The following is a 111,542-nucleotide window of genomic DNA, read 5'->3' as shown; positions in this document are numbered from 1 at the left end:
GTGGCGAATGGGACTGGCCGGCGATCGCGCACGCGCTGGTCGATGCCCCGCGCCGCGCCAGCGTGGTGCGCGAAACGCGCGAGACCCGCATTCGCGTGGACATCGACCTGGACAGCGTGGCGGAGCCCGCCATCGCCACCGGCCTGGCGTTCTTCGACCACATGCTGGAGCAGATCGGCAAGCACGGCGGCATCGCGCTGCGGGTGCAGGCCGAAGGCGACCTGCACATCGACGAACACCACACCGTCGAGGACACCGGGCTGGCGCTGGGCCAGGCGCTGCGCGAGGCGCTGGGCGACAAGCGTGGCATCGGCCGCTACGGCTTCACGCTGCCGATGGACGAGACCCTGGCCAGCGCGGCGCTGGACTTCGGCGGGCGGCCGTACCTGGTGTTCGACGGCGTATTCCGGCGCGAGCGCGTCGGCGACCTGCCGACCGAACTGGTGGCGCACTTCTTCCGCTCGCTGTGCGATGCCTGCGGCTTGAACCTGCACCTGCAGGTCATGGGCGACAACGACCACCATAAGGTCGAAGCCTGCTTCAAGGCCTTCGCGCGGGCGCTGCGGCAGGCGGTCGCGCGCAGCGGCCAGGTGCTGCCCAGTACCAAGGGCACGCTGTAGCCATGGACGTGGTCATCATCGATGCCGGCGGCGCCAACCTGGGCTCGGTGCGCTACGCGCTCGAGCGGCTCGGCGCCAGGCCTCGCATCGCCCGCGATGCCGATGGGCTGCGTGGCGCCGCACGCGTGATCCTGCCGGGTGTCGGTGCCGCCGCGCCGGCGATGCGGCTGCTGCGCGAGCGTGGTTTCGACACGGTGCTGCGCGAGCCGACGGTTCCGCTGCTGGGCATCTGCCTGGGCATGCAGCTGCTGTTCGAGGACTCCGAGGAGGGCGACGTGCCCTGCCTCGGCCTGCTGCGCGGCAGCGTGCGGCGGCTGGCGCCGGCGCCGGGCCTGCGCGTCCCGCACATGGGCTGGAACCGGCTGCGCATGCGCGGCGATTCGCGGCTGATGGCCGGCATCGAGGACGGGGCATGGGTCTATTTCGTGCATGGCTACGCTGCGCCCGTGACAGGCGACTGCGTGGCCGACTGCACGCACGGTACGTCGTTCGCGGCAGTGGTGGAGCAGGACCTCGTGGCCGGCGCGCAGTTCCATCCCGAGCGTTCGGGGGCAGCCGGCGCGCGGCTGCTGCACAATTTCCTTGGAGCGCGTGCATGAGGTTCAACGTCTATCCCGCGATCGATGTCCGCGATGGCCGCGTGGTGCGACTGGCGCAGGGCGACTACGCGCGCGAGTCGCGCTACGCGGATGCGCCGCTGGATCTGGCCATGCGCTACGCCGAAGCGGGTGCCCGCTGGCTGCACCTGGTCGATCTCGACGCGGCACGTGCCGGCGGCTACACGCTGGCGCCGCTGCTGTCGCGCATCAAGGCGCAGACCGGCCTGTCGGTGCAGACCGGTGGCGGCGTGCGCAGCGAGGGCGATGTCGACGCGATGCTGGACGCCGGCGCGGACCGCGTGGTCATCGGCTCGCTGGCGGTCGCCCGGCGCGACATGGTCGCAGGCTGGGTGGCGCGGCATGGCGCGGCGCGGATCGTGGTCGCGCTGGACGCGCGCCAGGCAGCCGACGGGCAGTGGCGCCCAGCCACACACGGATGGACCGAGGACGCCGCGGAGACACTGGACGCGCTGGTCGCGTTCCATGCCGGCGCCGGGCTGCAGCATCTCCTGTGCACCGACATCGGCCGCGACGGCATGCTTTCCGGCCCCAACCTTTCGCTGTATGCGCGCCTGCGCACGCTGGCCCCGACGCTGCGGCTGCAGGCCAGCGGCGGAGCCCGAGACGCCGACGACATCGCCGCGGCGCGCGCCATCGGCTGCGACGGGATCGTGCTCGGCAAGGCGCTGCTGGAAGGCAGGCTCGGCCTGCACGACGCGCTTGCGCTTGATGACGCAGCCGCATCCGGGCAGGCGCCGCCATGCTGAGCCGCCGCATCATTCCCTGTCTCGACGTGCAGGACGGACGCGTGGTGAAGGGCGTGCGCTTCCGCGACCACGTCGACGTCGGTGACATCGCCACGCTCGCGCAGCGCTACCGCGACCAGGGTGCCGACGAGCTGGTGTTCTACGACATCGGCGCCAGTCCGCGCGGGCGCAGCGTCGACATCGCATGGATCGAGCGCCTGGCGCGGCTGCTGGATATCCCGTTCTGCGTCGCCGGCGGCATCCGCAGCGTCGACGACGCGCGCCGCGTGCTGCACGCGGGCGCCGACAAGATCTCGATCAACACGCCCGCGCTCGAGCGTCCGGCGCTGGTCACCGAGCTGGCGGACGCGTTCGGCGTGCAGTGCGTGGTCGTCGGTATCGACTCGCTGCGCGAGGCCGACGGCAAATGGCGCGTGCGCAGCCACACCGGCGATGCGGCGGCGATGCGCGCCCCCGGGCGGGGCACGCTTGACTGGATCGAGGAGGTGCAGGCGCTCGGTGCCGGCGAGGTGGTGCTGAACTGCATGGCCAGCGACGGCGCGCGTGTCGGCTACGACATCGAACAGCTGAGCGCCGCGCGCAAGGCATGCCAGGTGCCGCTGGTGGCATCGGGTGGCGCCGGCGCGATCGCGCACTTCGCCGAAGTGTTCCGCGAGGCTGACGTCGATGCGGCGCTGGCCGCCAGCGTCTTCCATTCCGGCGAAATCGCCATCCCCGTTCTCAAACAGGCCCTGCGCGCGCAGGGCATCGAGGTGCGCGATGCGTGACGCCATGCCGGCGCTGGACTGGGACAAGGGCGGCGGGCTGCTGCCCGCGATCGTGCAGGATGCGCGCACGCGGCAGGTGCTGATGCTGGGCTGGATGAACCCCGAGTCGCTTGCGGCCACGCAGGAGAGCGGCCTGGTCACCTTCTTCAGCCGCAGCCGCCAGCGCCTGTGGATCAAGGGCGAATCCAGTGGGCACCATCTGAAGCTGGTGGCCATCGAGGCCGACTGCGATGCCGACACCCTGCTGGTCACGGCGGAGCCGCAGGGACCCACCTGCCACCTGGGCCGAGACAGCTGCTTCGCAGGGGCGACGGGCAGCGCGCTTGCGCACCTCGACCGGGTCATCGAAGGCCGTGCCGCCAGCATGCCCGAAGGCAGCTACACGACGCGGCTGCTGGCCGGCGGCATTCGCCGCATCGCGCAGAAGGTCGGCGAGGAAGGCGTGGAGACCGCGCTGGCCGCGGTGGTCGAGGACGACACCGCGCTGCTGGGCGAAGCCGCCGACCTGGCGTACCACCTGCTGGTCCTGCTGCGTGCCCGCGGTCTCGGGTTGTCCGATCTCGACCAGGTGCTGCGCGCGCGCAACGCCTGATTGCCAGGCACGAGCGCTCAGGCCGCCGACACCGACGACCTCACGCAGTCGCGGCCGTTGGCCTTGGCGCTGTACAGCGCCTGGTCGGCGATCTGGAAGGCGTCGTCGATGTCGTCGATCGTGCCGGGCTCGATGGTGTGCACGCCGACACTGGCCGACATGCGGATGGTGTCGCCATTGGAAATGCAGGGCTCTGCAATGAGCGACTGGCGCACCGCCTCGGCCACCGCGACCGCGGCGTGCAGGTCGTGGCCCGGCAGCGCGACCACGAACTCCTCGCCGCCAAAGCGCGCCGGCAACGCGTCGTGTGGCCGCAGCGCACGGCCGATGCGTTGCGTGGCCCAGCGCAGGCAGTCGTCGCCCACCAAATGGCCGTGCTCGTCGTTGACCGACTTGAAATGGTCGAGGTCGATCATCAGCAGCGACAGCGGCTTGCCGCCGTCGTTGCACTCGCGCAGCATCCGCTCGAAGGCTTCGTGGAAATAGGTGCGGTTGTAGAGGCCGGTCAGCCCGTCGCGGCGGCTGGAATCGTGCAGCCGCGCATGCGCCTCCTCCAGCTGCGCCAGCGCATTGCGCACCTCGCTGGTCCGCTGCGCCACCTTGCGCTCGAGCATCAGGTTGGCGTCGCTGACGATGCGTTCGTTCTCGTTGCGCAGTGACGCATACCGGTAGCTCAGCGCGATCGACAGGAACAGCATCTCCAGCGCGGAGCCCAGCTGCACGCCGTACTCGGTGATGAACGACTTGGGCAACACGCCGAACGCGACCAGCGTGAACACCGCGGTACCGGCGAGGAACATGCTCCACGACAGCAGGAACAGCCGCGCCGGCGCGTAGCCACGGCGCAGCGCCACGATGCTGACGATGGTTATCCAGATGATGCTGGCCAGCACCGCCAGCGACACCGCCTGGGTGATGATGCGGTAGGGCACGATGATCGCGGCGATGCCGAATGCCACGAACGCGGCGATGGCGGCGATGCTCACGGCATTGCCGCGCGGCCAGCGCTCGCCCAGCCCGAGGAACACGCGCGCGAACTGGTGCATGCCCACCAGCGCCAGGCTGATCGACAGCGGCACCGACTTGTCGGCAAGCCAGGTGTTGTCCGGCCACAGGTACTCGAAGCCCAGGCCGTTCAGGCAGAACAGCACCAGGCCGAACGCCCCGATGTGGAACAGGTACCAGAAGTAACTGGCATCGCGCAGCACCAGCCACAGCACCAGGTTGTAGAAGAACAGCGCCAGCAGGATGCCGTAATACAGGCCGATGGCGAACTGCGCATCGCGCGACATCTCGATGAACGCGCTCGGGGTGTACAGCACCAGCGGCACCTGCATCGAGCTCTGGCTCTGCACCCGGATCAGCAGTTCGACGCGCTGGCCCACCGGCAGGTCGAGCAGGAAGTTGGGATGCCGGTAGCGGATGCTGCGCGCGGCGAAGGGCAGGGTGTCGCCGCCCGCGCGGTGCTCGATGCGCCCGTCGGGGTAACGGACATAGAGGTCGATGTGGTCGCTGAGCGGATAGGCCTGCACCAGCAGCCAGCGCGGTTCCGCGCGGTTCTCGTTGATGATCGCCGCATGGAACCAGAACGCGCCGTTCTGGAAGCCGAAGGTGGCATCGCTGCGCGGCAGCGGTGCGAACACGCCGTTGCCGACGCGCCGCCACGCGTCCTCCACCCCGTCGCTGGCGTCGGTGTCGTGGCGGTAGCTCATGTAGGGCGCGAGCGCGACCTCGCCGGTCGTTGCGCCAAGGCCCAGCGTGGGCGCGGCCCACGCGCTTGTGGCGCATGCCAGCAACAGGCAGAGGCAGGTCAGCAGCAGGCCCCTGGCGGGTCCGGGCCGCGCCTGGATCATGCCCATCTGCACATGCCTGCTTCCATGTCGCCCCTGCCCCCCCGTCTGGGCTGATCATATCCCCGCGGCGTCGTACTTTTGCAAACGCGGGTCGCCGGCATAATGGGCCACCGATCACGACGGAGCAGGTATGCCTTTGCTGCGCTGGATTACCGGGATTGCATTGCTGTTGGCGCTGGCGGGCCCGGCCACGGCCCGCGATGCGCTCACCGTGCTGCTGTTCGCCGACCCGCAGGTGAAGTCGGCGCGCGACATCGACTATTACGCGCGCGACATCGTCGAGCCGTTGCGCGCCGATGGCGGCATGGGTGCCGATCTCGGCATCACCCTGGGCGACATCGTCGATGACGCCGTCGCGCTGTACCCGGAGGTCAATGCGGCCACCGCGCGGCTCGGCATCCCGTGGCTGCACGTGCCGGGCAACCACGACCTGGACCCGGGCGCGGAAGGCGATGCCGGTTCGCTGTCGGCGTTCCACCGCAGCTATGGCCCGGACAGCTACGTGCGCGAGGAGCCGGAGGCGGCGTTCGTGGTGCTCGACAACGTCGTCAAGCTGCCGGGTGCGGGCAGCGGCTACGTCGGTGGCCTGCGCGAGGACCAGTTCGCGATGCTCGAGGCGTGGCTACCCGCCCAGCCGCACGACCGCCTGCTGGTGCTGGCGATGCACATCCCGCTGTTCGACACCGCGGCGCCGGGCCGCGCCGAGACCTTCCGCCGCGCCGACCGCGAGCGGCTGTTCGCGATGCTGCGCGATTTCCCCAAGGTGCTCGTGCTCAGCGGGCATCGCCACACCCAGCGTCATTACCGGCACGGGCCCGCGGACGGCTGGCACGGCGCCACGCCACTGCACGAGTACAACGTCGGCGCGGCCAGCGGCGCGTTCTGGTCGGGCGCTCCGGATGCCGAAGGCATCCCGGACGCCACCATGGCCGACGGCACGCCCAACGGCCACGCGCTGCTGCGGATCGCTCCCGACGGCGATTACCGCCTGTCCTGGCACCCGGCGCGGCTGCCGACGCACGACCCGGCCTTTACCCAGGCCATGGCGCTGCACGCGCCCGCGGTGCTGCGCCACGGTGCCTATCCGGCCTGGGCGGTCTACGCCAACGTGTTCATGGCCGAGGACGACAGCGTGGTCGAGTACCGCATCGACCGCGGTGACTGGCGCGCGATGGCCAAGGTGCTGCGCGCCGACCCGCGGCTGCTGGCCGAGAACGTGCGCGATGACGCCGCCGGTGCGCTGCGTGGCTACGACCGTTCGCCGGAAGCCGAGGTCTCGGCACATCTTTGGCGCGGCGCGCTGCCAACCGACCTCGCGCCGGGCGAGCATGAGGTCGAGGTGCGCACGTTCGACCGCTGGCACGGCGAGCAGCGCGCCCTGACCCGCTATCGCCTGGACCAGGCCGCTCCCGGGCACGGCGCATCACGCTGGAAGGCGGCGCACGGGGGCACGGGTCTCGCCACGGCGACCCGATAGTTGCGCGGACAGGTCAGGGCGTGATGGCGTCGAACGAATCCACGCGCGCGTGGCCGTTGGCCGCATCGCCCGTGCGCGGCTCCGGGTAATCCTGCAGTCGGTCGACCAGCACCGTGCGCAGGCCGGCATCGCGTGCGGCGTCGAGTTCGGCCACCACGTCGGACAGGAAGACGATCTCGCCCGGGTCGCGCTGCAGGCGCGCCGCGATGTTGGCGTAGCTCGCGGCCTCGCGCTTGCCGCCGACCTCGGTGTCGAAGAACGCGTCGAACAGTGGCAGCAGGTCGCCGGCATCGGAATGGCCGAAGAACAGCTTCTGCGCGGGCACGGAACCGGATGAGTACACCGCCAGCGGGTGGCCCGCGTCGTGCCAGCGGCGCAGCCCCGCGACCGCGTCCGGGTAGATGTGCGCGGTGAAATCGGCGCGCCGGTAACCGTCGCTCCACAGCATGCCCTGCAGCGCCTTGAGCGCGGTGTGCTTGCGGTCCTCGTCGATCCAGCCCTGCAGCGTCTCGACGATCATCGCGTCGTCGCACATCGCGCCATGCGCGGTGGCCACCTCGTCGAGCCAGCGCCGCACCTCGGGGTCATGGCCGCGCTCGCGCACGAACCGTGGCAGCTCGCGCCGCGCGTACGGAAACAGCACGTCGCGCACGAACGCGATACTGCCCGTGGTGCCCTCGATGTCGGTGAGTACAGTCGTTTTCATGGAAGCCGCGCCTCAGCGCGCGCCTTTTTCGTAGCGGGGAAACTTCCGCGCGATGTCGGTGCCGGTGAAGTGGCCGACCCAGCCGTCGGGCTGCTGGAAGAAGCGGATGGCGACGAATTCCGGCTCCGGTCCCATGTCGAACCAGTGCGTGGTGCCATCGGGGACCGCGATCAGGTCGTCCTTGACGCACTCGATCTCGTAGACCTTGCCGTCGACGTGCAGGGTGAACAGCCCGGACCCGGCGACGAAGAAGCGCACCTCGTCTTCCTTGTGGAAGTGCTCATCCAGGAACTTGCCGCGCATTTCCTCGCGCTTCGGATTGTCGGGGGCGATGCTGATCACGTCGACGGTGGTGAAGCCACGCTCGGCGCTGATGCGGTCGATGTCGGCCTTGTACGCGGCAATCACCTCGTCCTGCGACGCGCCCGCGGCGATCGGCTGCGTGGCCTGCCAGCGCTCGAACGTCACGCCGATCGCGTTCAGCTCGCGCGCGATGGCGTCGCCGTCGCCGGTGTCGAGCAGCGGGGTGGTGGGGGTGTCGTCGGCGAAGATGCGCAGGCGGCTCATGGGGGACTCCTGTGGATCAGTGGCGCGGCTGCAGCCGCAACAGCTCGAGCTCGCAGCCGAGCAGGAATTCGAAGGCTTCGAGGTGGCGGCGCGCCTCGGCCATGTCGCGGCCCCAGGCGTACAGGCCATGGCCGTCGATCAGGTAGCCCCACATCGGGCCATCGTCGAGCAGGGCGTCGACCTGCGCGGCCAGCGTGGGCATGTCCTGGCTGTTGGGCAGCACCGGCAGGTCGAGTTCCACCTCGTGTGTGGACGTGCCGGCGAACGCCTTCAGCAGTTCGTAGCCGGCCAGGTGCACGTGGCCGGCACCGGCGTACAGCCGCGAGGCAACGGTCTGCGTGCGCGAGTGCGTATGCAGCACGCAGCCGATGTCGGGAAAGCGGCGGTACAGCTGGGTGTGCAGCAGGGTCTCGGCCGAGGGCCGGTGGTCGCTGCCGACGGCGCGGCCGTCGAAGTCCACGACCATGATGTCGGCCTCGCACAGCTTGCCCTTGTCGCGGCCGGAAACGGTGATCGCGGCGTGGCGGTCGTCGAGCCGGCGCGAGAAGTTGCTGCTGGTCGCGGGTGTCCAGCCGGCCGCGGACAATTCGCGCACGTTGATGATGAGTTCGCCGGCGCGCTCGCGCAGTGCGTGGGTGTCGTAGGGCAGGGTGTCGGCCATGCCCGGATTCTACCGCGCGGGTCTAACGCGTGGCGCGGCGCGCGAATCCCCGGTAGCCGGCCCAGCACAGCAGGGCGATCACCAGCCCGCCGACCAGCGTGTCCACCGGCGTGGAATAGACCAGCAGGCCGCAGGCAACCAGGGCGCCCATGCCGAGCAGGCGCTCGCGCGGGCCCGACGGCAGCTCCGGCGAGCCGAGCAGGAGGCTGAGGCCGGCTGCGATGTACGCCATCACCACCAGCGTCACCACCATGTTGATGATGGTCTCGAACTGCGACGACACCGTCGGCGCCAGGGTGAACACCGCGATCAGGGTCATCGCCGACGCGATGATGAACAGCCCCCAGCGCGCCGAGCCGTTGGGATTCAGGCGTCCGAAGATCGCCGGCAGGAAGCCGCGATGCGCGGCGCGCGCGCCGGATTCGCCACTGACCAGCATCCAGCCGCCCAGCGTGCCGGTCGCCTTGATGGCCGCCGCCGCCGCGATCACCGGCACCGCCCACACGCCGAACATCTCGCCGGCGACCAGCGCGAAGGGCGCGCTCGATTCGGCGATGCGTTCGGCGGGCACGATGCCCATCATCAGCACCGACGACACCAGGTAGACCACGCCGGCGATCAGGATGCCGCCGATGGTGGCGCGCGGCACGTTGCGGTCCGGGTCACGCACCACGCCGGCGACCATCGCCCCGGTCTCAAGGCCCACGAACGCCCAGAAGATCGGCGCCAGCGACGCCATCACCACCACCGCGTCGGTCTCGCCGCTGACATTCCATGCGGCGCGGTAGATCTCGGGGTCGAAGCTGCCCCAGCCGGCGGTCAGCACCGCGACCACCGGCAGCAGGCCAAACACCACGCACAACGACTGGAAGCGCGCGATCGGGCGCGGCCCCATCAGGTTGATGGCGAACATCAGCCAGATCAGCGCGACCTGGCCGAACAGGCGCACGCCCTGTCCGTCACCCAGCTGGAGCAGGGCCACGATGTAGCCGAATGCCGCCACCGCGATGGCGTTGTTGCCGATCCACGACGAGATCCAGTACAGCGTGGTGGCCAGGAAGCCCATGTCGCGGCCCAAAGCGGGTCGCACGTAGTCGTCGGGCGAGGTCATGTCCGGGTAGGCGCGCGCCAGCCGCGCGAACGCCGCGCCGAGCACGATCGCGAGGATCGTGCCGAGCAGCCAGGCCAGCGCGGTCACGCCGCCGGACTTGGCCAGCGTGGCCGGCAGCAGGAAGAATCCCGAGCCGATCATGTTGTTGGCGACGACGAACGTCGCCAGCACCGGGCCGATCTTCTTCGCGCTGGCGACGACGTCAGTCATGGCGGCCCGCCCTCAACGTGTACGCAGCTTGCTGTGCCAGTGGCCGTAGCCGAAGTAGATCACCATGCCGATGGCCATCCAGCCCACGAACAGCGGCCAGTGCTCCATGAAGGGCGGCAGGAACAGGTACAGGCAGGCCGCGACGCCGAGCGGCGACACGACGTACACCAGCGGCACCCGGAACGGGCGCGCAAGGTCGGGCCGCTTGATGCGCAGCACCAGCACGCCGGCCGACACCGTGGCGAACGCCAGCAGGGTGCCCATCGACACCATCTCGCCGAGCAGGCCGATCGGCAGGAATCCCGCCAGGCACGCGGCAATCGCGCCGACGATGATCGTGCCCACGTAGGGCGTCTGGTACTTCGGGTGCACCCGGCCGAAGATCTTCGGCAGCAGGCCATCGCGCGCCATGCTGTAGAAGATGCGCGGCTGCGCCATCAGCATCACCAGGATCACCGACGACAGGCCGGCGATCGCACCCACCTCGACCAGCGACTTCAGCCACAGCAGGCTCGGGTAGGCCTCCAGCGCGGTGGACACGGGCTTCGGCGTCGACAGCTGCGGGTACGGCACCAGGCCGGTCAGCACGCCGCAGACCAGGATGTAGACGATGGTGCAGAACACCAGCGACCCGAGGATGCCGATCGGCATGTCGCGCTGCGGGTTTTTCGCCTCGCCCGCCGCGGTGGAGACCGCATCGAAGCCGATGTAGGCGAAGAACACGATCGACGCGCCGCGCACGATGCCTTCCACGCCGTACTTGCCCGGCCCCTCGTTGTCGGGGATGAAGGGCTGCCAGTTGGCCGGGTCGATGTACTGCAGGCCGAAGCCGATGAACAGCATGATCACCGTGACCTTGATGGCCACGATGATGGAGTTCACGAACGCAGACTGGGTGATGCCGACGTAGCACAGGCCGCTCACCGCGGCCACGATGCCCACAGCCGGCAGGTTGAGGATCGCGCCGGTACGCACGAATTCGCCGTTGGTGACGGTGAACGTGGCCATCGACAGTGCATCCGGGATCGGGATGCCGAGCGTGCCGAGGAAGCCGTTGAGGTAGCCCGACCAGCCGACCGCCACGGTGGAGGCCGCGAACAGGTATTCCAGCACCAGGCACCAGCCGATGAACCACGCCACGAACTCGCCGAGCGTGGCGTAGGCATAGGAGTAGGCGCTGCCGGAGACCGGCATCATCGACGCGAACTCGGCGTAGCACAGGCCCGCCAATGCGCAGGCGAAGCCCGCCAGCACGAAGCTCAGGACCACCGCCGGCCCGGCGTGTTCCGCCGCGGCATGCCCGGTCAGCACGAAGATGCCCGCGCCGATCACCGCGCCCACGCCCAGCAGGAACAGCTGCGTCGCGGTGAGCGTGCGCTTCAGGCTGATCTCGCCCTGCAGGCTGCCCTCGACCGGTTCGCCGGCATCGACGTGTGGAGCAGGCTCGATCGCCTTGACCCGCATGAGGTCCCTGAGCATTCGCGTGTTCCCCTTCGTTGTGGCAACGGACGGCGTGGGGACCGCGCTGCATTTGACGGCGCCGTGGGCACCATGGCTGCCGTACCTTGCCAAAGCATGGCGGGGATCACAAGCGGGATCGTCGGGCATGTGCAGGGCGATAATGGACCGCCGAGCGCGAGCCGAAGAATGTCGCAATGCACCATCCATCCGTACGCTGGCGGCGATCCAGCCGTCGATCTGCTCGCCGTTGCGTTTGGCGCGCACGCGCGACGTATGCCGGATGAGGGGGACGCGGCGCGGGTGTTCATCGAGCTCCTGCGCGATCGGGAAGATCCATTCCTGCGCACGCGACTGGCGGGTCATTTCACCGCGTCCGCGTTCGTGGTGAGTGCCGACGGCGGGCGCACGCTGCTCACCCACCATCGCAAGCTCGACCGCTGGCTGCAGCCGGGCGGCCACGCCGATGGTGATCGCGACCTTGCGCGCGTCGCCCTGCGCGAGGCTGAAGAGGAGACCGGGCTCATCGGGCTGGCGGTGGAAGGCGGGATCTTCGACCTCGACCGGCACTGGATCCCGGCGCGCAACGAGGTCCCGGGCCACTGGCACCACGACGTGCGCTACGTGGTGCGCGCGGGCGCCGACGAGCGTTATGTCGTCAGCGACGAGTCGCATGCGCTGGCGTGGCGCGACATCGCCGCCGTCGCCGCCGACGACGACGGCATCGACCCCTCATTGCGGCGCATGGCGCGCAAGTGGCTGGCGCGCGCGCCTCAGTAGAGGATGCGCGCGCGCAGCGTGGCGGGCACCGCGGCCAGCGCGGTCCGCAGGCCCTGCGCCTGCTCCGGCGTGGCGGTGATGTCGATCACCACGTAGCCGACCTTGCTGTCGGTGCGCAGGAACTGCCCGTCGATGTTCACGCCTGCCTGCGAGAAGATGTCGTTGACCTGCGACAGCACGCCGGGGACGTTGCGATGGATATGCAGCAGGCGCTGGCTGCCTTCGTGCCCGGGCAGGGTGACCTCGGGGAAGTTGACCGCCGACAGCGTGCTGCCGTTGTCGCTGTAGCGCACCAGCTTCGACGCCACCTCGATGCCGATGTTGTCCTGCGCCTCGAGCGTGCTGCCGCCGACGTGCGGGGTGAGGATCACGTTGTCGAAGCGCGTCAGCGGCGAGGCGAACGCGTCATCGTTGCCCTTCGGCTCCACCGGGAACACATCCACTGCCGCGCCGCCGACCTGGCCGCTGTCGAGCGCCGCGGCCAGGGCGTCGATGTCGACCACGGTACCGCGCGAGGCGTTGATCAGGTGCACGCCGGGCCTCATGGCCGCCAGTTCCGCGGCGCCGATCATCATCCGCGTGGACGCGTTCTCCGGCACGTGCAGGGTCACGACGTCCGAGCGCGCCAGCAGGTCGTCCAGGCCGGTCGCGGCCTGCGCGTTGCCGAGCGAGAGCTTGGCCTCGATGTCGTGGAACAGCACGCGCATGCCGAAGCCTTCCGCCAGCAGCCCGACCTGGGTGCCGATGTGGCCGTAGCCGATGATGCCGAGCGTCTTGCCGCGCACCTCGTGGCTGCCGGTCGCAGATTTCAGCCAGTCGCCGCGCAGGCAGGCCGCGTGCTTCCGCGGGATGCCGCGCATCAGCATGATAGCCTCGGCGATCACCAGCTCGGCCACGCTGCGGGTGTTGGAGTAGGGGGCGTTGAACACCGGCACGCCGGCGAGCTCGGCGGCATCCAGGTCCACCTGGTTGGTGCCGATGCAGAAGCAGCCGACCGCCAGCAGGCGCCGCGCGTCGGCCAGCACCTCGGCGGTCAGCTGGGTGCGCGAGCGGATGCCGACGATGTGCGCTTCGGCGATGCGCGCGCGCAGCTCGCCCTCGGGCAGCGACGACGCGAACGCCTCGATGTTCGAGTAGCCGGCATTGCGGAACACCTCGACCGCGCTGTCGCTGACGCCCTCGAGCAGCAGCACGCGGATGTCCTTGCGGGGGTAGGAGGTCTTGAGCATGCGGATGCGCCGGGCGGGCCCCCAAGTGTGCCAGCCGGGCGCGCATGTTGCACCGCAGCGCTGGACGCTGGCACGGGCGGCTGGCAGGCTGGCCGCACTGCAGCCAGCCGAGGTCCCGATGAACGATCCGCGCCTCCAGCGCCTGCATGACGCCGTCCCGGGCCTGGCGCTGACCACCGAGGCCCACGACCTGCTGCATTACGGCCGCGACTGGACCCGGCGCTGGACGCCCGCGCCGCTGGCGGTGGCGTTTCCGGCCAGCACTGCGCAGGTCTCCGCGGTGCTGCGCTGGGCCGGGGTGGAAGGCGTGGCGGTGGTCCCGTCAGGTGGCCGCACGGGATTGTCCGGCGGCGCGGTGGCCGCCAACGGCGAGCTGGTGCTGAGCCTGGAACGCATGCGCCGCGTGCTCGCCTTCGATGCGGTCGACCGCACGCTGGTCGTCGAGGCCGGCGTCGCGCTGGAGACGGTGCAGGAGGCGGCGCGCAGCCACGGACTGTACTACCCGGTCGATTTCGCCTCGCGCGGCTCCTGCACCATCGGCGGCAACATCGCCACCAACGCCGGCGGCATCCGCGTGCTGCGCTACGGCAACACCCGCGAATGGGTCGGCGGGCTGAAGCTGGTGACGGTCGCTGGTGACGTCCTAGACCTCAACCGCGGCCTGGTGAAGAACTCCAGCGGCTACGACCTGCGGCATCTCGCCATCGCCTCGGAGGGCACGCTGGGCGTGGTGGTGGAAGCCACGCTGCGGCTCACCGCGCCGCCGCCGCCCACCGCGACCATGCTCCTGGCGCTGCCCTCGTTCGCGGTGCTGATGCAGGTCTTCCAGGCGCTGCGCGAACGGCTGGCGCTGGAAGCGTTCGAGTTCTTCACCGATCGCGCCCTGCACCACGTGCTCGCGCATGGCGCGCAGGCGCCGTTCGCCGACGTGCATCCGTACTACGTGGTGGCCGAGTTCGCTGCCGACGGCGCCGATGATCCGCGCCTGCTCGACGCCTTCAGCCACTGCGCGGAGCAGGGTTGGGTGGCCGACGGCGTGATTGCCGGCAGCGACGCGCAGGCGGCGCAGCTGTGGCGGCTGCGCGAGGACATCACCGAAAGCCTCGCAGCATCGTTGCCTTACAAGAACGACGTGGCCGTGCGGGTGTCGGCGATGCCCGCGTTCCTGGCCGAGGCGCAGGCGCTGCTTGCGGCCGAGTATCCCGATTTCGAGGTGGTCTGGTTCGGCCACATCGGCGACGGCAACCTGCACATCAACGTGCTCAAGCCGGCCGACATGGATCAGGATCAGTTCGTGGCGCGCTGCGGCGCGGTCACTGCACACCTCGCCAGCCTGCTGAACCGCCATGGCGGCAGCATTTCCGCCGAGCACGGCATCGGCCTGGTCAAGAAGGCGTTTCTCGGCTCCACCCGCGATGCGGCGGAGATCGCGGTGATGCGCGCGGTGCGCGCCGCGCTGGACCCGGCCGGTATCCTCAACCCCGGCAAGCTGTTCGACGCCGACTCCCCCACCAGTGACTCCACGCCATGATCCGATCGCTCTGCGCCTGCGCGCTGCTCCTCCTCGCCACCGCCACCGCGCATGCGTCCAGCTTCGCCGGCACCAGCGGTGGCGCGTCCTCGGCGTCCAGCGCCGGTTCGTCCGGCTCGACGTCCGGCAACGACAAGATCGTGCTGCAGGCGCGCGAGGATGCCGCCGGCTTCGTCGCCACCGATGGCCGCATCCGCGGTGCGCGCCTCGAGGCGGCATTGCGCCACCTGCGCGGGCAGTCCGCCGCGGCTCGCGAGGCCAGCGACCTTGAACTGGCGCGGGCGATCCTCGCCCGCTGATGCGCTGATGCGTCGCTGGGCGCCGCGCCTGCTGCCGTGTTTGCTGGCCGTGTCGTGGCCGGCGCATGCGGCCCTGCAGTTGACCGTGGAAGCCGGCATCCCCGACGCCGAACTGGAGGCCAGCCGACGCTTGGTGGAGGCCACGCTGGCGCGGCTGCCGCCCGCGCTTCAGGACTGGGATGCCACCCTGACCCTGGGCTGGCGCGACGACCTGCCGGCGCAGGTCCACGGCCGCATCCTCCGCCAGCGCATCATGCTGGATCGCGCCCTGCTGGCCGCGTGGTCGACCAGCGGGCCCACATCCGCGCGCGGTGCCGCGATGGCGGCCCTCGTCCACGAGATTGCCCACGCCTGGGACCTGGGCCCCGGGGGACTCTCGCGCGAGCCGCGCACGCTGGACCTGGCCGGCTGGCAGGTGCGGCCGCTGTGGCCAGGCCGGGACGCGCGCAATGCCTTCGGCGAACGCAGCCCGGATGCCTACGAGCTCGCGTCGCCCGCGGAGTTCGTCGCGGTCAATCTCGAGCACTTCCTGCTCGATCCCGCGTACGCGTGCCGCCGGCCGTCGCTGCACGCGCACCTGTCGGCGCATTTCGGCTGGTCGCCCCCCGCGCAGCCGTGCCCGGTCACGCTCCCCTACGTCGATGCCGGCGTGCTGGCCGATGCCGATGCCGCGCCGCTGCTGGAGCTGGATCCGGCGCGCGTGTACGCGGTCGATTTACTGCTGGCGGACGGTAGCGACGCGGTGATGAGCCGCTGGGGTCATTCCATGCTGCGGCTGGTGGTGTGCGCGCCCGGGCGCGCGCCGGGCCCGGAGTGCCGGCTCGACCTCGACCACCATCGCGTGCTGTCGTTCCGCGCCTTCGTCGACGACGTGCAGGTCTCCAACTGGCGCGGCCTGACCGGCGGCTACCCGTCACGGCTGTTCGTGCTGCCGCTGCAGCAGGTCATCGACGAATACACGCGCGTCGAACTGCGCGGCCTCGACTCGTTGCCGCTGCGCCTGGATGCGGATGACATCGCGGCGCTGCTGCAACGCGCCGCGCGCGTGCACTGGAGCTATGACGGCCACTACCGCTTCGTCGGCAACAACTGCGCAGTCGAGACGTTCAAGCTGCTGCACGATGGCGTGCCGCGGCTCGCCGCCGCCGACCTGTCCGGCATCACGCCGAAAGGCCTGCTGCGGCGGCTGCGGCGCGCGGGCGTGGTGGACGACGCGCAGGTACCGGCAGGGGCCATGGAAGCGCTGCGCCTCGGCTACCGGTTCGAGCCCTGGAGCACGCACTACGCGGCGCTGTACGAGGTCGCGCGCGCGGAGTTGGCGTTGCCGGCGGAGAATGTCGAGGCGTGGTTCACGCTGCCGCCGCAGGTGCGCGCGGAATGGCTGCCGCACGCCGACATGCGCGCCTCGGCGGCGCTGCTGCTGCTGGAGGAAGCGGCATTGCAGCGCCTGGAGCTGCGCGCGCGCGACGTGCTCAAACGCCGGTTATCCAGGCGCGATGCGGGCGACCTCGCGCCGGTGGTGCGGGCGGCGCTTCGCGACGGGTCCGTCTTCTCGAGCCCGGCGGAACTGGTGTCGTTGCCCGGCTACGGGCTGCCGCAGCATGAGGAGCGCGAGCAGGCGCGCAGCGGTGCGGCCGCACGCGCGGCGCGCTTGCGCGGGGTCGAGGCCGATCTGCGCGCGCAGGCACGCGCCTGGCTGGATCCCGGGATGCGCGCGACATTGCGCCAGGTCGAAGCCAATGTCGCGCGCATCGGTGTGCGGCTGCGGGCGTTGGCCACTCCGCAGCGCGCGGGCTAGTCCGCGCGGCCGGAGAACTCGCCGCTGGTGGTGTTGACCAGCACGCGCTCGCCGTTGCCGATGTACTCCGGCACCTGGATCTCGATGCCGGTGGACAGCCGCGCCGGCTTCGGCCGCTTGGTAGCCGTGCCGCCCTTGAGTTCGGGCGGGGTTTCCACGACTTCGAGGGTCACGGTCTGCGGGAGCTGGAGCGCGACCGGGGCGTCGTCGATCAGCTGCACGTAGCAGCCGCTGAGGCCGTCGGTGATGTAGCCGGCGCCGTCGCCGACCATCGCGGGATCGAGCGGGTAGGGCGTGAAGTCCTCGTCGTCCATGAACACGAAGGCGTCGCCGTCCTTGTAGGAGAAGCTGGCCTGCCGGCGCAGCAGCTCCACTTCCTTCAGGTCGTCGTCACCATCGAACGAGGCGTCGGTCTTGTTGCCGCCGGGCACGCTGTACATGGTGAACCGGAAGCGCACGTTGCCGCCGCGGCCCTGCGGCGAGCTGCGGTCGATGTCGCGGACCTGGTAGACGGTGCCGTTGTGTTCGACCACGTTTCCTTTCTTGACGTCGTAGGCCTTCATCGTGGGTCCTTATTTCGGTGCGAGGCGCACGGCGCCGTCGAGGCGGATGGTCTCGCCGTTGATGTAGCGGTTGCCGATGACGTAGGCCACCAGGTCGGCGAACTCCTCGGGGCGGCCGAGGCGCGAGGGGAACGGGATCGACGCGCCGAGCGAGGCCTGCACGTCCTCGGGCATGCCGTCGACCATCGGCGTCCAGAAGATGCCGGGGGCGATGGTGTTGACGCGGATGCCGAAGCGCGCGAGCTCGCGCGCCATCGGCAGGGTCATCGCGACCACGCCGCCCTTGGACGCCGAGTACGCGGCCTGGCCGATCTGGCCTTCGTAGGCGGCGACCGAGGCGGTGTTGATGATCACGCCGCGCTCGCCGTCGTCGCCCGGCGCGTTGTGCTGCATCTGCGCGGCGGCGGCCTTGGCGACGTTGAAGCTGCCGACCAGGTTCACCATTACCGTGGTCGAGAACTGCTGCAGCGGCATGGGTGCTTCGCGGCCGAGCACGCGGCCGGCACCAAGGATGCCGGCGCAGTTGATCGCCGCGTCCAGGCCGCCGAGGAAGTCCCTGGCCGCCGCCACGTTGGCGGCCACGCCATCCTCGCTGGTGACATCGGTGCGGAAGTAGCGTGCGTTGGCTTCGCCCAGCGCGGCGATCGCGGCGCCGGCCTTGTCGTCGTTGACGTCGAACAGCGCGACCTTGCCGCCAGCCTCGACGATGCGGGTGGCGACGGCGAGGCCGAGGCCGGAGACGCCACCGGTGACGATGGCGCGGGTGTCCTGGATCCGCATGGAGTGGGTTCCTTGAAGGGAGCCCGCGATTTTAGCCCGACACCGGCGCTCCCAGGCGCAGCGCGAACTGGTCGGCCGGCAGGCCCGGCGCGAACAGGAACCCCTGGCCCACCGGCACGCCGAGCGCGAGCAGGAACGCGCGCTGCTCCTCGTTTTCCACGCCTTCGGCAACCAGGCCCAGGCCAAGGCTGTGCGCGATGCCGGCCACCGCCTGGCAGACGGCGACGTCCGAGGCGTTGCCGGGCACGCCGGTGACGAACAGCTGACTCAGCTTCAGGCCCTGGATCGGCAGGCGGCGCAGGTAGTTCAGCGCGCTGTAGCCCTCGCCGAAATCATCGATCGCCAGCGCGACGCCCATCGCGCGCAGCTGCGCGAAGGTGTTCAGCGTCTCGGGCGCGTCCTCGATCAGCACGCGCTCGGTGAACTCCAGCTCCAGGGCGGAACCGGGCAGGGCGTACTCGTCGAGCAGCGCGCGCACCTTGGCGGCGAGGTCGTCGCCGAGGAACTGCCGGTAGGAGACGTTGACCGCGACGCGCACGATGCCATGGCCGGCATCGCGCCATTCGGCCACCTGGCGGCAGGCCATGGACAGCACCCAATGGCCGATGCGCACTATGTCGCCGGTGCTTTCGGCGTGGGCGATGAAATGGTCGGGCCGCATCTCGCCGAGGCGCTCGTTGCGCCAGCGGATCAGCGCCTCGGCGGCGACGATGCGGCCGCTGGCCAGGTCCACCTGCGGCTGATAGACGAGGTGGAATTCGTCATTGTCCGCGGCATGGCGCAGCTGCGTCTCGAAGCGCAGGCGGTCGCGCTGCGACTGCGCCATGGCCGGGGTGAACACCTGCCGGCCGTTGCGCACGCGGCGCTTGGATTCGTACATCGCGGTGTCGGCGCTCTGGATCAGCGCGTGCGGCGTCTCGCCGTCGTCGGGTGCACGTGCGATGCCGATGCTGGCGGTGACCGCGAACTCCTCCTTGTCCACGCCGAAGCCCACCGCGAACACGTCGAGGATGGCGTCCGCCAGGCGTTCCGGGCAATCCGGATCGTCGGCCGTGGAGCAGGCGACCAGGAACTCGTCCCCGCCGAAACGTGCGATCAGGCCCTCGGTGCCCACCGCGCGGCGCAGGCGCTGCGCGGCGGTCACCAGCAGGTCGTCGCCGGCGGCATGCCCCAGCACGTCGTTGACCATCTTGAAACGGTCGAGGTCGATGTACAGCACCGCCACCCGCGACTGCGTCGCATCGGCCATGCGCGCGGCCAGTTCGCCGAGGATCGCATCGCGGTTGAGCAGCCCGGTGAGCGGGTCGGTGCGCGCCTGCACGCGCAGGGTTTCCTGGCCCTGCTTGTGCGCGGTGATGTCCTGCAGGGTGCCGGTGATGCGGCTTGCGCCCGGGTCGCCAGGCTCGGCCTCGCCGATCACGCGCACCCAGAACGCGTGGCCGTCGGCCCGCGCGCCCTGCAACTCGAGGTCGAAGCCGTGGCCTTCGAGGATCGTCGCCTCCACCGCGCGTCGGAAGCGCGGGCGGTCGTCGTGGGCGAGGCAGGCGATCATGTCGTCGATCGAAGCCGGCACCTGCGCCTGCGCCAGGATCCCGGCGGCGACATCGGTGAGGTACAGCCGCGCGCTGGCGCGGTCCCATTCCCAGCCGCCAATGCGCGCCAGCGCCTGCACGCGGTGGAACAGCGCGCTGTCGCGCTTGAGCGCGGTGACGTCGGAGAACATCGACAACGCCTGGTGCGGCCGGTCGCTGCCGGCGGCGTACTGCGGCACCGCGGTCACCGACAGCCAGCGCAGCTTGCGTTGGGGGCGGTGGTAGAGGCCAAGCAGGGTGCTGCCGACCAGGCGACCCTCGCGGATGGCGCGCATGGCCGGGTATTCGTCGGCCGGCATTTCGCTGCCGTCCTCGCGCAGCACCATCCATTCGCCGGCTGGCCGCGGCGTGCGCTGCTTCGGGTAGCCCGGCACATGCCCGGGCACGCCGATCATGCGCAGCGCCGCCGAGTTGGCGTAGACCAGGCTGCCATCGGCTGTCTGGATCACGATGCCCTTGTCGATCACCTCCATCAGTTCGCGGTAGCGCACCTCGGCTTCCTGCCTGCGGCTGAGGTCGCGCGCCACCGCCACCACGCACCTGCGGCCCTCATGCAGGAAACCCGCCGAATGCACTTCCACCGGGAAGCGCGTGCCGTCGGCGCGCATGTTGCTCACTTCGATGACGAAGCTCTCGCCGCGGTCCACCGCCTCCCACACCGGGCCCATGTGGTCCTCGGGCAGGTCTGGGTTGAGCACGTGGATCGGCTGGCCGACGACCTCCTCGCGCGGCCGGCGGTAGGCCGCCATGCCGGCCTTGTTGAGGTCGAGCACGGTGCCGTGCTCGTCGATGATGCTGACCGGGTCCGGCACCGCGTCGAACAGCGCGTGGTAGCGCAGGCGCGCGATCTCGGCGTCGACGCTGGCCGCCTGCAGCGCATCGCGTGCGCGGCAGAGCAGGTCGCGGGTGCGGGCGGGCAGGGTGGAGTCGCGGGAGGCGCAGTCGAGCGCTGCCAGGACCTGTGCGCTGCCGTCGTTGGCCGACGGTGGCACCGGGGTTTCCTGCAGGCCCGATGCGCTCATGTCGTGGCGCGTGCCCGGGTCACCCGGCTGCCGCTTTCGCGGCCAAGCAGCCCCGCCAGCCAGCGACCGGTATCGGCCAGCGCGTCGAGGTCGACACCGGTGTGGATGCCCATGCCGTGCAGCATATACACGAGGTCCTCGGTGGCGAGGTTGCCGCTGGCACCCTTCGCGTACGGGCAGCCTCCGGTGCCCGAGACCGCGGCATCGACCACCGCCACGCCTTCCTCCAGGCAGGCCAGCACATTGGCCAGCGCCTGTCCGTAGGTGTCGTGGAAATGCACCGCCAGCGCATCCATCGGCACATCGCCGGCCACCGCACGCAGCATCGCGCGCGCCTTGCCCGGGGTGCCCACGCCGATGGTGTCGCCCAGCGAGATCTCGTAGCAGCCCATGGCATGCAACGCGCGCGCCACGCGCACCACCTCGCCGACCGGCACCTCGCCCTGGTACGGGCAGCCGAGCGCGGTTGAGACGTAGCCGCGCACGCGCACGCCGTCTTCCGCGGCCTGCGCCAGCACGGGGCGGAAGCGTTCCAGCGACTCGTCGATGCCGGCGTTGGTGTTGCGCCGGTTGAAGGTGTCCGACGCCGCGGTGAACACCGCCACCTCGGTGGCGCCGACCGCGCGTGCGCGCGTGTAGCCGTGCAGGTTGGGCACCAGCACCGGATAGGCCACGCCGTCGCGGCGCGCGATGCCGGTGAACACTTCGGCGGCGTCCGCCAGCTGCGGCACCCACTTCGGGCTGACGAAACTGGTGGCCTCGATCGCCTGCAGGCCGGTTGCGGACAAGCGGTCGACCAGGGCGATCTTGTCGGCGGTGGCGATGATCGCGGCCTCGTTCTGCAGGCCGTCGCGCGGCCCGACCTCGACGATGCGCACCCGTGACGGCAGGGCCATGCTCAGGACTCCAGCAGGACCAGCACGGCGTCGGCCTCGACGAAGTCGCCTTCGCGTGCGCGCAGTTCGGCCACCACGCCGTCGCGCGGCGCCTTGAGGGCGAGCTCCATCTTCATCGCCTCCATGACCAGCAGTTCCTGTCCCTGCGCCACGCTGTCCCCCGGGGCCACCCTGGTGACGACGATACGCCCGGGCATAGGTGCCGCGATACGGTCGCCGGTGCCGGCCGTGTCGGCGAGCTCGGCCTCGTAGGCCGGGGCACGCTCGAAGCGCCAGTGGCGACGGCCGTCATGCAGCAGCAGGCGCGTGGCGTGGGTGTCCAGCCGGTAGCGCCGGCCGGCACCGCCGAAGCGCGCCGACAGGCCGCCATCGGCAAGGCGCGCGCCAGCCACCACGCTGTCAGCGCCGTCGCGGCTGATGCGGTAGTCGCCGTTGGCACCGTGCGCCTCGAACACGTGGCGCAGGCCGTCGGCGCGCAGCACCACGCGGCGCAGGCCGGCGTGGCCCAGGCGCCAGCCGTCGGCGACCGCCCAGGGCGAGCCCGGGTCGCTGCTGCCGGCCGCGGCGCAGCGGGCTTCGGCCTCTTCGGCGAGCAGCGCGGCGGTGGCGGCGGCCAGCAGCGCGGCATCGTGGTCGCCGGCATCGGCGGCGGCGTCGTTTCCGATGAACTCGTCAAGATGGCGGTCGAGGTAGCCGGTGTCGATGCTGCCGTCGACCACCGCCGGATGGCGGACCAGGCGTTCGAGAAAGGCGATGTTCGACTTCGGGCCTTCGATCGCGCAGTCGGCCAGCGCGTCGCGCAGCCGCGCCAGCGCGCCGGCGCGGTCGCGGTCGTGCACGATCAGCTTGGCGATCATCGGGTCGTAGAAGATCGTCACCACGTCGCCTTCGACCACGCCGGCATCGACGCGCACGTGCGCCGAAGGTTGCGGCAGGCGCAGGCGCTGCAGGCGGCCGGAGCCGGGCAGGAAACCGGCGTCGGGGTCCTCGGCATACAGCCGCACCTCGATGGCGTGGCCGTCGCGCGGAATCGCGTCCTGCGCCAGCGGCAGCGGTTCGCCGGCGGCCACGCGCAGCTGCCACTCCACCAGGTCCAGGCCGGTGACCATCTCGGTGACCGGGTGTTCCACCTGCAGCCGGGTGTTGATCTCCATGAAGAAGAACTCGCCCGACGGCGCGACGATGAACTCCACCGTGCCGGCGTTGGCGTAGTCGATCGCGCGCGCGGCCAACACCGCGGCCTTGCCCATGCGCGCGCGCAGTTCCGGCGTGAGGAACGGCGAGGGCGCCTCCTCGAGCACCTTCTGGTAGCGGCGCTGCGCCGAGCACTCGCGTTCGTTGAGATGGATGGCGTTGCCGTGGGCATCGCCGAACACCTGGATCTCGATGTGCCGCGGCGACTCGATGTAGCGCTCCAGCAGCACGCGGTCGCGGCCGAAGGCATTGCGCGCCTCGCGCTGGCAGCTTTCCAGCGCCGGCAGGAATTCCGCGGCCGCGCGCACCACGCGCATGCCCTTGCCGCCGCCGCCGTGCGCGGCCTTGATCATCAGCGGATAGCCGATGCGGTCGGCTTCGCGCCGCAGGAGCTCCGGCGCCTGGTCCTCGCCGGTATAGCCGGGCACCACCGGGACGCCCGCGGCGTGCATCAGCTCCTTGGCGCCGGCCTTGCTGCCCATCTTGCGCATCGACGCCGCCTTGGGGCCGATGAAGGCGATGCCGGCGCCCTCGACCGCATCCGCGAAGTCGGCGTTCTCGCTGAGGAAGCCGTAACCGGGATGGATGGCCCGTGCACCGGACTGCTTCGCCACGTCGAGGATCACGTCGCCACGCAGGTAGCTGTCCTGCGGCCGCGGGCCACCGATCGGATACGCCTCGTCCGCCAGTCGCACATGCTGTGCATCGGCGTCGGCCTCGGAATACACCGCCACCGTGGCGATGCCCATGCGCCGCGCGGTGCGGATGACGCGGCAGGCGATTTCGCCGCGGTTGGCGATCAGAATCTTGGTGAAGGGCATTTTTTTTGGCCACGGATTTCCGCGGATAGACGCGGATGGAGGAGAGTCTAGGTGCGAAGGGTGTTCTCGCGAAGGTCGCGAAAGACGCGAAGGTCGCGAAGGACGCGAAGTACTACACGGGGTACTTTTCTACTCGACCCAGCGTGGAACGCGCTTGTCGAGGAACGCGCCCAGGCCCTCCTGGCCTTCGGGTGAAACGCGCAGGGCCGCGATAAGGGCGGCGTTGTCGTGGTCGAGGCGGTCGGGGTCGGTGGCCGCGGCGACTTCGCGCACCAGGCGCTTGGCGTCGGCCGAGGCGAACGGCGCGGCTTTCAGCAGCAGGGCCACCTGGCGATCGATGGCGGCGTCCAGCTGGTCGGCGGGCACCACCTGGTGCAGCAGGCCGATGCGCAGCGCCTCGGCGGCATCGAAGATCTCGGCGGTGGCGAACCAGCGCCGTGCCTGGCGGCTGCCGATGGCGGCGATCACGTAGGGCGAGATCACCGCCGGCAGCAGGCCCAGGCGGCTTTCGGTGAGGCCGAACTTCGCCTCCGGCACGCCGATGGCGATGTCGCAGCAGGCCACCAGGCCCACGCCGCCGCCGAATGCCGCGCCGTGCACGCGCGCGATGGTCGGCCTGGGCAGGCGATCGAGGCTGCGCATCAGCCGCGCCAGGGCGAGGGCGTCGTCGCGGTTCGCGCCCTCGTCGGCACTGGCCATGGCGCGCATCCAGTTGAGGTCGGCGCCGGCCGAGAACGAGGCCCCGCGGCCCTCCAGCACCACCACCCGGACCGACGCATCGCCGGCCAGCGCATCGAGTGCCGCGGTCAGTTCCGCGATCAGCGCCGCGTCGAAGGCGTTGTGCAGTGTCGGACGGTCCAGGCACAGGCGCGCCACCGCGCCGTGCCGGGTGAGTGTCAGGGGTGCCGGCATCGTGAGCCTCCGCGTAAGGACATAAATGATAGCCGCGCCCCGTGACCGCGCTACAATGAGAACTGTTCCCATTTGGAAGTTCCCGTGAGGCTGACCGAGCTGCCGCGCCGCACGCCTGCGATCGTCGACCGCGTCGAGGCGCGCTACGACAACGACCACATCGCGCGCCGCCTGCGCGAGCTCGGGTTCGTGGCCGGCGAGGAAGTGCAGGTCACCGCCGCCGGGCCGTTCGGTTCCGAACCGCTGCTGGTCCAGGTCGGCTACACGCGCTTCGCCCTGCGTCGCGACGAGGCCGCGCGGGTGGTGCTGCGCAATGGCGACGCTCGCCCATGAGCGTCGACGCCAAGGCGCTGCCGCGACTGGCCCTGGTCGGCAATCCGAACTGCGGCAAGACCGCGCTGTTCAACCAGCTGACCGGCAGCCGGCAGAAGGTCGCCAACTACACGGGCGTCACCGTGGAGCGCAAGGAAGGGCGGCTGGTCGCGCCGTCCGGGCGCCAGTACGCGGTGCTCGACCTGCCGGGTGCCTACAGCCTGCATCCCTCGAGCCTGGACGAGGCGATCACCCGCGACCTGTGCCGCGGCTTCTATCCGGGCGAGCCGGTGCCCGACGCCATCGTCTGCGTGGTCGACGCCACCAACCTGCGCCTGCACCTGCGCTTCGCGCTGGAAGTGCGCGAGCTCGGCCTGCCGATGGTGGTGGCGCTCAACATGGCCGACGCCGCCGCGCGCCGCGGCGTGGTGATCGACCGCGCCGCGCTGGAGGCCGAACTCGGCGTGCCGGTGGTGGAGACCATTGCCGTGCAGCACGACGGTGCCGTGGCGCTGGTCGAACAGATCGAAGCGATGACCGCGGCACCGCGGGCGCCGCACAGGCGCCTGGGTGGCGCGGACGCGACGGTCGACAGCGACGCCCTGCACGCGGAGACCCGGCGCCTGCTGGCGCTTGCGGTCAGCATGCCCACGCGCACCGCGCGCCTGGACGACAGCCTCGACCGCTGGCTGCTGCACCCCGTGTCGGGCCTGCTGACGCTGGCGGTGGTCATGTTCCTGATTTTCCAGGCGGTGTACGCCTGGGCCACGCCGGTGATGGACCTGATCGAGGGGGGCACCGCGTGGCTGGGCGATGCCGTCGCCACGACCATGCCGGACGGCCCGCTGCGCAGCCTGCTGGTCGACGGCATCATCGCCGGGCTGGGCGGGGTGGTGGTGTTCCTGCCGCAGATCCTGGTGCTGTTCGCCTTCATCCTCGCGCTGGAGGAGTCCGGCTACCTGCCGCGCGCGGCGTTCCTGCTCGACCGCATGATGGCGGCGGCGGGCCTCTCCGGACGTTCGTTCATCCCGCTGCTGTCGAGCTTCGCCTGCGCGGTGCCCGGCATCATGTCCACGCGCTCCATCCAGGATCCGCGCGACCGCATCGCCACGATCATGGTGGCGCCGCTAATGACCTGCTCGGCGCGACTGCCGGTGTATGCGCTGCTGATCGGCGCGTTCATCCCGGCGCGCGAAGTCGCCGGCATGTTCAACCTGCAGGGCCTGGTGCTGTTCGCGCTGTACATGGCCGGCATCGTCAGCGCGCTGGCCGTGTCGTGGATCATGAAGCGCTGGCGCCGCGACAAGGGCGAGCACCCGCTGCTGCTGGAGCTGCCGTCGTACCGGGTGCCGCACCCGCGCGATCTGCTGATCGGGCTCTACGAGCGCGGCATGATCTTCCTCAAGCGCGTCGGCGGCATCATCTTCGCGCTGACCGTGCTGCTGTGGGTGCTGCTGTCATTCCCGGCGCCGCCGGCCGACGCCATCGGCCCCGCCATCGACTACAGCTTCGCCGGCCGCATCGGCCACGCGCTTGCGGCGGTGTTCGCACCGATCGGCTTCAACTGGCAGATCTGCATCGCGCTGATTCCGGGCCTTGCCGCGCGCGAAGTGGCGGTGTCCGCGCTGGCCACGGTGTATGCCCTGTCGGCCGTCGACGACGATGCGGCCAGCCAGGCCCTGCTGCCGATCATCAGCGACGGCTGGTCGCTGGCCACCGGGCTGTCGCTGCTGGTGTGGTTCATCTACGCGCCGCAGTGCATCGCCACCTGGGCCGCCATCCGCCGCGAGACCGGCTCCTGGAAGCTCATGGCCATCAACGCCGTGTTCCTGTTCCTGCTGGCCTACATGGCGTCGTTTGCGACCTACCAGATCACCGTGGCCCTGGGCGGCGGCTGACGATGGGCATCGGCCTGGCCGTGCAATACGGGGTGGTGGCGCTGGTGGTGCTGCTCGCCGCCTGGATGGCGCTGCGCCGGCAGTTTCCCGGCACCACGCGCCGCCTGCGCATTGCCGTCGCGCTGCCACTCGTGCGCGATGGCCGCCCGCCTTGGATGCGCCGTCTCGGCCTGCGTATCGCTCCCGCGGGTAGCGGCTCCGGCACCAGTTGTGGCGGTGGGTCGTGTGGTGGGTGCAGTTGAGGCTCTCATGTCGCGCGCTGGCGGGTTGGCACATCGCTTCGCGGTCTGACGGCCCTTCGGGCCTTTAGGCCCGCTGCGCGATGCGCCAACCCGCCCGTGGCGACGGTTTCGCCGGGTGGCGGAAAAGCCGGGGCGCGCGCTGGCGGGTTGGCACATCGCTTCGCGGTCTGACGGCCCTTCGGGCCTTCAGGCCCGCTGCGCGATGCACCAACCCGCCCGTGGCGACGGTTTCGCAGGGTGGTGGAAAAGCCGGGGCGCGCTGGCGGGCATGCCCGCCCTACGGTGTCGTCGTGAGATGGGCGCGGACTGCCTGGGCGAATCCGGCGCCGGCGTTGGGATCCTGGCCGAGGTAGAAATCCGGTTCGATCAGTTCGGCTTCCATCAGCAGCCAGCGGCCGTCGGCGTCGGGCACGACATCGATGCGGGCGTACAGCAAGGGCGCGCCGATCGCGGCCAGGGTCTGCTCGGCCAGCGCGAGCGCGCCGGCGGGCGGGCTCGGCACGGCGCTGTAGAGGCCGCCGTATTGCACCTGGATGCGGAAGTCGCCGTCCACCGGGCGCTTGTTGACGGCGTGGCTCAGGCGGCCGCCGAAGAACAGCAGCGAGGTTTCGCCAGCGGTCTCGATTGTCGGCAGGTAGGGCTGGATCATCGCGGCACCGTCGGGCGCGCCCACCAGTGCCTCGCCGCGACGCACGCGCTGCGTCTGCCAGGCACCGCCGGACACGGCGGGCTTGACGATCAGCTGTGCGGCGCCGGTTGCCTCGAACATCGCATCGATCTGTTCGCGCGTGACGCGCTCGGTCCAGGTGGTGGGCGGGATGGCGATACCGCGTCGCGCCAGTGCGTCGAGGTAGTGCTTGTCGGAGTTGGAAGCCAGCACGGCGGCCGGGTTGGCGATCGGCACGCCCGCGTCCTGCCATGCCCGGCATGCCCGCAGCCAGCGCGCGTGGTCGAGGTGGTAGCCCCATGCGAGCAGCGGCAGCACGAGCGGAATTTTCCATGAGCTGCCCGCAGTCGTCGACATGCGCGGTCCAGGGAGTCGGCGTTGCCGTCACGCCTGCGGTGGCGAGCGCGCCGGAGAGCCGCGCGAGTACATCGGGCCAGCTCCCGGCATACGTCTCATCCGCCGGGTCCGGCGTAAGGATGGCGACGCGGTTCGATGCAAAAGGCGTGTGCATGGCGGAGAGTCCAGGTCGCGCTGGCGGGTCGTCACATCGCTTCGCGGTCTGACGGCCCTTCGGGCCTTCAGGCCCGCTGCGCGATGCGCCAACCCGCCCGTGGCAAGCCTTTCGCGGCCCGAAGGGACGCCAACCCCGCGACAGCAATCGGCGCGGTGGGCGTGCACCGTGCGGAGCCGGCCTCGGCACGCAAGAAGGTGGAGCACGGTGCACGCCCACCGCCTCGCCAAGCCAATCACCTCAGTGCCGCGAAGTAGGCCTCTTCGGCATCCGCCGCATGTCGTTGGTCGGCATCAACTCCACCGCCAGCGTGAACGTGCGCGCATCGCCCGGATGGATGGCGCCCACGCCAACCACCTGGTGCGAGACCTCCTTGCCCTCGTCGTCACGGATGGTCAACACCACCGAGTACTCCCACGCGCCGCCCTCGGCGGGATGGCGGATCTCGCCCTCCACCTGCAGTGCACGCGTGACCTGGGTCGGCTGGGCCTTGTCTTCGAAGCGCAGGTAGTGCCGGCACGACGGGCACGTCACCGCGCTTTCCAGGATCGTCGTCTTGCAGTGCGGGCAGGTGCGCGTGGCACCTGCCGCACCGGGGCGTGTGCTCACGAGACCAGGTCGAGCCCGGCCTTCGAGGCGTCCTTCTTGCCCTTGTCGTCCTTGCCGGGCGCATCGTCGCCCCAGCCACACTCCACGTTGCCGCGGATGCGCGCACCGGCGGCCACCGTCAGCGTGCCCGCCTTGACGTCGCCCATCAGCACCGACGACGCCTGCAGTTCCACGCGCGACGCCGACTCGATGTTGCCTTCCAGCTCGCCGGCCACCGTGACCCGCTGCGCGCGCACGCCACCGTTGAGCTTGGCGCCGGTTTCGATGGTCAGGTCGCCTTCGACGTTCACGTCGCCCTTGAACTTGCCGGCGATGCGCACGTGGCCGCTGCCGGAGATCTTGCCCTCGATGGTGAGGTCGGCGGCGATCAGCGATTCCTTGAGCTGCGGCTGCGCAGGCACGCGCGGGGTCGGCGTGGGCGTCTGCACCGGCGTGAAGTCGGCGATCGCGGGCGCGGGCTCGCGCACCGGCGTGTCGAGGTGGCTGGTGGCGGTGTTGTTGCCGAACGGCAACGAGGTGTCTTTCTTGGCGGAACCTTGCGGGTTGAAAATGGCCATCGGGGGATGCTTCCTCGGGTACAGGGCAGGGCGTCAGGGAAGTCCGAGCCTATCACGCGAACGCCTTCACATCGCTGTGACACGGGTCACCAAACCTGAACCGCACCAATGACTTGCGCGCGTCGCTACATGCGGAAAACGCCGTAGCGGGCCGGTTCCACGGGGGCATTGAGCGATGCGGACACCGCCAGGCCGAGCACCCGCCGGGTGTCGGCGGGGTCGATGATGCCGTCGTCCCACAGCCGCGCCGTGGCGTACCACGGGCTGCCCTGCGCCTCGTACTGCTCGCGGATGGGTGCCTTGAAGGCCGCCTCCTCGTCCGCGCTCCAGCTGCCGCCGCGCGCCTCGATGCCGTCGCGTGTGACGGTGGCCAGCACGCTCGCCGCCTGCTCGCCGCCCATCACGCTGATGCGCGCGTTGGGCCACATCCACAGGAAGCGCGCGCCGTAGGCGCGGCCGCACATCGCGTAGTTGCCGGCGCCGAAGCTGCCGCCGATGACCACCGTGAACTTGGGCACGCTCGAGCACGCCACGGCGGTGACCATCTTGGCCCCGTCCTTGGCGATGCCGGCGTTCTCGTATTTCCTGCCGACCATGAAGCCGGTGATGTTCTGCAGGAACACCAGCGGGATGCCGCGCTGGTTGCAGAGCTCGATGAAGTGCGCGCCCTTGAGCGCGGACTCCGAGAACAGGATGCCGTTGTTGGCGACGATGCCCACCGGATAGCCGTGCAGGTGCGCGAAGCCGGTGACCAGGGTCTTGCCGTAGCGGGCCTTGAACTCCTGGAACTCGCTGCCATCGACGATGCGCGCGATCACCTCGCGGATGTCGAACGGCCGGCGCGTGTCCCTGGGCACGATGCCGTACAGCTCTTCGGCGGCAAACAGCGGCCCGGTCACCGGGCGCGTCGCCACCGGCAGCAGCTTGCGGCGGTTGAAGGTGCCGACGATGTCGCGGGCGATCTGCAGCGCGTGCCGGTCGTCCTCGGCGAAATGGTCGGCCACGCCGGAGACCGCGGTGTGCACGTCGGCGCCGCCGAGCGCCTCGGCATCGACGATCTCGCCGGTGGCCGCCTTCACCAGCGGCGGGCCGCCGAGGAAGATCGTGCCCTGGTCCTTGACGATGATCGACTCGTCGCACATCGCCGGCACGTAGGCGCCGCCGGCGGTGCACGAGCCCATCACCACCGCGACCTGCGGGATGTTGTCGGCGCTCATCCGCGCCTGGTTGTAGAAGATGCGGCCGAAGTGCTCGCGGTCCGGGAACACCTCGTCCTGCAGCGGCAGGAACGCGCCGCCCGAGTCGACCAGGTACACGCAGGGCAGGTGGTTCTCGCGCGCGATCTCCTGCGCGCGCAGGTGCTTCTTCACCGTCATCGGGAAGTAGGTCCCGCCCTTGACGGTCGCGTCGTTGGCCACCACCACCACTTCCTGGCCCATCACCCGGCCGATGCCGCAGACCATGCCGGCCGCGGGCGCGGCGCCGTCGTACATGTCCTCGGCGGCCAGCGGCGCGATCTCGAGGAAAGGGGAACCGGGGTCGAGCAGGGCGGCGATGCGCTCGCGCGGCAGCAGCTTGCCGCGCGCGACGTGCTTCTCGCGTGCCTTGTCGCCACCGCCGTCGGCCGCGCGTGCCAGGCGCCGGTCGAGTTCGTCGACCAGGGCGCGGTGGTGTTCGACATTGCCGGTGAAGTCGCTGGACGCGGTGTCCAGGCTGCTGCTGAGGACGGGCATGCGCTCACATCGGGCTGCGGGTGGCCGGCAAGGATACCCGCAAGAAAAAAGGCCCGCCGAAGCGGGCCCTGCTGCCGGGCAAAGCCTGGCGGCGAAGGTCAGTCTTCGACCTTCTCGGCGGCGCGGTCGGCCGAGTCGGCGGCGTCGCGCAGTGCTTCGGCGGTGGCGGCCTGCGCATTGTCGGCGGCGGCAGCGGCAGCGGCCTGCGCTTCGGCGGTGGCCTGGTCGACGGCCATCTCGGCTTCGGCGGCGGTTTCGCCGGCGGCAGCGGCAGCGGCGTTGGCGGACGCGGCAACGGCGTCACCGGTGGCTTCAGCGGCCTGGCCGATGGAGTCGCCGGCGGTCTCGGCGGTGGCTTCGGCTTCGGCCGACGCCTGCTGGGCGGTGGAGGTCTCGTTCTGGCACGCGGCGAGCGCGAAGGTGCAGGCGGCCAGCAGCGCGATGGTCTTGATCTTCATGGGATATCCCCTGGGCAGTGTGGTGGAGCGGAGGTGCAACGGTCGGAAAGGAAAAGCCGCTGGCGGACCAGCGGCTTCTCTTTTTACATGACGCTTGCGATACGACCGACCCGATTACGGGGTCGCCGCGTCCTTGACAGCCTCGGCCTCGTTCTCGGCGGCGTCGGCAGCGTCCTGCGCGGTGTCGAGCGCGTCTTCGGCGGCATCGGCAGCAGCGTCGGCGGCTTCGCCGGTGGTCGCGGCAGCAGCGGCAGCGGCCTGGTCGGCAGCGGCGTCAGCAGCGGCAACGGCCGAGTCGGCAGCGGCGTCGGCAGCCTGCGTGCCGGCCATGGCGGCGTCGGCAGCAGCCTGGTCGGCGGTCTGCGCGGCGTCGGCAGCGGCGTCGGCGGCGGCGTCCTTGTTGGTGCACGCGGTCAGGGCGAAGCCCAGCGCCAGCGCGATCAGCAGCTTGTTGATGGTCATTTGGTACATTCCTCGTCGTGGATTGGGCAACGCGCAACTGCGCGCCGCGACAATGATGACAAGCCTCGATTGGCTGTCAAGCGGTAGTTTGAAGTGCCAGAGGTAAAGGGCGCGTTAACGGATCAGGCAAGTTCCACCGCAATCGCCGTCGCTTCGCCACCACCAATACACAGGGACGCCACGCCGCGCTTGCCGCCGCTGGCCTTCAGGGCGTGCAGCAGGGTGACCACCAGGCGCGCTCCGCTGGCGCCGATCGGGTGTCCCAGGGCGCAGGCGCCACCATTGACGTTTACCTTGGCGTGGGGAATGTCGAGATCGTGCATGGGCGCCATGGCGACGCACGCGAACGCCTCGTTGATCTCGAACAGGTCGACGTCGGCGACCGTCCAGCCGGCTTTGGCAAGCACGCTTGAAATCGCTTTCACCGGCGCGGTGGTGAACCATTCCGGGGCCTGCGCGTGGCCGGCATGCGCCACGATGCGCGCCAGCGGGGCGATCCCGCGGCGCGCGGCCTCGTCGGCCGACATCAGCACGACCGCGGCGGCGCCATCGGAAATCTTCGAGGAGGATGCCGCCGTCAGCAGCCCGTCCTTGCCGAACGCCGGGCGCAGGCCCGGGATCTTGCCGACATCGATGCGGCCCGGTTCCTCGTCGCTGTCCACCACCACCTCGCCCTTGCGGGACTTCACGGTGACCGGCGCGATCTCGTCCCTGTAGGCACCCGAGGCCTGCGCCTGCTGCGCGCGACGCACGCTCTCGGTGGAGAACGCATCGAGCGCCTCGCGGCTGAAGCCGTACTTCTCGCAGGCGGCATCGCCGAACACGCCCATCGCCTTGCCGTCGTCGGGGTTGGTCAGGCCATCGTGGGCCATGTGGTCGAGGAACTCGGCGCTGCCGAAGCGCAGGCCGGTGCGCGAACCGTTGAGCAGGTGCGGCGCATTGGTCATCGACTCCATGCCGCCCGCCACCACCACCGAGGCCGAGCCGGCCTTGATCATGTCGTGCGCCAGCATGATGGTCTTCATGCCCGAGCCGCACACCTTGTTGACGGTGGTGCAGCCGGCGGCATCGTGGATGCCCGCGGCGCGCGAAGCCTGGCGCGCGGGCGCCTGGCCAAGGCCGGCCGGCAGCACGCAGCCCATCAGCACTTCGTCGACCTGATCGCCAGCGACGCCCGCAGCGGCGAGCGCGGCGGAGATCGCCGTGGCACCGAGGGTCGGGGTGGGCACGCCGGTGAACTGGCCGAGCATGGAACCGATGGCGGTGCGCTTGGCACCGACGATGACGATGTCGGTCATGGTGAACTCCGTGGGGATTGTGCTGGCATTATCGCACCGCGCCAGCGCCGCGGAATCGTCCATTCGGGCCAGCCGCGGCTGCCATGCTTGGCGCCTGGCGGGTTTTTGGCGTAATAGCGGTGCTGCGGCAACTTCCAGGGAGAGGGTGATGGCGGGAATCAGGTGGGCAGGCACCGATGGCAGGACCATCGCAAGGCTGGCAGTGGCGATGCTGGCAGCCGCGCTTGCGGCATGTGGCGGCGGTGGTGGTGGTGACAATGTGCGTGTCGACCCGCCGCCAGCAGCGCCACCCCCGCCACCCCCGCCGCCCCCGCCGCCGGTGGTGGAAGCGCCCAATCCGGCGTACAGCCAGCATCTCGTCCATACGAATGCCGCCGCGGCGCACGCCGCCGGCTACACCGGTGCCGGCGTGCGCATCGGCTTCGTCGACAGCGGCGTCAACCGCAACCATCCGGCGTTCGGCGGCCGGGTGGTGTCGAACCTCGTGTACATCGACGGCCGCAACAACAACCTGACGGTGGACGATGTGGTGGGCCACGGCACCGCGGTGGCGCAGGCCGCGGCGGGGCAGGCGTTCGGCAAGTGGCCCGGCGGCATCGCGCCGGGAGCGGAAATCGTGTCCGCGCGCATCATCAGCGACAGCCCGCCGGAAGACGACGGCTCCGGCGAGGGCAACGAGGTCGACGGACCGCTGGGCCTGGCCGGCGTGCACCGCGACCTGATCGACCGCGGCGTGCGCATCATGAACAACTCCTGGGGCGGGCTGTACTGGAGCAATCCGAACGTCACCGCGGCGATCGCCGCCGAGTACCGGCCCTTCATCATCGGCAACGACGGCCTGGTGGTGTTCGCCACCGGCAACTCCGCCTTTGCCACTCCATCCGACATGGCGGCGCTGCCGAGCCAGCAAGGCCCCGGCGGCAGCCTGCCCGCGGCGGACCTTGCGCGCGGCTGGATCGCGGTGGCGGCGCTTGCCGAAGGCAGCACCTCGCACCTGGGCACATACTCCAATGCCTGCGGCATCGCCATGGACTACTGCATGGTCGCGCCCGGCACCGTGGTGGTCACCGGCGCGGACAATCCGCCGCATGCCCCGGACTACTGGCGCTGGTCCGGCACGTCGCTCGCGGCGCCGCTGGTGTCGGGCGCTGCCGCGCTGGTGTGGCAGGCGTTCCCGTACTTCAACAACGACCTGGTGCGGCAGACGCTGCTTGGCACCGCGACCGATCTCGGCGCCAGCGGCATCGACCCGGTGTTCGGCAACGGCGCACTCGATGTCGGCAAGGCGGTCGGCGGTCCGGCGCGGCTCGACTGGGGCACGGTCACCGCGGACTTCGACGGCTTCAGCTCGAGCTGGTGGAACCAGCTCTCCGGCGCCGGTGCGGTGCGCAAGCAGGGCAGCGGCACGCTGGTGCTTGAAAACAACGCGCTCAACGGCGGCGGGCTCGAGGTCGCGGAGGGTACGCTGCATGCCAGGGGCGGGGTGGCGGGCGACGTGTGGGTGGGTCCCGCAGGCCGGTTCCTCACCGGGACGCGGCTCTGGGGCGGCCTGGAGAACGCCGGCCGGGTCGAGGTGCGCGCACCCGGCGGCCAGGGTGGCAGTGACCGCCTCACCCTCGAGGTGCAGGGCGACCTCATCCACCGTGCCGGCGCCACGCTCGGCATCGAGCTGGGCACCGGACTGCGCGTCATCGGCGCCGCGGTCATCGAGGGCGGCGACCTGCAGGTGCTCGGCGTGCGCAACGGCTACACCACCTCGAGCCGCGAGGAGCTCCTGTTCGCGACGGCACGTGTGACCGGCACCTTCGACGCGCTGACCGCGGCACCGGGCGTGTTCCTCGACGCCAGCCTGGCGTATACCGACTTCCACGTCTGGCTCGACATCCAGCGCCTGGACATCACCGCGGTCGCGGCCTCGTTCAACGCCATCACGCCGGCCAGCATGCTGTCGGCGGAGCGCATCGAGCAGGCGTTCCGCGAGATCGACCGCCAGCAGCGTGATGCCGGCGGGGCGATCGACGGCGGCTTCATCGCTGCTGCCGGCGAGTTCCAGCGCATTGGCACCCAGGCCGGCGCACAGCGGGCGCTGTCAAGCCTGTCGGGCGAGCTGCACGCCGCGGCCACGGCGATGACGCTGGACACCATCGACATGGGCCGGCGCGCGCTGTCGTCGCGCTTCGATGCGTTCGACGGCAATGCGCGCGGTGCGGGCGCATGGACGCGCACGCTCGGCAGCGGGGGCGAGGGTGGCCTTGCCGGCAACGGCTTCGCGGTCGACGGCTGGTTGATGGGGCGCGATCACGACCTCGGCAACGGCGCGACCGCCGGCTTCGCCTTCGGCGAGACCCGCGCGCTGGGCCGCGTCGAAGGCCTTGGCGATCGCGGCCACGACCGCCAGACCCTGGGCACGGCGTATGCCGGCTGGCTGCGTGGCAACGCCTATCTATCGGGTCAGGCCACGTCGGGGCGTTTCCAGCGCGACATCGAGCGCCGCCTGTTTGCCGGCGGCGACACCGCGGGCGTCTCCAGCCGCTACGGCGGCGACTACTCCGCGGCCAGCCTCGAGACCGGCTACCGCTTCGACATCGCCGGCGTCGCACTCACGCCCTACATCGCCGCCCAACACGCGCGCATGCGCAGCGACGGCTTCAACGAAGGCGGGGCCGACGGCTTCGGCCTGCGCACGGACGCGTGGTCGGCAAGCCGCAGCCAGGCGATCGCAGGCCTGCGCATGGAAGGCGCGTGGCACGGCCTGCGCGTGCACGGCTACGGCGAGTGGCAGGAGACGCTGGCCGCAAGCGGCTTCGACGTGGCGGCGAGCTTCACCGGCGTGCAGGCCTGGGCGCCGCTGGGCGGGCAGGCGCCGGCGCTGTCGGGCGGCGTGTTCGGCCTGGGTGTGCAGTCAAGGCTGGGCCGCAACGCGATGCTGGGTCTCGGCTTCGACCAGCGCTTCGGTCCGCGCGGCGATGAGCGGATGGTCTCGCTGCGCTACGCGGCGGGGTTCTAGGCCCGCCCTTCGAACAGCTCGCGGCCGATCAGCATGCGCCGGATCTCGTTGGTGCCGGCGCCGATCGCGTACAGCTTGGCGTCGCGCAGGATGCGGCCGGTCGGGTACTCGTTGATGTAGCCGTTGCCGCCCAGCGCCTGGATGCCTTCCAGCGCCACCTGCACCGCGGCTTCGGAGGCGTGCAGCAGGCAGCTGGCCGCATCCACGCGCGAGCGGTGGCCGGCGTCGTAGTCGCGCGCCACCTGGTAGGCAAACGCGCGGCTGGACTGCAGCGCCGTGTACATGTCGGCGATCTTGGCCTGCATGATGCCGAAGGTGCCGATGGCGGCATCGAACTGGCGGCGCTCGCGCACGTAGGGCAGGGCGGCATCCAGCGCCGCCTGCATCAGGCCGATCGGGCCGCCCGAGAGCACCAGGCGTTCGGTGTCCAGGCCCTTCATCAGCACGCGCACGCCCTGGTTCACCTCGCCCAGCACGTTCTCCACCGGGATCGCGCAGTCCTCGAACACCAGCTCGCAGGTGTTGGAGCCGCGCATGCCCAGCTTGTCGAGCTTCTGCGCGGTGCGGAACCCGGGCATGCCGCGTTCCACGATGAACGCCGTCATGCACTTGCTGCCGGCATCCTTGCCCGCGGTGCGCATGTACACCACCAGCACGTCGGCCTCGGGGCCGTTGGTGATCCACATCTTGCTGCCGTTGGCGACCCACACGCCGTCGCGCAGCTCGGCGCGGCAGGCCATCGAGCCGACCACGTCGGAGCCGGCGCCGGCCTCGCTCATCGCCAGTGCGCCCTTCCACTCGCCGCTGCACAGCTTGGGCAGGTACTTCGCGCGCTGCGCATCGTTGCCATTGGCGTAAAGGTTGTTGACGCAGAGGTTGGAGTGCGCGCCGTACGACAGGCCGATGGCGCCCGAAGCGCGCGAGATCTCCTCCATCGCCACCAGGTGCGCCAGGTAGCCCATGTCGCTGCCGCCGAATTCACCCGGCACGGTCAGGCCGAGCAGGCCCATCTCGCCGAGCTTCGGCCACAGCGCCTGCGGGAACGCGTTGTCGCGGTCGGCGGCCTCGGCGAGCGGCGCGATCTCGGCCTCGGCGAAACGGCGCACGGCGTCGCGCAGCGCGTCGATGTCTTCTCCCAGTGGAAACGGGCGCATGTTCGATCCTCCATGTGGTGCGGCCGGCACATCCGGTGCCGGCGCGAAGTTCGGAAACAACGACGGGGCACTCGGCCCCGTCGTCGCGTACTACGTGGCGCGGATGATTATGCGCCGCCGCGGATGCGGCCCTGGAAGCGCGGGGTGCTGCGACCCAGCGGCAGCTTCAGCTTGCCCATCACCTCGATGCGCTCTTCGGCCATGCGGTCGGCGGCCTTGTAGGTCGGGATGCCGTCGCGCTCGGAGATCTCGAAGATGCGCGTCAGGTTGTGGTAGATCGTGCGCATCATGCGCATGGCGCGCTCGCGGTTGTAGCCGGTCATCTCCAGCGCCACGTTCATCACGCCGCCGGCGTTCACGGCGTAGTCCGGCGCGTACACGATGCCGCGCTTGGCCACTTCGTCGCCGATCGCGTTGCTGGCCAGCTGGTTGTTGGCCGGCCCGCAGATGACCTTGAACTTCATGCGGTCGAGCGTCTGCTCGTTGAGCGTGCCGCCCAGCGCGCAGGGCGAGTAGACGTCGGCGTCGACGTCGTAGATGTCGTCCGGCGCAACCGCTTCGGCACCGTACTCGTTGACCGCCTTGTCCAGCAGCGCCTTGTTGATGTCGGTCACGAAGATCTTCGCGCCGCGCTCGTTCAGCAGCTTCACGTACTCCATGCCCACGTGGCCCAGGCCCTGCACGGCGTAGCTGTAGTTGCCGACTTCCTCGTCGCCGTACTTCTTCTGCAGCGTGGCCATCAGGCCCTGCAGCGAACCGTAGGCCGTGAACGGCGACGGGTCGCCCGAGCCGCCATGCACCTGGTGCACGCCGGTCACGAACTCGGTCTCGCGGTACACGTATTCCATGTCGTTGACGTCGATGCCGACGTCCTCGGCGGTGATGTAGCGCCCGCCCAGCGACTGCACGAACTGGCCGAACGCGCGGAACAGCGCCTCGGACTTGTCGGTCGCGGGGTCGCCGATGATCACCGCCTTGCCGCCGCCGATGTCCAGGCCGGCGACCGCATTCTTGTACGTCATGCCGCGCGACAGGCGCAGCACGTCGTTGAGCGCCTCGGCCTCGGTCTTGTACGGCCACATGCGGGTGCCGCCCAGCGCCGGGCCCAGCACGGTGTTGTGGATGGCGATGATCGCCTTCAGGCCGGCGTCCTTGTTGTGGCAGAACACGACCTGCTCGTGGCCGTAGGTATCGAGGTGCTCGAAGATCATTCCAAAACTCCGCAGCCGGCGGGAGGTTTCGCGGAAGCGCGAAAGGCGCCGGCAATCTGTGGTAAGTGGCTGAATTCTTTGGTTGTGCGCGCCCGTGCGGTGAAACCGGGGGCAACAGCCGCGGCATTCTACGCCCCCACCGCGGCAAAAGCCCGTATGCGCGGCAGCGGCCGGCGCGCCGGCCGGGCGGGCTCAGAGCTGCGAGTCGAGCGGCAGCCAGCGGAAGATCGTGGCCTGCACCCTGGGCCAGAAGGCGGCGTCGGGCTCGCGGGTCAGCAGCCGTGGCGGCGTGGCGGCGGCGTCCAGCCAGCGCAGGTCGCCGTCGGCATCCAGCTCCACCCGGTAGCTCAGCTGCGGGCCGGCGAGGTGGCGGTATTCGGTGCGCAGCGCGTCGGCCAGGCCGGCGTGGTCGAAAAACACGCCCATTTCGGTGTTCAGGTAGGCCGAGCGCGGGTCGAGGTTGTAGGAACCGATGAAGCCCTGGCTGCGGTCGATCAGGAACGCCTTGGTATGCAGGCTGGCCCCGCGGCCGCTGCCGCTGCCGCTGCCGCCGAAGCCGCTGCCACTGCCACTGCCACTGCCACTGCCACTGCCACTGCCGCGGCCCGCGTTGCCTCGCGGCACGTCCCGGCCGGCACCCGCCCGCGCCGCTTCATGGCGCAGTTCGTACAGGTGCACGCCGCCGGCCAGCAGCGGCTTGCGGTACTTCGCGTAGCCGCCATGCACCGCGGCCACGTCGTTGGCGGCCAGCGAATTGGTCACCACGCCCACGTGCACGCCCTGCGCGACCAGGCCGGTGAGCTGCAGGGTGATGGCGTCGCCGGGCACGAAGTAGGGCGAGATCAGCAGCGCCGCGCGGCTGGCGTCGCGCAGGGCGGCATCGATCCGGTGCACCAGCCAGCCGCGCTGGTCGTCGCCGTCGTGCTTGAGCGGGGGGTCGGACACCACCTCGATGTGCTCGCTCCAGAACGGCGCCAGCTTCTGCCCCAGGTAGGCCTGCACCGTGGTCGACGACTCCACGCGGTCCAGGTAGCGCCGCGCGTCGGCGCTCGCGGCCTCGCCGCCGATCCCCGCCAGGATCGCCTCGCGATCGAAGGTGCGCCGCTTGCTCAGCCCGGCCAGCGGCACCGCCGCCTCGCTGTTCCAGAACGCATCGAAGATCGCATCGGCATCGGCCACCGCCGGGCCGAACAGCAGCAGGTCGAGGTCGTGGAAGTTGGCGTCATCGGACGCGCTGAAATACTCCAGGCCGATGTTGCGCCCGCCCACCACCGCCACCCGGCCGTCGGCGATCCAGGCCTTGTTGTGCATGCGGTGGTTGAGGCTGAAGACCCGCTGCAGCATTTCCAGCAGGCGCGAGATGCCGTCGCGGTTGCGGAACGGGTTGTACACCCGCACCTCGATGCCGGCATGGCTGTCGAGCAGCAGCAGCTTGTCGTCATTGCCGCCGGCGCTGATGTCGTCGAGCAGCAGGCGCACGCGTACGCCGCGCTCCGCTGCCAGCCACGCCTCGCGCGCCAGCAAGCGGCCGGTGAGGTCGTCGTGCCAGATGTAGTACTGCAGGTCCAGGCTGCGCCCCGCCTGGCGGGCGGACATCGCGCGCGCGGCAAAGGCATCGATGCCGTCGGTGAGCAGCAGCGCGCCGGTCTTGCCGGGGTTGCGCGCCAGCAGCGGCACGAGTTCGCGGTCCAGCCCGGTCTGGTCCGGCGACAGCGGCAGCGCGTGGCTCGGCGCGCCATTGGCCGCGGGCGTCAGGTGGTCGGCCAGCAGCAGTCCGCTGCCCACCAGGGCCGCGGCTGAAAACGTGGCCCACAGCAGGATGCGCTTGACCCGGGTCATCGTGTGCTCGAACGTGGATGCCGCGCAGAGCCGCGGCCGCGCGACTGTAGCCGCCGCGTTGTCCCCCCAGCAAGGAGAGACGAGCATGGCCACCCGTCGCAGCACGCCGCGCACCGCGGAAGGACCCGTCATCGCAACGCCTCCGCTGGCCGTGCTGCAGCCCGGCGCCGGCACGCGGCTGTTCGATGCGCGCCCGGATACCGCCGACTTCCGCGATCGCATGTTCGAACCCACGCTGGTCGACGTGGCCACCGAAGTCGCGCTCGACGAGCATCTCGCGCTCGGCGTGCCGGTGCTCGACCAGGGCGTGGATGGCGCCTGCACCGCGTTCGGCCTGGCCACCGTGGCGCATACGCTGCTGCGCCGTCGCCGCCCACAGCCGGACGCGTCCGCGGTCAGCGCACGCATGTTCTACGACATGGCACGCCGCTACGACGAATGGGAAGGCGAGGGCTATTCCGGCTCCAGCTGCCGCGGCGCCATGAAGGCCTGGCACCGCCATGGCGTGTGCGCCGAAGCGCTTTGGCCGTACCGCCCCGGCATCGCGATCGAGGCCTATACAGAGGAACGCGCGCGCGACGCCATGCGCAATCCCATGGGCGCCTACGCGCGCGTCAACCACAAGGACCTGGTGGCCATGCATGCCGCGTTCGGCGAAGTGCGCGTGCTGTTCGCCTCCTGCGCCGTGCACGCCGGCTGGCACGCGCCGCCCGCGGATGGCCACATTGCCTGGGCGCGGCAGGAGCCCATTGGCTACCACGCGTTCGCGATCGTCGGCTACGACCACTCCGGCTTCTGGATCCAGAACGCCTGGGGCACCGGCTGGGGCCGTGGCGGCTTCGGCCACGTCAGCTACGACGAATGGCTGGAGCACGGCACCGATGTCTGGGTGGCACGGCTGGCGGTGCCGGTGGCGCTGGAGCGGGCCGGCTCGGCAGCGGTCAGCAACTCGCCGCTCGGCCGGCAGTCGGTGGGCTATGCGCAGGCCGACCTGCGCCCGCACATCGTGAGCCTCGGCAACAACGGCGCGCTGCGCTGCGACGGGCGCTTTGCCTGCACCCAGGACGACGTGCGCAACATCGTCCGCCGCGACATGCGCGCCATCACCGCCGGGTGGAAGAAGAAGCGCGTGCTGCTGTACGCGCACGGCGGCCTGGTGCCGGAGGATGCCGCCATCCAGCGCGTCGCCGACTACCGCGAGGCCATGCTGGCGCAGGAGATCTACCCGCTGGCCTTCATCTGGAAGACCGACCTGTGGACCACGCTCGGCAACATCCTGAAGGACGCCGCGCGCCCGCGCAGCGAGGGCATCGTCGACAAGGCCAAGGACCTGCTGCTCGATCGCCTGGATGACACCGTCGAGCCCCTCGCGCGCGCCATCGGCGGCCGCGCGGTGTGGGAGGAGATGAAGGAGAACGCCACGCTGGCCACCACCGCCGTGCGCGCCGCGCCCGGCGGCGGCTGGGTGGAGCACGGCGGCGCCGCGCAGGTGGCGCGCCTGGTGGACGAATGGCGGCGCGAGGACGCCAAGGTCGAGATCCACATCGCCGCGCACAGCGCCGGCAGCATCCTCATGGCGCCGCTGCTGCAACTGCTCACCCGGCCCGGGCAGATCATCGGCGGCCCGGCCAACGGCATGCTCGGCATGGGCGGGCGCGTGGCCAGCGTGTCGCTGTGGGCGCCGGCGATCGACATGGACGGCTTCATCCAGGCCTACGTACCGGCGATCTCCTCGCGGGCGGTGGCGCGCGCCTCGCTGGCCACGCTCACCGACAGCGCCGAGCAGGACGACCACTGCATGCGCCTGTACAACAAGTCGCTGCTGTACCTGGTGGCCCGCGCACTGGAACAGCAGCCGCGCAGCTGGATCGACCGCCGCCTGCGCCAGGGCACGCCGATCGCCGGCATGGCGCGCTTCATCCAGGCGCGCGAACCCGCCGACCAGGCCTGGGGCCACGAACGCGTCACCAGACTGATCGAAGCCGGCCGCCTCGCCTGGGTGCAGGCGCCCAACGCCCTCCCGCTGGGCGATCCCGGCGCCTCGCGCGCGTCCACCCACGGCGGTTTCGATGACGATCCGGCCACGCTGCAGGCACTCATCGCGTTCATCCTCGGGCGGTCCCCGGCACCGGCGGAATTTGCCGTGCGCAGCACCCGTGCCGACCTGGGCGCGCGCCGCGACCGTGCCTGCGAAGCGTTGTCCGGGTCAGTTACATGAACGGGGGGCCGATGCGCGCGGTTTACGCCGCCGCGCGGCGGGTGATTAGATAGCGCAGTGGCGCCACGACGGCGCGCGTGAAGCGAGGGTGGCAATGCAGGACGCCGTACAGGATGCGCGCCCGACGGGCGCGAACGACGGCATGCGCCACGCGGGAGCGCTGGGAGAAGTGCGCGCCGCCACCCGTGCCACGCATGAGGCGCTGGACGCTGCGCTGCCCGACGGGCTGCATGGCTTCGAGGACTACACGCGCTACCTCGGCGCGCTGCTGCCGCTGGCGCAGTGGCTGGCCGACAGCTGGTCGCCCACGTGGCCGGCGGAACTGGCCTGCTGGCGCGACAGCGAGCGCGTCGATTTCCTGCGCGCCGACCTCGCCGCGCTGCGCGCGCCTGCGTGCAGCAGCGCGGTTGCCGGTGCCGTCACGCCCGCCGAATGGCTGGGCGGCTGCTACGTGATGGAAGGCTCCGCGCTGGGCGCGCGCGTGCTGGCGCGTGATGTCGACGCGCTGGAGCGGTCGCATCCCGAGGTCGCGGGCGCACGGCGCTTCATGCGCCACCTGGCGCGTGATCCGCGGCGCTGGCGCTGTTTTGCCGGCCTGCTGGACGCGCTGCCCGCCGAGGCCGTGGCCGATGCCGTGCGTGGTGCGCGCCGCGGGTTCGCCATGGTGCATCGCAATCTCGACCCACATGGAGTGGTGGTCGCATGAACATCGATCCCGTGCTGCAGCGCGCGCTGGATACCTGCGCCCAGGAACCCATCCACATCATCGGCGCCATCCAGCCGCCCGGCGTGCTGGTGGTGTTCGGCCGGACGGACCGCCGCATCGTCGCCGTGTCCGCCAACGCGGTGGACCTGTTCGAAGTGGACGGCATCGACGCCATGCTCGGCCAGCCCGTGGAAACGCTGCTCGACAGCGGCCCGCTCGGTGCGATCGAAGCGGTGCTCGCGCGCGGCGTGGGCGGGCTGTCGCAGTTCGCCGGCATCATCAACGTCGGGCCGATGGGCGCCATGCACGAGCTGTCCACGCATGCCATGGGCGACCTGGTGCACGTCGAGCTGCAGCCCGCGGGCCTGGCGCCGCCGCTGGAGGGCGGGCACCTGGTGGTCACCGGCCTGGACGAAGCCTCCGGCGGAAAGGACTTCCTCGACGCGGTGGCGCACAAGGTGCAGGCGCTGTCGGGCTACGGGCGGGTGATGGTGTACCGGTTCCTGCGCGACCACACCGGCGAAGTGGTCGCCGAGGCGCTGGCCGGCGGCATGGCCTCGTATGCGGGGCTGCGCTTTCCCGCGTCCGACATCCCGCCGCAGGCGCGCGCGCTGTACGTGCGCAACCGCCTGCGGGTGATCGCCGACACGCGCTGCACGCCAGTGCCGGTGCACCAGCTGCCGTCGCTGGGCGCGCCGCTGGACATGAGCTTCGACGTGCTGCGCGCGGTGGCGCCGGTGCACGTGGAATACCTGCACAACATGGGCGTGGCCGCGTCCATGTCGATCTCGCTGGTGGTCAACGGCCAGCTGTGGGGACTGGTGGCCTGCCACCACGATGCCCCGCGCCCGATCGGCGCGCGCCAGCGCCAGGCGCTGGACATGGTGGGGCGCCACGTGTCGATGATCCTCGATGCCAGCGAGCTGCGCGCCCGCGCGCGCCGCGACGACACCCTGCGCGCGCAGCGCGACGCGCTGGAAGCGCTGCTGCGCGCCGCGCAGGTGCCCTCGGAGGTCCTGCTGGACAACCTCGGCCTGCTGCTGGGCGCCATGCGCGCCGACGGCGTGGCGCTGCACATCGGCGGCGAGCTGCGCGCCCATGGCGTGGTGCCCGACGCCCCCGGGCTCGCGGCCGCGCTGCAGTGGGCGCGCGGCCAGGGCCGCCGCGGCCCGGCCTCCACGCGCAGCTGCAACGAATGGTCCAGCGATGACGCGTCCGGCCCCTGCGGGCTGTTCAGCATGCCGCTGGGTGAAGGCAGCGACGACTGGCTGCTGCTGTTCCGCGCCGAGCAGCGCGAAACCGTGCGCTGGGCCGGGCGACCCGACCGCCCGTTCCAGGTGGATCCGGACGGCGGCAAGATCGGCCCGCGCACCAGCTTCGAGGCCTGGGAGCAGGAGGTGGTGGGCACCGCGGCACCCTGGACCAAGGGCGACACCGAGCGCGCGCACCACCTGTGCCTGGTCATCGAGCGCTACCTGGTGGCCGCGCCCTCGCTGCCGCGCCTGGAAGACGCGCAGATGGACGAGCGCCTGGTCAGCCATGAGGCCCGCGAACAGGCCACGCGACTGCGGCGCCTGGCCGAGCTGCTGTCCACCGCGCGCACCGGCCGCGCGCGCCTGCAGCGCTTGAACACGCTGCTGCTGCAGATGGAAGAGGAGCTGGGCGCGCTGGCCGACGTCGCGGAATAGCGCGGGATACAATCGGGCCGTACCCACGATTTGTACGGATTGCCCCCCGATGAGCGTTCCCGCCAGCCAGCATGTCCCGACCGCGCAGCCTGAAACCAGCCCGCTGCGGTTCGTTACCGCCGCCAGCCTGTTCGATGGCCACGACGCCGCCATCAACATCATGCGGCGGCTGATCCAGGCGCAGGGCGCGGAGGTCATCCACCTCGGCCACAACCGCTCGGTGGAAGACGTGGTGCGCGCCGCGCTGCAGGAGGATGCCGACGCCATCGCCCTGTCCAGCTACCAGGGCGGGCACGTCGAGTACATGAAGTACATGGTCGACATGCTGCGCGAGCACGGCGCAGGCCACATCCGCGTGGTCGCCGGCGGTGGCGGCACCATCACCCCCGAGGAGATCCGCGAGCTGCAGGACTACGGCGTGGAGCGCATCTACCACCCCAACGACGGCATGAAGCTGGGCCTGGTGGAGATGATCGAGGACGTGGTGGCGCGCGTCGGCGCCGCCCGCGAGCAGCGCGGCCAGGCGCACCTGCCGCCGGCGGACGACGTGGTCGCCCGCATCGGTCCGTCGCGGGTCGATCCGGACCAGGTGGCCATCGGCCACACGCTGTCGGCGATCGAAGCCGGCACCTACAGCGAGGCCGAGCTCACTGCGCTGCGCAAGCACTGGGCCGTGGGCACGCACGCACCGGTGATCGGCATCACCGGCACCGGCGGCGCCGGCAAGTCGTCGGTCACCGACGAACTGCTCAACCGCTTCCTGTCGAGCTTCCCGGACATCCGCATCGCCGTGGTCTCGGTGGACCCGACCCGCCGCCGCACCGGTGGCGCGCTGCTCGGCGACCGCATCCGCATGAACTCGCTGCGCTCGCACCGCGTGTACATGCGCTCCATGGCCACGCGCCGCCAGAACGTGGCCACCAACGCCGTGCTCAAGGACTGCATCGCCTACCTGCGCGGCCTGGGCTTTGGCCTGGTGATCGTGGAGACCGCCGGCATCGGCCAGTCGGACTCGGAGATCGTCGACATGGTCGACTTTCCGATGTACGTCATGACCTCTGATTACGGCGCAGCCAGCCAGCTGGAGAAGATCGACATGATCGACTTCGCCGAGCTGATCGTGCTCAACAAGTACGACAAGCGCGGCGCGGAAGATGCGCTGCGCGACATCCGCAAGCAGTGGAAGCGCAATCGGGTGGCGTTCAAGACCGCGGACGAAGACGTGCCGGTCTATCCCACCATCGCCAGCCAGTTCAACGATCCGGGCATCAGCTGGATGTTTGCCAACCTGTGCCGGTTGTTGCGGGAGAAGCTGTCGCTGCCGGCGGAGAAGTGGACTCCGAAGCTGGATACGACGTTGAAGGAGCCGCGGGCTACGGTGCTGATTCCGGGGGCGCGGGTGCGGTATCTCGCGGAGATCGCGGAGCAGGGCAGGGCGATCAACGCCAGCATCGAGAAGCAGGCGGAAGCCGCGGATCGGGCGCAGGCGTTCTGGCAGTCGCTGCAGGAGCTGGGTGATCCGGCGCTGCCGGCGGCGCTGGATCTTTACGGGATGGGGGATGTTGTCTCGCGAAGGCGCGAAGACGCGAAGGAAAGCGATGCGGGGGTGGTGGATCGCAGCCTGCTGACGCTCCGCCAGCGCTACAACGACGCGCTGCAGTCGCTCACACCCGATTCCCTGAACCTGCTGCGCGCCTGGCCGCAGCGCCTGAAGTCGATCACCGATGAAGTCACCGAATACGAAGTGCGTGGCAAGGCGATCCGCGTCGAGAATTACCGCGAGTCCCTGAGCCACCAGAAGGTGCCCAAGATCGCCGCGCCCACCTACAAGAGCTGGGGCGAGCTGCTGACGTTCCTGGGCAAGGAGAACCTGCCGGGCAGCTACCCCTACACCGGCGGCGTGTACCCGTACCGCCGCACCGGCGAGGACCCGATCCGCATGTTTGCCGGCGAAGGCACGCCGGAGCGGACCAATCGGCGGTTCCATTACCTGTCCGTCGGTCAGCCCGCCGCGCGTCTGTCCACCGCCTTCGACTCGGTCACGCTGTATGGCGAAGACCCGGCGCCGCGGCCGGACATCTACGGCAAGATCGGCAACTCCGGCGTCAACGTGCCTACGCTCGACGACATGAAGAAGCTGTACTCCGGCTTCGACCTGTGCGCGCCCACCACCAGCGTGTCGATGACCATCAACGGCCCCGCGCCGATGATCCTCGCGATGTTCATGAACTGCGCCGTCGACCAGCAGGTGGAGAAGTACCTGAAGGCGGATCCAGCGCGCTGGGAGGCTGCAGAGCGGACTCTCGCGAAGGTGTTTGAAGGGAAGCAGCGGCCGCGATATCACGGGGAGCTGCCGCCTACGAATGACGGTTTGGGCCTGGGGCTTTTGGGCGTGACCGGCAACGAGATGGTGGATGCGGAGACGTATGCCCGCATCAAGGCCGAGACACTCAAGACCGTGCGCGGCACCGTGCAGGCCGACATCCTGAAAGAGGACCAGGCGCAGAACACCTGCATCTTCAGCACCGAGTTCGCCCTGCGCATGATGGGCGACATCCAGCAGTACTTCGTCGACAACGGCGTGCGCAACTTCTACTCGGTGAGCATCAGCGGGTATCACATTGCCGAAGCCGGCGCGAACCCGATCAGCCAGCTCGCCTTTACGCTCAGCAACGGCTTCACCATCGTCGAGTACTACCTGGCGCGCGGCATGAAGATCGACGACTTTGCGCCCAACCTGTCGTTCTTCTTCTCCAACGGCATGGATCCCGAGTACACCGTGATCGGCCGCGTGGCCCGCCGCATCTGGGCGCGCGCCATGCGCGAGCGCTACGGCGCCAACGAACGCAGCCAGATGATGAAGTACCACATCCAGACCAGCGGCCGCAGCCTGCACGCGCAGGAGATCCAGTTCAACGACATCCGCACCACGCTGCAGGCGCTGTACGCGCTGTTCGACAACTGCAACTCCCTGCACACCAATGCCTACGACGAAGCCATCACCACGCCCACCGAAGAGAGCGTGCGCCGCGCCGTGGCCATCCAGATGATCATCAACAAGGAGCTGGGGCTCAACTTCAACGAGAACCCCTGGCAGGGCAGCTTTGCCGTCGACTACCTGACCGGCATGGTGGAAGAGGCCGTGTACAAGGAGTTCGAAGCCATCAGCGAGCGCGGCGGCGTGCTGGGCGCCATGGACACCATGTACCAGCGCGGCAAGATCCAGGAAGAGAGCCTGTACTACGAACACAAGAAGCACGACGGCAGCCTGCCGCTGGTGGGCGTGAACACGTTCCTGCCGAAGGAGCACGCCGGCGAGATCGCCACCGAGATCGAGCTGATCCGCTCGACGGAAGAAGAGAAGGGCCAGCAGATCGCCAACGTGGAGCTGTGGCAGCAGGGGCGCAACGCCCTGGCGCCGGCCGGCGAAACGTCACACGCGCATCAGGCGGCGGCGGATGAGGAGCCTGCGATGGTGCACGACGGCCATGGCCTCGCGTACCTTCAGAACACGGCGCGGGAGAGGCGCAATGTGTTCGAGGCGCTGATGGAGGCGGTGAAGACGCATAGCCTGGGGCAGATCAGCCACGCGCTTTATGATGTGGGTGGGGAGTATCGGCGGAATATGTAACGAGGTCCGAGCGGGGGCATTCCACAGGTGGCTCGTTGGGGAGTACGAACGCTCGCATGCACGCGGATCGCCACATGCTCGCTAAATTCGCGAGCCTGCGTGGCTCGAATGTTCATGCCGAGGTATTCGACATCTGGATCACCCCGTGAGACTCCCTTGGACTAGTGTTGAAGTGGCGAAGGAAGGGGGTGTGAGGTGGGAGCCGAGCCTGTGCGCGATCACGGTGTGTTGTCGTGACCCGAGTGTTTCTGAGCCTCCAGCTCGATGCACTTGGTTTCCTGCCGTATCCATGCGGCGAGTTTCTGCGCTACAGCACCAGCATCTTCACGAACGGCGCATTCCCAGACCACCGCAACTCGCCAGTTCGCTGCCAAAAGTGCCGCCATGGACGCGTGATCCCTTTCCTTGTTTCGGCACAGCTTTTCTTTCCAGAAGGCTGCCCGAGTCTTCGGAAGACGAAAAAAGGAACAGCCCGAGTGGTGGTGCCAAAAGCAGCCGTGCACGAATACGACTGCGTTCCATTTCGGCAGGACGAGGTCGGGCTTCCCTGGAAGTCCCTTGGTGTGAAGCCGGTACCTGAACCCGTCACGCCAGAGCAGCTTCCGCACTTGGAGTTCCGGCGCGGTGTCCTTGCTCCGGATTCGCGCCATTAAAAGCGAGCGCTTATCGGCGCTCATGACATCAACCATATCGTCGGGCTCCAATCTTGTTCCCAGTACGTAACGGCAATTCCAGCAAAATCGGCGTGATTGACATCTTTGCCGGCCCGGGAGGGCTGGGTGAAGGATTCAGCAGCTTTGAGATCCCGTCGGGTACAGGAACTCACCCATTCGAACTGGCTGTTTCCGCGGAGATGGAAAGGTCAGCCCATGCCACGCTGCGTCTCCGCGCCTTTTTCAGGCTGCTCCTTCGCCAAGAGGGGGAAGTGCCGCATGAATACTGGGAATTCCTCAAGGCTGCTTCATCAGGCTCTGCCGGTGCCCCCCAAGAGTATTTTCGCAAAGGACGTTGGAAGGCCCTCTGGGACGAAGCGGATTCAGAGGCGCTGAACTTGACTCTCGGTACGGATGCCGGGAACAAGGCGCTGTTCGCCCGCATTGACGCGGCACGACACAGCTACGATGAACTGATCCTCATTGGTGGCCCACCCTGTCAAGCCTATTCGCTGGTTGGTCGGGCCCGGCAGAAGAATGTCGAGGGATTTACCAGCAAGGGAGATCCGCGTCATTTTCTCTATAGGCAATACCTAGCCATCCTCGCGCGCTTTAGGCCAGCGGTCTTCATCATGGAGAACGTCAAAGGCATCCTTTCCTCGAAGGTGGGAAGCCAAGAGATGTTCTCGTCCATCCAGCGGGATCTTGGCGATCCTTCGCGTGCGCTAGGCGGCTCCCAGGCCGGCGATGGCAAGTCGGGGCGCTACGCCCTGCTTCCGATCCATGTGCCACTCGGGATTGATCGGACTGAGGCGATCGTTGCCAAAGACCCCTATGGGTTTGTTATCCGGAGTGAGGATCACGGCCTGCCTCAAGCGAGACATCGCGTCATCATCATGGGCATAAGGGAGGACTGTCTGCAGCCACATGTTGCGAGGCTTCCGGGGCTGGCGGCGGGACAGCCAGTCTCGATTGATCAGGCACTGGCCGGCTTGCCTCATCTTCGCAGTGGCCTAAGTCGACAACCGGACGATGCAGACGCATGGTTCGACGCAATGGAGCATGAGCGGCGTGCGGTTGTTGTCGCAGTCAAGAAACAGTTTCCTGAAGTCGCCGAGGCGCTGGCCGAGATCGTGCCCGCAGCGGATCTTCCCAGATCTTCGAGCAAGTACGCGCCTGGACGATCCAGCGCCTTGGCAACGAACCTGCGAGGAATGAACCCCGGCGTCGTCCTGAACCACGAGACACGCGGGCATATGAAATCCGACTTGGGACGCTACATGTTCTGTGCCGTGTTTGCCCAGCAATATGGCCGCTCGCCCACAAGTGCCGACTTTCCTCGAAGCCTCGCGCCGGATCACGCGAACTGGGAATTAGGGGGCTTCGTAGACAGATTCCGAGTGCAGAAACGCGGTGGTCCCGCGAGCACGATCACGAGCCATCTGTCGAAGGACGGTCATGCATTCATACATTGGGATGCTGCACAGTGCAGGAGCCTGACTGTTCGAGAGGCAGCCCGTTTGCAGACGTTTCCTGACGACTATTTCTTTCTTGGAAACAGAACGCAGCAGTTCATCCAGGTTGGCAATGCAGTCCCGCCCGCACTCGCAGTGCAGATCGCCAAGGTTGTGCACGGGGTTCTCGCGGGCCGATAGTTGAGCTACACAACTGATACGGGGGCAGTTGATGAATCAGGTACAGACTCTGGAAGTGATCCCGGACCCGGTATCACTGATCGAATCGATGCGGGCGGTAGGCTATTCGGTAGAGGCCGCGGTGGCAGATATCGTCGACAACAGCCTTTCGGCTGGGGCCGCCGAGGTGCGAATCCAGTACGACGCCACCGCGAGCCCGTTCGTTGCAATCCTTGACGACGGCGCGGGTATGGCGCCCGATGAGCTTACGGGCGCAATGCGTCACGGCAGTTCAAACCCAGCCGATCGGCGAGGGGCTAATGATCTCGGAAGGTTCGGACTCGGGCTCAAGACTGCCTCGTTGTCCCAGTGTCGAAAACTGACCGTGATCAGCAGCAAGGGTGGAACCATCAGTGCCCGGCGCTGGGATCTAGATGTTGTCCGTCAGACCGGTCGCTGGCTCGTGGTCGTTCCGGAGAAGTCCGAGTTCGAGACGCTACCGATGTTCGGGCGGCTGAGAGAGCAGAAATCTGGAACCTTGGTCGTCTGGCAAGAGCTTGACAGGCTGACGGCTGGAGCAGGGAACCTTCAGCAGGAAATGACAGCCAAGATGGAGCCTTTGCTCGAGCACTTGGCACTCGTCTTCCATCGCTTCATGCAGAGGGAGGCGCAGCATCCGAAGATCTTCATGGCGGTGAACGGGATGCCATTGCCCCATCGTGATCCTTTCTTGGCTTCGAGCCAGTTTCGTCAAGAACTTGAAGGGCAAACAATTCGCCATGAGCGAGGCACGGTGGAGGTTTCGCCCTATATTCTGCCTCCGATCAGCCGCCTGAGCGAAGAAGAAATCGTGGCGGCGGGTGGGCGTGACGGTCTCCGAGGCACGCAAGGTTTCTACGTCTATCGAGGGCGGCGTCTCGTCATCTGGGGAACGTGGTTCCGGCTTGTGCCCAAGCACGAGGTCTACAAGCTCACGCGGGTCAAGGTGGACATTCCGAATTCATTCGATGAGCTATGGGCTCTGGACATCAAGAAGTCCGCAGCCTATCCACCTGATGCGATCAGAAGCCGGCTCAAGCTCCTGATCCCGCACTTCGCCGACAAAAGCAGGAAGGCGGTTGTATATCCAGGTCGCCGGGCCGCCAGCAACCCTGCCGTCGTCCCTCTTTGGGATCGAATCGAGCCTCGGCACGGCAGCTTCAGCTATCAGGTCAACACCGACCATCCATTGATCTCAAGGCTCAGCGAGTCCTTGGATGCAGATCAGCAGCACCACATGCAGATCATCCTCGAGTATCTGGGAACGTCGCTGCCATACGACCAGATATACGCCGATATGTGCGGTGATCAGCCGCGGGAAGCAGGCGATAACCTGGATCAACTGGCCGATATGGCACGGAGCCTTCTCGAACTCACGGGCCTGAGTATCGCCAGAGTCTTGGGCATTGATCCCTTGGCGCGGTTCCCTGCACTACATGACGCAATCAAGGAGAGACTTGCTGATGTCTGATCCATTTCTTACCGCCATGGGCATTATTGGCGAGCAGGACCTGACAGATGAATTGCTTCTGCGGACGATGCGTACGCTCGTCGCAATCTTCGAAGGTATGGATCTTGAGCCGACAAGGCGCCGTCTTGAGGCCATGGTCGGCTTGAGCATGAGTCCTGGAGAAGGACTGACAAGTGGGGAGATAGAGCCTTGGCTGGACGATGCAAAGTCAACAATTCAATGGACATATTGGGATTCGTATGTCCGTCAGCTGCAGTCCCAAGGCTTTACAGGCTCGGTGCTGCGAACCATTGACCAAGACACAGACAACATCCTGACAGAATGTGGAAACCCTTCAGAGCCCGATCCATGGAGAACACAAGGCCTTGTGATGGGCGACGTCCAGTCCGGAAAGACGGCGAACTATTGCGGCCTCATCAGTAAGGCAGCGGATTCTGGATACAAGGTTGTCGTTTTGCTCACCGGTATGATCGAGGAGCTACGCTCTCAGTCGCAAGAGCGCATGGACGAGGGTTTTGTGGGCCAGGAAAGCAGCGATCTCATCGAGGGAGTACACGGCAGGATAATTGGAGCGGGCAGATTTCGTGACGCGACCCCCAACGTGCTCACCTCCGTCGAATCGGATTTCCTCACGGCCAACCAGCGTGCGCTCAGGGGAATTCCACTGCAGAATCTTGGAGAACCCCTGCTTCTCGTCCTTAAGAAGAACACGACGCCACTCACGAGACTCATCAAGTACCTCCAGAATCAGATGCGGCATGGGGCAACACAGCTGGATATACCGCTGTTCCTGGTGGACGACGAGGCTGACAACGCATCAGTGAATGCAAAGAAGGACGAGGATCCTGCAAAGATCAACAGTCTGATTCGGGAGCTGATGGGTCAATTTCGAAGGGCGGCTTACGTCGGATACACCGCGACGCCGTTCGCAAACGTGTTCATCAATCCCGATCCCAAGCGGAACGACCTGTTCCCGAACAATTTCATCTACAGCCTCAAGGCAGCGAATACATACATAGGAGCTGCTTCGATCTTCCTTGATGACGGGGCGCATGCCGGGCAACTCGTCGACATCGTTGATGCCGAGGCCTGTTTTCCAGACAAGCACAGGAAAGACCTCGAGATAATTGACCTTCCGGCGTCCATGCAGAACGCGCTGGATGTGTTCCTACTATCGTGCGCCGTACGCGATTTGCGAGAAGAGTCATTGCGGCATAGGACGATGCTTATCAATGTCACGCGCTTCACTGACGTGCAGGGGCGACTGGCGGATGTCGTGGATGGCTACCTGTTCGATCTGGTGAACGAGATAAAGCAGTACTTGGCCGATGATGATCTATGGTCTCGTCATCAACCCTTGTCGAACCTGCACAAGCTCTATCTTGAACATTACTCCGATAGCGGAGTGCCGTGGGACGGTGTTCGCAAGAAGCTCTATGACTCAGTTGCGACTGTGAAGGTCCTCACGATCAACAGGGAGACGGAAGCCGAGGACAAGCTCAACTACCGCCACTACAAGAATACGGAGAAGGGGCGCCGGGTCATCGCGATTGGCGGTCTCACTCTCTCCCGTGGTCTGACTCTGGAGGGTTTGTGCGTGAGCTATTTCTACCGGAACTCCAAGGCGTACGACACGCTGCTTCAGATGGGCCGATGGTTCGGATATCGTCCAGGATACGACGATCTATGCAGGATCTGGATGACGCCAGAAGCCCAGGATTGGTTTGGTCATATAGCTGGGGTTGTTGGCGAACTCAGGTCGGATATACGACATATGCACCTGAATCGTTTGCCGCCCAGCAAGTTCGGCATCCGTGTGAAATCGCATCCCGATATCCTGCTGGTCACGGCGCAGAACAAGATGCGTCACTCGGAAGAGGTTGAAGTGGAGGCGTCCTACAGTGGCCGTGCGGTAGAGACGTCGGCCCTGCCAAGATCGCAAGAGACCAACCAAGCGAATGTTCGAGTCACTACAACCTTCCTCAACGAACTTGGTCCAGCCGACCAAGTAGGGAGTCGCTACATCTGGCGGAACGTGAGCCCCAGTCAGGTGGCCGCGTACTTGGCAGCGCTTGAGATTTCGCCAGTCAACCAGGCTTTCATTCCGGATAGCAGAACAAAGGAGCAGCCACTGCTGTCCTTCATTGCGGACAACGAAATCGACGCCTTGCAGTCATGGGATGTGTGTTTGGCTCAAGGCTCTGGTGAGGCGGCAAGAGGCATCGCATTTGCCGGTCCCGATGGAGTACAGGTTGGGGCTTTGAAGCGATTGCGTCAGTTTGAACGGTCGCGATCGAACGGAGCCAGTTTCCTGAAGATCAACAAGCAACGTTTGGGGGAGATTTCCGACGAAAAGGTGGAGATTGAGGAGGACGTGATCAGGGAGGTTGAGGAGGCTTGGAGAGCGCTTGACCCTGAGGTCCGCGCTGCAAAGCGGGTCCCCGGCGACGCATATCGGACCGTGCGTCAAAGGCCTCTGATGACAATCCACCCGGTACAACCATCTGATCCTGATAAGGATTCCAAGGCTGCCTCCCGCATCATGCTTTCTTCGGAGATCAAGACGGATCTCTTGATCGGGGTGAGTCTCTCTTTCCCACAGTTTGAGGAAACAAGGCGCTCATCGGTCAAATACCGACTCAACAAGGTCTATCTCCGCAACGCCGGGCTGCTTGATGACGAAGACGAGTCTGATGAAGACCTCGATTGAGCGTATCTGGGACGTCGCGTTCGACAAGGCTCGTGTCAGCCCACCACAGCCTGGTGAATATCTGATATTCCTTCTCGACGAGCACTCTGAAAATAAGGTTTATGGCGGAGTGGACGGTGAAGGATCATGTCTTCTCGCAATCGAGGTTCACCGCAAGCCGCCGGCGGTGGCAGTCAGGTCTGGTGCGCTGGACTACTTCAGGCATCAGAGAAAGGGTTTCGCGACTTGGTTGATGGCTCTTCGACTTCAGAGCGGGGAGCTTTCTCCTGTGTTTGGCAGGCTGTGCCAAGATCTCATCGACGAGATTGCTGGTACGCATGACGAAGACGCTCTTGTGAAGCTCGTACACAGGCGTCTTGCACTTTGGCAGCGGCTGTTCGACAGCGGAAATTCAGGGTTGTTGGCGGAGTACCAAGTGAAGGGTCTGGTCGCGGAACTTCTTTTTATGGAATCGGTGCTCAGCGAGCAGAAGTACGGACTCTCAGAGGTGGCTATAGCCTGGGTTGGTCCCTCCGGAGCCGATCAGGACTTCCAGTTCTCTGGTGAGGCGGTTGAGGTCAAAGCAGTCGGTCCAGGGGCTCGCGACGTGACCATTAGTTCGCTTAAGCAGCTGGATGGGCCGCTACCGATCTCTTTGAATCTTTGGACGCTGAGGCCGGCTTCACCAGGTGAGGCGACGGCGATTACATTGAACGGAATCATTGCAAAGCTCGAGCAGTGCTTCGCACCGAATCCAGGGGCCTTGGCGGCGTTCAGGGACGCGCTGCTGGAAGCGGGCTATGTCGAACACCCGCACTATGACCAGACGGCGTTTGAGCCATTGAAGGTCGAGTCGTTTCCGGTCGGCGACGAGTTTCCGCGGTTGACCACGGCAATGGTTCCAACTGGAGTTGAATCAGCGGTTTACGCGATATCGCTGCAGGACGTACGAAAACGGAATTAGGGGGGGGTATGGAAGACGTGGAATTCTTGAGTGAGCTTCGTCAAATGGTGCTGCGGCGGGGAGAGTCGTCCAATCTTGTGGACACGATTGCCTTTGTCTCTGAGGTCGCTGAGCGGCTGGAGGAAGACCCCGTCTTCGGAGAATTCATCTTGGCTGAAGACTCGAGACAGGGGGCCAAGAACAAGCTACTCAAGCTTCATGGGTTCACCGATCTCGACGAGTCGGACGGCACTCTCTCCATGGTCATCGGGCGCTGGGTGGATGACGATGAACCGTCCACCCTGCGGACTTCGGACGTGGACCAGATGCGCGCTTGGCTGGAGAATTTTGCTGCCGAGGCGCTTGATGGCGGGCTGGATGACAGGATCACGGAGTCGAGCCCGGCTTATCAATTGGCCAGCACACTCAGACGCAAGCGGTCGTCCATTGCCTGTATACGTTTCCACATCTTCGCGAATCAGTCCCTTAGCCGGGCTTACAAGCGGGAGTCAAGATCGGAAATTGCCGGAACGCCAACAGAAATCCACATCTGGGACCTCCAGCGCCTCAAGGCTCTCTATGAGTCCTCGCGTGAGCGGGAGGTTCTGCAGATCGAGCTGGCTGAGTTCGGCTCCGACGGCATCCAGTGCATCGAGGCGTCGAAAGACGAAAGACTTCAATCCTTCCTGTGCGTCATCGATGGAAGCCTCTTGGCGGACCTGTTTGAGCGATACGGGAGTCGACTATTGGAGGGTAACGTCCGATCATTTCTTGGCATGAAGGGGGGCGTCAACAAGGGCATTCGGACCACAATCCAAGACGCGCCGCAACTGTTCTTCGCCTACAACAATGGTATTGCTGCTACCGCTGCCTCAGTGGCGATTGAGTCAGTTGGTGCTGCCGCACGAATTACCGATATCTCGGATCTTCAAATCGTCAATGGGGGTCAGACCACGGCGAGCATTCTCCGTGCAAGGAAACAGGATCGCCTCAGTCTTGCCGGCGTAAGCGTGCCGATGAAACTAACGGTCGTGGCCAGCAATGAGGCTCACGACCTTATTCCCAAGATTGCCGAATATGCAAATACCCAGAATAAGGTGGCGATCGCCGACTTTTTCGCAAATCATCCGTTTCATCGGAAGATGGAAGAGATTTCCAGGCGACTCATGGTTCCGGCGCGCGCTGGTGCTCGCGTACAAAGCAAATGGTTCTATGAGCGTTCGCGCGGACAGTTCCAGAATGAGCGGCTCTACCTCACAAAGGCTAAGAAGGATGCCTTTGATCTTGAGTACCCCCCTCGACAGGTGCTCAACAAGACTGAGTTGGCAAAGTACGACAGCACACTGAACGGAAATCCGCATTGGGTGAGCCTGGGTGCCCAGAAGAACTTCATCAAGTTCGCGGCCAAGTTTTCGTCAAAGGGGGACAAGACGGAAGCTCAGCGCTGGGACGAGCTGAGCCCTGCTTACGGCGACGCCTACTACCAGCGTATCGCCGCGGTCGCCATCTTATGGAAGGCCGGTGAGACCACCGTTTCGGCTGCGAAAGGCCTTTGGTACGAGGGAGACTACCGCCCCCAGATTGTCGCCTACGCATGGTCCCTGATCTTCTCCGCGCTTCGTAAGGTAGGGCGAGAGCCCGACTTGGCAAAGGTGTGGGAGCAGCAGGAAGCGGATGAGAGTCTTCTTCAAGTATTTAAGAGGGCGGCTGTGCTCGCGCAGCGTGCACTGCTGGACCTGCCTGAAGGATCCTCCAACGTCGGCGAGTGGGCCAAGAAGGAAGCTTGTTGGGAAAAGGTCGCAGCCATCTCCTTCAGCTTGGACAAGACCGCAATCGAGTGGTCGATCGACAAGGAGGAGCATAAGTCGGAGGCAAGAGGTGCAAAGCAACAGGGCGTGCAGGACGACGGAATTTCCTTGCAACAGCAGATTCTGGGGAAGTCAGTCAATGGATACTGGCAAGCACTGCTGAAGTGGGGCAGTGTCAACGATTACGTTTTCGGGCCAGAGCTGGAGCTGGTACGCCGCGCAGCGTCGCCCACAACGGCGGTGCGGTTGGCGACGGACCGGGACTGGAAGCGGCTGCGTGAGATCGGCGAGAGGTGTGAGGCTGAAGGATTTCGACACCACGAGATTGAGTCGGTATGACCGAGTCTCGATCATCCATGACACCGATCGTCACTGCTCAGCGAGCGCGAGTTCGACTAAGTGATCAATTCGGAAGCCGGCTGGCCGCAGAGTGTGCAGGCCGCAACCGGCAGTGGAACAACGTGGCATCGTCGCAGGCGTGGTCAGCTTCTTCGAGACCTTGGTAGGTCTGGTTATGGTGGCTTTGATCGTGGTTGGACTGGTTGCCTTGACGCTGGCCTGGCGGACGAGCGACGTCGAGTTCATGAGCGGCGGCAAACTTCGTATTACTCAGCACACCTGGTGGGGTCTGCAGACGGATGTCAACGTGATTCATGCCTCACCATCGGACGGCTGGACGATCGAACGTCCGAACGAGGACAGGGTGCCGATGAAGACTCAGGCGATTCGTTTGCGGAACTGACGGGCGTCAAGAAGTACCGAGAACCGCCGTATACCGCCGCTGCATCTCCTCGGGGCTGACGGTCTCGAGATGGTGGCCAATGTTCCAGCGGTGGCCGAAGGGGTCGCGGATCGCGCCGGAGCGTTCGCCGTAGAACGCATCGCTCGGGGCCATCAGCAGGGTGGCGCCTGCGGCGACCGCGCGCGCGATGACGGCGTCCGCATCGTCCACGTGCAGGTGCATCGTCGCGCTGTAGCCGCCGGCCGGGTCAGGGCTTCGGATGTCGAACTCGGGGAACTCGTCGCACACCATCAGCGTGGTGCCGTCGAAGTCCAGTTCCACGTGACCGATGCGTCCGGAGGGCTCCTGCAGGCGGAACAGTTCGGTGGCGCCGAATACCTGGCGATAGAAATCGATGGCGGCGGTGGCGTCGGCGACACAAAGGTAGGGAAACAGTGCCTGGTTACTCATGACAATCTCCCGGGTGGCGTCCGCCGACAATACGCCTGAGTCCCGTCGTGCAGGCCGCTTTCCCGCAGTTAGCCCGTTCAACCTGTCGATCCACACGCAACGCCCGGGCACGGCTCCCGCAGCCGGCATTCGACGGAAGCTCGCAATGGTTCAATTCATCCCCAGCGCCGACAACGTCATTGCCGTGTCCATCGAGCACCGGCTCACCAGCGCCGATCTCGTCGCGGTGATGGACCGGCTGGATGCCTGCCTGGCAGCGCACGACACGGTGCACGTGTTCGTGGAAACCCGTTCGCTGGATGCCATCGAGGTCTCCGGCCTGGGCGCGTACATTGCCCGGGCCATGCCTCTGTTCGGCCAGCTGCGTCGCTTCGGGCGGGTCGCGGTGGTCGCGGACCAGGCGTGGGTACGTGTGGGCACGCGGATCGAGAGCGCGTTGCTGCCGTTCGTCAGCTACCGGGTGTTCAAGCCGGAGCAGCGTGATGAAGCGCTGGCCTGGGTTCGCGAAGGCTGAGCCGCGTTGCCGGGGTGGCGCGCCACTACCTCCTGATCTCCAGCAACTCCACCTCGAACACCAGCGACGCACCGGGCGGGATGGTCCTGCCCGCGCCCTCGGCGCCGTAGCCGAGGAACGCGGGGATATGCAGTTCACGGGTCCCGCCAACCTGCATGCCCACCACACCCTCGTCCCAGCCCCGGATGACCCGGCCGAGGCCGAGCTCGAACGCGAAGGGCTGGCCGCGATCGCGGGAGCTGTCGAACTTCGCGCCACGCTTGTCCGGCGCGTTCTGGTCGTAGAGCCAGCCGGTGTAATGCACGCTGACCTCGTCACCGGCCACGGCCGCAATACCTTCGCCCGTCGTCACTTCGATGCGCTGCAGTTCGGTCACGTCCCCGCCGCTGTAGGGCGGAGGGCGGCCGCAGGCGGCGAGCAGCAGCAGGGCGGACAGCGTGGCGGCGTTGCGGAGCAGGCGATGGGTCATTGGATGCGGCGCGTTGGGCGGAACCGGGAGGGTAGCCCGGCGCGAGGCATGTTCGCATCGCGTTGCCGACTCCACCGTGCCAGCCGCCGCGGCGGCCTGCTGCGCAACGATGCCCGCATGGCCAGCCTGCTTGACCAGATCAGCGAAGCCCTCGTCGCTTTCACCCGGCTGAAGACGCCTCCGGCGCTGATCGGCGGCCTCGCGCTTGCCGCGCACAATGTGGTCCGTGCCACGCTGCGCCCCGCCGGCGGTGCGCGCCCGCCCGTCCCGACCCGGGGCTGCTTCCTGCTGTAGGCGGTCATCCTGCAGCAGTGCAATCAACCGGCCAGCCACCTGCCAAGACTTCGCGTAGTCCTCCAGGTAGCCGTCGACAAACCGCAGCGCCACCGCGGCCGCGGGCCAGGCATGCGGCAGGGCGCCGCCGAACATGCGCCGCTGGTGGTGCAACGTCCAGCCCCTTATTCGTGGGCGGCGTCGCGCTGGGGTCCGTGCAGCTCGTGCACCAGTTCGGGGTGATGGTCCAGCAGGGTGAACAGGTTGACCACTGCCGCCACGGGCGCGGCCTGGCCGTTTTCGTAACGGGAAAACGCGTTGTGACCGCCGCCGGTGAGCTCGGCCGCGGCGCGCTGGGTCAGGCCCAACTTGATGCGCACGCGGCGCAGCTGTGCGGCCACGTGCTGGCGTGCACGGGTCACCAGGGCGTCGCCCGCAGCGGCATAGGCAGCGGCGCTGGCGTCGTCAAAAAAGACCTCGCCGCACGCGCTGCACCGCTCGCCTGCCAAGTCCTGGACAACCATCGCTTCGCTCTTGTGCGTCACGGTGAAAGACTCGCCACGGAACGCTGCCAGGCTGTCCGACTGGCCGCATTCCATGCAGTGGGTGTTGTCGTGGGTCATGTCAAAGTGCCTTGAAGGAGATGCAGATGCGAGCGTTGGCGGGGTCGTGCATGAGCTTGACGTAAGCCCACCCCGCTGGCGTGGGCGCCTGAAACAGCCCTGGATTGTTGACGGCCGGCATGGTCTTGTAGAAGTGGCCCACGTTCAGCGCTTCGAGTATTGCCAGCGCTTCCGTACTCGTCAGCCCCATGTCGCGGATGCCGTCGAGCGCGCTGCGGGTAAAACACCCCACGCCTCGCGCCGCAATCGCGGCCTGGACAGCGGGCAAGTCGCAAGTGGCGGACATTTCCCTTCCTTGGGACGTGTACAGGCGCGGAGCAAATGTAACCCTTTAAGGGTAATCGGTCAACCCACGGTGGTCGTCGCGTCCGCGAGCTCACCGCATCGAGTTCTGGCTGGGGACACAGGGGATACACATGGATGCAGCGATCCAGCCAGGACCTTGCCGTGCGGCCTCGATCTCCTGCCTACGGCGTGGAAATCGTCGATGACCACTGATTCCTGGAAGCGCTCCGATGAAGAAGACCCTGCCAAACATCCATCCCGGCGAAGTGCTGAAGGAAGAGTTCCTCGAGCCGATGGGAATCAGCCAGAACGCGCTGGCGCGTGCGGCTGGCGTGCCTCCGCGGCGCATCAACGAGATCGTGCTTGGCAAGCGGGGAGTCAGCGCCGACACCGCGGTCCGTCTGGCGGCCGTATTCGGCACCAGCGAGCGCTTCTGGCTGGGGCTGCAGGCCGATTACGACCTGGAAGAAGCGCACCGGGTCCTGGGAGACGTGGCATCGCGCGTCGAGCGGTTGGCGGCTTGACGCCACCACGCAGCGACTTCCCGCGCTCGGGGTCGCCGCCGCAGCGACATCCCCCCGGTTTTGAAAAGCAGCGCGATTGTCGCCAACCGATCTGCGGGCCCGCTGGCTTGCGGGAGCCTGCTCGCGCAAGCCGCGCCGCTAGCGGGCGCGGCGGCGCCCCTCAGTCGCCCAGGATGCGCGCGACAAGCCCGGAGGCGAGTTCGATCATGTAGTAGGTGTCGTCCTGCGGATAAGGACGCACGTAGGTGTAGCCGGCCGGCGGCGCGTCCCAGCCGTAGCTGCGGTAGTCATGCACGTAGTAGCGCGGCTGCCGGTACTCGACGGGGATGTACTGGCCGCGCGCCCAGCGGCGGTACGCCTTCTCGTCTTCGCGGACGGCCTTCCTGTAGTCGCGCTCGGCTTTCTCGTAGTCCTTGCGGGCGCGTCGTTCGGCCTTCTGCCGGTCCTTCCAGTAGTCGCGTTCGGCCTTCTGGTCGTGGCGGTCATGGCGGTGGTTGTCACGCGCTTCGGCAGTACCGGCGGCGGAGACGGCAACGGTGGCGAGCGCGGCGGCGAGCAGGAGGCGTTTCATGGCAGCGACCTCATGGGGTGGACGGGATGGGCCCCATGCTGTCGGACGCAAGGTGAATGTACGGCCGACGGGCGCACGGAACCTGATCCGGGTGCAGGTAGCGGTCAGGTACGTCGAGGCGGGCGCGCCAGGCTCAGCACGACGGTGCTGGCCAGGATCATTGCCACGACGGCCAGCGACCACAGCACCGGGATCTTGTACACGTCGATCAGCAGCATCTTGGCGCCGATGAACACCAGCACCACCGCCAGGCCGTAAGGCAGCAGGTGGAAGCGTTCGGCCATGCCGGCGAGCAGGAAGAACATCGCGCGCAGGCCCAGCACCGCGAACACGTTCGAGGTCAGCACGATGAACGGGTCGGTGGTGATGGCGAAGATCGCCGGGATCGAGTCCACCGCGAAGATCACGTCGGTGATGCCGATCATCACCAGCACGATGAACAGCGGGGTGAACTTGCGCCGGCTGCCGCTGCCCAGCCACAGCGCGCTGCCGTGATAGCGGCGCACGAAGGGCACGTGTGCGGTGAGCCAGCGCAGCACCGGGTTGTTCTCGAGGTCGGGCTCCTTGCCCGCGGCGAACCACATCTTCATGCCGGTGAGCAGCAGGAACGCGCCGAACACGTAGAGCATCCAGTGGAAGTGGGCCAGCAACGCGGCGCCGGCAAAGATCAGGATCGCGCGCAGCACGATCGCGCCGAGGATGCCGATCACCAGCACGCGCTGGCGCTGCACCTCGGGCACGGTGAAGTAGGTCATCAACATCAGGAACACGAAGATGTTGTCGACCGCCAGCGCCTTCTCCACCAGGTAGCCGGTGAGGAACTCGAGGCCCACGCGCCGGGCCTCGTCGGGGCCGGCGGTCTGGCCGATGTACCACCACAGGGCGGCATTGAAGGCCATCGCCAGTGCCACCCAGCCCAGGCTCCACCACGTCGCTTCCTTGAACGTGACCTTGTGCGCGCCGCCATGGCGCATCAGCACCAGGTCGACCATCAGCGCGATCAGCACCAGGCCGGAGAAACCGGCCCACAACCAGACATTGCCTATCGTTTCCATCGTGATTTCCGGGCAGGGGGAGAGGTCGGCCGCGGACGCAGGCGGCACGGAACCCTTGCTCGGAGATCCGGGGACGCACCTTCGCCATCGCGGCGAAGGTCTTGCTCACAGCCCGGTGGGCTGCCGTGGGACCGGAGCATCGCTGCTCGTAATGACGGCCTGCACGCTGGGAGCTACTCCCCTTCGGCGGGCATTGTGCGGTGCCCCGGCCGCTGCGCGCAACCCGCGTGGCCGCGCCCGGCTGCAGCCCGCGTTGACGCTGCATCGGCCCTCCGCGGGCCGGACCGGGAGATCGGCCATGCAGATCACGCGACGCAGATTCCTCGCGGCACCCGCCGCGCTCTCCGCCGCCCTGCTGCCCACCAGCCTGCTGGCCGCAGTCGAGGCCGAGACCGCGCCCACGCCCGACCTCTCCACCTGGGAATCCGTGCGCGCCCAGTTCGCGCTCGACCCTGCCTGGATGCACTTCGCCAGCTTCTTCATCGCCAGCCACCCTGCGCCGGTGCAGGCGGCGATCGAGAGCTACCGCCGCGCCATCGACCGCAATCCCTTCGTCACCGTGGAGCACGGCATGTTCTCGGAAGGCGCGGACAACCTGCATGTGCATGTGCAGGCCGAGATCGCCGACTACCTGGGCGCGCGACCGCAGGATGTCTGCCTGACCGGCAACACCACCACCGGCCTGGGCTTCACCGATCTCGACCAGTACGTCGCCTGGGAGCAGCAGCAGGCGCCGGTGTCGCCCACCACCGCCGACCGCATGGCGCCTGGCGGATTCCACGCCTACGAGCACCAGTGGGCCACCGCCGCAGCATTCCGCATGCACCGGCAGATGGGGCGTGCGCGGGTTGCCGCGCGGATCCGCGAGCTCAACGAGCAGTGCAAGGCCGGGCTGGCCGCCAACCCGAAGGTGACATTGCACACACCGATGTCAGCGGGGCTGTCGGCGGGGCTGGTGGCGTTCGAGGTGCAGGGCGTGGCGCCGGCGGAGGTGGTGAAGCAGTTGCTGGCGCGCCGGATCATCGCCAGCACGAGTCCCTACGCCATCACCTATGCCCGGCTGGCGCCGAGCCTGGTGAACACGGACGAGGAAGTGGAGCGCGCGGTGCGGGCGGTACGGGAGATCTCCGGCTAGCACAGGGGCTCACGCCCAGTCGCAGGTGATCGTCAGGGCGACTCCCGGTCGCTGACCACGCAACACCGCAGCAAGTTCGGCATCATTCAAGCAATAGCACTACCAACAGGGGAAGACGATGAAGCGACACCATTGGCGATATGGCGTGACCCTGGCCGCGTGCCTCGCTGCCGGCGCGAGCGTGGCGGGGACCGCGTGAGTATGAGGCTGCAGCTCTCCCTCGAATGGTTCCTCAACCCCGATCACCTGCCGCTGATCGCCGGCATCGACCTGGGCTGGTACCGCGATGCGGGCCTGGAGCTCGAGCTGCTGGTGCCGGACGACCACTACGACGGTCTCGCCGCGACGGTCAGCGGTGATGTCGCCTTCGCGTGCAATGAGCCCCTGCACATGATCGACGCGCATCGCCCGGGCCTGAAGGCGCTCGGCTGTTTCTTCGAAACCGACGGCGGCATCCTGCTGCAGCGGGCGGCAGGCCAGCGCCTGCTGGCTGGCGGCACGGTGCGGCTGGCATCGCCGGTCGCCGGCGGCGTGACCGATACGATCGCCCGGGAAATCCTTGCGCGCTGGTGCACGCGCCAGGGTGCGGCGTTCGATCACGCCCAGGTCGCCATCGAGGGTGCCGGCTTCGAACACCTGGCCAACCTGCGCGCGGGGTTCGATGGTGCGTGGCTGTGCTTCGCCAACTTCGAGGGTGTCGAGGCGCGGTTGGCGGGGATGGACACGCACTTCATCACCACCGGCGATGTCGGCCTGCACAATTTCTCGGCGCTCGAGCTCTTCACCTCGCAGGGCTTCCTGGCGGAGCACCCGGCGGTCGTGGACACCGTGACCCGGCTGATCGGGCAGGGCGCGCGCCTGTGCCGCGACGGCCCGGCGCAGGCCGCGGCGCTGTGGTACCGCTACAGCGCCACGCAGCCCACCGGACTGATGGACGCGATCATTGCCGACACCTGTCCGCGCCTGGTCAGCCCCGTGCAGCGCGATGCCGCGCGCTGGCACGGCATGTGGGCGCAGTTCGACCGGCTGGGGCTGAGCCAGGTGGACGAGGCGGGGTATGCGGCGTTGTACAGCTGAGCGAGGGCTGGCCCGCGGCGCGCCCATGGGAATGTTGCGGGCGTTGCCACGCCTACGCGCCTCCAAGCTATCCTCCGCCCGGGGATAACTCAGGGGAAAAACATGCACGCCTCGATCCGCGTAGCCCTCTCCGGCGCCGTGCTGCTCCTGGCCGGTCTGGCGGCTGCCGCCAATGACGCCTTGCCGCAGGCGCTGCCGCCCGAGCAGGAAGCCATTGCGCTGGCCAGCGCGGAACGCACCGGCCGCGAAATCTACGAGCACGACCGGGCCGCTGCGCTGGCGACGGATGCCCTCATGGCCCAGCGCAAGTCCAGGCGCGACCGGCGTGTCAGGGGCTGGGTCACCGAGGCGCGGGCCGATGGCATCGCGGTGACCTTCGTCGACGCCACGCCGGCCGCGCTGTACCGGGTGCTGGTGCCGACATCGGGCGAGCCCGGACCCATTGCGACGCTCGACGCTCCCGAGCCGCTCAGCCCCTTCGAGGCGAGCGCGGTCGTTGCGCGCAACGCGGCGATGGCGGCGCCATTCGAGCTGTGTTCCAAGGACTACAACACCGTGGTGCTGCCTTCAGGCTCGGACACGACCGATCGCTGGCGCGTCTATCTGCTGCCCGGCACCAAGCGCAACGACGCGGTGCCGCTTGGGGGCACGCATCGCATGGACGTGGAGGGCGGGGCGGTCACGGCGCAACGCGCGTTCACGAAAAGCTGTATCAGCCTCGGCAAAGGACGCGGGACGGCGGCGATGATGATCACGCATCTCCTGGATCCGGTGCCCACCGAGGCGCACGTCCACTGGAGCCTGTGGGCCAATACGCCGATGTTCGTGATGACGCCGCCCGACCGCACGATCTGGAGCATCGAGCATGGTGCAATCAGCAAGCTTGATCCGAACGCCGAGGATTGAGGTCGACGCCGCAGCGGCTTCGTGGCCGCGTCGGTCCGAAGCGGCAAGCGTTGCAGCATCAGCCGCAGGGTTCGTTCACCTGCACCCAGCCGTTCGGAACCGCGCGGAAGCGCTTGCCGCCGACGCAGCGTTCGCCGGACGCGAGTGGGCGGAGCGGGGCGGCTCGCCCGCGCGGGATCGTGGACCGCGCCGTCGAGGATCGATCTCCGATGGGTGCGAACTGTCGCAAGGCGTTCTCCAGCTCACGCTGGGCGGTACCGGCTTCGGCTTCCCAGGACTTGACCAGTTGCTGCAGCTCCCACTGCACATAGATGCCCACCACGACGCTGTGCGCGAGCGCGCCCACGAATACGCCAAGCGCGATGCGCCACCAGAGGCCCGCGTACGGATGTGCGTCTTCCGGTTGCGACCTGGGGCGCGGCCTGCGGAACTCGATGTCACTCATGTCCACCGAACCGATGCTCGGCTCGTCGCGCACCTGCGGACTCACCGCGTGATCTCGAACACCGCCGATACGCGTTCGGTGAAGTCGATCGTCGGCTGCAGGTAGCGGCCGCTGTCGATGCGCGAGCCGGTGACTTCGATGCGGTCCAGCGTGGTGGCGCCGTAGCCGTCGGATTGCCTCGAGTTGAGGCTGTTGATGCTGTACACCGGCCCGAGGCCGCCGCCGAACGCCACGGCAAGACCCGCGGCCTTCTCGCGGGCGTCGGCGACAGCGCGTGCACGTGCGTCCTCGCGCAGGCTGGCTTCCTTGCTGGACTTGAAGCTGACATCGGAGACGTCGGTGAAGCCGGCGGCCAGCGCCGCATCGAGCCAGGCGCCAAGCCTGTCGAGATCGTCGAGGCGCACCTTCACTTCGCGGCTGGCGACGTGACCCTGCGACAGGGGGCGATCGTTGTCGTCGTAATCGATGTCTTCGCGCAGCGCGAGGTCGGACGCCGTCATGTCGTCGGATGCCACGTCGAAGCCCGGCGCCACCTTGAGCAGCGCGTTGACCGCACGGTCCACCACGCGCTTGGCTTCTGCGGGATCCGCGGAGCGGTGGCGCACCACCATCGCGACCGTCGCCGAATCCGGCGCCACGCTGACCAGGCCTTCGCCCTGCACGACGACATGCGGTGCGTCAGGGAGCGGGGTCCCCGCCAGTGCGGCGGCGGAGAGCAGGGGGAGGATGACGGCGATCAACCATGGGCGCATTTCTGGACTCCGCGTGCACTGGTGACGGATCAAAGCTCGGAGAGGATGCGTTCCTGCTGTGCCTGGAAGGCGCTCTCGTCGATCGCGCCGCTTGCGCGCAGCTCCTTCAGCGCCGCAAGGCGGGCTTCAATCGTCTGAGCGGGCACCTCAGGTGCCGCGGGTGCCGGGACTGACGTGGTCCGCTCTCCCGCGAGCCCCGCCAACACCACGGGCGAGGCAAGGAAGCGATCGAAGATGTCCTGGTAGAGCTCGGCATAGCGCCGCTTGTAGTGCTTCCAGCCGCCCTTGGGCATGGGGTCGACGCCCTGGAAGTCCTGTGTGGCAAGCCAGTTGCCTTGCGCGTCATGGATGTCGAGGGTGACGTCGTGGGTGAACTCGGGGCTTGCGAAGCCCTGGTCGTAGGACCACTCGCGCAGCGTCATGACCATCAGCAGCCCCGGGCCATCGTGGCGCAGGGCGCGGCTGCGCTCCGCCGCGTCCGAGCCCTTGGGGCTCGGCACGAGCGTTGCCGAATATCCGGCGCGCTCGAATCCGATGCGCAGCCGCTCGCCGATGTACATCGCCAGCGGCGTGCGGTCGGCGGTGTTGCGGCTGATCGGAATGCCGTACAGCTCGCGTGTCATGCCCTCGTACGTTTCATCGCTGTCGCCGTCGAGCACATACGGGCGACTGTCGATCAACGTGATGCGGATGTCCGTGCCGGGCGTGGATGGCGCAGGCACGCGCATGGCGTAGTCCTCCGCCACGATCCTGGCCGCGAAGGCCGGTGCGGCAACCAGGCACGCAGCAAGCAGCATGATGCGCAATGCAGTCTTCATGTTGGATCTCCCCTTGATGCGTGGCCCCGTCCACGAAGGAAGCATAACCCGCGGTCCGGCATACTCGCTGCAGCACCGTGGAGGGGCCGATCTGGCCGGACTGATGAGAATGATCGCGCTGCTTGTGGCGATGTCGGTGGCCGCCGGCTGTGTCGGCGTGCCCGGTCCGGTGACGGGTGACCGGAGCGTGCGCGAGGCGGTGCAGCGCCCGATCTCCGATGCCTGGCCGCGCACGCTGGTCCGCGCGAAGCAGCGGTCGGCCGGTGGCGCGCCGGTGCCGGCCGTGAGGGCGTTCGAGTACGCCTACGCGCCGCCGGATTCGCCCGGCCTGCAGCAGATCCACGTGCGCGTGCGCGACGCCGACCTGCTGCATCGCCTGCCGGAAGTGCAGGCGATGGACGGGCTGTTCGTGCTGCCGCGACGCCTGCGCTATGTCACCGCCGAGTGCGGCGAGTTCGGCGCCTTCTATCGGCCGGCCGAGACCGAGGTGGTGCTGTGCTACGAGACGCTGCGCACGCTCTACGAGCGCGGCCTCGAGCAGCAGCAGCGGGGCGGGCTGGATGACGGCTACCCGCTGCGCTACGTACGCGCCAACATCCGCTTCATCGTGCTGCACGAAACCGGGCATGCGCTGGCGCACCTGCTGGACCTGCCCGTGACCGGCCGCCAGGAGGACGCCATGGACCAGTTGGCGGCGATCCTGATGCTGCGGTTCGCCGACCTGGACGAAACCTCCGCGCAGGTGATCGGCAACCTGCGCATGGCGGCGGACTGGCTCCTCTCCCGCAGTACCGGCGCCTACAACCTCCACGCCTATGCCGACGAGCACGCGCTGGGCGAACAGCGCTACTTCAACCTGCAGTGCCTGATCTACGGTACCGACCCGGCCGCGTTCGCCGACATGGTGGATGCGGGCGACCTGACCCCGGCACGCGCGCAGGGCTGCCCGCGCGAGACACGGATGGCCACGCGCGCCTGGCTGCGCCTGCTGCTCCCGCATCTCGCACCCGACTTCGAGCTGTACGAGGACGAAGCGCAGCGCTACCTGCAACACCAGTGGTGACCACTTCGCGCCTTCGCGAGAACCCGCTCCTGGTTTCGCGCTCCGACACCCCGGGTTCGCCCTGCGTTGCATGAAAGCGGACTTGATGACACAGTCGGTCGCACGCGTGTGCTGAGTCGACCCGTTCGGGGAGCTGACCAATGAATGCAAGCAATCTTGTTTCACCCGTGCGCTGGCTCGGCATGCTGGTGTTGTTGCTGATGGCGGTGGCCGTGATCTACGCCAGCTACACGGCGATTGCGTACTGGCCCTCGATCTCCGTCTAGGAGCGACACCATGAACAAGCGCCAGTCCCGGATCTTCGCCATCGTCGCAACAGGCCTCGCCGCCGTCGCATTCCTCGGCCTGACCCTGTACAGCCATGCGCGCTTCGACGACCTCACCAATGCGGCGGACATCACGCCGGAGGTCACGCACGGCAAGGATGTCTGGCACAAGTACAACTGCATCAACTGCCATACCCTGTTCGGCGAAGGCGCCTACTACGCGCCCGACCTGACCAAGATCGCCCAGCACCGCGGCGAGGCCTACCTCAAGGCCTACATGCGTGACCCGTCGCAGTTCTACGACGAGCAGCGCCATCGCCGCCTGATGCCGACGCAGAACCTCAGCGAAGTCGAGATCGCCAACCTGGTGAAGTTCCTCGACTGGGTGTCCAAGGTCGACAACCAGGGCTGGCCGCCGCGCCCCATCCTGGTGGCCGGCGGCAGCGCCATCGTCGCCGCACAGGGCACCGCCGCGGGTGCGGCGGAGGCCGGGGCCGTCAGGCCCGTGCGCGCGGACAGCGATCCGCGCGCGATCGGCGAGAACCTGTTCGGCACCGCGGTGCCGGTCTGCACGGCCTGCCATTCGCTGCAGCCCGGCGTCCAGCTCGCCGGCCCATCGATGGCGGGCATGGCGGAGCGCGCGGCGCAGACGATCGCGTCCGCGGACTACACCGGCAGCGCCACCGACGTGGAGGGCTATATCCGCGAGTCGATCGTGTCGCCCAGCGCGCACCTGGTTCCCGGGGCGATGTTCTCGGCGGAAGGTACGTCGTTCATGCCCAACACATATCCAGAATCCCTCACCGAAGAGCAGGTCGACCAGCTCGTGGCCTTCCTTGGATCGATGAAATAACACTGGCGGCGTGCTGCGCCGGCACCGGGAGATCTTCCATGCGTTACAAGTCCCAATCAGTGGCCTACTGGTATTTCGCCGTGGCCATGGTGCTGTTCGGGCTGCAGATCGTGTTCGGTCTGCTGTCGGCCGCCAAGTACCTCGGGCCGGACCCGCTGCTGTACATCCTGCCGTTCGACGTCACCAAGACCATCCACACCAACCTGCTGATCGTGTGGGTGCTGACCGGGTTCATGGGCGCCACCTACTGGATGGTGCCCGACGAGTCGCGCACCGAGCTGTACAGCACGAAGCTCGCGTACTGGCAGCTGGGGCTGTGGACGCTGATGGGCGTGACCGCGGTCATCGGCTACGTGTTCCGCTACGGCACCGGCAACAAGCTGCTGGAGCAGCCGCTGCCGCACAAGATCGTCATCGTGATCTGCATGCTGATGTTCCTCTACAACATCGGCATGACCATCAAGAGGTCGGGGCGGTTGACCACGACCGAGGGCGTGCTGATCGGCGGCCTCGCGCTGTCGGCGGTGCTCTACATCCCGGCGCTGCTGCACTACGAGAACTACACCGTCTCGATCTTCTACCGCTGGTGGACCATCCACCTGTGGGTCGAGGGCGTGTGGATGATGATCATGGCGGGCTTCCTCGCCTACCTGCTGATCCGCCTGTCGGGCATCGATCGCGAGGTGATGGAGAAGTGGCTGTACGTGATCGTGGGCCTGGTGTTCTTTGCCGGCATCCTCGGCACCGCGCACCATTACTACTGGGTGGGCGTGCCGCAGATCTGGCTGCCGATCGGCGGGTTCTTCAGCGCGCTGGAACCGCTGGCGCTGGCCGCGATGGCGATCTACGCCTATGCGGCGATGCGGCGCGGCGGGGTGACCCACCCGAACACCCTGGCCCTGCACTGGACCATCGGCAGCGCGATCTTCGCGCTGTTCGGCGCGGGCCTGCTCGGCCTGGCCCACACCTGGCCCAGCGTCAACAAGTGGACCCACGGCACGCTGATCACCGCCATGCACGCGCACTCGGCGTTCTATGGCGCCTACGCGATGATCATCATGGCGATGATCACCTACGCGCTGCCGGGCCTGACCAACCGGCCCGCGGGCAAGCACTCGCCGCTTGGCTACTGGGCGTTCTGGCTGCAGGTGTCGGGCATGTTCGGCATGACGCTGTCCTTCGGCACCGCAGGCATCGCCCAGGTGTACCTCGAGCGGATCATGGGCATGGGCTACCTGGACGCGCAGCTGAAGATCCAGGTGCACTTCATCATGCTGATCCTGACGGCGACGATCTTCGCCACCGGCGTCGCGATGTTCATCTTCGACTTCTTCCGGTATCGGCCGCAGTTCGATGTGATCGCCGACGGTGCCGAGGGCGAGCTGCAGGTGAAACCGGGGCGCTGACCGGTGGATGCGCGCACGGGGCCGGCCGGGGCCGGCCCGTACTACCTGCCCACCGGCAACGAAGTCGGGATCGTCGAGCAGTGCCACGCCGGCGGGCTGGCGGTGATGCTGAAGGGCCCGACCGGCTGCGGCAAGACCCGTTTCGTCGAACACATGGCCTGGCGGCTCGGGCGCCCGCTGATCACGGTGGCCTGCCACGACGACCTGACCGCGAGCGACCTGATCGGCCGGTTCCTGATCCGCCACGACGATACCGTCTGGCAGGACGGCCCGCTGACCCGGGCCGTGCGCGAGGGTGCCATCTGCTACCTCGACGAAGTGGTGGAGGCGCGCCAGGACACCATCGTGGTCCTGCATCCGCTCACCGACTACCGGCGCATCCTGCCGATCGACCGCACCGGCGAGACGCTGGAAGCGGCACCGGGCTTCCAGCTGGTGATCTCCTACAACCCCGGCTACCAGCGCATGCTCAAGGACCTGAAGCCGAGCACGCGCCAGCGCTTCGTGGCGATCGAGCTGGGCTTTCCCGAGCCGCCGGCGGAAGCCGCGATCGTGGTGACCGAAAGCGGGGTGGACGGCGGCACGGCGGTGGCGCTCGTGGAGCTGGCCGGGCGCCTGCGCTCGTTGCGCGACCGGGGCCTGGCCGAGGTGCCAAGCACGCGCCTGCTGATTGCCGCCGGCCGCCTGGTCGCCAGCGGCATCGGCGTGCGCGAGGCGTGCAACGCCGCGGTGGTGTCGCCGCTCAGCGACGACCCGACCCTGCTCGGTGCGATGCGCGAACTCGTTGACGCGATGTTCCCCTAGGCGGATCCGACGTGGCCGAGGCCGAAGACGTTGTCGTCGATGCCGCGCGGCACGCGACCGTGTTCATCCGCGACACCTGGCGCCGGCACTACGCGCGCGAACCCGATGCCCCGATCGCGCTGGCGTCGCTGGCGCGGCGCCTGGACCTGCTGCTCGCGGCCGCCTGCGGCACCAGCCTGCCGATGCGCGTGGCGCTGCCGCCGGCGCGCCCGACCGTGCTGCACCGGCTGTTCCACCGCAGCGCCTATCCGCGCCACCGCCAGGCGCTGCCGGCCACCAGCGGCGATGCGATCTGGCTCCCGGCGCACCTGGGCACCTGCGATGCCGCCGAGGCATCGGAGCTGTATCGCGCGATGGCGCTGCAGCAGGCGCGTCGCGCCATGCGTGGCAGCGTGCAGGCGATCCTCGCCCGGCGCGGCTCGCCGCTGCAGCGCGATACCGCGCTGGTGCTCGAAGCCCAGGCTGCCGAGGCCGACATCGCGCGCAGCTTCCCGGGGCTGGTGCCGGCGCTGACGCGGCTGCGCCGGCGAGCGCTTGCAGAACGGCCGCCGCTGGCCGATTTCGCGCCGGCACGGCAGCCGCTGGAGCAGCTGGTGCGCGACATCCTGGAGCGCGACGTGGCCGCCGCACCGCCACCGCCCGCGGGCACGGTCGAGGACTCGCTCGCGCACGCGGCGCGGCTGCTGCGCGACTGGGGCCTCGCCGACGCGGATGTGCAGCGGCTCGGCCCGATGCCGCTGTACCGCGACTGGTGGACGGGCGAGCTGCGCGAGGCGGGCGCCGCCGCCCGGCTTGTGGATGGCAAGCCCTTCGACCACGACGACGACGCCGGACCCGTGCGCAGCGCGCGCATGGAGCGGCGCCCCGAGGAGCGCGAAGCGAACGGGGACGAGGACAAGGGCGGCGAGCCCGGCGTGTGGATGATCCAGCAGGACGCGCCGCACGAGGTCGCCGAGGATCCCTTCGGCCTGCAGCGCCCGGTGGACCGCGACGACGAGACCAGCGCGGACGAGTACGGCGACATGCTTTCCGAGCTGGCTTCGACGCGGATGGTCGCCGCGCCCGATCCGCCGCGCGAAGTCCTGCTGTCCGACGATCCGCCCGCCAGCCGCGCCAGGATCGAGTTCGACGCTCCCGACGCCGGCGGCAGCCGGTTCCGCTATCCCGAGTGGGACCACGCCAGCCGGTCCTACATCGAGCACGGCACCACGGTGCGCATGCTGCCGCCGGTGGAAGGCGACAGCCGCTGGATCGACGCGACCCTGGCGCGGCATCGCTCGCACCTCGACGGCATCCGTCGCCAGTTCGAGGCGCTGCGCCCCGAGCGCGTCCGCCTGCGCCGGCAGAGCGACGGCGACGACATCGATATCGATGCCTGCGTGCAAGGCCGCGCCGACCTGCGCGCGGGGGGCTTCCTGCGCGAGGGGCTGTACGAGGCGCGCCGGCCGGGCCGGCGCAGCATCGCGGTGTCGTTGCTGGTCGACGCCAGCGGGTCCACCGACAGCTTCATCGGCGATGGCCGGCGCGTGATCGACGTCGAGCGCGAGGCCCTGCTGCTGGTCTGCATGGCATTGCAAGGCCTGGGCGAACCTTTCTCGGTCATGGCCTTCTCCGGTGAGGGCCCGCACGGCGTGACGCTGCGCATGCTCAAGGCCTTCGACGAGGCCTACGGCCAGGGCGTCGCGCTGCGCATCGCCGGCCTGGAGCCCGAGCACTACACGCGCGCCGGCGCCGCGATCCGCCATGCCACGGCGCTGCTGATGAAGCAGCCCGCCGAGCACCGCCTGCTGCTGATGCTGTCGGACGGCAAGCCCAACGACGCCGACCGCTACGACGGCCTGTTCGGCGTCGAGGACATGCGCCAGTCGGTCACCGAGGCACGGCTGCAGGGCATCTTCCCGTTCTGCCTGACCGTGGACCTGCAGGCACCCGGCTATCTGCCGAAGGTGTTTGGCGCAGGCCATTACGCCCTGCTGGCGACGCCCGAGCGCCTGCCGCTGGTGCTGCTGGACTGGACCAGGCGATTGCTGGCGCGCTGAGCCGTGCCTCCGGGAGACGCGCCGGGCGCCTTGCGGATGTCCCGCGCCTCACGCAGCTTCCATCGCCGCTGCCGCATCCTGTGCTGCCGGGGCCCGGTGCCCCGCGAAGCCACAGGACACCTCCATGAGCAAGCCACTCCAGGACAGGACCGTCGCCATCCTCGCCACCGATGGCGTGGAGCAGATCGAGCTCACCGAGCCCAGGAAGGCGGTGGAAGAGGCCGGCGCCACGGTCCGCCTGCTGTCGATCAAGGCCGGCGAGATCCAGGGCATGCACCACGACAGGCCCGGCGACCGCCTCAAGGTGGATGGCCTGGTGGCCGACGCCAGCATCGACGAGTTCGACGCGCTGATCCTGCCCGGTGGCGTGGCCAATCCCGACACGCTGCGCATGGATGCTGCGGCCGTCGCCTTCGTGCGCGATTTCGCGCGCAGCGGCAAGCCGATCGGTGTCATCTGCCACGGGCCGTGGGTGCTGATCGAGGCCGACGTGGTGCGCGGCCGCCGCATGACCTCGTGGCCCAGCGTGCGCACCGACCTGCGCAATGCCGGCGCCGAGGTGGTGGACGAGGAAGTGGTGACCGACAAGGGCCTGGTGTCGAGCCGCAAGCCGGACGACCTGCCGGCGTTCTGCCGCAAGATCGTGGAAGAGTTCGCGGAGGGGCGGCACGCGCCGCAGCACTGAACCGATGTATACGAACCTGCTGTCACCGATCCAGGCCGGCGCCGTGGCGCTGCCCAACCGCGTGCTCATGGCGCCGCTGACGCGTTCGCGCGCCGGCCAGCCCGGCGACGTGCCGACCGCCATGAACGCGGAGTACTACGCGCAGCGCGCCGGCGCCGGGCTGATCGTCTCCGAGGCGACGCAGGTCTCGCCGCAGGGCCAGGGCTATGCGCTCACGCCTGGCATCTACAGCGACGCGCAGGAAGCCGGCTGGAAGCTGGTGACCGATGCCGTGCATGCCCGCGGCGGGCGGATCGCGGCGCAGCTGTGGCACGTCGGGCGCATTTCGCACCCGCTGCTGCGGCCCGATGGTGCGGTGCCGGTCGCGCCTTCAGCCATCGTCGCCAAGGGCGCGACGTGCTTCGTGATCCAGGCCGACGGCACGCCTGCCAACCTGCCGTCGACCATGCCGCGCGCGTTGGCAACGGAGGAGATCCCCGCGGTGATCGCGGAATTCGTGCAGGCGGCGCAACGCGCCGACCGCGCCGGCTTCGACATGGTGGAGATCCACGCGGCCAACGGCTACCTGCTGCAGCAGTTCCTGGCGACCAACAGCAACCGGCGTACGGATGGCTACGGCGGCTCGCTCGAGAACCGCGCCCGCATCGTGCTGGAGGTGGTGGATGCGGTGGTCACCGAGCTTGGCGCGGGGCACGTGGGTGTGCGCATGTCGCCGCACTTCACCGGCCACGACATCGCAGACCTCGAGCCCGAGCAAAGCGCGCTGTTCCTGGCGCGCGAGTTCAGCCGCCGCGGCATCGCCTACCTGCACATCGCCGAGCCGGACTGGGCCGGTGGCCCGAAGCTCAGCGACGCGTTCCGCCGCGCCCTGCGCCAGGCGTTCCCGGGCACCCTGGTGTTCTGCGGTGGCTATACGGCAGAAAGCGCCGAAGCACTGGTCGCGTCCGGCGTGGGCGATGCGGTGGCCTTTGGCCGCCTGTACATCGCCAACCCGGATCTGGTGGAGCGCTTCCGCACGGGCGCGGACCTCAACGCGCCGGACCGGTCCACGTTCTATGGCGGCGACGCGAAGGGCTACACCGATTACCCGACGCTCGATCAGCAGCGTCCAGCGCCTTGATCAGGCAGAGGCGCACCGTGGCGTGAGCGACCTGGGGGCCGCTCAGCCGCGGCGTGCGGCCTCTATAGCGGCGACGTCGATCTTGCGCATGGTCATCATGGCGTTGAACACGCGCTTGGCCGCGGCGCGGTCGGGGCCGGTGTAGGCCTCGGTGAGGACGCGCGGGGTGATCTGCCACGAGATGCCCCACTTGTCCTTGCACCAGCCGCATTCGCTTTCCTGGCCGCCGTTGCCGACGATCGCGTTCCACAGGCGGTCGGTCTCGGCCTGGTCGTCGGTGGCCACCTGGAAGGAGAACGCTTCGCTGTGCCTGAACGTGTCGCCGCCGTTGAGGCCGAGGCAGGGGATGCCCAGCACGGTGAACTCGACCGTCAGCACGTCGCCTTCCTTGCCGGACGGGTAGTCACCGGGCGCGTGGTTGACGGCGGTGACCGCACTGTCGGGGAAGGTCTCGGCGTAGAAGGTGGCGGCATCGAGCGCGTCGCTGTCGAACCACAGGCAGATGGTGTTCTTCGCGATCATGGTCTTGTCCTCGGACTTCGGCGTGGCGGGTGGTGCCAGCCCGGGCGGGAACCGCCTACCTACGCCACCAGCCGTTAAACGGCCGCGAGCGAGGGCGCGGGCGCCTGCAACCCGCGGCCGTACTTCGCCGGTCGTCGCGTTGGCCATCGCGATCATGTGGCAATCTCCGCGCACCTGCCCGGAGCCGCCAGATGACGAACCGCATCGCACTGATCCTGTTGTTGCTGTGCCTCGCCGGTGCCGCCGGTGCCACCGTGGCGGGCGATGCATTGCCGGTCGTGCAGCCGGAGGGCCGGTATGTCGACGACGACGAGGCGGCCAGTTACCTGCCCACGCCGCCCGGCAGTCGTGCCCGGTTCCGCCAGCTGCTCAATGCCTCGATCCAGAACAACCCGCGCAACGTGTCGGCGCTTGCGCACCGCGCCTTCCTGTTCATGGAAGGTGGCGACGCCAAGCGTGCACGTCGCGATTACGACGCGGCGCTGGCGGCGTCGGAGCCGGGCAGCCGCTACGAGCGGCATGTGTTGTGGTCGCGGGGCTGGTCGAACTACGACGAGGGCGACTTCGCGGCCACGTATGCCGACTGGCAGCGGGCGATCGCGCTGCACGGCGGTGGGCCGTTCTGGGCGCCCTACAGCCTGGCGTTGCTGTACTGGTCCGCCGGCCAGTCCGAGCCCGCATTGCAGTGGTATGCCACCGCGGCCGTGGCCAATCCGGAATGGAGCACGCCGGAAGGCGTGGCCGTCAGGACCCGGCGCTGGTCGCCTGCGCAGCGCGAGCGCATGCAGGCCCTGTTCGCGGCGTGGGTCGCAACAGCGCAGCAATAGGCCCGTTTTCCGCGCGATTTGCGTCTCCACGCTAGAGGCGCGGGCTTCCGTCGCCGGGAACGCCCATGGCCGCCAGCCCCGACCTGTCCGTGCTCGCCAACAGCCTGGTGGTTGGCGTGACCGGGCATCGCCACCTGCGCGGGCAGGACATCGCCGGGCTTGAAGCCGGTGTGCGGACCTTCCTGCAGGAGCTGCAATCGCGGTTCCACGGCTTGCCGCTGGTGGTGCTGTCGCCGATGGCCGAAGGTGCCGACCAGCTGGTCGCCCAGGTGGCGCTGGCGCTCGGCCTGCACGTGGTGGCGCCGCTGCCGTTGCCGCTCGCGCTGTACCGGGAAGACTTCGAGGATCCCGCCAGCCTGCAGATGCTGGAGCGGCAGTTGCACCAGGTTGAAGTGATGGAGCTGCCGCTGGAGCGTGGCGAGACCGTGGCATCGCTCGCGTTGCCCGGGCCGACGCGCGACCGGCGCTACCGGCAGGCGGGGATCTTCGTGTCCAGCCATTGCCACGTGCTGCTCGCGCTGTGGGACGGCCAGCCGTCGGGGCGCGTGGGCGGCACGGCGGACATCGTGCGCTTCCATCTGGAAGGCGCCACGCCGGCCGACCCCGACAACCGCCGCGCCACCGACACCCTGCTCGGGCCGGACCAGGAAAATGTCGTCCATCACCTGCCCGCGGCACGCCGAGGCGCTGCGGACCTCGCGGACGCGCGGCCGCGCTGGCTGGTGGCGGGCGAGGGCGCGCAGGCCGGCTCCTCGCTGCCGGACGCGTTCGCGCGGATGTTCTCGCGGCAGGCGGCGTTCAACGTGGACCTGCGCAGGTACGCGGCGCCGATCGCGGCGGAGCCGGCGCCGTCGCCCGCGGCCGCGGCGTGCCCGGTGTGGCGGACGTTCACCGGCGCCGACTGGCTGGCGCGCCTCTACCAGCGGCGCGTGGCGCGCGTGCTGTCGGCGACCTACGTGCTGGTGGCGCTGATGGGCTTCGCGTTCTTCACCTACACCGACATCGTCAGCGACGACCTGGTGATCTACCTGTTCCTGCTGCTGTTCGCCGCCGGCACGGTGCTGATGCTCATTGCCAGCCGGCGCGAATGGCAGCGCAAGTACCTGGATTACCGCGCGCTCGCCGAAGGCCTGCGCGTGCAGTCGTACTGGCGGCGCGCGGGCATCGTGGTGGCGGGCACGCGCGCGTTCGCGCACGACAACTTCATGCAGAAGCAGGACGTGGAGCTCGGCTGGATCCGCAACGTGATGCGCGGTGCCGGCATCGACGGCATGCGCGTGCCGGTGACGGCCGACGCGGCGCAGGTGCAGTCGGTGGTTGCCGAGTGGATCGGCGAGCCCGGCGGCGACGGCCAGCTCGGCTACTACGCCGGCAGCTCGCTGCGCCGCGCGCGACTGCACCGGCGTGCGGAACTCCTGGGATTGGCCTGCATCGGCCTGGGCGTGGCGCTGTGCGTGCTGCTGGCGATCTTTGCCAGCCGCCTCGACGCGCAGACCAAGCAGGTGCTGGTCTCGGTGATGGGCATCCTGTCGGTGGCGGCGGCGGTGCACGAGGCCTACATGCACAAGAAGGCGGACAAGGAACTGATCCGGCAATACCGCTTCATGCAGCGCATCTTCGCCTCGGCGCATCGCCGGCTGGCGGCGGTCGTGGACGTGGTGGCCCGGCAGCGCATCCTGGCCGCGCTCGGCGAGGCGGCGCTCACCGAGCACGCGGAGTGGACACTGCTGCACCGCGAGCGCCCGCTGCCGCAGTCGCGCATCTGATCCCCATGGCCGCTGCCGGCGGCGGATCGCGTTGGAATCCTGACGCTCCGGGCATTTACGTCCATGCGCTTTCGTGCCTTCCTGAGCTACAGCCACGCCGACGCCGCCTGGGCGCGCTGGCTGCTGCGGCGGCTGGAGACCTACCGCGTGCCGTCGCACCTGGTGGGCACGCAGGGCACGCACGGGGTGATCGAGCGCCGTCTCGGCAGTTTCTTCCTCGACCGCGACGAGCTCCCCAGCGCGGGTGACCTCGGCGAAACCATCCACGCGGCACTCGCCGCTTCCGATGCGCTGGTGGTCCTGTGTTCGCCCGCGGCTGCCGGCTCGCGCTGGGTCAACGCCGAGATCGAAGCCTTCCAGGACAGCGGCCGCGGCGACCGCGTGCTGTGCTTCGTGGTGGGCGGCGAACCGGGTGCCAGCGATCCGGCGCAGGCCTGCTTTCCGCCGATGCTGCTGCGCCCGGCGGCCAATGGCGCGCGCGTGCACGAGCCCCTGGCCGCCGACGCGCGCCCCGAGGGCGACGGCCGCCAGCGCGCCTTCCTGAAGCTGGTGGCGGGGCTGCTGGGCGTCGGCTACGACGCGCTGGCGCAGCGCGAGGCGCAGCGGCGCATGCGCCGGATGGCGATCGTGTCGGTGGCATCGACGGCCGGCATGGCGCTGGCGCTGGGGCTGGCGGCCACCGCGTACGTGGCGCGCAACGACGCGCAACGGCGGCAGGCGCAGGCGGAAGACATCCTGGGTTTCATGCTGGGCGACCTGCGCGAGAAACTTGCCACGGTCGGGCGGCTGGACCTGATGCGCGTGGTGGACGACAAGGCCACGGGCTATTTCGCCGCGCTCGATCCGCGCGACATCAGCGACCGCGCGCTGGAGGAGCAGGCGCGTTCGCTGGCCGGCATCGGCCAGGTGCGGCTGGAAGGTGGCGACCACGACGCGGCGATGGCCGCGTTCCGCGAGGCACACGCGCGCAGCACCTTGCTGCACGCACGCGCGCCGGACAGCGGCCAGCGCCTGTTCGACCTGGCGCAGGCCGAGTTCTGGATCGGATACGTGGCGCTGCAGCAAGGCCGCAGCGAGGACGCGGGCAGGTGGCTGCGGCGCTACCGCGACAGCGCGGTGCGGCTGGCGGCGATGGACCGCGACAACTTCGACTGGCAACGCGAGGTCGCCTACGGCCACCACAACCTTGCCGTGCTCGACGAAGCCCAGGGCCGCCCCGACGAGGCCGAACGCGCACTCGAGCAGGAGCTCGCGCTGTACCGCGGCTGGTTGCGCGAGCGCCCGCACGACACCGCGCTGCGCGCCGAGGCGGCCAACGTCGCGTCATGGCTGGGCACCCTGGCCGACCGCCGCGGCGCGCTGCTGGACGCGGAGACGTTCCAGGCCGAACAGGTGGATGGCATGCACCGCAACATGGCCGACGAACCGGACGTCGCCGAATGGCGCGTGCAGCACCTGGACGCGCTGCTGCTGCTGGCGCAGGTGCAGACGCGGCGCGGGCGCTGGGAGGAGGCGCGTGCGAGCCTGGCCGTGGCCGCACCGCGCGCCGCGGCGCTGGCACGCCAGGATCCGCACAACCAGAGCTGGCAGGTCACGCTCGGCGTCACCCGCCTGCTGCAGGCCAGGCTTGCGCAGGCATCGGGCATGGCCGGCGCCGCCGAGCTGGCGTCCGATGCGCTGGCGATCCTGTCGCGCGCGCAACGCGCCGAACCCGAATCCGACCGGGTGCTGCACCTGCTGGCGACCACGCACAGCCTCAAGGCGCAGCTGGCGTTGGCGCGCGGTGACGCCGCGGCGGCACGAACGCACGTACAGGATGCCGCGGCGCTGCTGGAGCCGGCCTGGCGCAAGGAACACAACGAGCGGCTGCGCCTGCTGCTGGCCTGCAACCTCGACCTGGCCGCCGAGGCCGCGGACATGGCGTCCGACGACGAGGGCGCACGCGCCGCGTCACTGCGGGCGCGCGACCTGCTGCTTGCCGACGCCGGTGACGCGCCGCCATTCGATCGCCTGGACACCCTGGTGCGCAGCCTGCATCGCCTCGGCCAGGATGCGCAGGCGCGACCGCATGTGCAGCGCCTGGACGCCGCGGGCTACGTGCCGTCGCGGCCGTGGCCCTGGCGCGACGACGCGCTGGCCACCCGGCCATGAGCGCGCGGATACGGCTTCACCTGCAGGCGGACGCCTGCTCCCCCCGGCCCCGGATGGCCGACCCCCGGAAGGAGTGCGTCATGAAAGTCGAAAACGGCAACGACAATGTCGACGTGGTCCTGGATGTGCGCAACTTCGCATCCAGCGGCAGCGACGGCTACACCACCACCACCGGCAGCAACGGGCGGGCCTACAGCTACCGCTATACCGGAGGTACCGATGACGCCGGCGGCGTGGAGCAGACCGCCGACGGCGAGAGCGGCACCATCACCGTCACGGTCGGGCTGGACCCGCGCTACCAGGTGGACCGCGTGGACTTCACCGGCGACATCGAGTCGCAGCTGTCGTGGGCCGCGGGGCCATCGCCGCGCATCGCCGTGATCACCGACAGCGACACCTCCAGTGGTGATGGTGCGTACGCCGTGATCGTCAAGGACACCACGGCCAACTGCACCTTGCCCTGCGATCCGCCGATCAAGAACAAGCCGGTCGGGCAGACCCAGACCAAGTGATGCACCACCCGGCCATGCGTTGCGCCATGGCCGGGTGGTGGTGATCGCGGGCGACGGCCGCGCGGCGATTACCCGGCGTTCACGGCCTCGGGGGGCATATGGCAATCCTCGACTGTCCTCCGGAGAATTCCATGCGCTACGCGACCCGCGGTATCGGACTGGTGCTGGCCACGAGCGTGCTTGCGCTCGCCGGTTGCGTGAGCCCCGGTGGCTACGCCGGCAATCCCGACGGCTACGGGCAGCCTGGCCAGGGCTACCCCTCGCAGTACGGCAGCCAGCTGCAGGGCACCGTCGACAGCCTCGACACGTCCTACGACCGCATCCTGCTGGTGGTCGACGACCAGCGCGGCGGACGCGGGCAACGCGCAGAAGTCCGCTACGACCAGCGCACGCGCCTGTTCTACCAGGGGCGCGAGAGTTCGGTGGAAGGCCTGGAGCGCGGCGACGTGGTGCGCATCGAGGTCTCGCAGTCCGGGCGCGAACTCTGGGCGCGCCGGGTCGAGGTGCTGCGTGATGTGCGCGAGGGCGGCTACGGCGGTGGCTATGGCGGTGGCAACGCCCAGGACCTGCGCGGCTCGGTCGCCCTGGTCGACGCGCGCTCGCGCCTGATCCGCCTCGACGGCGCCGGCTACGGCAACACGATGCAGCTGCGCTACGACGAGCGCACCACGGTCGAGTACCAGGGCCGCCGCTACCGTCCGGAGGACATGCAGCGCGGTGACCAGGTGCGGATCCAGGCGCGGCAGGTCGGCAACAACGCGTGGTTGGCCGAACGCATCATCGTGGAGCGCTCGGCCGGCCGCTGACGGACTTCCTACCGGAATTCGAACAGTTCGTAGCGCAGGTTGGCGTCCGGCACGCCGTTGGCGCGCATCTGCTCGCGGATCCGCGGCGTGAGGCCCTTCGGCCCGCAGAAGGCGATGTCGATGCCGGCCGGATCGCCTTCGCGGCAGATGGCGGCGAAGCGCTCGCCGAACGCTGGATCGCCGCCGCCGCCGGGCACACCGACCAGCTCCGCACCACGCGCTTCCGCCATGGCGCGCATGACCTCGAACTCGGGGAAGTCGCGGCCCGGGGTGTAGAAATAAAACAGCGTGACGCTGTCGAGCGTGCCCGTCGCGTGGTCCTTCAGCCAGGCGATGAAGGGCGAGATGCCCACGCCGCCGCCGATCCAGATTTCGCGGCGCGCGCTGCGGTGCCGCGCGAAGCGGCCGAACGGCGCCTGGATCTGCGCGTACATGCCAACCCGTGCGTCGGCAACCAGCTTGTTGGTGTAGTCGCCCAGGGCGCGGATGACGAACTCGATGCGGCCATCGCCGCGCTTGCCGGTCGCGATGGTGAACGGGTGCGGTTCGCGCAGGCCCTGGGCGTTCATGCGCAGGAATCCGAACTGCCCGGGCTGGAAGTCGATGCCCGCCTTGACCGGTTCGAGCTCCATGTGGATCGCCGCCGCACCGGGCGTGATCGACACCACGCGGTACTCGGCACTGCGCGCCAGCAGCGGGTACAGCAGCAGCTTCCAGGCGGCACCGGCGATGCCCAGCGCCGACAGCGCCAACAGCCAGGCACCGGCGGGGCTGGCCAGCGGCAGCGGCTGCTTGAAGCTGAGCCAGTGCAGCACCACCACCACGAACAGCGGTCCCGACAGCTTGTGCCACCAGCGCCAGGTGCCGTAGGCGATGTTGCGGTTCAGCGCCAGCAGCACGATGAACATCAGTCCGAGGAAGGACAGCTGCCGCAGCAGGCGCGGCCAGCCCTTGGGGAGTTCGAGGATCGCGGCGGTCTGCCATTCCGGCACGCCCGCCTTGAACAGCAGGTGCACCGAGGCCAGGCCGAGCGCCCAGATGCCGATCCACTTGTGCGCCAGGTACACGCGGTCGAGGCCACCGAACGCCACTTCCACGCAGGTCCAGCGCGCCCCCAGCACCGCGGCCGCGGCCATCAGCGCGAGCGCGGACACGCCAGACGCCAGGCTCAGTCCGGCCGTGCCCAGCCGTGCGCCGGCCGGAAGTTCAACACCGGCCAGCAGCGAACTCGCGGCGACCAGGAGCGTGATGACCTGCCAGGACCTGAGCTGCACGGCACACCTCGTCGGCGCGTGCGAGGGCGCCTCGTCCGCGACTGTAGGCGCGATCCCTCGGCGCAGCCTTGCGCTGGATCAAGCGGTGACGCCCAACGCACGGGCCCTTTCCGAAAGGGCGGGTTCAGCAACATCCACATGGATGGTGATAGGATGGTCCACGCCATCCAGAAGCATCCCTCGCATGACCGAGCCACGCCCGCGTGCCGTCGCCGACAACGAGAAGATCACCATCAACCTCGGAGTGGTGGATCTCGGCCAGATCGACCTCCTGGTGCAGGAGGGGTTCTATTCCAACCGCACCGATCTCATCCGTACCGCCATCCGCAACCAGCTGGCGGCGCACGGCGAGGTGCTGCGCACCACCGTCGCGCGCCGCACCCTGGTGATGGGGCTGCAGGACTACGGGCGCCGCGAGCTCGAGGCCGCGCGCGATGCCGGCGAACGCCTGCGGATCCAGGCCCTCGGGCTGGTGCGGATCGCCGACGACGTTTCACCCGAGCTCGCGCTCGCCGCCATCGAATCGATTTCGGTACTCGGCGTGCTGCAGGCGAGCCACAGCGTGAAGGCCGCATTGGCCAGCCGTATCCACTGACCCAGGACATCCCATGACCCCCGGCAACAACACCATGCGCCAGGCGATGCGCCTGATGCAGAGCGGCGATCTGCAGGCCGCAACCCGCACCCTGCAGGACGCGCTTGGCGGCAACGCCAGCGCCGCACCGGTGCCGCCGGCGCAGGGCGTGCGCGGTGCTGCGGCGGCGCGCGAGCCGTACATCGAAGGCGAGTTCCGCGTGGTCGACGGCGGCAGGGCGCGCCCCACCGGCGCACCGTCCGCGGATTCGACGCGCAAGCGGCGCACCGCCACCGATGCGTGTCTGCGCTTCACCTGCAGCGCCGGCACGCTGGAGTACCTGCTGCATGTTCCGGCAGGCCTCGACACCGCGGGCGCGCCGCTGCTGGTGATGCTGCACGGCTGCACGCAGACGCCGGAGGACTTTGCCCGTGGCACGCGCATGAACCGGCTTGCCGACGCACAGGGCTACGTCGTGGCCTGGCCGGCGCAGTCAACGGAGCGCAACCCCAACCGCTGCTGGAACTGGTTCCGCGGCAGCGACCAGCAGCGCGGGCAGGGTGAGCCGGCAATCCTCGCCGCGCTGACCCAGGAGCTCGTCGCCACGCACCGGCTGGATGCCGATCGCGTGTATGTAGCCGGCCTGTCCGCCGGCGGCGCGATGGCCGCGGTGCTCGCCAGCACGCATGCCGATGTCTACGCCGCCATCGGCGTGCACTCGGGCCTGCCGATTGGCATGGCCAGCGACGTGCCCTCGGCCTTCGCCGCCATGCGCAAGGGCGGCGAAGGCCGCGCGCGTCCGCCGGCGACCGGCAGCGCACCCGTGCCGGCGATCGTGTTCCATGGCGACAGCGACACGACCGTGCATCCCGGCAATGGCCACGGCGTCGTGGAGCAGAGCCTTGGCGGAGGCAGCGGGGCAGGTGACGCGGTGGGGGCACGCACGGTTGAGCGAGACACGGCGCTGGGTGGGCGCAGCTCCACGCGCACCGTGCACCGCACCCCTGACGGCCGCATCGCGGCCGAACACTGGGTGGTGCATGGCGCGGGCCACGCCTGGGCCGGCGGCGATGCGGCGGGCAGTTACACCGATCCGCAGGGACCGGATGCGTCCGCGCAGATGCTGCGGTTCTTTGCAGGCTGCAGGCGTTCCATGCGCTGACGCACCTGCGTCGCAACCAGGCCTGTCGGAGCGCTTAGAGTAGGCCGCTCTGCAACGGAGGCCGCGATGCCGACCTGGCCCTTGCCACGCGATGTGCTTGAAGACAGCGATCCGCGCACCGGCCTGCGTGCCGGGCAGGTGACCGAGCGCCGGCAGCGCTTCGGCGACAACGATGTCACCGAGACGAAGCAGCGCCGCTGGTGGACGGCGGCCGCGTCCTCCGCGCGCGACCCGATGCTGTGGTTCCTGCTGGTGGTCAGCCTGCTGTTCTTCGCGCTCGGAGACCAGGCCGAGGCGATCGTGTTGCTGCTGGCCATCATCCCGCTGCTGGGCATGGACGCCTGGCTGCACCGCCGCACGCAGGCCTCCACCGAGGGCCTGGCGAGTCGCCTGGCCACCGAGGCCCGGGTGCTGCGCGATGGCGGCTGGCATGTGCTGCCCTCGCGCGAACTGCTGCCGGGCGACGTGGTGGAGGTGGCCGCCGGCGACTGGGTGCCGGCGGACGGCCTGGTGCTGTCCGGCAGCGACCCGCAGTTCGACGAATCCTCGCTCACCGGCGAATCGTTGCCGGTCCGCAAGCGCGTGTTCAACGCGGCCGGCGCGCTGCCCGACAGCGTCGACGCCAGCCACTGGGCCCACGCCGGCACGCGCCTGCTGACCGGCAGCGCGCGGCTGTGGATCGCGCACACCGGTGCCTTGACCCGCTACGGCGAGATCGTGCGCCTGTCGCGCGCCGGCGGGCAGGCGCGCACGCCATTGCAGCAGTCGGTGACGCGCCTGGTGCGCGTGCTGCTGATCGCGGCGCTGCTGCTGTGCCTGGTGCTTGCGGCCGTGCGGCTGGCGCAGGGGCACGGGCTGGTGGACGCCTTGATCAGTGCGCTGACCCTGGCGGTGGCCGCGTTGCCCGAGGAGTTTCCGGTCGTGTTCACCCTGTTCCTCGGGGTGGGCGTCTATCGCCTGGCACAGCGCCAGGCGCTGGTGCGGCGCGCGGTGGCGGTGGAGAACATCGGTCGGGTGAGTGCGATCTGCTCCGACAAGACCGGCACGCTCACCGAAGGCGAGTTGCGGCTGGTCGAGACCGTGCCGGCCGATGGCGTGGACGCGCCGGCGCTGCTGGCGATTGCGGCGCGTGCATCGGCCGCGGCCAACCATGATCCGATGGACCGTGCGATCCGCGAGGCGGCGCCGCCGGCGGCGGAGCACCGGGAGCGCCTGGCCACGTTTCCCTTCACCGAGGAGCGCCGTCGCGAGACCGCCTTGCTGCGCGACGGCGCCGGCGTGGTCGCCGTGGTCAAGGGCGCGCCGGAAACGGTGCTGGCCATGTGCACGCCAGGCGCCGACGGCCACGACGCATGGCGCGCGAAGCTGCATGCGCTGGCCGGTCGCGGCTACAAGGTCATCGCCTGCGCGCAGCGCGTGCTGCCGGGCGACCACGACGCCGCGCGGGAGCCGGACGCCGGCTACACGATGGCCGGACTGCTTGCCTTCGGCGACCCGCTGCGCGAGGGCGTGCGCGAATCGGTCCAGGCCTGCCTGGCCGCGGGCATCCGCGTGATCATGGTCACCGGCGACCATCCACTCACCGCCGGTGCCATCGCCGGCGAAATCGGCATCGGTGGTGGCCAGCCCGTGGTGCTGAGCCTGGAAGGACGCCAGGACACGCAGGTGGATGCCGATGAACTCGCCGGCGCCGACGTGATCGCGCGCGCGGCCCCGGGGCAGAAGCTGCAGCTTGTGCAGGCGCTGCAGGCGCGCGGGCATACCGTGGCGGTCACCGGCGACGGCGTCAACGACGTGCCGGCACTGCAGGCCGCCGACATCGGCATCGCCATGGGCGAGCGCGGCACGCGCAGTGCGCGCGAGGCGGCGGCCATCGTGCTGCTGGACGACAACTTCCGCACCCTGGTGAACGCCATCGCCGAGGGCCGGCAGCTGTTCGCCAACCTGCAGCGCGGCTTCGCCTACCTGATCCTGGTGCACGTGCCGCTGGTGCTGTCGGCGGCGCTGGTGCCGCTGCTCGGGTTCCCGCTGCTGTACCTGCCGATCCACATCGTCTGGCTCGAGTTGCTGATCCACCCGACGGCGATGCTCGCGTTCCAGCTGCGCAGCAATGCACGCCTCGAAGGACGCCCGCCACCGGCCGGGCCGGTGCGGTTCTTCTCGCCGCGCGCATGGTGGGCGCTGGGATTCGCCGGCACCGTCGCGACCTGCGCGGTGCTGGCCGGCTACCGGATCGGCGGGCAGGTGGCGGCCGCGGGCGATGCCGCGGCCGGGCGCTCGCTGGCGCTCGCCGTGCTGATCCTGTGCAGCGTGGCGTTCCTGGCGGTGCTCACCGGCCTGCGCGGCCGGCTGCCGCTTGGCATCGCCGCGGCGAGCCTGGCGAGCGTGGCGCTGATCCAGGTGCCGGCGCTTTCGGAACTGCTGGAAGTGCAACCGCTGGGCGCGACAGGGCTGGCCGCGGCTGTCGCGCTCGCGGTCGTGGCGGGGCTGTCGGCGCTGCCGCTCAGGCGCACGTTGCACTGACCGCCGGCTTGCCGCGGATCAGCGCCGGAACCAGCTGTGCAGGCGCACGAGCAGCAGTTCCACGTCGCCCAGCGCGGCGCGCTGCGCACGCAGGCGCACCGCCTCGCCGGGCACGTCGGTGCTGATGTCGTCCACGCCGAGATCCATGTAGCGTGCCATGCGCGCCGGGTCGTTGACCGTCCACGCCTGCAGCAGGTAGCCACGGCGGCGCGCATCGGCAACCGCGCCACCGTCGACCTGCAGGTGGTTGAGGCCGAGCATGTCGAAGTCGGTGCGGCGCGAGGTGCCGGGCAACGCGGCATTGGTGAACAGTGCCAGCCGGGCTTCGGGCGCCGCGGCGCGTGCCGCGCGCACCAGTTCGGGCGACAGTGAGGCGAGCATGACCGCGTCATCGTGGCCACCGCGCCGGACCTCGCGCAGGGTGGCCTCGAGCAGCGCCTGTGCGTTGTGCGCGTCCGGCTTGAGCTCGACCAGCGCGAGTGCGCGGCGGTCGATGAAGGCCAGCGCTTCGCCCAGCGTCGCGATGCGCTCGCCGGAAAAAGCCGGTGCGAACCAGCTGCCCACGTCGATGTCGCGCATCGCCGCGAGTGGGGTCTGCGAGACGGTCCGCGGGTCGCCGGCGATGCGGCGGAAATCGCTGTCGTGGAACACCACCACGGCGCCGTCCGCGCTCAGCCGCACGTCGAACTCGATCGCGTCCGCCTCCGCGTCGATGGCCGCAGCGAACGCTGCAAGGGTGTTCTCGGGCGCAAGCGCCGCCGCGCCGCGATGCGCGGTGACGGTGACTTCGCGCTGCAGGTTCATGCTGGTCACGGCGATCGCGGCCTGCACCAGCGCCACGACCAGGAACACCGCTTCCGCGCCCCAGACGAAGCGCCCCGGGCGCGGCGGGGATGCGGGCACCGCGCGCGCGCCCCGCGCGCCGCCGAGGCGCAGGAACAGCGCACGCACCAGCAGCGTGTTGAGGGTGGTGCCGAGCAGCAGCACGCCGAGCACGGTGGCCGCGTAGAGCGTCAGGTACACCACCATGCCCGCACTGGTCGGCAGGCGCTGGTCGGGCAGCCAGTCCAGCATCGGCGTGGCAGCACGGTCATAGAGTTCGGTGACCAGCAGTGGCATGGCGGCCACGGCGAGCGCCACGCCCACCACCAGCGTGGCGATGCGCAGGTGCCTGCCGCGAGTGAGCGCGCGGCTGCGCAGCAGCGCCGCGACCGGCGACAGGCCTTCCAGCACCAGCGCCGGCGTGGCGAGCAGCCAGCGGAAGTAGAGCGTGGCGTGCAGCAGCAGTCCCCCCACCAGCACCGGCATGAAGCCGGCGAGGAACCACCACAGTGCCGCCGGACGCGCCGCCATCACGTAGTACGGGTCGTAGCCGCCGAGCAGCCACTGGTACAGCAGCACGCCGATCGCAAGCCACGGCGCGGCGAGCAGCGCATGGGCGAACACCTGCCAGGCCGCCAGCACCGCGAGCGGTCCCGCGCGCCGCAGCATGCCCAACAGTGCCGCCGCCGCGGTGCGGTAGCGACAGCCGTGACTCGCCGACACCAGCAACATGCCGGCCTGCTGCAGCATGACCACGTACCAGGACAGCGCGCCGGCCAGCATGAGCCAGGCGATCGCCAGCAGGTTGTCGGCCAGGTCGTCGAAGTCGCCCATGAACGGCCGCTCGATCCAGTGCAGGAGCGCCGCGAGCGACCATGTGGTCAACGGCGCCGCCGCCACCGTCGCGAAGGCGGTGAACAGCAGGTACCAGGCCAGCATCGGCCGCAGGTGGCGGCGCAGGTCGCGGCGGATGTCGTGGACGAGGATGCCGCGCAGCAGCAGGCGGTCGCCGGCCACGGTCGCCTGCGCGCCGGCGGCACCGGTGCCAGCGTTGTCCATGTCGGTGGGAGTCGGCATCGCGCCAGTTTAGACAGCCCGCCGTCGCCCCCCGGTAGACTGGCGACCTTCCCCGACCGCATTCCAGGCAATGATCAACAACGACGTCCTGCGCAGCATCCGCTACATGCTCGACCTGGGCGACAGCAAGGTGGTGGAGATCGTGCATCTCGCCGATCCGGACTTCGCCCTGGACAAGGATGACGTGCGGCCGTTCCTGCTGAAGGAAGACGAGCCCGGGCACGTGCCCTGCGGCGATGCCGTGCTCGCGCATTTCCTCGACGGCCTGATCATCCACCTGCGCGGCCGTGACGGCAGCGTGCCGGCGCGGCCGGTGGAGAAGCGCATCAGCAACAACGTGGTGCTGAAGAAGCTGCGGGTGGCGTTCGAACTCAAGGACGTGGACATGCACGACATCTTCGCGGCGGCCGGGTTCCCCGTGTCCAAGCCGGAGCTGTCGGCGCTGTTCCGCCAGCCCGGGCACAAGAATTTCCGCCAGTGCGGCGACCAGCTGCTGCGCAATTTCCTCAAGGGGCTGACGCTGCGCGTGCGCGGCGCCTGACCGGGCGGCGGCGCGCGTCAGCGCTGGTCGAGTTCGTGGTGCACCAGCACCACGCACTGCGATGCGAACAGCATCTTCGACCCGAGCGTGATCTTCTTCGCGCCCATGCGCTCGAGGCCGGGAATGGTCTTCTTCGGCATCGGGATATGGTCGGTCAGCAGGAAACAGGGGTTGCCTGCGAACACCTGCTCGCGGATCGGCGTGCCCTTGGGGTCGAGCAGGAACAACTGGTGGTCCTCGGCCAGCGCCTGCACCAGCCGCTCGAAGCTTGACGTGCGCACGGTGACGCCCGATTCCACCGGGCGCGACGCGTCCTTGCCCATGCCCTTCGACACATCCAGCGCCTTCGCCACCTTGCCCAGCAGCGCGCGCTCGTCGAAGCCGCCGATCTCGTGCATGGCGTTGACGTCGAACGCGATGGTGCGCGAGAAATCCCGCGTGCTTTCCAGCACCAGGTAGGCCACCACATCCGGGCGATGCGATTGCGCCACGAAGAACGCATTCATCAAGGTGTGCGCGAGGATCTCGGTGTGCGCATCATTGCCGACCGACGCCAGCAGTGCCTGGCTGTCGGTGGGTGCGGCGCGCGCTCTCAGTACGAAGGTTCGCATCGATGTCCCGGGCGTGGTTGCACGCGGCATGGGGCATGCCGGCGGCCATTGTCCCGTCAAACGGGGGCAGGGTCGACAGGCGCGAGGCCGTGTGGACCCCTCGCGCAAGCCGGTGGCCGATCGGCAGCGTCGGGATCGTTGTGAGGACTTGCAGCGGCGATCGTCACCGCATACCCCGACAGGAGTACCCCCATGACCTACGTCACCGGCTTCCTTGCCCCCGTCCCCACGGCCAACAAGGATCGCTACATCAAGTCCGCACAGGCGGGCTGGCAGTTGTTCCAGAAGCACGGCGCGCTGAAGCAGGTCGAGGCCTGGGGCGAACACATCGAAGACGGCAAGACCACCGACTTCAAGCGCGCGGTCAAGCTGGAAGACGGCGAGCAGGTCGTGTTCGCCTGGATTGTCTGGCCCGACAAGGCGACCGCGGATGCCGCGTGGGAAAAGATGCAGGACGATCCGGCGATGAAGGACATGGACATGCCGTTCGACGGCAAGCGGATGATCTGGGGCGGGTTCCAGACGGTGTTCGAAAGCTGATCCGATTCGGCGCTGATTTCGGGCAGCCGGTACGCCGCGGTACGCGTGGCCCGCCAATGCCTCCCGGCCACCACTCGAGCTCCCGGAAAAAAGGCCCGGACATGTCCGGGCCTTTCGAGTTGATCGTGCGTTGCCGCGATCAGGTCGGGCCGAACACCTTGGTGGCGTTCTTGTCGCGCTTCTCGGCCTTCTTTTCCTTCGCGGTCTTGGCCGGTTTCTTCTTCGTTTCCTTTTTCTTGTCCAGACCCTTGCTCATTTCATTCTCCTCGGCGCATCGATAAGGCACTGCGGGTGCAGGCGGCCCGTCAAGTATGCGCCAGCCGGGATCACTCAGCGACGCAAGCGGCACCGCCGCGGAGCACCAGGTCAGTGCCTGGCCGGCAGCACGAACTCCCGCCACACGTACCCCCAGGGCACCACGGCCGCCAGCACCGGCACGAACGCAAAAGCGAATGCGGTCTCCCCGGCGTCCGAACCGGCGAGCGTGCCGGCGTTCCACAACGGCCAGGCGACGAAGGCCAGCCACAGCGTCTTGTAGCCGATGGTGAACACCATCAGCGGCAACCAGCGCAGCGGCCGCAGCAGGCCGAAGAGGGCGAGTGCGGGATACGTCGCCCAGACGCACAGGGCGACGGCATGCGTGGGATCCCACGGCCCCTGGTGCCGGAGCAGGGCGCCCCAGGCCGCGGGCGCGACCATGACCAGCATCAGCAGGTAGAACAGCCGCAGGCCCCAGATATGGAATGGGCGGACGCCTTCATGGCGCCGTGGGTCGGACACGAATGGCCGGGCGAGCACGTTCATCGCTTATTCCTCGGAGGGTCGGGTGGGATCGAAGGCGAGCAGGTCGCCGGGCTGGCAGTCGAGCGCCGCACAGATGGCCTCCAGCGTGGAAAACCGGATCGCCCTGGCCTTGCCGGTCTTCAGGATCGACAGGTTGGCGAGCGTGATGTCGACGCGCGCGGCCAGTTCGGTGAGCGTCATGCGCCGTTCGTGCAGCAGCGCGTCGAGGTGGACGACGATCGCCATGTCACACGGTGCCTTCGAGGTCGCTGCGCATGCGCGCGCCCTCGGCGAACACGCGCGCGAGCACGAACAGCAGCAGCACGGCCAACCACGGCGCCGCGGAGAAGTGCAGGTCGAGATCGAGCTCCGGCATCGACGACGTGGTGGCGAGCGCGATCGCGCCGATCAGCAACCGCAGGCCCTCGCCCAGCAGCACCCACCAGGCGATGGCCTCCAGCCGGCGCGCGTTGCCTGCGACGAACGGGTCGCCGGCACGCACGGTATCGACGATGGCCAGCAGCTGGCGCAGCACCCGGTCGACCACGCCGGCGGCAGCGATGCCGACGATCATGATCGTGCGCAGGCCGAAGACGATCCGTCCGCGGTGCTCGGCCGGGAACAGCATGCCGAGCGCGTCCCAGAGGATGGTCCCGGGGATCAGGCTGAGGACGAACATCAGCAGCACGCCGGCGGCGTAAAGCAGGTTGAGGGCGATCAACGCGCGGATCAGCGGTCGGGACCACGCCAGAGCAGCCGTGGGTGCGTTCGGGGGGACGTTCATGGGCTGGTTCATGCGCATCGATAAGCGGTATTAACCATATCGACAATCAATATGCAAGCGGCGGCCCGCGGACGTCGCGAACCGTGCTGCAACGCAAGATGCACAACTGTCTACTTTGTGTACAGTCGTATATGAGTCCACCCGCGAGCCCGCCCAGGAGCCTGTCTCCAGCGGAATGCCGGCCGGACTCGGGGACGAGTTGCTACTTGGTTTTCCGCGTTTTCGTGGTCCAACGACACAGCACCAGGGGTACATCGAATGAATCGAATGGGAAAGATGGCGGTCGGCATCGCGCTGGCCATGGGCATGGCCTTCACCGGGGCGGCGATGGCCGCCGGCGTTGAACGCGCCGCAAAGCCAGACGGCAACGTGAAGTTCTTCCTCGCTGATCCGGAGCTGGGCGTGGCGGGTGTGTACACCGTCAACGGCACCGAGCTGTACTTCGAGGCGCGCAGGTCGCTGGATGCCGCGACCGGCGCGCCGGGCGCGCTCAGCCTGCGCCTGATCGACGGCGAAGCGCGCACGGTGGCGCTGGCCGGCACGCCGTATGACAAGCAGTGGGAGCCGCAGAAGGGGGAGTTCACGAAGTCGGACGGCTTCGGCTATTCCGACCTGCTGTCCAGGCTGGGCGGGGCGCTGGACGCGGCCACCCTGCATGGCGCGCTGTCGGCCGAGAAGTCGGCGCTTGCCGACCTCGCCAGGCAGGCGGCGGGCGCCTCGGCCGCGCGCTATCCGCTGCGTGCCGACGTGGATGCGCGGCGGGCTTCGGCCCCGGATGCGGCCCAGGTTGCGGACTTCTACCTGCGCTCGGCCAGGGACCTCGCGATCGCCCGAGAGGGTGACGGCACCATCCAGGCCAACCTCGGCAGCGGCATCACCCTGCTCGGTACGCAGAAGTACATCGCCGACGAGCCCGACGCCGATGGCCAGATGGGCCGCATCGATGCCTATTCGATGGTCAAGGCCGCCGACGGCTACGTGCTGGCATCCGAACTCGGTGGCGACGAGGTCCCGAAGGACTGGGCGGCTGCGATGGACACCGAAACCGCGCGCGGCCACCACGCCCTGGCCACCGATTTCGGCCGCGCGGCGACGGCGTTGAACGCGCTCGCCTACAGCAGCACGTGGGCGCCGGGCGTGTCGCTCGGCAACCGCGCCGAACAGGCGACGCTGCAGCGCCTGGCGCAGACCCTGGCCACCCACCTGCTTCCGGTGCGCGACGACGCCACGCCGGCCGCGGGCGACGTGAGGCGTGCGGCGGGCGGCATGTACCAGACCTACGTGCAGGTGTGGCGCAAGCCGTTCGTGGTCATTGCCGAACATTCCGGCACCCGCGTGGGCAAGTGGCGCTACAACAGCGCGACATCCACGGTGAAGACGCACCAGGGCTGGACCAGCTTCTGCAACCACGGCACCTGCGCGGCCACCGAGAACATGACGCACAAGTGCACCTTCACCGGCCCGCGCCTGACCTACTACCGCATGCCCTCGCGGCGCACCGATGCCGGTGGCCACACTTGCGCCACGCCGTACTGGGCGATCGGTCGCGGCGGGCACCACAACTGCCACGATGATTCCTCGACCCAGGTCCGGGCGATCCGCGGGCAGGCGTACAACACCAACGGTGGGCGCTGCAACGATTCGATCTACTGGATGTACGCGCCGACCTGCACCGCGCAGTAAGCGAAGCTTCCGCTACGGCAACACCGACAACGCCGGACACCCGTCCGGCGTTGTCACTTGTCGGCGGCGTGCATCGCGCGTGCGCCGATGACGATCATCTTGACCATCATCGTGAGGTCCTCGATCTGCTGCGGGTAGCGCTCGCGCGGCATGTCCATCGCGCTGGCGCCCACCGCGAACACCAGGCGGGTGATGGCACGGGCCACCACGGCCGGTTCGTGCAGCGGCACGCCGGTGACCTTGGCCAGCAGGATCAGGTCGACGCGCAGCTCTTCCTCGAAGTAGCTGAGCTGGCGGTCCACCGCGTGCTTGTAGGCATCCGAACCAGCCAGGCCCTCGCGCAACAGCAGGTGCAGGAGCTGGTCGTCGGCGCTCAGCTGGTCGAAGAACGCTTCCACCGAACTGCGCACCACGCCGTGGCCCGAGCTTGCGCGCTGGCGGCGTGCCTGGCCGATGATCGTGCGCAGCGACACGCCCGCGCGCTCGATCAGCGTGACCGCGAGTTCGTCGATGTCGCGGAAATGGCGATAGAAACTGTTGGGTGCGATGCGCGCCTCGCGTGCGACTTCGCGCAGGCCCAGCGTGGACACGCTGCGGTTGGGGCCGAGCAGGGCAAGGGCCGCGCTGATCAGGTCCTCGCGCGTGATCGAGGGTCGCCGGCCGAGGGCGGGGCGTGTGGGCAGGGCGGGATCGGGCACGGGCACGTGTGTGTCGCAGGTGAACAGTCGCCCATCATCGCCCAATCCGCGCGGGATCAGTGCAGGAAGCTGAATCGGTGGAAACCGGGCGCGTGCCCGGCGCGACCGCACACATCGAGATAGTGAACGCCTTCAGCAATCCGCGGGCCTCGCCTGCCTTGCGTACACGCTGCTGTGGCGGAGCGATGGCTAGCCTCGACGCGTCGAATCCCCGACGCACGAAGCACATCCGCCCCCACGAGACCCATTTTCCCGATGAATTCCACCGCCCCACGCCGATGCCCCCACGCCACCGCGCCCGCCGAAGACCAGCTGGCGCGGTCCCCCGTTCCGCCCGCAGGTGGCGCCATGAGCGCGCAGTTCCGCGAGTTCGTGGGCGCGCCATCGTTTCCCTGCGTGGGTTCCAAGGCCGCGCTGGCCCGCGACGCGATCGCCGTGCACGAGTTCGCGCGGATTGGTGATCGTGGCAACGACGCCCCGCTGCTGGATGCCCTCGCGGGCTTCGCCACGCACCTTGCCGAGCTTGATCCCGCCGACAGCACGATCCATTCGTTCGTGGCCCTGTTCGACGGTCCGCAGGATACCGACGAGCGCCGCTTCGAAGCCATGCTGTGGTCGCAGTTGCAGCGCCTGCATGATCTCGACGTGCGCCGTGGCACGCGCTGGGCGCCCGACGTGAGCCGCGATCCCGAGGACCCGAAATTCAGCCTCAGCCTGGCGGGGCATCCGTTCTTCGTGATCGGGCTGCACCCGGGCGCTTCACGCATGGCCCGGCGCTTCGCCTGGCCGGCGCTGGTGTTCAATTCGCATCGCCAGTTCGAACAGCTGCGCGCCGACGGGCGATACCAGAAGATGCAGGCCGCCACCCGCGCGCGCGACACCGCGCTGCAGGGCTCGATCAATCCCAACCTGGCCGACTTCGGTGCCGCCGCCGAGACCCGCCAGTACAGCGGTCGCGAGGCCGAGCCGGACTGGACCTGCCCGTTCCGCGTGCGGAGCCCGAAATGAGCAATGCCTACGTGGCCGAGCGCATCGCGCCCTGCTCGGGGCGCGCGGTGGAGTTGGAGGCGGGAGACGAACTGGTGGTCATCGACCCCATGGGCCAGCAGGTGAGCGACCTGACCGCGTTCTCGCGCGATGACCTGGCCGAGTACCTGTCTTCCGGTCGCTCGATCGACTACGCCTCCAAGCTGTGGCTGAGCACGGGCGACGTGCTGTATTCCAATCGCAGCCGCCCGATGTTCACCATCCTCGAGGACAGCTGCGGGCGCCATGACTTCACCCTGACGCCGTGCTCCAAGCGCATGTTCGAGCTGCTCTACGGCGAGGCCGAAGGCCGCCCCGGCTGCGAGGGCAACCTCGCGTCCGCACTCGCGCCGTATGGCATCGGCACCGATCGCGTGCCGATCGCGTTCAACATCTTCATGAACGTCACCGTGGATGCCAATACCGGCAAGGTCGCGGTGCTGCCGCCGCTGAGCAAGGCCGGCGACTTCATCCGCCTGCGTGCGGAGATGCCGATGGTGGTGGCGATGACCGCGTGTTCGGCGGGGCAGTCGAACAACTTCAGCTACAAGCCCATCGATTTCAGGGTGGAGCGCGGCGTCGCGGCCTGACAACGGTCGCGTCCTGCCGGCGCGGCAACGGCTTCATGCCCGCGGTGCATGTTGCTAGTCTGGCGGCAGCGATTGAACCGGCAGGCGCGACATGCACAGACGACATTTCCTTGGCACGGCCGCACTGGCCGGGCTGCTGCTGCCGCTGGCAGGCACCGGCAAGGCCATCGCGGCGCCCGCGTCCGGCGCCAGCCGACTGCTTCCGGTGGCGCTCAACCGTGGCGACACCGTGGCGCTGGTCAGCCCGTCGTCGCAGGTGGATGACGGCTTCAACCTGCAGCTCGCGCGCGAAGTCATGGAAGCGCTGGGCTTCAAGGTCAAGGCCGGGGCGAACTACGCGGCGCGGCGCGGCCATCTTGCCGGCAGCGATGCCGCGCGCGCGGACGATCTCAACGTGGCGTTCGCCGACGGTGACATCAAGGCGGTGATCTGCGTGCGCGGCGGGTCCGGAGCCGCGCGGCTCCTGCCGCTGCTGGATTACGACGTGATACGCGCCAATCCCAAGGCGCTGCTCGGCTATTCGGACATCACTGCGTTGCACAGTGCGATCCACGCGAAGACGGGACTCGTCACCTTCCATGGACCCAACGGCTCGGGCAGCTGGAACAGCTTCAACGCCGACCAGTTCCGGCGGTTGTTCCTCAAGCGCGAGCTGATGCACTACCGCAACGTGGACGAGGCCGGCGACGAGCTGGTGCAGCGGACCAACCGCAGCGTCACCATCACCGGAGGCAAGGCGCGGGGTGAACTCGTGGGCGGCAACCTGGCGGTGCTGACGGCACTGGCCGGGTCACCGTACCTGCCGGACTTCAAGGGCAGGATCCTGTTCCTGGAGGATGTGGAAGAGGCGCCCTACCGGGTGGACCGCATGTTCAGCACCTTGAAGCTGATGGGTGCCCTGGACCAGATTGCGGGCTTCGTCTTCGGCGAGTGCACCGACTGCAACCCCGGCGACGGCTACGGCTCGCTGACGCTGCAGGAGATCCTCGATGACTACATCCGCCCGCTGGGCATCCCGGCGTATCGCGGCGCGATGATCGGCCACATCCGCAGGCAGTTCATCCTGCCGGTCGGTGGCCGCGTCGAGCTGGATGCGGATGCAGGCAGCTTCCGCCTGCTCGACCCGGTGTTCCAGGCGTAGCGCGGGGCGTGCCATGACGATCCCGTTCCAGTGCGCGTGCGGCACCCTGCAGGGCAAGATCACGCCCCGCCACGCCTACGTCCGCGCCACCTGCTACTGCCGCGACTGCCGCGCCTCCGCGCGCACGCTCGGCCGCGCCGAGGTGCTCGATGCCCATGGCGGCGCGGACATCATCGCCATGCTGCCCGCCGGCCTGCGCATCACCGCCGGCGGTGCGCAGCTGGCCTGCCTGTCGCTCAGCCCCAGGGGCCTGCTGCGCTGGTACGCGGCCTGCTGCAACACGCCCATCGCCAATACGCCACGCGAGCGCTCGCTGCCCTACGTGGGCGTGCTCGCACACTGCGTCGCCGCTGCGCCCGACGAGGTGGATGCCGCGTTCGGGCCGTCGCGCATCGCGCTCCACACCGCGTCCGCCGAGGGCCAGGTGGCGGCCACGCCAGTGCGCACGACGCTCGGCGTGCTGCGCATCATGGCGGGCGTGGCCGCGGCAAGGCTGCGCGGCCGCGGCGCGGACAACCCGTTCTTTGAAGCCGGGTCATCGCGGCCGGTGGCCGAGCCGCGGGTGCTGACGCTGCAGGAGCGCGCCGCGGCCAGCGCACCGCCCGCATGACCATCGTCCTCACCGGTTTCGCCCGCGCCCGCCTGTTCCCGCGCGAGCCGCGCGGCAACACCATCCAGGACTGCACGCCCGAGGCGTTCGAGCGCCACCTCAACGCCGTGCCGCCACTGCAGGTGCTCGACGGCTACGCGCCGTTCTGCAAGCTGCATGTGCACCGCAACTGGACAAGCACCCGCTGCCTGGCGGTGCCGATCAGCGACGCCAACCGCCACCTGCTGCGCTCCGACTACGAAGCGCGCACGCGCGCCGAGCTGCCGGTGCTGGTGCGCTGGTTCGAAGGCCTGGAGCCGCCGGTCGCCGACTACCTGATCGTGATCCTCTACAGCCGTGGGCAGCTGGCGGAGGAGGGCACGGTGATCGACGCCGACTGGGGCGTGGTGGGCTGCATGTACACCGCGGAGCCGGTGGAAACGCCGATGGCGCCGATCACCATGATGCGCAACGCCTTGGGCGTGGACGAAGGCGGCTCCGGTGTTGCCATCGACCGCGAGGCCTACCGCGCCAGCGTGGAGTTCTGGCGCACGCACGCCAACTGGCGCGGCTGACGCGGGCTCAGAAGCGTTCGCCCGCCGGCAGGTAGCGCCACGTGCCCACCGGCATCTTCGCCAGCGGCACCTTGCCGATGCGGATGCGGCGGATCGCCACCACCTCCAGCCCCACCTGCGCGCACATGTCGCGCAGCTGCCCGCCCTGCGCGCCCTTGATGGCGAAGCGCAGGCGGATCTCGTTCTGCCAGCTGACCTTGCACGGTGGCAGCGCGCGGCCGCCGTAGTGCAGGCCGTGGCACAGCCGGCGCAGGCCGTAGGGCGCGATGTCGCCGCTCACCTCGACCACGTACTCGTGTTCGATCTCGTCGCCGTCCTCGGTCAGGCGCCGCCACACGCGTCCATCCTGGGTGAACACCATCAGGCCGCTGGCGTCGGCATCCAGCGGCACCAGTGGCGTCAGGCGGTGGAAATGGCGCTCGAGCAGGCGCTCGCCGGTCGGGTCGTCCTCCCAGCGCGTTTCCGGCTGCACCAGCCCCGCCGCGGCGCGGCGGCCGCTGATGGCGTCGTAGCCGACCGGCTTGTGCAGCAGGATGGTTGCCGGCTCCACCGTCTCGAGCTTCGCCGCGGGGTCGAGGTCGACGGTTTCGGCGGTCACCGGGTGCGCCGGATCCTCCACCACGCGGCCGTCCACCGACACCCCGCCGCCCTTGATGTACTGCTCGGCCTCGATGCGTGAGCAGCGGGCCAGGTCGGCCACGCGTTTGGCCAGTCGAACAGGATCGGACATCGGGCAACGCCGGGAATCGGGGCAGGCAGTGTAGCGACCCGCACGGAGTTCAGTTTGATGAACCGGCCTGGGGGTGCCGGTCTCACCACGCGAGACGTCCTCCTGGGACCCTCCGCCGATGCAGCTCACCGACAAGCTCGCCGTGCTGGCCGATGCCGCCAAATACGACGCGTCCTGCTCGTCCAGTGGCGGCGCAAAGCGCGACGCGCGCGGCACGCCCGGCGGCATCGGCTCCACCGGAGGCATGGGCATCTGCCACGCCTACGCGCCCGACGGCCGCTGCATCTCGCTGCTGAAGATCCTGCTCACCAACTTCTGCATCTACGACTGCGCCTACTGCATCAACCGGCGCAGCTCCAACGTGCGCCGCGCACGCTTCAACGTCGAAGAAGTCGTGCGGCTGACCATGGATTTCTACCGGCGCAACTACATCGAGGGCCTGTTCCTGTCGTCGGGCATCATCCAGTCCGGCGACTACACCATGGAGCAGCTGGTGGAGGTGGCGCGGCGGCTGCGCGTGGAAGAGAAGTTCCGCGGCTACATCCACCTCAAGACCATCCCCGACGCCTCGCCGGAACTGCTGGCCGCCGCCGGCCGCTGGGCCGACCGGTTGAGCATCAACGTCGAGATGCCCACCGAGGGTGGGCTGAAGGCGCTGGCGCCGGAGAAGGACGCGCGAGGCATCCGCCGGTCGATGGGCCGGCTGCGGCTGGGCATCGAGGAAGCCAAGGCCGAGAAGCAGGCGCCCCGCTTCGCGCCGGCCGGGCAGAGCACGCAGATGATCGTCGGCGCGGATGCCGCCAGTGACCGCGACGTGCTGGAAACGAGCAGCACGCTCTACAACAGCTACCGCCTCAGGCGTGTGTACTTCTCGGCCTTCAGCCCGATCCCGGACGCCTCGCGCGCGCTGCCGCTGCGGCCACCGCCGCTGCTGCGCGAGCACCGCCTCTACCAGGCCGACTGGCTGATGCGCTTCTACGGCTTCGAGGTCGGCGAGATCGCGCCGCCGGGTGCCGACGGCATGCTCGATCTCGACATCGACCCCAAGCTTGCGTGGGCGCTGCGCCACCGCGAGCAGTTCCCGGTAGACCTCGACACCGCGCCGCGCGAGATGCTGCTGCGCGTGCCGGGGCTCGGCGCCAAGACCGTGCACAAGCTGCTGGTGATGCGCCGCCACCGCCGCCTGCGCTACGACGACCTGGTGCGCCTGCGCGTGGCGATGGGCAAGGTGTCACCCTTCATCTGCACGCCGGACCATCGACCGCGCGGCGACGTGGAAAGCGTGGTGCTGCGCGCCGCGATGGCCGCGCCGCCGCGGCAGCCGGATCTGTTCGGGCACTGATGCGCCGCGTCATCCTCGACGATGCTGCGGACCTCGCGCAGTGGCGCGAAGCGGCACGCGGCCTGCTGTTGGCCGCCGTGCCGCCGGCCGAGGTGTTGTGGGAGGGTGGAGCGCAGGGTGATCTGCTCGGCGGGATGACGTCTCCGACAATCGATGCGGACGTTCTCGCCACGTCTGGACCCGCCGGCGCGGGGGCATTCCCCGCGCGCGCGGCCGTGTCGCGCGCGCCACGCGTGCCACGCGAGTTCCTGGCGCTCGCCACACTGGTCATCGCCCACGCCGATCCGCAGCGGCACGCGCGGCTCTATCGCCTGTTGTGGCGGCTTGTGCACGGTGAACGCGAGCTGCTGGCCATGGCCACCGATCCGGACGTGGCCTGGGCGCACGATGCCGCCAAGGCGGTGAGCCGCGAGAAGCACAAGATGAAGGCCTTCGTACGATTTCGCGAAGTGGCCGACGCCCGCGGCGCGGTCTACATCGCGTGGTTCGAGCCGGAGCACGACGTGCTGCCGCAGGTCGCGCCGTTCTTCGTGCGCCGCTTTGCCGGCATGCGCTGGTCGATCCTCACGCCCGCGCGCAGCGCCCACTGGGATCGCGAGGCCCTGCACCTGGGCGAGGGCGCGCACCGCGGCGACGCGCCCGACGGCGACGCGCTGGAAGACCTGTGGCGCGTGTACTACGCCAACATCTTCAACCCGGCGCGGCTCAAGGTGGACGCGATGGTCAAGGAAATGCCGCGGCGCTACTGGAAGAACATGCCGGAAACGTCGCTGATCCCGGCGCTGGTCCGCGATGCCGGCGCGCGCATGCAGCAGTTGGTGGACGCGGCGCCGACGGTGCCGCGCAAGGCGTTCCCGGCCCCGGACCTGCCCTCGCGAGCGCTCCCGGCTGGTGGCCTTGACGGCGTGCACCAGGCGGTGTCCGCGTGCCGCGCCTGCGCGCTGTGGCGTCCCGCCACGCAGGCGGTGCCCGGCGAAGGCCCGGCCGACGCGCGTGTGATGGTGATCGGCGAGCAGCCCGGCGACCAGGAAGACCTGGCAGGCCGCCCGTTCGTGGGCCCGGCGGGCCAGCTGTTCGCACGCGCGCTGCACGAGGTCGGCATCGACCGGGGCACGCTGTATGTCACCAACACGGTCAAGCACTTCAAGTACGCCCCGCGCGGCAAGCACCGCCTGCACGTGCGCGCCGATGCCGGCGAGCAGGCTGCCTGCCGCCCATGGCTGGAGGCGGAACTCGCACAGCTGCGCCCGCGCTTCGTGCTGTGCCTGGGCGCGATGGCGGCGCAGGCGCTGCTCGGTGCGGGCTTTGCCGTGCTCCGCGAGCGCGGCCGCTGGCACCCGCTCGCCGATGGCACCGCGGTGTTGGCCACGGTGCATCCCTCGTACCTGCTGCGGCTGCCCGCGGCCGAACAGCCAGCGGCCAGGGATGCGTTCCTGGCTGACCTGCGCATGCTGCGGAACGCGTTGTCCCGATAGGCACACGCGCCTTGCGCCTCGTTCACGCGTGCTGCCCATGCCACGCGACAACGGGATGCCACCCATGACCTCGACGCGCCGACGCGCACTGTTTCCGCTCGCCCTCGCGAGCCTGTTGGCCGCACTCGCGGCGTGCCGCGGCGAAGATGCTTCGCTCGCGTTCGACGGTGCCGTGGCACAGGCCGCGGGTGTTGGCGACTTCGCACTGACCTCGACATCCTTCGCCGACGGCCAGGCGATCCCGCTGCGCCACAGCGCATATGGCGACGACGTGTCGCTGGCGCTGGCCTGGCAGCCCGTGGCGGGCGCGGCCTCGTTTGCGCTGCTGATGGAAGACCCGGATGCCGACCGGCCAGCGCCCTACGTGCACTGGGTGGCCTGGAACATCCCGGCCGGGGTTGCCGCATTGCCCGCGGGCCTCGCCCCGGAGCCCGTGCTGGCCGCTCCGGACGGCATGCAGCAGGGCCTCAACGACCGCGGGTCCACCGGCTACTTCGGTCCCAAGCCGCCGGCGGGCAGCGGCGTGCACCACTACCACGTGCAGCTGTTCGCCCTGGATACCACGCTCGATATCGCCGCCGATGCCGATCGCAACGCGCTGGTCAAGGCGATGCGCGGCCATGTGCTGGGCAGGGCGCGGCTGGTGGGCACGTACGCCGCGCCCGAGGCGCCCGCACCCTGACCGCGCCAGCTGCATGGGTCATGGCAGTGGTCCCCCTGCCAGCCGGCATATGCCAGCGCGCTCCCCCGGGTGCTCTACTGAGACGATCCACCGCGCCTGTCCGACACACCCAAGGAGTTCCACATGCAACGACCGCTTGTTCCCGTCGCAGGCCTGGTGCTTGCCATGTCCGTTTCCACCGCGCTCGCGCAGGCCACGCCCACCGCCGCCGAGCGCATCGCCGGCGTGGAGCTGATCAAGCGCGAGGCGCTGTTCGGCAACCCCGAGCGCGCAATGGTGATGATCAGCCCCGACGGCAGGACCCTCAGCTGGGTGGCGCCGGTGGACGGCGTGATGAATGTCTGGGTGGCGCCGGCCGACAACCCGGCCGCCGCGCGTGCGGTCACCAGGGACACCGCGCGCGGCATCCGCAATTACTTCTGGTCGTACCTGCCGGACACGCTGCTGTACCTGCGTGACAGCGGCGGCGACGAGGACTTCCACCTTTTCAGCGTCAACGTCGCGACGGGCAAGACCACCGACCTGACCCCGTTCCCCAAGACCACCGCGCAGGTGTCGGGCGCAAGCCACGCGCACCCCGGCACGCTGCTGGTGGGCATGAACGATCGTGACCCGAAGTGGCACGACCTCTACAAGGTCGACCTGGCCAGCGGCGAACGCACGCTGGTGGAGAAGAACGACGACGAGATCGGCGGCTACCTGGCCGACGACGGTTTGCAGGTGCGCTACGCCACGCGTGCACGCGCCGATGGCGGGCAGGACATCCTGCAGCCGGACGGCCAGGGCGGCTGGAAGGTCTATTCGGACATCCCGTTCGAGGATTCCATGACCACCCAGCCCGCCGGCCTGACCGCCGACGGCAGCACGCTGTACATGCTGGATTCGCGTGGCCGCAACACCTCCGCGCTGTACGCCGTCGATGTTGCCAGCGGCGAACGCGCGCTGGTGCTGGAGGACGCGCGTGCCGACGTCGGCCAGGCCATCGCCCACCCGACCACTGGCAAGGTACAGGCGGTTGCGGTGAACTACCTGCGCGAAGAGTGGCAGGCGGTAGACCCGGCCATCGCCGCGGATCTCGACAAGCTGCAGGCCATCGGCCCCGGCGAGGTCGGGGTGAACGCGCGCACGCTGGATGACAGCACCTGGATCGTCACCTATTCCGCCGCCGATGCGCCGGTGGTCTATTACCGCTACGACCGTGCGGCCGGCGGCACGCTGACCAAGCTGTTCTCCGCACGCCCCGCACTGGACGGCAAGCCGCTGGTGCCGCAGTGGCCGCAGGAGATCACCTCGCGCGACGGCAAGACGCTGGTCAGCTATCTGTCCCTGCCCAGGAGTGCCGATGCCAACGGCGACGGCAAGGCCGACGTGGCCGTGCCGCTGGTGCTGCTGGTGCACGGCGGGCCCTGGGCGCGCGACGAGTACGGCTACAGCGGCTTCAACCAGTGGCTGGCCAACCGCGGCTACGCCACGCTGACGGTCAACTTCCGCGGCTCCACCGGCTTCGGCAAGGAGTTCACCAATGCCGGCAACGGCGAGTGGGCGGCCAAGATGCACGACGACCTGCTGGATGCCGTGCAGTGGGCGGTGGACGAGGGCGTCACCACGGCCGACCAGGTTGCCATCATGGGCGGCAGCTACGGCGGCTACGCAACGCTCACCGGCCTCACGTTCACGCCCGACACCTTCGCCTGCGGCGTGGACATCGTCGGCCCGTCCAATCTCAACACCCTGCTCAGTACCGTGCCGCCGTACTGGGCCAGCTTCTATGAGCAGCTCGCCAAGCGCATGGGCGACCCGCGTACCGAGGAAGGCAAGAAGTGGCTCACCGAGCGTTCGCCGCTGACGCATGCCGACCGCATCAGCAAGCCGCTGCTGATCGGGCAGGGCGCCAACGACCCGCGCGTGAAGCAGGACGAGAGCGACCAGATCGTCAAGGCCATGACCGCCAACAACATCCCGGTGACCTACGTGCTGTTCCCCGACGAAGGCCATGGCTTTGCGCGGCCGGAAAACAACAAGGCGTTCAACGCCGTGGCCGAAGGCTTCCTCGCCACGTGCCTCGGTGGTCGTGCCGAGCCGATCGGTGCCGAGTTCACCGGCTCCAGCATCAGCGTGCCCACCGGGGCGGACGGCGTGCCGGGCCTCGCTGAAGCACTGAAAGGCCACGCGCAGGTAATCCGCAAGTAGCGATTGCAGCGCCTGCGGGCCGATGGCCCGCAGGCGTATTGCGCGAAACGAGAAGAGCCCCGGTGGGGGCTCTTCTGGTCTCGGATGTGAGTTCAATCAATTGCGGGATTGATCCTGCTTGCCGCCCTTCTGATTCTGGCCCTGCTGCTGGTCCTGCTGGCTGCGCGTCCGGTTCTGGTCACGCTGCTGGTCCTGGTCCTGGTCCTGACCCTGGTTCTGGCCCTGCTGGTTCTGGTCCTGCTGCTGGCCTTGCGTGCCCTGCTGCTTGTGCTGCTTGTCCTGGTCACGCTCGTTCTGGGTGTTGTTGCCCATGAAAATTCTCCTTGCTCGGCACCATGTCGAGTGAGTCGACACTGATCCTGGTGGGGTGAGATTTCCGTGTGGTTTGCTTGAATACGCGAGTGTCAATGTGAACCGGTTCACCGCTCATCGATGAATTGCCGCCAGCGTGCATCAAGTGCCATCGGTGACGCCTCTCGCGTATGCTCCGTGCAGCCATGGAGGGCGGGGGGCCCAACTGGTGACTGAAGCAGCAGACGACACGCACGTGGCCGACGGCGCCACTGCCGCAGCGTTCATCGCGCGATGGCAGGGCATCGCCGCACTGTCAGATGGAGTGACGCTGGGCGTCTTGTCGTCCGAAGTTCATCGCGGTTGGTCCTTGGCATCTGGCGAGCGAATGGGTGTAGGAAACGATCCTGTCTACAACAAGACCCGCTGCTTCGAGCCATTCCCTTTGCCAGATCTGCACGCTGCCGATAAGTTCGGCGGCCCCATTGGCGTCGCCCTCCTCAATCCGGATGGCACCACCGCCAAGACCGAAACCTACGGCCCTTCCGTGCGCATCGGCAACCTCGCCGATCAGCTCGACGCCCATCGCAAGCGTCAGCAGGCCGCCCATCCCCGCCTGACCCTGACCGGCATCTACAACGTGCTCGACCCCTGCGCAGCGGCCAGCCATTGATCGCGAAAGAGCGCGCGATCCACGAGCAGGGGCTGGTCTCCGTTCTCCGTCAGTTGCACGACGAGCTCGACGAGGCCGTTTTGTACGCCTACGGCTGGGGCGATTTGCTGCCGCTGCTGCGTGTGGTGCACGGCACGGCCGCGCCGGACGAAGGCGTCTCTCGCGAAGACGCGAAGCGCAGTTTCGACGAAGTGATTCCTGAGCGGCTTGTTGCCTTTAATGCCGAGCGCGCCGCCGAGGAGGCACGCGGCCTTATCCGCTGGCTGCGCCCGGATTTCCAGAACCCCGACGCGGTCCGCGAGCGCGAACCCGGACATGTCAGCTTCGACAGTGACCGCGACGCTGGCGAAGCCTCCGAGACCGACCCCGAACTCGCTGCCGCTCCGGCAACCAAACCCCAGCCGTGGCCGAAGGACGCTGTCGACCAGGTCCGCGCCGTCGCGGAAGTCATCGCTGCAAGCCCGGTGCCGCTCTCGATTGATGCGCTTGCCGCCAGGTTCACTGCGCGCGGCCCTTGGAAGAAGCGGCTGCCCAGGCTGTTGGAGATGCTGGTGGCGCTGGGAAGGGCGCAGGAGCAGGATGGTGGCTATGTCTAGGGATGAAGAACGGACTTGACTGACCGACAACACACGCAAGGGGAAACGTGATGATCAAGATGGTTGTGGGCGCGCTGCTTTTCGTTTCGCCGTTCTTTGGAGTTCCATTCGGAGGCCTTCTTTCATTTCTGGGTCTTGGGCTTCTGCTTTGGGGCATCGTCGGGCTGGCCAGGAAGAATTCCTCCAAACCAAGCTTCGGCGAAGGGTTCAAGTACTCCTTCTCGTACGGAAGAACGGGCATCGCGGTCTGTCCAGAGAAGCGCTTGGTAAAGCTCAGAGAGAAATCTCTGATCAAAGAGTATCCGTTTGAAATGATTCGCTCCTGGGAATCGAATATTCAGTCAGGCGGCATGGCCGTTCATGGCGGATCGAGTCTTGCCGGCGCGTCGAATGTTGGCGCCGCCAATCTCGGGCGAAGCATCGCAAACAGGCGGGCAAGTGGCTTCTTTGTTTACACAAAGGATATCGACAACACGACATGGCGCGTTGAGATGTTCCAGAAGAAAGAACAGGCGAAATGGATGGAAATACTTCAGCAGTGCGTCAACGAAGGCTGATCCCGCGTGATTCGTTCAAGCCGACGCTGCTTTGCGGCGCGGCTTGATCCCGGACTTGCGGCGGAGCGTCGGCTTCTTCGAACGGAGCGCGGGGTTATAACGGTGGCGCCTGCCCTGGTTTCTTCAGCCAACCGACGGATCACGGACACCATGAGCGAAAACAAGACCAAGCCAACCGACTCAAGCGTCTCCACGTTCCTTGACGCCGTCGAAGACGACCAGCGCCGTGAGGACTGCCAGGCGCTCCTCGCCATGATGGCCAGGATCACCGGCAAGCCGGCGGCCATGTGGGGCCCAAGCATCGTCGGCTTCGACAGCTATCACTACAGGTACGCGAGCGGCCGCGAGGGCGACATGGCGGTCACCGGGTTCTCGCCGCGCAAGCACGACATCAGCGTGTACCTCACGGCCAGCGGCCCCGACCAGGCCGGGCTGCTGGCGCGGCTCGGTCGCCACAAGATGGGCAAGTCGTGCCTGTCCATCCGCAGGCTCTCCGACGTGGATCCCGAGGTGCTGGAAAAGCTGGTCGCGGATTCCGTGGCGGCGGTCAAGCGGCTTCCCGTCTAGTCGTCGCAGCACGCGCCGGATTCCGTTCCCGCCCGCGGCCTTCGCCATGATCCTTGCCCTGCGCACCGCTGATGCCGATGACTTCGCGTTCTGCGAATCGCTGAGTCGCCGCAACATGGCCGCGTACCGCGCGGTGCGCGGCGTCGCCTGGGACCCGGGGCGCTTCCGCGGCAGCTGGGCGGCCTTTGAGAACCTGTTGATCCTGGACGGGTTGGACATGGTCGGCCTGCTGCGGCTGCTGCCCGAGGGTGACGCGCTCGGGCTGCGCGACCTGCAGGTGGTGCCCGGACGCCAGGGGCAGGGCATCGGCACATGGGCGGTGCGGCAGGCGCAGGGCTTGGCCGCCGGCCGCGGGTTTCGCCGGCTGCAGCTGCGCGTCTACGAGGAGAATCCGGCTCGCGCGTTGTACGCGCGCCTGGGCTTCGCGGTCGAGTCGGTCGTGGACGGCACGGTGCACATGGCGTGGTCTGTGCTGCCGCGTGGCGTGGGGTGACACGTCCGCCGCGCATGGCCCATGCTGCGGCTCCACCTTTCCTGCGGCGCTGACATGCAAGGCATCCTGCTCGTCGGCTTCGGCGGCTTTCTCGGCGCGATTGCGCGCTACAAGCTTGGCGGGCTGGTCCTGCACCTGACCGCGCAAGAGCGGTTTCCGTACAGCACCTTCGCGGTGAACGTGTTCGGTTGCCTGGTGGTGGGCATCCTCGCCAGGCTCGCGGAGCGGCACGATGCGTTCGGGCCGGACGCGCGGCTGTTCCTGTTCACCGGGCTGCTGGGCGGCTTCACCACGTTCTCGGCATTCGGCCTGGAGGCGATGTACCTGGTCCGCCGCGGCGAGCTGGCCACCGCCGCGCTGTATGCCGGCGGCAGCGTGGTGCTGGGCATTGCGGCGGTGTGGCTGGGGCTCAGGCTGGTGGACCTAGTCTCGCGTTGACCGCTACGGGTTGATCGAACTCCCGCAGCACTTCTTGTACTTCTTTCCGCTGCCGCAAGGGCAGGGCGCGTTGCGCTCGGGCGTGGCTTCGCGGCGGATCGGTTCGCGCGGGGTCAATGCTTCCACGCGGTGGTGGTTGAGGTCGGCCAGCATGCCCGGTAGCCCGACGATGATCTCCAGGCGCTCGCGGTAGCTGATGGGGGTCGCCGGCGCGGACGGATCTTCGGTGTCGAGCACTTCGCCGCTGGCGAGCCGGTCGAGCATGTCGAAGATGTCGTCCATCCACGCGTTGTCGTCGAGCCATTTGTCCCACTGCTCCTCGCGCAGGCCGACCGCGGCGAAGAATCCCAATGCCCAGTCGTGGCCGACATCGAGTTCGTCCTCGCGCAGGGCCTCTTCGCCGGTCAGTTCCGGATCCTCGGGCAGCCACAGCAGCGGGGCGAGGTGGTCGGGCAGGTCGTCGTCGCCGTAGCGCACGCGCGCGCTGCACATGTTCCAGTGGCCCATCAGCAGGGCCTGCACCTGGGCCGCCTCGTCGGGTGACTCCCAGCGCCGCGGCTTGCCGCCCCAGACCACCGGCTGCCATTCGTCCACGGGCACCGCCGAGGGCCCCACCACCAACGCCGAGAGAAATCCGTCGAGCGCCTCCAGGTTGAAGCCCTTGAACGGCACCGCGCGCTGGTCAAGCAGGGCGGCAAGGCGTTCGATCTGGTCGTCGTCGAGGTAGGCGGGGGTGGTCGGAGTGGACATGGCGGCAGCCGGGGCAGGGTGAGGCGCGCATGGTAGGGGTTTCCGCGCCTGCCTACCCCAGTG

At 68.7% G+C, this 111,542-nt stretch carries 107 protein-coding genes and 1 pseudogene (2 of these 108 cut by a window edge); 63 read left to right on the top strand and 45 right to left on the bottom strand.

The annotated features are described in order from the left end of the window. The 5 genes in view from hisB to hisIE are tightly spaced (at most 2 nt apart) and all read left to right on the top strand, a layout consistent with a single transcriptional unit that may run on beyond the window. Positions 1-620, top strand: partial view of a bifunctional histidinol-phosphatase/imidazoleglycerol-phosphate dehydratase HisB gene (hisB, locus tag IDM46_RS08625; protein ID WP_185115479.1) — the 3' portion only. 454 nt of this gene lie to the left of the window's left edge; the window shows 620 of its 1,074 coding nt (coding positions 455-1,074); the start codon falls outside the window, past its left edge; the stop codon is at positions 618-620. Between the two features lie 2 nt (positions 621-622). Then, entirely contained in the window at positions 623-1,219 is a 597-nt protein-coding gene (gene hisH, locus IDM46_RS08620; RefSeq protein ID WP_185115478.1) for an imidazole glycerol phosphate synthase subunit HisH, read from the top strand. Continuing rightward, positions 1,216-1,986, top strand: a complete 771-nt coding sequence (locus tag IDM46_RS08615; RefSeq protein ID WP_185115477.1) for a HisA/HisF-related TIM barrel protein — start codon at positions 1,216-1,218, stop codon at positions 1,984-1,986. Before hisH ends, IDM46_RS08615 begins: the two co-directional genes overlap by 4 nt. Next, positions 1,980-2,753 carry an imidazole glycerol phosphate synthase subunit HisF gene (gene hisF, locus IDM46_RS08610; RefSeq protein ID WP_182820560.1) on the top strand — a complete coding sequence of 258 codons (774 nt, stop codon included), beginning with the start codon at positions 1,980-1,982 and terminating at the stop codon, positions 2,751-2,753. The genes IDM46_RS08615 and hisF overlap by 7 nt, the downstream gene beginning before the upstream one ends. Continuing rightward, complete coding sequence (gene hisIE, locus IDM46_RS08605) at positions 2,746-3,345, top strand: bifunctional phosphoribosyl-AMP cyclohydrolase/phosphoribosyl-ATP diphosphatase HisIE (protein WP_185115476.1); 600 nt, start codon at positions 2,746-2,748, stop codon at positions 3,343-3,345. The genes hisF and hisIE overlap by 8 nt, the downstream gene beginning before the upstream one ends. A 17-nt stretch (positions 3,346-3,362) precedes the next feature. Here hisIE and IDM46_RS08600 read toward each other — a convergent pair whose 3' ends face one another. Then, positions 3,363-5,204, bottom strand: a complete 1,842-nt coding sequence (locus tag IDM46_RS08600; protein WP_185115475.1) for a diguanylate cyclase — start codon at positions 5,202-5,204, stop codon at positions 3,363-3,365. Positions 5,205-5,409: 205 nt separating this feature from the next. On the opposite strand from IDM46_RS08600, the pseudogene IDM46_RS08595 reads away from it, so the two are divergent. Further along, positions 5,410-6,609 (top strand): annotated as a pseudogene (locus IDM46_RS08595) (calcineurin-like phosphoesterase C-terminal domain-containing protein); the annotation flags it as partial. A 79-nt stretch (positions 6,610-6,688) separates the two neighbouring features. Here IDM46_RS08595 and mtnC read toward each other — a convergent pair. From mtnC to IDM46_RS08570, 5 genes are read right to left on the bottom strand one after another with little or no spacing between them, the layout of a single operon-like run. Next, positions 6,689-7,381, bottom strand: coding sequence for an acireductone synthase (gene mtnC, locus IDM46_RS08590; RefSeq protein ID WP_182820564.1), 693 nt, complete (start codon positions 7,379-7,381; stop codon positions 6,689-6,691). A gap of 12 nt (positions 7,382-7,393) precedes the next feature. Further along, positions 7,394-7,948, bottom strand: coding sequence for an acireductone dioxygenase (locus IDM46_RS08585; RefSeq protein WP_182820565.1), 555 nt, complete (start codon positions 7,946-7,948; stop codon positions 7,394-7,396). Between the two features lie 16 nt (positions 7,949-7,964). Further along, positions 7,965-8,609 carry a methylthioribulose 1-phosphate dehydratase gene (locus IDM46_RS08580; protein ID WP_182820566.1) on the bottom strand — a complete coding sequence of 215 codons (645 nt, stop codon included), beginning with the start codon at positions 8,607-8,609 and terminating at the stop codon, positions 7,965-7,967. A gap of 22 nt (positions 8,610-8,631) precedes the next feature. Continuing rightward, the gene (locus IDM46_RS08575; protein ID WP_182820567.1) at positions 8,632-9,930 is read right to left on the bottom strand and encodes an amino acid permease; all 1,299 of its coding nucleotides are present in this window, start codon (positions 9,928-9,930) and stop codon (positions 8,632-8,634) included. A 12-nt stretch (positions 9,931-9,942) separates the two neighbouring features. After that, entirely contained in the window at positions 9,943-11,409 is a 1,467-nt protein-coding gene (locus IDM46_RS08570; RefSeq protein ID WP_182820568.1) for an amino acid permease, read from the bottom strand. Positions 11,410-11,664: 255 nt separating this feature from the next. Between IDM46_RS08570 and IDM46_RS08565 the strand changes: the two genes are divergently transcribed. Beyond that, positions 11,665-12,168 carry an NUDIX hydrolase gene (locus IDM46_RS08565; RefSeq protein ID WP_185115586.1) on the top strand — a complete coding sequence of 168 codons (504 nt, stop codon included), beginning with the start codon at positions 11,665-11,667 and terminating at the stop codon, positions 12,166-12,168. On the opposite strand, the gene serA is transcribed toward IDM46_RS08565, so the two are convergent. Continuing rightward, on the bottom strand, positions 12,162-13,403 hold the full coding sequence (serA, locus tag IDM46_RS08560; RefSeq protein WP_182823642.1) for a phosphoglycerate dehydrogenase: 1,242 nt from the start codon (positions 13,401-13,403) through the stop codon (positions 12,162-12,164). The genes IDM46_RS08565 and serA overlap by 7 nt on opposite strands. A 112-nt stretch (positions 13,404-13,515) precedes the next feature. Between serA and IDM46_RS08555 the strand changes: the two genes are divergently transcribed. Genes IDM46_RS08555 through IDM46_RS08545 form a run of 3 tightly spaced genes read left to right on the top strand, consistent with a single transcriptional unit; the run spans position 13,516 to position 17,025 of the window. Beyond that, positions 13,516-14,928, top strand: coding sequence for an FAD-binding oxidoreductase (locus IDM46_RS08555; protein WP_185115474.1), 1,413 nt, complete (start codon positions 13,516-13,518; stop codon positions 14,926-14,928). Beyond that, entirely contained in the window at positions 14,925-15,227 is a 303-nt protein-coding gene (locus tag IDM46_RS08550; protein ID WP_182820571.1) for a DUF2388 domain-containing protein, read from the top strand. Before IDM46_RS08555 ends, IDM46_RS08550 begins: the two co-directional genes overlap by 4 nt. A gap of 7 nt (positions 15,228-15,234) precedes the next feature. Next, entirely contained in the window at positions 15,235-17,025 is a 1,791-nt protein-coding gene (locus tag IDM46_RS08545; protein ID WP_185115473.1) for a DUF4105 domain-containing protein, read from the top strand. Here the strand turns inward: IDM46_RS08545 and yeiP are convergent. From yeiP to IDM46_RS08515, 6 genes are all read right to left on the bottom strand, one after another. After that, entirely contained in the window at positions 17,022-17,588 is a 567-nt protein-coding gene (yeiP, locus tag IDM46_RS08540) for an elongation factor P-like protein YeiP (protein ID WP_185115472.1), read from the bottom strand. The two genes, IDM46_RS08545 and yeiP, sit on opposite strands and share 4 nt — an antisense overlap. 9 nt (positions 17,589-17,597) lie before the next feature. After that, positions 17,598-18,368 (bottom strand): SDR family NAD(P)-dependent oxidoreductase, encoded by a 771-nt coding sequence (locus IDM46_RS08535; RefSeq protein WP_182820574.1) that lies wholly within the window; start codon positions 18,366-18,368, stop codon positions 17,598-17,600. Positions 18,369-18,399: 31 nt separating this feature from the next. Then, the gene (locus IDM46_RS08530; protein WP_182820575.1) at positions 18,400-20,982 is read right to left on the bottom strand and encodes an EAL domain-containing protein; all 2,583 of its coding nucleotides are present in this window, start codon (positions 20,980-20,982) and stop codon (positions 18,400-18,402) included. Then, complete coding sequence (locus IDM46_RS08525) at positions 20,979-21,872, bottom strand: hydroxymethylglutaryl-CoA lyase (protein WP_185115585.1); 894 nt, start codon at positions 21,870-21,872, stop codon at positions 20,979-20,981. Before IDM46_RS08525 ends, IDM46_RS08530 begins: the two co-directional genes overlap by 4 nt. Before the next feature lie 8 nt (positions 21,873-21,880). After that, a complete protein-coding gene (locus IDM46_RS08520; protein WP_185115471.1) occupies positions 21,881-23,893 on the bottom strand; it encodes an acetyl/propionyl/methylcrotonyl-CoA carboxylase subunit alpha in 2,013 nt (670 codons plus the stop codon). A gap of 129 nt (positions 23,894-24,022) precedes the next feature. Beyond that, positions 24,023-24,805: an enoyl-CoA hydratase-related protein gene (locus tag IDM46_RS08515; protein WP_185115470.1), complete on the bottom strand. Its 783-nt coding sequence runs from the start codon at positions 24,803-24,805 to the stop codon at positions 24,023-24,025. Positions 24,806-24,889: 84 nt separating this feature from the next. Here IDM46_RS08515 and IDM46_RS08510 point away from each other — a divergent pair, with 84 nt between their 5' ends. The 3 genes from IDM46_RS08510 to IDM46_RS08500 are packed head-to-tail and all read left to right on the top strand — an operon-like array spanning position 24,890 to position 27,257. Continuing rightward, positions 24,890-25,138: a FeoA family protein gene (locus tag IDM46_RS08510; RefSeq protein ID WP_182820578.1), complete on the top strand. Its 249-nt coding sequence runs from the start codon at positions 24,890-24,892 to the stop codon at positions 25,136-25,138. After that, positions 25,135-27,015 (top strand): ferrous iron transport protein B, encoded by a 1,881-nt coding sequence (gene feoB, locus IDM46_RS08505; RefSeq protein ID WP_185115469.1) that lies wholly within the window; start codon positions 25,135-25,137, stop codon positions 27,013-27,015. Before IDM46_RS08510 ends, feoB begins: the two co-directional genes overlap by 4 nt. A 2-nt stretch (positions 27,016-27,017) precedes the next feature. Further along, a complete protein-coding gene (locus tag IDM46_RS08500) occupies positions 27,018-27,257 on the top strand; it encodes a DUF6587 family protein (protein ID WP_182820580.1) in 240 nt (79 codons plus the stop codon). A 277-nt stretch (positions 27,258-27,534) separates the two neighbouring features. Here the strand turns inward: IDM46_RS08500 and IDM46_RS08495 are convergent, their stop codons facing one another. The 7 genes from IDM46_RS08495 to IDM46_RS08465 all read right to left on the bottom strand — a co-directional run bounded on the left by IDM46_RS08495 (position 27,535) and on the right by IDM46_RS08465 (position 33,552). Continuing rightward, positions 27,535-28,281, bottom strand: a complete 747-nt coding sequence (locus IDM46_RS08495; protein WP_221441855.1) for a hypothetical protein — start codon at positions 28,279-28,281, stop codon at positions 27,535-27,537. 394 nt (positions 28,282-28,675) lie between these two features. Continuing rightward, positions 28,676-29,044, bottom strand: a complete 369-nt coding sequence (locus IDM46_RS08490; protein ID WP_182820582.1) for a hypothetical protein — start codon at positions 29,042-29,044, stop codon at positions 28,676-28,678. Continuing rightward, entirely contained in the window at positions 29,041-29,601 is a 561-nt protein-coding gene (locus IDM46_RS08485; protein WP_182820583.1) for a polymer-forming cytoskeletal protein, read from the bottom strand. The genes IDM46_RS08490 and IDM46_RS08485 overlap by 4 nt, the downstream gene beginning before the upstream one ends. Before the next feature lie 125 nt (positions 29,602-29,726). After that, positions 29,727-31,334 (bottom strand): carboxyl transferase domain-containing protein, encoded by a 1,608-nt coding sequence (locus IDM46_RS08480; RefSeq protein ID WP_185115468.1) that lies wholly within the window; start codon positions 31,332-31,334, stop codon positions 29,727-29,729. Positions 31,335-31,432: 98 nt separating this feature from the next. Continuing rightward, entirely contained in the window at positions 31,433-31,792 is a 360-nt protein-coding gene (locus tag IDM46_RS08475) for a hypothetical protein (protein WP_182820585.1), read from the bottom strand. Between the two features lie 114 nt (positions 31,793-31,906). Further along, positions 31,907-32,254, bottom strand: coding sequence for a hypothetical protein (locus IDM46_RS08470; protein WP_182820586.1), 348 nt, complete (start codon positions 32,252-32,254; stop codon positions 31,907-31,909). Positions 32,255-32,376: 122 nt separating this feature from the next. Beyond that, complete coding sequence (locus IDM46_RS08465) at positions 32,377-33,552, bottom strand: acetyl-CoA C-acyltransferase (protein WP_182820587.1); 1,176 nt, start codon at positions 33,550-33,552, stop codon at positions 32,377-32,379. A gap of 148 nt (positions 33,553-33,700) precedes the next feature. On the opposite strand from IDM46_RS08465, the gene IDM46_RS08460 reads away from it, so the two are divergent. Then, a complete protein-coding gene (locus IDM46_RS08460) occupies positions 33,701-36,559 on the top strand; it encodes an autotransporter serine protease (protein WP_185115467.1) in 2,859 nt (952 codons plus the stop codon). Here IDM46_RS08460 and IDM46_RS08455 read toward each other — a convergent pair. The 3 genes from IDM46_RS08455 to IDM46_RS08445 all read right to left on the bottom strand — a co-directional run bounded on the left by IDM46_RS08455 (position 36,556) and on the right by IDM46_RS08445 (position 40,763). Continuing rightward, positions 36,556-37,713 carry an acyl-CoA dehydrogenase family protein gene (locus tag IDM46_RS08455; protein ID WP_185115466.1) on the bottom strand — a complete coding sequence of 386 codons (1,158 nt, stop codon included), beginning with the start codon at positions 37,711-37,713 and terminating at the stop codon, positions 36,556-36,558. The genes IDM46_RS08460 and IDM46_RS08455 overlap by 4 nt on opposite strands. Before the next feature lie 107 nt (positions 37,714-37,820). Beyond that, positions 37,821-38,924, bottom strand: coding sequence for a Glu/Leu/Phe/Val dehydrogenase (locus tag IDM46_RS08450; RefSeq protein ID WP_182820590.1), 1,104 nt, complete (start codon positions 38,922-38,924; stop codon positions 37,821-37,823). A gap of 192 nt (positions 38,925-39,116) precedes the next feature. After that, positions 39,117-40,763 carry a phospholipase D family protein gene (locus IDM46_RS08445; RefSeq protein WP_185115465.1) on the bottom strand — a complete coding sequence of 549 codons (1,647 nt, stop codon included), beginning with the start codon at positions 40,761-40,763 and terminating at the stop codon, positions 39,117-39,119. An 85-nt stretch (positions 40,764-40,848) separates the two neighbouring features. Between IDM46_RS08445 and IDM46_RS08440 the strand changes: the two genes are divergently transcribed. The 4 genes from IDM46_RS08440 to IDM46_RS08425 all read left to right on the top strand — a co-directional run bounded on the left by IDM46_RS08440 (position 40,849) and on the right by IDM46_RS08425 (position 49,006). After that, the gene (locus IDM46_RS08440; RefSeq protein ID WP_185115464.1) at positions 40,849-42,981 is read left to right on the top strand and encodes a C1 family peptidase; all 2,133 of its coding nucleotides are present in this window, start codon (positions 40,849-40,851) and stop codon (positions 42,979-42,981) included. A gap of 94 nt (positions 42,982-43,075) precedes the next feature. Further along, positions 43,076-43,687: a biliverdin-producing heme oxygenase gene (locus IDM46_RS08435; RefSeq protein ID WP_185115463.1), complete on the top strand. Its 612-nt coding sequence runs from the start codon at positions 43,076-43,078 to the stop codon at positions 43,685-43,687. Beyond that, positions 43,684-45,375, top strand: coding sequence for a GAF domain-containing protein (locus tag IDM46_RS08430; RefSeq protein ID WP_185115462.1), 1,692 nt, complete (start codon positions 43,684-43,686; stop codon positions 45,373-45,375). The genes IDM46_RS08435 and IDM46_RS08430 overlap by 4 nt, the downstream gene beginning before the upstream one ends. Positions 45,376-45,424: 49 nt before the next feature. Continuing rightward, on the top strand, positions 45,425-49,006 hold the full coding sequence (locus tag IDM46_RS08425) for a methylmalonyl-CoA mutase family protein (protein ID WP_185115461.1): 3,582 nt from the start codon (positions 45,425-45,427) through the stop codon (positions 49,004-49,006). Between the two features lie 218 nt (positions 49,007-49,224). Here IDM46_RS08425 and IDM46_RS08420 read toward each other — a convergent pair whose 3' ends face one another. Continuing rightward, entirely contained in the window at positions 49,225-49,683 is a 459-nt protein-coding gene (locus IDM46_RS08420) for a very short patch repair endonuclease (RefSeq protein WP_223877940.1), read from the bottom strand. Between the two features lie 29 nt (positions 49,684-49,712). On the opposite strand from IDM46_RS08420, the gene IDM46_RS08415 reads away from it, so the two are divergent. From IDM46_RS08415 to IDM46_RS08390, 6 genes are all read left to right on the top strand, one after another. Next, positions 49,713-51,314: a DNA cytosine methyltransferase gene (locus IDM46_RS08415; protein WP_185115460.1), complete on the top strand. Its 1,602-nt coding sequence runs from the start codon at positions 49,713-49,715 to the stop codon at positions 51,312-51,314. A gap of 31 nt (positions 51,315-51,345) precedes the next feature. Further along, positions 51,346-52,803: an ATP-binding protein gene (locus IDM46_RS08410; protein ID WP_185115459.1), complete on the top strand. Its 1,458-nt coding sequence runs from the start codon at positions 51,346-51,348 to the stop codon at positions 52,801-52,803. Next, entirely contained in the window at positions 52,796-55,513 is a 2,718-nt protein-coding gene (locus tag IDM46_RS08405; protein WP_185115458.1) for a Z1 domain-containing protein, read from the top strand. Before IDM46_RS08410 ends, IDM46_RS08405 begins: the two co-directional genes overlap by 8 nt. Further along, complete coding sequence (locus IDM46_RS08400) at positions 55,497-56,456, top strand: PD-(D/E)XK motif protein (protein WP_185115457.1); 960 nt, start codon at positions 55,497-55,499, stop codon at positions 56,454-56,456. Before IDM46_RS08405 ends, IDM46_RS08400 begins: the two co-directional genes overlap by 17 nt. 8 nt (positions 56,457-56,464) lie before the next feature. Continuing rightward, a complete protein-coding gene (locus tag IDM46_RS08395; RefSeq protein WP_185115456.1) occupies positions 56,465-58,582 on the top strand; it encodes an AIPR family protein in 2,118 nt (705 codons plus the stop codon). A gap of 112 nt (positions 58,583-58,694) precedes the next feature. Beyond that, complete coding sequence (locus IDM46_RS08390) at positions 58,695-58,985, top strand: hypothetical protein (RefSeq protein ID WP_185115455.1); 291 nt, start codon at positions 58,695-58,697, stop codon at positions 58,983-58,985. A gap of 6 nt (positions 58,986-58,991) precedes the next feature. Here the strand turns inward: IDM46_RS08390 and IDM46_RS08385 are convergent, their stop codons facing one another. After that, positions 58,992-59,435: a VOC family protein gene (locus IDM46_RS08385; protein ID WP_185115454.1), complete on the bottom strand. Its 444-nt coding sequence runs from the start codon at positions 59,433-59,435 to the stop codon at positions 58,992-58,994. A 13-nt stretch (positions 59,436-59,448) separates the two neighbouring features. Between IDM46_RS08385 and IDM46_RS08380 the strand changes: the two genes are divergently transcribed. After that, positions 59,449-59,949 carry an STAS/SEC14 domain-containing protein gene (locus IDM46_RS08380; RefSeq protein WP_221441853.1) on the top strand — a complete coding sequence of 167 codons (501 nt, stop codon included), beginning with the start codon at positions 59,449-59,451 and terminating at the stop codon, positions 59,947-59,949. A gap of 25 nt (positions 59,950-59,974) precedes the next feature. On the opposite strand, the gene IDM46_RS08375 is transcribed toward IDM46_RS08380, so the two are convergent. From IDM46_RS08375 to IDM46_RS08365, 3 genes are all read right to left on the bottom strand, one after another. Further along, positions 59,975-60,418 (bottom strand): FKBP-type peptidyl-prolyl cis-trans isomerase, encoded by a 444-nt coding sequence (locus tag IDM46_RS08375; protein WP_185115583.1) that lies wholly within the window; start codon positions 60,416-60,418, stop codon positions 59,975-59,977. Positions 60,419-60,876: 458 nt separating this feature from the next. Next, positions 60,877-61,314, bottom strand: coding sequence for a type II toxin-antitoxin system MqsA family antitoxin (locus IDM46_RS08370; protein ID WP_185115452.1), 438 nt, complete (start codon positions 61,312-61,314; stop codon positions 60,877-60,879). A 1-nt stretch (position 61,315) separates the two neighbouring features. Next, the gene (locus IDM46_RS08365; RefSeq protein WP_185115451.1) at positions 61,316-61,600 is read right to left on the bottom strand and encodes a type II toxin-antitoxin system MqsR family toxin; all 285 of its coding nucleotides are present in this window, start codon (positions 61,598-61,600) and stop codon (positions 61,316-61,318) included. Positions 61,601-61,829: 229 nt separating this feature from the next. Here IDM46_RS08365 and IDM46_RS08360 point away from each other — a divergent pair, with 229 nt between their 5' ends. Continuing rightward, on the top strand, positions 61,830-62,123 hold the full coding sequence (locus IDM46_RS08360; RefSeq protein ID WP_185115450.1) for a HigA family addiction module antitoxin: 294 nt from the start codon (positions 61,830-61,832) through the stop codon (positions 62,121-62,123). 160 nt (positions 62,124-62,283) lie between these two features. Here IDM46_RS08360 and IDM46_RS08355 read toward each other — a convergent pair whose 3' ends face one another. Beyond that, on the bottom strand, positions 62,284-62,694 hold the full coding sequence (locus IDM46_RS08355) for an RcnB family protein (RefSeq protein WP_185115449.1): 411 nt from the start codon (positions 62,692-62,694) through the stop codon (positions 62,284-62,286). A 104-nt stretch (positions 62,695-62,798) separates the two neighbouring features. Next, positions 62,799-63,749: a TerC family protein gene (locus IDM46_RS08350; protein ID WP_185115448.1), complete on the bottom strand. Its 951-nt coding sequence runs from the start codon at positions 63,747-63,749 to the stop codon at positions 62,799-62,801. 298 nt (positions 63,750-64,047) lie between these two features. Between IDM46_RS08350 and IDM46_RS08345 the strand changes: the two genes are divergently transcribed. The 3 genes from IDM46_RS08345 to IDM46_RS08335 all read left to right on the top strand — a co-directional run bounded on the left by IDM46_RS08345 (position 64,048) and on the right by IDM46_RS08335 (position 66,867). After that, positions 64,048-64,884 (top strand): aminotransferase class V-fold PLP-dependent enzyme, encoded by an 837-nt coding sequence (locus tag IDM46_RS08345; protein ID WP_185115447.1) that lies wholly within the window; start codon positions 64,048-64,050, stop codon positions 64,882-64,884. Positions 64,885-65,085: 201 nt separating this feature from the next. After that, positions 65,086-65,961, top strand: coding sequence for an ABC transporter substrate-binding protein (locus tag IDM46_RS08340; protein ID WP_182820609.1), 876 nt, complete (start codon positions 65,086-65,088; stop codon positions 65,959-65,961). A 102-nt stretch (positions 65,962-66,063) separates the two neighbouring features. Then, entirely contained in the window at positions 66,064-66,867 is an 804-nt protein-coding gene (locus IDM46_RS08335; protein WP_182820610.1) for a hypothetical protein, read from the top strand. A gap of 58 nt (positions 66,868-66,925) precedes the next feature. Here the strand turns inward: IDM46_RS08335 and IDM46_RS08330 are convergent, their stop codons facing one another. From IDM46_RS08330 to IDM46_RS08320, 3 genes are read right to left on the bottom strand one after another with little or no spacing between them, the layout of a single operon-like run. Beyond that, the gene (locus IDM46_RS08330; protein WP_185115445.1) at positions 66,926-67,312 is read right to left on the bottom strand and encodes a hypothetical protein; all 387 of its coding nucleotides are present in this window, start codon (positions 67,310-67,312) and stop codon (positions 66,926-66,928) included. Positions 67,313-67,353: 41 nt separating this feature from the next. After that, the gene (locus tag IDM46_RS08325) at positions 67,354-68,064 is read right to left on the bottom strand and encodes an SIMPL domain-containing protein (RefSeq protein ID WP_185115444.1); all 711 of its coding nucleotides are present in this window, start codon (positions 68,062-68,064) and stop codon (positions 67,354-67,356) included. 29 nt (positions 68,065-68,093) lie between these two features. Next, positions 68,094-68,882: an SHOCT domain-containing protein gene (locus tag IDM46_RS08320; RefSeq protein ID WP_182820613.1), complete on the bottom strand. Its 789-nt coding sequence runs from the start codon at positions 68,880-68,882 to the stop codon at positions 68,094-68,096. Between the two features lie 109 nt (positions 68,883-68,991). On the opposite strand from IDM46_RS08320, the gene IDM46_RS08315 reads away from it, so the two are divergent. From IDM46_RS08315 to IDM46_RS08285, 8 genes are all read left to right on the top strand, one after another. After that, entirely contained in the window at positions 68,992-69,945 is a 954-nt protein-coding gene (locus IDM46_RS08315; RefSeq protein ID WP_223877939.1) for a DUF4344 domain-containing metallopeptidase, read from the top strand. 140 nt (positions 69,946-70,085) lie between these two features. After that, positions 70,086-70,211 (top strand): hypothetical protein, encoded by a 126-nt coding sequence (locus tag IDM46_RS13625; protein WP_255486281.1) that lies wholly within the window; start codon positions 70,086-70,088, stop codon positions 70,209-70,211. Positions 70,212-70,221: 10 nt separating this feature from the next. After that, positions 70,222-71,064, top strand: coding sequence for a cytochrome c (locus IDM46_RS08310; protein WP_182820615.1), 843 nt, complete (start codon positions 70,222-70,224; stop codon positions 71,062-71,064). Positions 71,065-71,102: 38 nt separating this feature from the next. After that, positions 71,103-72,470 (top strand): cbb3-type cytochrome c oxidase subunit I, encoded by a 1,368-nt coding sequence (locus IDM46_RS08305; protein ID WP_185115442.1) that lies wholly within the window; start codon positions 71,103-71,105, stop codon positions 72,468-72,470. 3 nt (positions 72,471-72,473) lie between these two features. Further along, the gene (locus tag IDM46_RS08300; RefSeq protein WP_185115441.1) at positions 72,474-73,274 is read left to right on the top strand and encodes a CbbQ/NirQ/NorQ/GpvN family protein; all 801 of its coding nucleotides are present in this window, start codon (positions 72,474-72,476) and stop codon (positions 73,272-73,274) included. Positions 73,275-73,285: 11 nt separating this feature from the next. Continuing rightward, complete coding sequence (locus tag IDM46_RS08295; RefSeq protein WP_185115440.1) at positions 73,286-75,313, top strand: hypothetical protein; 2,028 nt, start codon at positions 73,286-73,288, stop codon at positions 75,311-75,313. Positions 75,314-75,437: 124 nt separating this feature from the next. Further along, entirely contained in the window at positions 75,438-75,998 is a 561-nt protein-coding gene (locus tag IDM46_RS08290; protein WP_185115439.1) for a type 1 glutamine amidotransferase domain-containing protein, read from the top strand. Between the two features lie 4 nt (positions 75,999-76,002). After that, positions 76,003-77,118, top strand: a complete 1,116-nt coding sequence (locus IDM46_RS08285) for an alkene reductase (RefSeq protein WP_185115438.1) — start codon at positions 76,003-76,005, stop codon at positions 77,116-77,118. Between the two features lie 42 nt (positions 77,119-77,160). On the opposite strand, the gene IDM46_RS08280 is transcribed toward IDM46_RS08285, so the two are convergent. Further along, positions 77,161-77,640, bottom strand: a complete 480-nt coding sequence (locus IDM46_RS08280; RefSeq protein ID WP_185115437.1) for a VOC family protein — start codon at positions 77,638-77,640, stop codon at positions 77,161-77,163. 191 nt (positions 77,641-77,831) lie between these two features. On the opposite strand from IDM46_RS08280, the gene IDM46_RS08275 reads away from it, so the two are divergent. From IDM46_RS08275 to IDM46_RS08255, 5 genes are all read left to right on the top strand, one after another. Further along, positions 77,832-78,467 carry a tetratricopeptide repeat protein gene (locus tag IDM46_RS08275; RefSeq protein WP_185115436.1) on the top strand — a complete coding sequence of 212 codons (636 nt, stop codon included), beginning with the start codon at positions 77,832-77,834 and terminating at the stop codon, positions 78,465-78,467. A 65-nt stretch (positions 78,468-78,532) separates the two neighbouring features. Further along, positions 78,533-80,233, top strand: a complete 1,701-nt coding sequence (locus IDM46_RS08270; protein ID WP_185115435.1) for a hypothetical protein — start codon at positions 78,533-78,535, stop codon at positions 80,231-80,233. Positions 80,234-80,296: 63 nt separating this feature from the next. Continuing rightward, a complete protein-coding gene (locus IDM46_RS08265; RefSeq protein ID WP_185115434.1) occupies positions 80,297-82,384 on the top strand; it encodes a toll/interleukin-1 receptor domain-containing protein in 2,088 nt (695 codons plus the stop codon). A gap of 80 nt (positions 82,385-82,464) precedes the next feature. Beyond that, positions 82,465-82,896 (top strand): hypothetical protein, encoded by a 432-nt coding sequence (locus IDM46_RS08260; RefSeq protein WP_185115433.1) that lies wholly within the window; start codon positions 82,465-82,467, stop codon positions 82,894-82,896. Positions 82,897-83,027: 131 nt separating this feature from the next. Next, the gene (locus IDM46_RS08255) at positions 83,028-83,702 is read left to right on the top strand and encodes a DUF5666 domain-containing protein (RefSeq protein ID WP_182820626.1); all 675 of its coding nucleotides are present in this window, start codon (positions 83,028-83,030) and stop codon (positions 83,700-83,702) included. Between the two features lie 8 nt (positions 83,703-83,710). Here the strand turns inward: IDM46_RS08255 and IDM46_RS08250 are convergent, their stop codons facing one another. After that, positions 83,711-84,976, bottom strand: a complete 1,266-nt coding sequence (locus IDM46_RS08250) for a ferredoxin reductase family protein (RefSeq protein WP_185115432.1) — start codon at positions 84,974-84,976, stop codon at positions 83,711-83,713. A gap of 184 nt (positions 84,977-85,160) precedes the next feature. On the opposite strand from IDM46_RS08250, the gene IDM46_RS08245 reads away from it, so the two are divergent. The 3 genes from IDM46_RS08245 to IDM46_RS08235 all read left to right on the top strand — a co-directional run bounded on the left by IDM46_RS08245 (position 85,161) and on the right by IDM46_RS08235 (position 89,235). Then, entirely contained in the window at positions 85,161-85,571 is a 411-nt protein-coding gene (locus IDM46_RS08245; protein WP_185115431.1) for a CopG family transcriptional regulator, read from the top strand. 13 nt (positions 85,572-85,584) lie between these two features. After that, positions 85,585-86,712 carry a PHB depolymerase family esterase gene (locus IDM46_RS08240; protein WP_185115430.1) on the top strand — a complete coding sequence of 376 codons (1,128 nt, stop codon included), beginning with the start codon at positions 85,585-85,587 and terminating at the stop codon, positions 86,710-86,712. 66 nt (positions 86,713-86,778) lie between these two features. Further along, positions 86,779-89,235: a cation-transporting P-type ATPase gene (locus tag IDM46_RS08235; RefSeq protein WP_185115429.1), complete on the top strand. Its 2,457-nt coding sequence runs from the start codon at positions 86,779-86,781 to the stop codon at positions 89,233-89,235. 18 nt (positions 89,236-89,253) lie between these two features. Here IDM46_RS08235 and IDM46_RS08230 read toward each other — a convergent pair whose 3' ends face one another. Continuing rightward, positions 89,254-91,134 (bottom strand): glycerophosphodiester phosphodiesterase family protein, encoded by a 1,881-nt coding sequence (locus IDM46_RS08230; RefSeq protein WP_185115428.1) that lies wholly within the window; start codon positions 91,132-91,134, stop codon positions 89,254-89,256. A gap of 70 nt (positions 91,135-91,204) precedes the next feature. On the opposite strand from IDM46_RS08230, the gene IDM46_RS08225 reads away from it, so the two are divergent. Beyond that, positions 91,205-91,675, top strand: coding sequence for a DUF1456 family protein (locus IDM46_RS08225; protein WP_185115427.1), 471 nt, complete (start codon positions 91,205-91,207; stop codon positions 91,673-91,675). 17 nt (positions 91,676-91,692) lie between these two features. Here the strand turns inward: IDM46_RS08225 and trmY are convergent, their stop codons facing one another. Next, on the bottom strand, positions 91,693-92,286 hold the full coding sequence (gene trmY, locus IDM46_RS08220; protein ID WP_185115426.1) for a tRNA (pseudouridine(54)-N(1))-methyltransferase TrmY: 594 nt from the start codon (positions 92,284-92,286) through the stop codon (positions 91,693-91,695). A 192-nt stretch (positions 92,287-92,478) separates the two neighbouring features. Between trmY and IDM46_RS08215 the strand changes: the two genes are divergently transcribed. Then, positions 92,479-92,826 carry a DUF1428 domain-containing protein gene (locus IDM46_RS08215; RefSeq protein WP_182820634.1) on the top strand — a complete coding sequence of 116 codons (348 nt, stop codon included), beginning with the start codon at positions 92,479-92,481 and terminating at the stop codon, positions 92,824-92,826. A 366-nt stretch (positions 92,827-93,192) separates the two neighbouring features. Here the strand turns inward: IDM46_RS08215 and IDM46_RS08210 are convergent, their stop codons facing one another. The 3 genes from IDM46_RS08210 to IDM46_RS08200 are packed head-to-tail and all read right to left on the bottom strand — an operon-like array spanning position 93,193 to position 94,393. Further along, on the bottom strand, positions 93,193-93,630 hold the full coding sequence (locus IDM46_RS08210) for a hypothetical protein (RefSeq protein WP_185115425.1): 438 nt from the start codon (positions 93,628-93,630) through the stop codon (positions 93,193-93,195). A gap of 3 nt (positions 93,631-93,633) precedes the next feature. After that, positions 93,634-93,855: a helix-turn-helix transcriptional regulator gene (locus IDM46_RS08205; protein ID WP_182820636.1), complete on the bottom strand. Its 222-nt coding sequence runs from the start codon at positions 93,853-93,855 to the stop codon at positions 93,634-93,636. 1 nt (position 93,856) lies between these two features. Beyond that, on the bottom strand, positions 93,857-94,393 hold the full coding sequence (locus IDM46_RS08200; RefSeq protein WP_185115424.1) for a DUF2975 domain-containing protein: 537 nt from the start codon (positions 94,391-94,393) through the stop codon (positions 93,857-93,859). Between the two features lie 258 nt (positions 94,394-94,651). On the opposite strand from IDM46_RS08200, the gene IDM46_RS08195 reads away from it, so the two are divergent. Next, positions 94,652-96,076 (top strand): hypothetical protein, encoded by a 1,425-nt coding sequence (locus tag IDM46_RS08195; RefSeq protein WP_182820638.1) that lies wholly within the window; start codon positions 94,652-94,654, stop codon positions 96,074-96,076. A 53-nt stretch (positions 96,077-96,129) separates the two neighbouring features. Here the strand turns inward: IDM46_RS08195 and fabR are convergent, their stop codons facing one another. Beyond that, positions 96,130-96,774 carry an HTH-type transcriptional repressor FabR gene (gene fabR, locus IDM46_RS08190; RefSeq protein ID WP_223877938.1) on the bottom strand — a complete coding sequence of 215 codons (645 nt, stop codon included), beginning with the start codon at positions 96,772-96,774 and terminating at the stop codon, positions 96,130-96,132. Positions 96,775-97,086: 312 nt separating this feature from the next. Between fabR and gntA the strand changes: the two genes are divergently transcribed. The 5 genes from gntA (at position 97,087) to IDM46_RS08165 (ending at position 100,695) form a co-directional block, all read left to right on the top strand. Then, positions 97,087-97,782 (top strand): guanitoxin biosynthesis heme-dependent pre-guanitoxin N-hydroxylase GntA, encoded by a 696-nt coding sequence (gene gntA, locus IDM46_RS08185; RefSeq protein WP_305067741.1) that lies wholly within the window; start codon positions 97,087-97,089, stop codon positions 97,780-97,782. Continuing rightward, positions 97,779-98,390: an urea carboxylase-associated family protein gene (locus IDM46_RS08180; RefSeq protein WP_182820641.1), complete on the top strand. Its 612-nt coding sequence runs from the start codon at positions 97,779-97,781 to the stop codon at positions 98,388-98,390. The genes gntA and IDM46_RS08180 overlap by 4 nt, the downstream gene beginning before the upstream one ends. Positions 98,391-98,481: 91 nt before the next feature. Then, the gene (locus IDM46_RS08175; RefSeq protein ID WP_182820643.1) at positions 98,482-99,531 is read left to right on the top strand and encodes an LD-carboxypeptidase; all 1,050 of its coding nucleotides are present in this window, start codon (positions 98,482-98,484) and stop codon (positions 99,529-99,531) included. 13 nt (positions 99,532-99,544) lie between these two features. Continuing rightward, a complete protein-coding gene (locus IDM46_RS08170; RefSeq protein ID WP_182820645.1) occupies positions 99,545-100,141 on the top strand; it encodes a DUF6151 family protein in 597 nt (198 codons plus the stop codon). Then, complete coding sequence (locus tag IDM46_RS08165; protein ID WP_182820647.1) at positions 100,138-100,695, top strand: DUF3228 family protein; 558 nt, start codon at positions 100,138-100,140, stop codon at positions 100,693-100,695. Before IDM46_RS08170 ends, IDM46_RS08165 begins: the two co-directional genes overlap by 4 nt. A 7-nt stretch (positions 100,696-100,702) precedes the next feature. On the opposite strand, the gene IDM46_RS08160 is transcribed toward IDM46_RS08165, so the two are convergent. After that, entirely contained in the window at positions 100,703-101,425 is a 723-nt protein-coding gene (locus tag IDM46_RS08160; protein WP_185115421.1) for an rRNA pseudouridine synthase, read from the bottom strand. A 118-nt stretch (positions 101,426-101,543) separates the two neighbouring features. On the opposite strand from IDM46_RS08160, the gene IDM46_RS08155 reads away from it, so the two are divergent. The 4 genes from IDM46_RS08155 to IDM46_RS08140 all read left to right on the top strand — a co-directional run bounded on the left by IDM46_RS08155 (position 101,544) and on the right by IDM46_RS08140 (position 107,114). Then, complete coding sequence (locus IDM46_RS08155) at positions 101,544-102,767, top strand: putative DNA modification/repair radical SAM protein (RefSeq protein ID WP_185115420.1); 1,224 nt, start codon at positions 101,544-101,546, stop codon at positions 102,765-102,767. After that, positions 102,767-104,242 carry a UdgX family uracil-DNA binding protein gene (locus IDM46_RS08150; protein ID WP_185115419.1) on the top strand — a complete coding sequence of 492 codons (1,476 nt, stop codon included), beginning with the start codon at positions 102,767-102,769 and terminating at the stop codon, positions 104,240-104,242. The genes IDM46_RS08155 and IDM46_RS08150 overlap by 1 nt, the downstream gene beginning before the upstream one ends. A 64-nt stretch (positions 104,243-104,306) precedes the next feature. Next, entirely contained in the window at positions 104,307-104,924 is a 618-nt protein-coding gene (locus IDM46_RS08145) for a YbhB/YbcL family Raf kinase inhibitor-like protein (RefSeq protein WP_185115418.1), read from the top strand. Between the two features lie 123 nt (positions 104,925-105,047). Continuing rightward, positions 105,048-107,114, top strand: coding sequence for a S9 family peptidase (locus IDM46_RS08140; RefSeq protein WP_185115417.1), 2,067 nt, complete (start codon positions 105,048-105,050; stop codon positions 107,112-107,114). A gap of 96 nt (positions 107,115-107,210) precedes the next feature. On the opposite strand, the gene IDM46_RS08135 is transcribed toward IDM46_RS08140, so the two are convergent. Continuing rightward, positions 107,211-107,426, bottom strand: coding sequence for a hypothetical protein (locus tag IDM46_RS08135; RefSeq protein WP_185115416.1), 216 nt, complete (start codon positions 107,424-107,426; stop codon positions 107,211-107,213). A 208-nt stretch (positions 107,427-107,634) separates the two neighbouring features. On the opposite strand from IDM46_RS08135, the gene IDM46_RS08130 reads away from it, so the two are divergent. From IDM46_RS08130 to crcB, 6 genes are all read left to right on the top strand, one after another. Then, positions 107,635-108,078 carry a hypothetical protein gene (locus IDM46_RS08130; protein ID WP_185115415.1) on the top strand — a complete coding sequence of 148 codons (444 nt, stop codon included), beginning with the start codon at positions 107,635-107,637 and terminating at the stop codon, positions 108,076-108,078. Then, on the top strand, positions 108,075-108,674 hold the full coding sequence (locus IDM46_RS08125) for a hypothetical protein (protein ID WP_185115414.1): 600 nt from the start codon (positions 108,075-108,077) through the stop codon (positions 108,672-108,674). The genes IDM46_RS08130 and IDM46_RS08125 overlap by 4 nt, the downstream gene beginning before the upstream one ends. A gap of 50 nt (positions 108,675-108,724) precedes the next feature. Further along, positions 108,725-109,231 (top strand): DUF4755 domain-containing protein, encoded by a 507-nt coding sequence (locus IDM46_RS08120; protein ID WP_182820663.1) that lies wholly within the window; start codon positions 108,725-108,727, stop codon positions 109,229-109,231. 150 nt (positions 109,232-109,381) lie between these two features. Continuing rightward, entirely contained in the window at positions 109,382-109,798 is a 417-nt protein-coding gene (locus tag IDM46_RS08115; RefSeq protein ID WP_185115413.1) for a DUF1801 domain-containing protein, read from the top strand. A gap of 46 nt (positions 109,799-109,844) precedes the next feature. Then, the gene (locus IDM46_RS08110; RefSeq protein WP_185115412.1) at positions 109,845-110,291 is read left to right on the top strand and encodes a GNAT family N-acetyltransferase; all 447 of its coding nucleotides are present in this window, start codon (positions 109,845-109,847) and stop codon (positions 110,289-110,291) included. A gap of 54 nt (positions 110,292-110,345) precedes the next feature. Next, entirely contained in the window at positions 110,346-110,729 is a 384-nt protein-coding gene (gene crcB, locus IDM46_RS08105; protein WP_185115411.1) for a fluoride efflux transporter CrcB, read from the top strand. Positions 110,730-110,732: 3 nt separating this feature from the next. Here the strand turns inward: crcB and IDM46_RS08100 are convergent, their stop codons facing one another. Both IDM46_RS08100 and chrA read right to left on the bottom strand, forming a co-directional pair. Next, complete coding sequence (locus tag IDM46_RS08100) at positions 110,733-111,479, bottom strand: UPF0149 family protein (protein ID WP_185115410.1); 747 nt, start codon at positions 111,477-111,479, stop codon at positions 110,733-110,735. Between the two features lie 52 nt (positions 111,480-111,531). Next, positions 111,532-111,542, bottom strand: partial view of a chromate efflux transporter gene (gene chrA / locus IDM46_RS08095; RefSeq protein ID WP_223877937.1) — the 3' portion only. The gene runs 1,219 nt beyond the window's last position; 11 of the gene's 1,230 nt are visible here — the last part of the coding sequence; its start codon lies beyond the right edge, outside the window — the gene reads right to left on this strand; the stop codon is at positions 111,532-111,534.

Source organism: Luteimonas sp. MC1825, assembly GCF_014764385.1.
In the GTDB taxonomy this organism is placed as follows: domain Bacteria; phylum Pseudomonadota; class Gammaproteobacteria; order Xanthomonadales; family Xanthomonadaceae; genus Luteimonas.
This window is presented reverse-complemented; position numbering and strand designations above follow the sequence as displayed.

What these genes read in the sequence shown, in the direction of transcription:
- IDM46_RS08365 (WP_185115451.1), bottom strand. Translation starts at nt 61,600, where the DNA reads ATGTCCGCCACTTGCGACTTGCCCGCTGTCCAGGCCGCGATTGCGGCG.
- IDM46_RS08615 (WP_185115477.1), top strand. Translation starts at nt 1,216, where the DNA reads ATGAGGTTCAACGTCTATCCCGCGATCGATGTCCGCGATGGCCGCGTG.
- IDM46_RS08100 (WP_185115410.1), bottom strand. Translation starts at nt 111,479, where the DNA reads ATGTCCACTCCGACCACCCCCGCCTACCTCGACGACGACCAGATCGAA.
- IDM46_RS08550 (WP_182820571.1), top strand. Translation starts at nt 14,925, where the DNA reads ATGATCCGATCGCTCTGCGCCTGCGCGCTGCTCCTCCTCGCCACCGCC.
- IDM46_RS08530 (WP_182820575.1), bottom strand. Translation starts at nt 20,982, where the DNA reads ATGAGCGCATCGGGCCTGCAGGAAACCCCGGTGCCACCGTCGGCCAAC.
- IDM46_RS08375 (WP_185115583.1), bottom strand. Translation starts at nt 60,418, where the DNA reads ATGACCCATCGCCTGCTCCGCAACGCCGCCACGCTGTCCGCCCTGCTG.
- IDM46_RS08230 (WP_185115428.1), bottom strand. Translation starts at nt 91,134, where the DNA reads ATGCCGACTCCCACCGACATGGACAACGCTGGCACCGGTGCCGCCGGC.
- IDM46_RS08485 (WP_182820583.1), bottom strand. Translation starts at nt 29,601, where the DNA reads ATGGCCATTTTCAACCCGCAAGGTTCCGCCAAGAAAGACACCTCGTTG.
- IDM46_RS08350 (WP_185115448.1), bottom strand. Translation starts at nt 63,749, where the DNA reads ATGGAAACGATAGGCAATGTCTGGTTGTGGGCCGGTTTCTCCGGCCTG.
- IDM46_RS08145 (WP_185115418.1), top strand. Translation starts at nt 104,307, where the DNA reads ATGACCTCGACGCGCCGACGCGCACTGTTTCCGCTCGCCCTCGCGAGC.
- IDM46_RS08255 (WP_182820626.1), top strand. Translation starts at nt 83,028, where the DNA reads ATGCGCTACGCGACCCGCGGTATCGGACTGGTGCTGGCCACGAGCGTG.
- IDM46_RS08170 (WP_182820645.1), top strand. Translation starts at nt 99,545, where the DNA reads ATGACGATCCCGTTCCAGTGCGCGTGCGGCACCCTGCAGGGCAAGATC.
- hisIE (WP_185115476.1), top strand. Translation starts at nt 2,746, where the DNA reads ATGCGTGACGCCATGCCGGCGCTGGACTGGGACAAGGGCGGCGGGCTG.
- IDM46_RS08425 (WP_185115461.1), top strand. Translation starts at nt 45,425, where the DNA reads ATGAGCGTTCCCGCCAGCCAGCATGTCCCGACCGCGCAGCCTGAAACC.
- IDM46_RS08460 (WP_185115467.1), top strand. Translation starts at nt 33,701, where the DNA reads ATGGCGGGAATCAGGTGGGCAGGCACCGATGGCAGGACCATCGCAAGG.
- IDM46_RS08355 (WP_185115449.1), bottom strand. Translation starts at nt 62,694, where the DNA reads ATGAAACGCCTCCTGCTCGCCGCCGCGCTCGCCACCGTTGCCGTCTCC.
- IDM46_RS08545 (WP_185115473.1), top strand. Translation starts at nt 15,235, where the DNA reads ATGCGTCGCTGGGCGCCGCGCCTGCTGCCGTGTTTGCTGGCCGTGTCG.
- IDM46_RS13625 (WP_255486281.1), top strand. Translation starts at nt 70,086, where the DNA reads ATGAATGCAAGCAATCTTGTTTCACCCGTGCGCTGGCTCGGCATGCTG.
- IDM46_RS08155 (WP_185115420.1), top strand. Translation starts at nt 101,544, where the DNA reads ATGCAGCTCACCGACAAGCTCGCCGTGCTGGCCGATGCCGCCAAATAC.
- IDM46_RS08205 (WP_182820636.1), bottom strand. Translation starts at nt 93,855, where the DNA reads ATGGCGATCGTCGTCCACCTCGACGCGCTGCTGCACGAACGGCGCATG.
- hisF (WP_182820560.1), top strand. Translation starts at nt 1,980, where the DNA reads ATGCTGAGCCGCCGCATCATTCCCTGTCTCGACGTGCAGGACGGACGC.
- IDM46_RS08280 (WP_185115437.1), bottom strand. Translation starts at nt 77,640, where the DNA reads ATGATCGCGAAGAACACCATCTGCCTGTGGTTCGACAGCGACGCGCTC.
- IDM46_RS08320 (WP_182820613.1), bottom strand. Translation starts at nt 68,882, where the DNA reads ATGAAGACTGCATTGCGCATCATGCTGCTTGCTGCGTGCCTGGTTGCC.
- IDM46_RS08245 (WP_185115431.1), top strand. Translation starts at nt 85,161, where the DNA reads ATGACCGAGCCACGCCCGCGTGCCGTCGCCGACAACGAGAAGATCACC.
- IDM46_RS08285 (WP_185115438.1), top strand. Translation starts at nt 76,003, where the DNA reads ATGTATACGAACCTGCTGTCACCGATCCAGGCCGGCGCCGTGGCGCTG.
- IDM46_RS08195 (WP_182820638.1), top strand. Translation starts at nt 94,652, where the DNA reads ATGAATCGAATGGGAAAGATGGCGGTCGGCATCGCGCTGGCCATGGGC.
- IDM46_RS08325 (WP_185115444.1), bottom strand. Translation starts at nt 68,064, where the DNA reads ATGCGCCCATGGTTGATCGCCGTCATCCTCCCCCTGCTCTCCGCCGCC.
- IDM46_RS08440 (WP_185115464.1), top strand. Translation starts at nt 40,849, where the DNA reads ATGGCCACCCGTCGCAGCACGCCGCGCACCGCGGAAGGACCCGTCATC.
- IDM46_RS08520 (WP_185115471.1), bottom strand. Translation starts at nt 23,893, where the DNA reads ATGCCCTTCACCAAGATTCTGATCGCCAACCGCGGCGAAATCGCCTGC.
- IDM46_RS08290 (WP_185115439.1), top strand. Translation starts at nt 75,438, where the DNA reads ATGAGCAAGCCACTCCAGGACAGGACCGTCGCCATCCTCGCCACCGAT.
- IDM46_RS08210 (WP_185115425.1), bottom strand. Translation starts at nt 93,630, where the DNA reads ATGAACGTGCTCGCCCGGCCATTCGTGTCCGACCCACGGCGCCATGAA.
- trmY (WP_185115426.1), bottom strand. Translation starts at nt 92,286, where the DNA reads ATGCGAACCTTCGTACTGAGAGCGCGCGCCGCACCCACCGACAGCCAG.
- IDM46_RS08270 (WP_185115435.1), top strand. Translation starts at nt 78,533, where the DNA reads ATGGCCGCCAGCCCCGACCTGTCCGTGCTCGCCAACAGCCTGGTGGTT.
- IDM46_RS08465 (WP_182820587.1), bottom strand. Translation starts at nt 33,552, where the DNA reads ATGACCGACATCGTCATCGTCGGTGCCAAGCGCACCGCCATCGGTTCC.
- crcB (WP_185115411.1), top strand. Translation starts at nt 110,346, where the DNA reads ATGCAAGGCATCCTGCTCGTCGGCTTCGGCGGCTTTCTCGGCGCGATT.
- IDM46_RS08455 (WP_185115466.1), bottom strand. Translation starts at nt 37,713, where the DNA reads ATGCGCCCGTTTCCACTGGGAGAAGACATCGACGCGCTGCGCGACGCC.
- IDM46_RS08580 (WP_182820566.1), bottom strand. Translation starts at nt 8,609, where the DNA reads ATGGCCGACACCCTGCCCTACGACACCCACGCACTGCGCGAGCGCGCC.
- IDM46_RS08450 (WP_182820590.1), bottom strand. Translation starts at nt 38,924, where the DNA reads ATGATCTTCGAGCACCTCGATACCTACGGCCACGAGCAGGTCGTGTTC.
- IDM46_RS08570 (WP_182820568.1), bottom strand. Translation starts at nt 11,409, where the DNA reads ATGCTCAGGGACCTCATGCGGGTCAAGGCGATCGAGCCTGCTCCACAC.
- hisH (WP_185115478.1), top strand. Translation starts at nt 623, where the DNA reads ATGGACGTGGTCATCATCGATGCCGGCGGCGCCAACCTGGGCTCGGTG.
- IDM46_RS08310 (WP_182820615.1), top strand. Translation starts at nt 70,222, where the DNA reads ATGAACAAGCGCCAGTCCCGGATCTTCGCCATCGTCGCAACAGGCCTC.
- IDM46_RS08175 (WP_182820643.1), top strand. Translation starts at nt 98,482, where the DNA reads ATGCACAGACGACATTTCCTTGGCACGGCCGCACTGGCCGGGCTGCTG.
- IDM46_RS08260 (WP_185115433.1), top strand. Translation starts at nt 82,465, where the DNA reads ATGAAAGTCGAAAACGGCAACGACAATGTCGACGTGGTCCTGGATGTG.
- IDM46_RS08330 (WP_185115445.1), bottom strand. Translation starts at nt 67,312, where the DNA reads ATGAGTGACATCGAGTTCCGCAGGCCGCGCCCCAGGTCGCAACCGGAA.
- IDM46_RS08445 (WP_185115465.1), bottom strand. Translation starts at nt 40,763, where the DNA reads ATGACCCGGGTCAAGCGCATCCTGCTGTGGGCCACGTTTTCAGCCGCG.
- IDM46_RS08340 (WP_182820609.1), top strand. Translation starts at nt 65,086, where the DNA reads ATGAGGCTGCAGCTCTCCCTCGAATGGTTCCTCAACCCCGATCACCTG.
- IDM46_RS08500 (WP_182820580.1), top strand. Translation starts at nt 27,018, where the DNA reads ATGGGCATCGGCCTGGCCGTGCAATACGGGGTGGTGGCGCTGGTGGTG.
- IDM46_RS08315 (WP_223877939.1), top strand. Translation starts at nt 68,992, where the DNA reads ATGATCGCGCTGCTTGTGGCGATGTCGGTGGCCGCCGGCTGTGTCGGC.
- IDM46_RS08470 (WP_182820586.1), bottom strand. Translation starts at nt 32,254, where the DNA reads ATGACCATCAACAAGCTGCTGATCGCGCTGGCGCTGGGCTTCGCCCTG.
- IDM46_RS08140 (WP_185115417.1), top strand. Translation starts at nt 105,048, where the DNA reads ATGCAACGACCGCTTGTTCCCGTCGCAGGCCTGGTGCTTGCCATGTCC.
- IDM46_RS08585 (WP_182820565.1), bottom strand. Translation starts at nt 7,948, where the DNA reads ATGAGCCGCCTGCGCATCTTCGCCGACGACACCCCCACCACCCCGCTG.
- IDM46_RS08150 (WP_185115419.1), top strand. Translation starts at nt 102,767, where the DNA reads ATGCGCCGCGTCATCCTCGACGATGCTGCGGACCTCGCGCAGTGGCGC.
- IDM46_RS08410 (WP_185115459.1), top strand. Translation starts at nt 51,346, where the DNA reads ATGAATCAGGTACAGACTCTGGAAGTGATCCCGGACCCGGTATCACTG.
- IDM46_RS08200 (WP_185115424.1), bottom strand. Translation starts at nt 94,393, where the DNA reads ATGAACGTCCCCCCGAACGCACCCACGGCTGCTCTGGCGTGGTCCCGA.
- IDM46_RS08400 (WP_185115457.1), top strand. Translation starts at nt 55,497, where the DNA reads ATGAAGACCTCGATTGAGCGTATCTGGGACGTCGCGTTCGACAAGGCT.
- IDM46_RS08115 (WP_185115413.1), top strand. Translation starts at nt 109,382, where the DNA reads ATGAGCGAAAACAAGACCAAGCCAACCGACTCAAGCGTCTCCACGTTC.
- IDM46_RS08160 (WP_185115421.1), bottom strand. Translation starts at nt 101,425, where the DNA reads ATGTCCGATCCTGTTCGACTGGCCAAACGCGTGGCCGACCTGGCCCGC.
- IDM46_RS08535 (WP_182820574.1), bottom strand. Translation starts at nt 18,368, where the DNA reads ATGCGGATCCAGGACACCCGCGCCATCGTCACCGGTGGCGTCTCCGGC.
- IDM46_RS08475 (WP_182820585.1), bottom strand. Translation starts at nt 31,792, where the DNA reads ATGAAGATCAAGACCATCGCGCTGCTGGCCGCCTGCACCTTCGCGCTC.
- IDM46_RS08405 (WP_185115458.1), top strand. Translation starts at nt 52,796, where the DNA reads ATGTCTGATCCATTTCTTACCGCCATGGGCATTATTGGCGAGCAGGAC.
- IDM46_RS08120 (WP_182820663.1), top strand. Translation starts at nt 108,725, where the DNA reads ATGATCAAGATGGTTGTGGGCGCGCTGCTTTTCGTTTCGCCGTTCTTT.
- IDM46_RS08165 (WP_182820647.1), top strand. Translation starts at nt 100,138, where the DNA reads ATGACCATCGTCCTCACCGGTTTCGCCCGCGCCCGCCTGTTCCCGCGC.
- IDM46_RS08135 (WP_185115416.1), bottom strand. Translation starts at nt 107,426, where the DNA reads ATGGGCAACAACACCCAGAACGAGCGTGACCAGGACAAGCAGCACAAG.
- IDM46_RS08345 (WP_185115447.1), top strand. Translation starts at nt 64,048, where the DNA reads ATGCAGATCACGCGACGCAGATTCCTCGCGGCACCCGCCGCGCTCTCC.
- IDM46_RS08110 (WP_185115412.1), top strand. Translation starts at nt 109,845, where the DNA reads ATGATCCTTGCCCTGCGCACCGCTGATGCCGATGACTTCGCGTTCTGC.
- IDM46_RS08215 (WP_182820634.1), top strand. Translation starts at nt 92,479, where the DNA reads ATGACCTACGTCACCGGCTTCCTTGCCCCCGTCCCCACGGCCAACAAG.
- feoB (WP_185115469.1), top strand. Translation starts at nt 25,135, where the DNA reads ATGAGCGTCGACGCCAAGGCGCTGCCGCGACTGGCCCTGGTCGGCAAT.
- IDM46_RS08370 (WP_185115452.1), bottom strand. Translation starts at nt 61,314, where the DNA reads ATGACCCACGACAACACCCACTGCATGGAATGCGGCCAGTCGGACAGC.
- mtnC (WP_182820564.1), bottom strand. Translation starts at nt 7,381, where the DNA reads ATGAAAACGACTGTACTCACCGACATCGAGGGCACCACGGGCAGTATC.
- IDM46_RS08555 (WP_185115474.1), top strand. Translation starts at nt 13,516, where the DNA reads ATGAACGATCCGCGCCTCCAGCGCCTGCATGACGCCGTCCCGGGCCTG.
- IDM46_RS08235 (WP_185115429.1), top strand. Translation starts at nt 86,779, where the DNA reads ATGCCGACCTGGCCCTTGCCACGCGATGTGCTTGAAGACAGCGATCCG.
- IDM46_RS08420 (WP_223877940.1), bottom strand. Translation starts at nt 49,683, where the DNA reads ATGAGCGCCGATAAGCGCTCGCTTTTAATGGCGCGAATCCGGAGCAAG.
- IDM46_RS08395 (WP_185115456.1), top strand. Translation starts at nt 56,465, where the DNA reads ATGGAAGACGTGGAATTCTTGAGTGAGCTTCGTCAAATGGTGCTGCGG.
- IDM46_RS08240 (WP_185115430.1), top strand. Translation starts at nt 85,585, where the DNA reads ATGACCCCCGGCAACAACACCATGCGCCAGGCGATGCGCCTGATGCAG.
- IDM46_RS08480 (WP_185115468.1), bottom strand. Translation starts at nt 31,334, where the DNA reads ATGCCCGTCCTCAGCAGCAGCCTGGACACCGCGTCCAGCGACTTCACC.
- IDM46_RS08515 (WP_185115470.1), bottom strand. Translation starts at nt 24,805, where the DNA reads ATGCCGGCACCCCTGACACTCACCCGGCACGGCGCGGTGGCGCGCCTG.
- IDM46_RS08430 (WP_185115462.1), top strand. Translation starts at nt 43,684, where the DNA reads ATGAACATCGATCCCGTGCTGCAGCGCGCGCTGGATACCTGCGCCCAG.
- IDM46_RS08305 (WP_185115442.1), top strand. Translation starts at nt 71,103, where the DNA reads ATGCGTTACAAGTCCCAATCAGTGGCCTACTGGTATTTCGCCGTGGCC.
- IDM46_RS08335 (WP_182820610.1), top strand. Translation starts at nt 66,064, where the DNA reads ATGCACGCCTCGATCCGCGTAGCCCTCTCCGGCGCCGTGCTGCTCCTG.
- yeiP (WP_185115472.1), bottom strand. Translation starts at nt 17,588, where the DNA reads ATGAAGGCCTACGACGTCAAGAAAGGAAACGTGGTCGAACACAACGGC.
- IDM46_RS08275 (WP_185115436.1), top strand. Translation starts at nt 77,832, where the DNA reads ATGACGAACCGCATCGCACTGATCCTGTTGTTGCTGTGCCTCGCCGGT.
- IDM46_RS08495 (WP_221441855.1), bottom strand. Translation starts at nt 28,281, where the DNA reads ATGTCGACGACTGCGGGCAGCTCATGGAAAATTCCGCTCGTGCTGCCG.
- IDM46_RS08180 (WP_182820641.1), top strand. Translation starts at nt 97,779, where the DNA reads ATGAGCAATGCCTACGTGGCCGAGCGCATCGCGCCCTGCTCGGGGCGC.
- IDM46_RS08360 (WP_185115450.1), top strand. Translation starts at nt 61,830, where the DNA reads ATGAAGAAGACCCTGCCAAACATCCATCCCGGCGAAGTGCTGAAGGAA.
- IDM46_RS08265 (WP_185115434.1), top strand. Translation starts at nt 80,297, where the DNA reads ATGCGCTTTCGTGCCTTCCTGAGCTACAGCCACGCCGACGCCGCCTGG.
- IDM46_RS08225 (WP_185115427.1), top strand. Translation starts at nt 91,205, where the DNA reads ATGATCAACAACGACGTCCTGCGCAGCATCCGCTACATGCTCGACCTG.
- IDM46_RS08600 (WP_185115475.1), bottom strand. Translation starts at nt 5,204, where the DNA reads ATGGGCATGATCCAGGCGCGGCCCGGACCCGCCAGGGGCCTGCTGCTG.
- IDM46_RS08575 (WP_182820567.1), bottom strand. Translation starts at nt 9,930, where the DNA reads ATGACTGACGTCGTCGCCAGCGCGAAGAAGATCGGCCCGGTGCTGGCG.
- IDM46_RS08385 (WP_185115454.1), bottom strand. Translation starts at nt 59,435, where the DNA reads ATGAGTAACCAGGCACTGTTTCCCTACCTTTGTGTCGCCGACGCCACC.
- IDM46_RS08435 (WP_185115463.1), top strand. Translation starts at nt 43,076, where the DNA reads ATGCAGGACGCCGTACAGGATGCGCGCCCGACGGGCGCGAACGACGGC.
- IDM46_RS08565 (WP_185115586.1), top strand. Translation starts at nt 11,665, where the DNA reads ATGCCGGATGAGGGGGACGCGGCGCGGGTGTTCATCGAGCTCCTGCGC.